The organism is Flammeovirga sp. SJP92, assembly GCF_001583495.1.
Lineage (GTDB): Bacteria > Bacteroidota > Bacteroidia > Cytophagales > Flammeovirgaceae > Flammeovirga.
This window is the reverse complement of the sequence record NZ_LQAQ01000019.1, coordinates 1-115,343: the sequence shown is the minus strand read 5'-3', so window position 1 is coordinate 115,343 and position 115,343 is coordinate 1. Positions and strand designations below refer to the sequence as shown.

Here is a 115,343-nt window from a genome sequence, read left to right as displayed (position 1 = left end):
CGATCAAGAACTTATCGGCTTGTGGTATCGATACGGTTTGCTACAACTTTATGCCGGTTTTAGACTGGACAAGAACAGATTTGTCTTATAAAGTAGAAGATGGTTCGGAAGCATTGCGTTTTGATGTGTATGAATTTGCCGCTTTTGAGTTATTCTTATTAAAAAGAGCAGGAGCAGAGGAAGTGTATTCAGCAGAAGATCAAGAGAAAGCAAAAGCTGTTTTTGATCAGATGTCAGAAGGTAAAAAAGCAGAGTTGGTGAAAAACATCATTGCAGGTCTTCCAGGTGCAGAAGAAGGATATACTTTAGAACAATTCCAATCTGTATTGGACAGTTATAACGGCATTGATGCTCAGAAATTAAGAGAGAATTTAAGGGATTTCTTGGCTGAAATTGTTCCAGTAGCCGAAGAGCAAGGCGTGTACTTAACCATTCACCCTGACGACCCTCCTTATCAAATTTTGGGATTGCCAAGAGTGGTCAGTATAGCGGAGGATGTGGCTTGGTTGTTTGAGCAAGTGCCATCATTACATAATGGCTTGACTTTCTGTACAGGTTCTTTTGGTGTGAGATCAGATAATGATTTGGTGGAAATGGTGAAACAATTTGCTGATAGAATCAATTTTATCCATCTTAGAAGCACAAAAAGAGATGATATCGGTAACTTCTACGAAGCCAATCACTTAGAAGGAGATGTGGATATGTTTGGTGTGATGAAAGCACTTTTAGAAGAACAATCCAGAAGAATAAACGAAGGGAAAGGAGAAGTGAGAATGCCAATGCGCCCTGATCATGGACATAAAATGTTGGATGATTTGGTGAAAAAGACAAATCCAGGTTATTCTGGTATTGGTAGACTGAGAGGATTGGCGGAGTTGAGAGGACTGATGCATGGAATAATTTTATCTGAACAAAAAGAAGTATTGTGCATAGAAGAAAGTCTATAAGAATTCAAGAGATCGCAGAAAAGGCAGGTGTTTCAGTAGGTACCGTGGACCGTGCGCTTCATGACAGAGGAAGAGTGGCACAGAAAACAAAGGACGTTATTATGAAAATCGCCGCCGAGTTAGGCTACGCCGTTCCTAAAACCCTTGATAGGAAAATGGCCATTGGTGTTTTACTCCCTGATCCGAAAACCAATTCGTACTGGGAAAAACCATTGGAAGGTATAGTACAAGCTGCTGATCTTTTGAACGATACAGGCTTATCCATCCACCTTCAACTTTTTGATTACAACAGTGAAACAGACTATTTAGAAAAGGGTCATCTGCTATTGAATGAGAAGCTGGAGGGGATGATTGTCCACCCCAAATATAAAGAGGCCACTTTTGAGTTGATTCGAAAAGCGGAGCAGGAAGAAATGAAACTGGCTTTTATCAATTCAAATATTACGGAGATTGCGCCTGATTATTTTATTGGTCAGAACATCGAAGCATGTGGTGCATTGGTAGGAAGATTAATTGAGATTTCTACCAGAGAAAAAGAGGATATTTGGGTGGTGAACCCTTACCATGATGAACGTTTGCCGATCTCTTTCCAAAGAGAAAGAGCAGTGGTGAACTTCCTTACAAAAAGAGGACAGGATAGATCCAATATTGTGATTATTGACCTTCCACTAAAAGACGAAAAGGCATCTTCTATTTTTGAAGGTAAGGCAAAACCAAAGGCAATCTATGTTACAAATTCCAGAGTAGCGGAATCCTATGCTCTGATCAAAGAAGTACAGCATTTTGATGATCAAGACACTGTTTTTATAGGTCATGATTTATTGGAAGAAAATAAAGCACTTTTGAAATCAGAGAAAATCGATTTTCTAATCACTCAAGACTCTGTAAGGCAGGGAAGAGAAGTACTGGAAAATCTCTACAAAATATTAAAAAGTAAACAACATAAGAAAATAGAAACACTATTGCCTCCATCATTAGTGACAAAGGAGAATAGCTAAATCTTCATCATCAGCCCACGACTTAAGTCGTGGGCTGGTGATGAAGCAAAGAGCGTACTTACACAATGGTGTTGTGCGGTGTATTCTATTTTCAGATACTGATCTTTTTTTGAGTTAAGAGTTAAGGTGGTTCGTACAGACTTGGCAATACAACTTCCGAACCACAACACGATCCACTTTCTTCATTCTTAATTCTTCACTCAAAAAAATGTTCGTGTCGTATTATAAAATACTAACATGAAACCATTTATACACGAGGATTTTATTCTCGATAATCAATACGCTAAACAACTTTTCCACGATTATGCGAAGGATATGCCTATCATAGACTACCATAATCATCTCTCTACAAAAGATATTGCGGATGATAGACAATATCAGAATATCACGCAAGCATGGCTGGAAGGAGATCACTACAAGTGGAGAGCGATGAGGGCGAATGGTGTCAGCGAAGATTACATTACAGGAAATAAGTCAGAAAAAGAAAAGTTTTTGAAATGGGCGGCGACGGTCCCTCATACTTTAAGAAATCCATTATTTCACTGGACACATTTAGAGTTATCGACTTATTTCAATATCAATACTTTATTATCTCCTTCTTCAGCAGAAGAGATTTATGAGCAAACATCACAACTATTACAGCTTGAAGAAAACAGTTGTAGAAATTTGTTAGCTCAAAAAAATGTAAAGCTAGTAGGGACTACAGATGATCCAACAGACACATTAGAAGATCATCAAAAAAATAATAGAGAGAATAAGGCAACGATGGTTTGCCCGACTTGGAGACCTGATAATATATTGGGGATCGACAAAGGACAAGATTTTTTAAACTATGTAAGTCTCCTGGCAGAAGTGGCCAATAAAGAAATTACTTCCTATGAGATTTTATTGGAAGTGCTGAAAGAAAGAATGGCTTATTTCGATACTGTGGGATGTAAAATGTCAGATCATAGTCTATCAGAAGTACCTGTAGGAGATGCTGAAATTGAAGAAGTAGAAGGTATTTTTAAAAGAGCGTTAAAAGGTGAAATATTGACTAAAGCAGAACAAAATGCTTATAAGAAGCACCTTTTGATTGAGATGGGGAAAGAGTACCACCATTTAGGTTGGGCGATGCAGTTACACGTTGGTGCTTTAAGAAATAATTCTGAAAGACAGTTTAAAAACTTAGGTCCAGACACCGGTTTTGATTCTATTTCAGATGTCAACCATGTTATTCCACTTTCAAAGATTTTAAGTGATATGGACTTGAAAGGTCAATTGCCTAAAACTATCATTTACAATCTCAATCCCGCGGATAATTATCCCATGGGTACGTTGGTTGGAAACTTCCAGGACGGCATCACTCCAGGTAAAATTCAATTGGGTTCAGGTTGGTGGTTCTTAGATCAAAAAGAAGCCATGGAATGGCAAATCAACACCCTGTCCAATATTGGTCTATTAAGCCGATTTGTGGGGATGCTCACCGATTCCAGAAGCTTTTTATCTTTTCCAAGACACGAATATTTCAGAAGAACACTGTGTAACTTATTAGGAAATGATATTGAAAAAGGACTGATTCCAAATGATATGAAATGGGTAGGTGGATTAGTACAAGATATTTGCTATAACAATATCAAAGAATATGCATTCTCTGATTTAGAGCTTAGTACTAGTACATGAGGAGCTAATAAAGATTTGTAATGGAAGAAAAGTAGCTGTAAGTCTGGGGTGTGATCCAGTCTCAGAAATAGGACAAGCTGAAGAGTTGAAAGTGGAATTAGTCAAAGTATTTCCTGTAGCACAAGTTAGAGAATCAGGTTTGGTAAACCATGTCTGTGATCGAGTATTATGTCACCAGGAAGGGAAGAGATAGAGAAGGGAAATCTTGCTTCATGATTCAATGCAGGAGTATATTTCGTAGGAATTAGTTCCAATTTGATGGTAAAAGATGATAGAAACAATATCGATTATAATGAAATAAAAACTTAGACAGCACAAGCCATTAATGACTTTAGAGATATCCAACAATAAATAATGGTAGGAGGTAAGAAATTTAGTTTTGATAGGGGATAATCTACAATTCTGAATAGAAAGTCATGTAATGTTGAAATTAATTGAAGAAAAAATGTAATCTTTCATGGGTTATTTTTAATTTCAAGTTGTTTTAAAAATGAGAGTATTTTAAAACCACTCAATAATTATCTAACCGCGTTAATTGATTAGACTTAAATAAGTTTTCAATACCATCGACTAGCATGAAATAGGATGAATTACAAAACACTACTACTATTTTACTTTTTTCTGACTTTTTTGAATTTTTCAGGATACTCCAATTCGGAAAATGGAGAAATGGTTTTTAAAGTCATTTACCTTCCTGAGTTCACACCTGACTCCTCTGAAATTTATTTAGCATCATCATTGAATGAATGGTCACCCAATGACGAGCGGTTTCGGTTAAAAAGAAGTCATGACGGGTATTATTACCTCAAAATTCCAAAAATTAAGGAGCCTTTTCAGTATAAATTTACAAGAGGGTCTTGGGCCACTGTGGAAGCCAACGAAAATGGTAACCTCAAAGGAAATCGTTATTATGATCCCGAAAGTCCTTCATTGATAGAAGTTCAAATCTACTCTTGGCAAGATTTAGCAGATGAAATGGATCAGAGAATTCAGTTGATCGTCACAGAGTTGCCAAAAGAAACACCTTATGATGCGAGTCTCTTTGTGGTGGGCGATTTTAATAATTGGAAACCGTTGGATTTGGAAAGTAAAATGGTCAAACATGCGGATGGATTTTATTATTTGACTTTGCCGAAAGACTTGAAAAAGTTTGAATATAAAATAACCAGAGGTTCATGGGGATCAGTAGAGGGAAGAGATAACGGTAGAGCAATTCCTAACCGTGTATATGATGTAGAAAAAGACGGTTGGAAGAAAACAATAAAAATAAGTTCTTGGGAAGATTTGTCTGGGAGCACCACTACTCCGTATATGTTTTTATTACTGTTAGGAGCCTTTCAGGGGTTACTTCTGATTTTCTCTATTTTTGGTATTCAAGAAAATAATAGAAGAGCCAATGTGGTTTTAGCGGTATTGATTTTATTTACATCCATTGCTCTAATGTCAAGAGTGGCAATGTACTACAGAGATATTTTTCAGCTCTTTCCAAAGATCTATCTCATTCCAGAGATGATATTATTGATTTATGGACCTTTGTTTTTTATTTACATTAAGCAACTCACAGAGTCTGAATCAAAATCAAAAGAAATATTTTTTCGATTGATTCCATTTGGCATTCAAGTGTTGTGTTACTTGCCAATGTTTGCCCTGTCTAATGATGAGTTTGAACATGGGGTTTTAAACCTGCATTACAGCTTATTTTTCAACATAGTTGGTGGAGTAGGATTGGCTTTCAGTGCCTATTATTGGTGGAAATGTAAGTTGTTCTTAAATTATCAACATCAGCATAGCATGAATATCCTTTCAGAGGAACGTAATATTAATTACCTCAATGGTGTAATGTTGGTCTATGCCACGTGCCTGATCATTTGGTTTTTGATGTATATAGTGGGAGCCGGCGCTATGATTTTCAACTATGATCCTCAAGATATCATTAACATGCTGACGGATACGTTATGGTTAATTATTGCATGTATTTCATTCATTATGGGTTACTATGCAATGAATCAGCCAGAGATATTAAGAGTGGCAGAGGAAGAGGAATTGAAAAAAATAGTGGAAGCAACTGTAGAGGTAGAGGTGGAAGAAAAAGCACAGCAAGGCCTTACAGATGAGCAACTTCAATTGAAAGAAAAACTAGCTCAGGAAATGAATGAGCATAAATTATATACCAATTCAAGACTGACTTTACCGGAACTTGCTCATCATCTCAAAACCAGTACGCATGACATCTCGAAGGTGATAAATGATGGCTATCAAAAGAATTTTTATGATTTTATCAATGGGTATAGAATTAACGCATTTATAGAAGAAGTTAATAATGATAAGCAACAAGAGTTAACTTACTTAGGACATGCCTATAATGTTGGATTTAACTCAAAAACAGCCTTTAACAGGGCATTTAAGAAAGAAAAACTAAAAACTCCAACACAATATTTTTCAGCTTCAAAGAGTTTAGTATAGCCTTGAAATAAGTTAATTTTTTATAATTAAATGATTTATTGAGGAATATTAATCTTGAAAAATTTAGTTCCCAATGTTTATTCTATTATATTTATAATTAATCTAAATAAGAATAAGGTTTACAACATCTTTTGTATTATTTTTGTGCCAACAAATATCCAAATCGAGGAAAAGACAAGTATGGCATATACGCAAGATGATATTATAAAGGCTTTATCAACTGTAGAAGAGCCAGATTTAAAGAAGGATTTAGTTTCTTTAAATATGATTAAGGATGTGGAAGTAGAAGGTAATAAAGTATCTTTTACGGTAGTATTGACTACTCCAGCATGTCCATTGAAAGAGTTAATAAGACAGCGTTGTGAAGACGCTATACATAGAGATGTTGCTGAAGATTTGGAAATTACGGTTAATATGACGGCCGAAGTGACTTCTCTTCAACAACGTGGACCGGTATTGCCGGGCGTAAAAAACGTGATTGCAGTTTCATCTGGTAAGGGTGGTGTAGGTAAATCTACAGTGACTGCAAACCTTGCTTTAGCACTTGCTGAGTCTGGTGCAAAAGTAGGTGTGATGGATGCTGATGTTTATGGACCTTCAATCCCAACAATGTTCAACTGTGAAAATGCACAGCCGGGGGTTGTACAGAGAGGAGAGAAAAACGTCATTATTCCTATCGAAAAATACGGAGTAAAGTTATTATCGATCGGGTTCTTAACTCCTTCAGATAACGCTGTAGTTTGGAGAGGACCAATGGCAAGTTCTGCTATTCGTCAGTTCTTTATGGATACAGATTGGGGCGAATTGGACTACTTATTGATAGACTTACCTCCAGGTACAGGTGATATTCATTTATCATTAGTACAAACTGCAAAAGTAACGGGTGCGGTGATTGTATCAACACCACAAAAAGTAGCTTTAGCAGATGCTGTGAGAGGATATAAAATGTTTGCTTCTAAAGATGTGAATGTTCCAATCCTTGGAGTAGTTGAGAATATGGCTTACTTTACTCCTGCAGAATTGCCTGAGAATAAGTATTATCTGTTTGGGCAAGATGGAGCTAAAACATTTGCTAGAAGATATGAGTTACCATTCTTAGGTGAGGTGCCATTGGTACAGAGCGTAAGAGAAGGTGGTGATGACGGAGTGCCAGTAGTGATGGAAGAAGGAAATCCTGCCGGTGATGCTTTTGTAAGTATCGCAGAGTCATTGGCAAGGAGTGTAGCCATCAGAAATGCAGATTTACCTGAAACAGACCGAGTTGAAATCAAGACTTGGGAATAATTTGATATAAACGCCTTAATTGGATTACATATATGAGTGAAACATTAATTAATGAAGTAGAAAAAGCCTTAGAAACAATCCGTCCTTATTTGGAAGCGGATGGTGGAAATGCCAAAGTAGTGGAAGTTACTGAGGATGGTATAGCTAAAGTGGAGTTGTTGGGTGCTTGTGGTGATTGCCCTATGTCTGCAATGACATTGAAGGCAGGGATTGAACAAGCTATAATTAATGCAGTGCCTGAAGTTACAAAGGTTGAGGCTATCAATATGACAGTAGAGTCTTAGGACTTTTTGACTGTTCTTTTCATGAATAAGCCACTTCGCTTACTACAAGTGAAGTGGCTTATTGTGTTTAAAACATTCTCTTTACCTGCCCATAATCCAAGAAATAACTTAATCGGATGGAAACAGTATTCATTTGAGGTTCTTCCCACAGTTCCTTCATATTATTAGAAAAATTGATGTCTGAATTATGATTAGATGACGCTAATTCATTTCTCCACATTGCTGTTAAGAAGCTTCCTGGGAGAAATTCCCAACTGTAAGAAAGCTCCATATCAAAAGTATTGTAATTGGTATTTTGAGTATGTTCACCTTTTTCATTCAGGTCAGTGTAATCTGTTGTGAGCAAGTCACCCGTAGAAGATAAATCGAAAAACTCATCATAATCTACTCTTCTCCAATAATGTCTTAAACGAAGTTTCATTGACATTTTAGGATTGAAATAATACTTGGAAGTGAAGTTGTTTTCTAGCGTTTTCACATCTCTATTGCCATAAATAACACTTTCGACCTCTCCGTCTTCATCATGAAGTGTGGTTACATATCCTTTTTCATCTCTTTGATTATTCCAAGAAATGGAATGTGTCAAGTCAAAGCGGTCTGTAGCACGATAGGTTTGATTATAAGAAATAAAATTATCCAGCTGAGAGAATTCAGGTCTTGCCCAATAAGAGACTCTTAAGCTACCAGTGTAAAGACTTCTACTATCAGAATTCAAAGTAAAGCCACCTCCATGCGACATATATTCTTTAAAATAATAACCTTGTTCCCTTGGCCCAAAGTAATCATAGGAAATACCTGGATGGATATAACTATCTAAATTCATACTCCAGAAGTTATTGAATTGAAAATAACTGTCTGCCCATACCTTTCTACTCGTAAAAGTTCGAGGGTTATACAACCAATTTTCATCATAACCTGCTCTCAGCCAATAACGCTGAAATAACGGGCCTGCTTCAAATTGATTGTAAGAGGCATTAGTATAAAACCCAATCTTATTGACCGCACTATTATAGCCCATATCATTCGGGTTATACGTATCTGATTCAATGTTGGAAGAAGCCCAATAACGCCATTTACCACTCACTTTACCACCACCTATATCAATCCTATGGCCAAGTTGTGTATAGCCGGCTTTTTGTGCAGATTCAGTTTCTTCGGAAGGAAAAAACTCCTGACTCAATGCTCCAAAACCTCTCACTTGATAAGTATTGGAGCGGTCAAAGAAATTGAAATCGGTTGAAGTGACATTGGAAGATTTGAATCCTTCGCCTCGATAGACATTCGAATTCATAAACCCAATTTTAGAGTTGTTGGGTAGAGCCTGCTCAAGGGCGATAATATTAAAATTGGTCACAGGATCTGCTAATTCTTCTCTTCTTTCACCCGTAGTGCTATCTTCTATAATAGCATACGTTTCATTAGTGATGGAATTCAGAATACCCACACCAAGACCTTTTTCAGTAATACCGGTAAGTTTTGTGTTATTTAGAATAGGAGCATCAGTAGGTTTATAAATAAAAGCTTCGTGCTCTCTCAATATATTATCACTTGGGTTGTTATGGTTCTGCCCGATCCTTCTCGAATAAAACTGATCCCATCGGTTGAAGATTGTCGTGCCTTGGGTGAAGAAATCTCTGAATTCTCCAAATTGCACTTCATAAGCAGAAAGGTTGAGTACCTGATTATCGGCCTGTACTTGTGAAAAGTCAGGAATTAAACTCACATCCAAAGTAAAACTCTGTCCCAAACCGACCTTAATATCAGCTCCACCTGAAAAAGTATGAGCATAAGGACCGCCTTGTTGACCAGCGGAGACATTACTAATATAAGGTGTCAACGAAAGTCGAAGTGGAGGGTTTACATCATAAATACCTCTCAAGGTACCAAATTGATTCACATATCCTTGTTTATTCGCATCAATCGCATTCCAGTAAGAAGTCTCACCCGAACGGGCAATCACACGACCAAAGTTCAAACCCCAGATCTGCTCCTTTCCATTCGGCATTCTCAAAGCCCTGTAAGGAATTTCCATTTCCACAGCCCAACCTTCTTCATTGACCTTCACAGCACTGTTCCATATCTCATTCCAGTTGCCATCCCATCCAGAAGTACCTTGTATACGATCACTCTGCACACCTGATGCACTGACCACAAATTCATACGTATCTTGTTGTGTGTTGTAGGTATCAAAAGAAACGATAAAGAAGTCGCCACCATTACCGCCAGAATCTCTTTCTCCCATATTGGTTCGGATAGAATCGGGGGCAGTATCATACAGTTGAGCACTGATATAAATGGCATAATTATCATAAGCCACCTGCACTTTGGTTTTTTGAGATGACTTTTGAAGGTTATTCGGTGAATTTTGGATAAAGTAACCTTCTGAAACGTATTTACTTGGTGTGTCCTCAAAGTAAATGACATTTCTGGTACTGGCCGTCAGCTTATTGATTTGTAAAGGATCTTTCCATAGTTGATCATCCAGCACTCCATCGATTTTTGGTGGTGAACTGGCGGGCCAAGCATGTAAATTTTTTCTACTAATGTGCTGTGCGTTTAATTGCTGAATTGGTAGAGTTATTACAAATAATAAGGATAAAATCAGGTTTCTGAATTTAGTTGTCATGCTAGTTAATAAGTTGCGAGTTTGATCGTTGAATAGCTAATTTCAGCAATTATTTCCTAGTATTCAATAGTGATTAATATTAGTTAAGGAAAAGAATTGTGTACATCGTTCTTTTATGATTTTTTGCATTTTTTGAGCAAAAAAACACCTTGACTTAATGTTGATAGCATAAGTCAAGGTGTCTTTCGATTATTTATTCAAGTATTTTATGTATTGGAAACTTCAACAAATTCATCTACTGTATTTTTATAAATATTGATATTTTCAAGTAAACTTTCATATCTAGGACCAAGTCTTTCAATAGGGAAGGCTCTTTTTGTTACTTTTTCTCTTTCTTTTATTCTGTCAATCAACTCTTCAGGTTTACCATTGAGGTAAAACATTTTAGTTGTATAGCCACTTTCTTTGAAAGCATTGATGATCTCAACATGTTTTGGATTAGCACCACCATTATCAAGAATAACGGATAAACCTTTTTCATAAGCTTCTGCTAAAATTTCATATCCTAAGATTCTGGCAGGAATTTCCCAATTTGAAAAAGCTATTGTAGTATTTATTTCTTTATCAATTTGATAGTAAGATATTTTCTCCATTACATCATCAAATCCTAAGTAGACAATTTCTTCAGTGTCATATTCTTTTAAGATATTTTCTTTACAATAGGTTGTTTTACCACTTCCAGGTAACCCCGCCATATGTATGAAGATTTTTTTATCACGTATAGCAATATTATCAAGAAAAGATTTTTTGATCTCTTCAAGTTCAACCAAAACATTGTCAATTTCATTGAAATCTTTAGGAAGTGATTTTTGGATTTCTTGATAACTAATATCAGAAAACTTTGATACTATGCTATTAATTTGATTCATCATTGTTTTTATATATTATACCATCTCTATGTTTATAGCCGTATTTTGACTTGATAAAACTTAAGGATTTCTCATAACGGGCATTGACTTTCGTGTCAAAATTAACTTTTTCATTGGTGGTTATCCACCTTCTTTCTGGATCAATTTTAATTATTTCTCTACCATTATAAAAATAGTCCTTGATTACATCTTCATCTTTAAGTTTTATTATTCTAATTCCGTCTTGTAAATATTCATCATCACCTTCTTTAGATTCTATTTCGTTATAAAATCCACCTTCTTTATAATAAGGTTTATTATCTTCTTGTAGAAGAGTCTTTATTTTTTCTGATAACTCTAAGAGTTGATAATATAATGGGTGTTCTTTATCATAGTTTGTGTCAGAAAAATGAATGAAACAATCATCGTTTTTAGGTGGTTCTTTTTCAAAAACTGTTTTGTTATTTAGTATAACTTCTTTTATCTCAATTAAATCAATTAAATTATATAGATCCTTTTCCTTTTCCTTTTCTTTTTCCTTTTCTTTTTCTTTTTCCTTTTCTTTTTCCTTTTCTTTTTCTTTTTCCTTTTCTTTTTCCTTTTCTTTTTCCTTTTCTTTTTCCTTTTCTTTTTCTTTTTCCTTTTCTTTTTCCTTTTCTTTTTCCTTTTCCTTGTACTTGTATTCTATATATTTACATACTTTATCTTTATACAAATCATTTATTGTTGATAATGATATTTCTATTGAATTATTTAGTTCAATTAAATCAGTCATATTATTCTTTTTTGATTTAATTTTTTTGATTAAATCATTAAATACATTATCCTTTTCAAATTTAATTTCTATTTTAATCTTTTTGATTAAATCATTAAATATATTGTACTCTTCTAAAGAGTTTGGTTTTTTCTCAAAATTTTCGAGATATTTATTTTTTTCATCTTTTATTTCATTGATACCTTTTGATTTTAAATTATCAATTTTTTTTACGCATTTATACTTTATATTCTTATAAGGATATTTAATTAAAAAAAAATATGAATATTTTAAATTAGAACATTTTATTTTTATTAATACTGTCTTTAATTTAATTATATAAATTAAATAATCCATTACCTGATGAAGTGTTTTTTTCTTTTTAAAATCCTCTAAAGATTCTGTTAATATTTTTATGTTATTGTTGTATATTTCTTGATTGTTGTTGATTACTTGATCATTGTTGTTGATTACTTGATCATTGTTGTTGATTACTTGATTGTTGTTGATTACTTGATCATTGTTGATTACTTGATCATTGTTGTTGATTACTTGATCATTGTTGTCTTCTTGATCGTTTAATTCTTTTAAATGAATTAAAAATTGATATAATTTTGTATATAGTTCTATTACAATATCCTGTACATTAACCTTAGGATTAATTTTTTTTTCACTTTTATAGTCATTTATAATTAATAACAATATATTAATACTTTTATCAGATTTATTAATAATTTTATTCTTGCAATTATCTGTTTTTATCTTTATTAGTATTTCTTTAAGTTCTTTTGTGTCTTTTACTACTTTTAATTTTTTAAATAGTTTATAGCTATGTGTGAGTTTTTCTTTTTGCTCTAGTAAGTAAAAATAATTTATATGTAATATTAATTTTTTTAGTATTTCTTCTAAATTTTTTGACGAAACAATAAATTTATTAAGATCTTCATATTTATAAGAAGTGAGAGGTTTCTTTGTTATTGAAGCCTTTAATTTTCCTAGACTATATAATTTATTTAGCGGTGAATTTTTTGTGTTTAATTTGTAATCTATTATAAACTCTTCCTTTTTATCACTCAATTTCTCGATAACATCATTAAAAACATTTCCAGCATATACAGTTTTCCTGATAAGATTTTCAATATTACGTTTTATTGAGTAATCATCTAATTGATTTGTATCATAAAGTTTGACAAAGTCCTCGAATTCTAAGTTTGCATTCCTAATTTTAGCTCTCATATCATGCAATAACTTTAAATAATCTGAGTTGATTGATTTGTAATTATCCTCATTGAAAAAGAAGGAATCTTTAGGTATTTCTAGTTTTTGGAAATATATACTTTGTGGAAGTTTTTTCCTTATCAAAAAATCATCATAAATAGTAAATAACGTTTCAATACCTACTATCGAATGCCTTCTTCCATCCTTTAAACTTTCAATTATTCTTTTTTTTGTTTCTCCTTCATTTTTCTCTTTTTCTTTTTTTTCCCTTTGTTCTTTTAACTTAGGCTCTGCAATAAATTTGTAAAAGACTAAAGAGAAAGTGAATATTCCTAAAATAACTTTATAGTCTACCTTTGTAACATCATAATCTATTATCCATATAAAATGAATAGATAATGCAATAATTGATGTGAAAATTGTAGTCAAGAAATATAATAAGTTAAAGTAGAGGTAATTTTGATCATTAAATTTCCATATTCTTTTGGCTAGAATTAGTAGGGTGACAAACAGAATTAGTAGGATGACAAAAGAACAAACTGATAAATTATTAATTGTATCTTTCGTTGAATTATCGATTGTTGATGTTTCTTTCGATGTGTCTTTTGTTGAATTGTTGAAGATTAATGTGTAATTCAATGTACTATTCATTGAATCGTTTCTCATTAAGGGGTGACTCGTTGTATTCTCATTTTGTAGTGTATCTTTATTATTAGCAAAGTTGAGATTACAGATTAGCATCATTATTAGTAATGATATAGTAAAAGGAAACTGTTGATTTTTAGTTTGCATAATTAGTTTAGTAAAAAGTTAAGTCAGAAAAAGTTGTCAATTAGCTGATTGACAACTCTAAGTTAGTTTATTTTTTTATTTCACCATAATGCTTTTGATCTCCTTCATCTTGATTGGACTATTTTTTATCGATTCAAATGGATTGTCTAATACATTAGATCTAATCTTAACAATAGCATTTCCTATGAATATTTGTGTTAATAAAAAAAACACCCTAGCTCAATGTCTCACATCAAACTAGGGTGCAATAATATATTAAAGCTCTAAAGTGAATTACTTCGCCATAATGCTTTCAATCTCCTCAATCTCGATTGGAATATTTTTCATCAAGTCAAATGGCTCACCTGATTCTTGGATAACGAAGTCGTTTTCAATTCTGATACCCATGTTTTCCTCTCTGATATAAATACCTGGCTCCACTGTAAATACCATTCCAGCTTCAAAAGTTTTATATCTGTTGCCATAGTCATGAACGTCTACGCCAATGTGGTGAGAAGTACCGTGCATAAAGTATTTCTTGTAAGCAGGCCATTTTGGATCTTCGTTCGCAATATCTTCACGAGTGATCAAACCTAAATCGACTAATTCTTCTGTCATCAATTTACCAACTTCCACATGGTAGTCCATCAAGTTGTTGCCCGGAACAAGCATTTTAGCTGCTGCTTTGTGTACTCTCAATACAGCGCTGTAAACTGCCGCTTGACGTTCTGTAAACTTACCATTTACTGGGATGGTACGTGTTAAGTCAGAAGCGTAGTTACCGTACTCACAACCGAAGTCCATTAATAACAAGTCACCATCTTGACAAACTTGATCGTTGTCGATGTAGTGCAATACACAAGCATTGAAACCTGAAGCGATGATTGGCGTGTAAGCATGTCTTCTTGAGCCATTGCGAACAAACTCGTGAGTGATTTCTGCTTCGATTTCATACTCCTTCACACCTGGCTTAGTAAATTCTAATACTCTTCTGAAACCTTTCTCAGTGATGTTACAAGCTTTTTGCATTACATCAATCTCAATTTGTGACTTTACAGTACGTAAGTCGTGCATGATTGGTGAAATACGCTCGTATTTATGAAGAGGGAAGTTTTTCATGCATTCCACTCTAAATCTATCATCCGGCGTTTCAACAGTAGTGTCAGCACGAAGGTGCTCGTTTGTATTCAAGTAGATGTGTTCTGAATCGAAAACAACCGTTTTGAATACCGTATCGAAATCAGATAACCAGTAAACCGACTCGATTCCAGAAACTTCAGTAGCCTGTTCTTTTGTCAATTTTGCTCCTTCCCAGATTGCAATTTCCTCATTCGTTTCAATCAAGAAAAGCATTTCTCTGTGAGCAGGATCTTTGGCGTCAGGATTGATCACAAGAATACTCTTTTCTTGATCAATACCACTTAAATAAAAGATGTCAGTTTGCTGAATAAATGGCATTGTACCGTCAGCACTAGTAGGCATGATGTCGCTTGAATTGAATACAGCAACTGAATTTGGTTTTAATCTCTCTACTAGACGCTTACGGTTCTCAATGAACAATGTCGAGTCGATTTTTTCGTATCTCATGATTGATCTATGTGTATATATTAATATTTATGATTAACTTTTCGTCAAGTTAAGCGGCAGGACGCTTGTACTGCTAAGTACTAGGACAGAAGTAAAGGGGCACTTTTAAGTTTATATTTTTTATTCTAATCAAGGCAGATTTACAGAGCATAGCCTTAGTTACGCGATAAAAATCTAACGAAGAGTAGGATAAAAAAGATAAGATAAAATGTCCGTTTATTTTTGTACTAGTACTTACTTAATTCGAATTTACTTCTTCCATTGAATTTTCAAAACTAGATGACAATAAGACTGGATAATTATTCTGTTTTTTTTTCAGGAGAAAGACGGCTTAGAAAGGTATTCCTAGGCTATTTTTTCATCCTTTTTACTGTTTTTCCAGTTTTCGCAACCGAAAATCAACGCTTTTGGGTAGTTTTTGTAGATAAGTGTAATAATGAAGATTTAGATATTTTTAACCAATCTATCTGCCGGGAATATACTGAAGCGTTACATCAGCAAGGTTTTTCTGCTCAAACAAAATCCAATTGGCTCAATGCTGTAACAGTAGATGTTGCTTCAAAACAAGAATTGGAACAACTCTCCAACCTTCCGTTTATTAAAGAAATCAAACCCGTTAATCGTAATTGGAAACTAGCGGGAATTCGTCAAGATAAAGATTTTAAACAGTCCTCTTACTCCGTGAAACAATTACAGCCAGAAAGTATTTATGATTTAAACCTAGATGGCAGTGGTGTGACGGTTGGTGTAATTGATGCAGGATATTTCAATGCACCCAAAAATGATTATTTAAAACACCTTTTTGATGAAGATCGCATTTTAGGTTTTAAAGATTATTTATCAGGACCAGAAACTTCCAGTCAAACTTTTTTCGGACAGAAAAGAACAGGTTCAGATAGTCATGGTACAACAGTGCTGAGAATGATTGCTGGGCATGAAGGCAATATGCGTTATGGTTTAGCGGATAAAAGTGAGTTTTATTTGGCTAGAACTGATCATGGTGACAAAGAGACAAGGAGTGAAGAAGAAAACTGGGTGATGGCATTGGAATGGATGGTAGATTCATTAGGTATTAAATTAATCAATAGTTCTTTGGGGTATTCCAGTGGCTTTGATTTGAAAGAAGAGGATTACCTTCCGTCACAGATGGATGGGAAAACTTCTATGGTGACAAAAGCGGCAGAAATTGCAACGCAGGAAAAAGATGTATTACTGATTGTCTCCGCAGGAAATGAAGGAGATTCAAAATGGGAAATCATAAGTGCGCCAGCAGATGCAAAAGGAGTATTGAGTGTCGGTGCTACAACAAAATCAGGTGTGAAGGCGAGTTACAGTAGTTTAGGTCCTGATTTTCTGGATTATGTAAAACCTGAAGTATCTTGTTATTCACTATTTGGAACATCTTTTTCAGCTCCAGTAATTACAGGTCTAGCGGCGTGTTTGTGGCAGTTGAAACCTGAAGCTTCCGCAAAAGAAATAAGAGGTGCAATTATTCAATCTTCATGGTTTTATCCTTACGGCAACAACTATGTAGGTTATGGAGTTCCTAATGCTGGCAAAGCAGTGGCTATTTTAAAAGGACAGCCTCACGAAAACGATGCAGAGATTATACATGTGAAGAAAGCCAAGAACATCGAAATCAAACCTCAAGCTGGAGAAGGCACTTTGTTAATTGCTTATCATAAAATGTCAGAAACTGTTGTTATTAAGCAAGAATTCATATATTTGAATAACGATGCATGGAAAGTTAAAAAAATAAAAAAATCCATCAGCACTACTTTATGGACGGGAGACCGTCATATAGAAATTTTTTGGAAATAACTTTGAGTACTTATGTACTTCTCTACTATCATATTTAACTAAATAGCATGAAATTGTTCGTTCAGATTACCATTATTTACTTTACACTTAATTCTTTATTTAGCTGTGCCCAATTAGACAAAATTCAAGACACTGAAGAAGTTTATAATTTTGATTTAACAAGTGTCGTAGACTCAGCCGTCAAAGATTTAAGTAAAAGAGCACCCTCCGTTGAAAAAAAAGTTTTTTATGATGGAGTGGAAAATACTGTAGCTTCTTCTGAAATAAATTGGGAAGAAGAGTTGGAAGTTTTTGAAGATGCTGACATCAACAAACCTATCTTAAAAAACAGTTATGAAAAATCTACACTCAACAAATCCGATGGAAGCACGCTTACACGCTTTGAAGCAAGTGGTCCTAGAGAATTAGTACGTTGGGTAGAAGTGGAGAAGAATTCAGATGGAGAGCTTTTGAAAATAGCTTTTAAAATGCTGACAGATAATTCTTTATATGCAACAGAAAAAGAAGGGCAATTGGTCTTTTCAGAAGGTCAAAAGTTAAAAAGTTATGCAATTCAGGGCATTCAAACCATCGTCTTTTTAGGTGATAAGCATTACACTGTAGAAGGTAACTTGGTGTATTAGAGACACTTATAAGGAGGTGTTTTTTGAAAAGAGATATTTACGAAAAGAGCTTGAAATAAGCTCTTTTTTTGTTAATGATGGAAAAAATGTGAAAATAATTGCCCTCATTTATAAACGTTTATCGCGTTGACTAGCAAAACCAAAAATAAATAGACTACCTTTGCGGTTCAATTAGGAAACTGTAGCGCTTTTGTCCGCATCATCATAACTGTTGGTTGTCCGCCGACAATAAAATAAGAACTTAGGGAGAAGTAATATTCAATCTAGTACTTAAAGTAGTATGGAAGGAAGCGTCTTAAAAAACAAAAAATGACAAAATTTAGTGAATTAGGGCTTAAAGAAGAATTGCAAGAAGCAGTAGCAGAGCTCGGTTTTGAACAACCTACACCAATACAAGAAGAAGTAATCCCAACTTTATTAACAGAAGAACTTGATTTAGTAGGTTTAGCACAAACAGGAACGGGTAAAACTGCAGCATTCGGCCTTCCACTCCTACACCGTGTTGATGTCTCAAACAAAAAGGTACAAGGGTTAATTCTATGTCCAGTTCGTGAACTTGGACTTCAGATTGCAAAAGATCTTGAAAACTTCTCTACAAAACTTAAAGGTTTAAAAATCGTTGCCGTTTATGGAGGTGCTCCAATTGACCAACAAATCCGTCAGTTGAACAAAGGTGCTCACGTGATCGTGGCTACTCCAGGACGTATGCATGATTTAATTCGTAGAAATAAAGTAAACATCTCTGAAGTAGAGACTGTGGTACTTGACGAAGCGGATGAAATGTTGAAAATGGGTTTCAAAGACGAGCTTGATGCAATTCTTGAAGAAACTCCAGAAGACAAAAATGTATGGTTGTTCTCAGCAACTATGCCAAGAGAAGTAGCTCGTATTGCTTCGAACTACATGACTGAACCAAAAGAGGTAACAGTTGGTACGAAGAATACAGGTAACAAAAACGTAAAACACTACTGCTACACTGTAAGAGCTCAAGATAGATATGAGGCCTTAAAACGTGTAGTGGATTACAATCCAAATATATATGGTATTGTTTTCTGCCGTACAAGACAGGAAACAAAAGACGTTGCGGAACGCTTGATGCAAGACGGTTACAATGCTGATGCTTTGCATGGTGATTTATCACAAGCGCAACGTGATTATGTGATGGGTAAATTCCGTCAGCGTACTTTACAATTACTTGTAGCTACTGACGTTGCTGCACGTGGTTTGGACGTTAACGATTTATCTCACGTAATCAACTACAATTTGCCGGATGATATTGAAACGTACAATCACCGTTCTGGCCGTACGGGTAGAGCAGGTAGAGATGGTACTTCAATTGCGATCATTCACATGCGCGAAAAGCACCGTTTGAGAGCTATCGAGCGTGTATTGAAGCAATCATTCATCATGGATCCAATTCCTTCAGGTCCTCAAATCTGTGAGCGTCAGCTATTCCATTTAGTAGACCGTATGCACAGTGTGGAAATGGTGGAAGAGGAAATTGAAGAGTACTTGCCAAAAGTATATGAGAAATTAGAGGATCTAAGCCGTGAGGAAATCATCAACCGTTTCGTTGCTTTAGAATTCAACCGTTTCTTAGAATACTATAGAGGTGCAAGAGATCTTAATGTTCACGACCGCAGAGATAATTCTAACTCTCGTGAAAGAGGTGAAAACTTCAGACGTAACGCAGAGTCAGGTTTCACTCGTTTCTTTATCAACTTAGGTAAGCGTGATGAAGTATCTCCAAGAGACCTTATTGATTTGATTAACAAAGGTGTTCGTGGTGACCGTATCGATATCGGAAGAATTGACTTGAAACAAAACTTCTCGTTCTTTGAGGTAGCTCAAGGTAGAGAGGATGATGTGATCAAAGGAATGGGTACTTTGGAATTCAATGGTAGAAAAATTGATGTAGAAGTATCGAACGCTACCGGCGGAGGCGGAGACCGTCGTCGTGGTGGTGGACGCCGTGGTGGCGGAGGCGGAGATCGTCGTCGCTACAATGGTGGCGGAGGAGATCGCCGAAGAAATGGATACGGAGGTGGAGATCGTCGTAACAGTGGCGGTGGAAACAGACGTAGAAACAGCAACAGAGAAAGTCACAAGGATTAATCATCTTTGTCATTAATATTAAAAGAAGGTCATTATTTTTCGAAATAGGGCCTTCTTTTTACTTTCAACTCAATACTAGAATATAACAAGCAAAATGAATTGGGAAGTCTTATTCTATAAGTTTCTAAAGTTTGGTGTGGTTGGTTTTTCGGGTCTGTTTGTCGATTTTGGAACGACATACTTAGTCAAGGAAAAACTGAAAGGGCATAAATATTTAGCCAATAGTCTTGGTTTTATTTTTGCAGCAACAAGCAACTACATTCTCAACAGAAATTGGACATTTGAAAGTCAAGATGCTAATATTGGCCTTCAATACATCAAATTTTTTGGTGTCTCAATTATTGGACTATTCTTCAGTAATGCGATCATATGGTTACTACATGAACGCTTTAAAATGAACTTCTACATAGCCAAAATTATAGCGGTTGGTGTAGTAATGATCTGGAATTTCTTTGCTAACTTAATGTTCACATTCGTTGAATAGCAAGTTATTATGATACAAGATAAAAGAGATTTTCTACAAAGAATGATCCGTAACCTTGAAAAGGTAATGCTCAAGTTTACAGGTTTGGACCTCGAACTTCATTTTGAGGAAATGGCATTGACCATTGATAAATACCTAGTGGAGGTACTAAAAGTAAATGAGTCTGATTCAGAAGAAGAAATAACATTAAAAATGATGGACCTCTCTTCCAAAACAGACTTCAAAGAATTAGAACTCCTGACCGATGTTTTGATTTATAAAGGAAAATTCACCCAAGACAAAAAATACCTTAGTGCCGCTTACAAAATTTTATCTGAAATAGAACAAAAAGACCTGATGACTTTTTCATTTGTAAGACAACAGAAGCTAACCGAATTACAATCGCTTATTCAGAAGCAGTAGTTAGTAATCAATACCGAACTGTTTTACATATACTTCCATAGGTTCTAATCCGACTCTAGCCCTTCTTTTATTGACATTTTTGGGATCTTGGAGCGTATAAACTTCCATTTGACCAGTGTTTTCATTGTAGATAATCTGAGATCCATATTCTTGGGGTTCTCCACTGTCTTGATGCATTCTATCTTCCATTACAGCAATTTTCCCAGGTTGTAAATCACCTCTTTCTACTGCCTTCACAAAAAGAGGGTAATATTTAGAACGGTATAAAGGATCTGCATGCTGAATGATCAGCCACAACGTATTGACGCCATTTTTGCCGACCTCTTCTACAGTAGGCATTCCACATTTTTCAAGAATACTGACTACCTTTGTGAGGTTTTCAAAATCAATTTCCTCATCAATTCTATCACTTGCTTTATTTTCTTGATTCATAAAAAGAATTCTAGCCAGCATTTTATCAATAGCATGACAATCAATGTCCACAAGTTCAATCTTGGGACGTTTTTTCTGCTCAATTGCAAACGCTAATTTTCTTTGGAAAAGAGTATCTTCCTTGGTTGGCTTTCTGAGTATAACTACCTGAATTTCATTATTCATATTGGCATAATAGTCATATCCCCACTTCAAAGGGCTGTACTGACGAATCGTATCCAAAGGAGCTACTTTGCCATTATGGTACCTGTAAATGATCCTTTTATGCTCTTTACCAGCATTTTTGACTGTAATTTCAAAGGCTTCTTGAAGAGATAATTTTTGGAGCCCTTGAATTCCATAGGGGTCTTGATTGATACATGAATAAAAGGCTATACTTAGAAATAGCGTAGTTAATAAGTTTTTGAACATGATAGTAGGTTTTGGTTTGAACTTAATTTACGTAATTATTCCTTTTATGAGTAGTTATTCGGTGGAAAATTTTTGATGAAGTTGGAGTGTTAAGTGTATGATTTTTTGAGATGTCTATTGCTATTACTTTATCAATTCGCTTATTTTACCATAACTATAGTGTCAAATATTAATTAAAGAAAACTTACAAAAACTATGAATTCAAAATTACTCCTTAGTATACTTCTGTTGTTAAGTATAACAGGAACTGTATACGCACAATCTTCTAAAGAAATCAAAGGCATAGTAATGGATAATGATGGTAATTCTATTCCATATGCTCATATTTTGATTTCCAATTCATCAAAAGGAACATTCTCTAATCTAGAAGGTGCTTTTTCTATTACTATTTCAGAAAAATATGCAGAGCAGCAATTACAGATTTCTGCTACAGGTTTTGAAATGGTCAGAGTCAATATTTCAGCTCTTTCTTCCAAAAAGAAAAACAAAATCACTTTGAAATCTTTTGTGACGGAACTGGATGAAGTGGTGATCACACCAAAGGATATGAGAGAAATTCTTCGTGAAGCCCTTCGTAAAATACCTGAAAACTATGCCTTGGAACCTGCTAAAGTACATGGCTTTTATAGAAATAGAACACTGTTGAATGAACAGACATCAAGTTATATAGAAGCGGCAATGGATATTTACCTTCAGGGAATTCGAGAGGATAAAAAGAAAAATCAATTGGAGTTGGTGAAAGCAAGAAGTGTCACCGACTCTACAGCTTGGGAGAGTTTTTCGTTTGATGATGATTCTGCAGATATGGACATGGATATGACCGGAATGGCCCATGAAATGCTGGAGTCTGACCTTGTGAAAGACAATGGTAATTTATTTGGTGATGATGAAGAAATGACATCAAGATTTGTGATGTTTTTGAATGATAAAACGATGGACTATTACTCATTTGAGTTTGTCAAAATGACCACTTACCAAGGCCGTTCTGCAATGGTGATTGATTATAAACCAAGGTGGAAAATGGACCTGGGAATGTTTGAAGGAAGAATTATTCTGGATGAGGATACTAAGGCTTTTTGTCATGTAGATTACAATGTTCCAAAATCATTTCTGAAATACATAGTTCCTATAAGAGGAATTGGAAAAGGTCTTATGATTGGAGCTTTAAAGTTTTTTGGCGGATTGACCTTTAATTTTCATATCAATCATATCAGAGGGAGCGAGTCGTACCAATTTGTGGATAATAAATGGTACCCCAAATACAAAAATGGCGACTTCTCCTTTTTCCTGAAGGTGAAATACCCCAGAGAGAAGATCAATATTGTAGCAGATATTGGTATCAAAGCAGACTTCTTTATTACAGATGTCAACACAGAAGAAATTGATGAAATAGCCGAGGAAAACAGATTGAAAAAAGAAGATTCGCTTGTTGAATTAAGTGATGCTTTTGATGATCCGTTTTGGAGTAGTTATCCATTAATTCCTGCTTCTGAGGACGTTCTGAAAGATGTAGAGCAATTGAATTAACTTTTCTTCAGATTTACTGTTCTTAATTTTTATCGAGAAACGCTATTTTCAACCTAATTCTTTTGTAATTTGCGTGATCATAGTAAGATCATGTTTGTATTCTAATTTTTAGAAAAGGACTTCTCTTCGCTTTATATCTTGAAGAAATTTCCTTTTTAAAGAGATGCAAACATGCTCATAAGACAGTATAGAACAAACAGAGAGGATCTTTTAATGAAAACGTATTTTCTAATGTTGTTAATGTGCCTTTTTGCTTTGGGTACATTTGCACAATCTGATAGGTGGCAACAAAAAGCAGATTACGAAATGGAGATTGAACTTGATGTGAAAACACACAAGTTTGGAGGGACACAAAGATTGGAGTATTATAATAACTCCCCTGATACACTTCATAAAGTATACTATCACTTGTATTTGAATGCTTTCCAGCCCGGAAGTATGATGGATGTACGTTCAAGAACAATTGAAGATCCTGACGGTAGAGTAAAAGACAGAATTTCAAAATTGAAGCCAAATGAAATTGGTTATCAAAAAATAACGTCTTTAAAGCAAAACGGCAAACCACTAAAGTATAAAACGGTTGGGACAATTTTGGAAGTAGAATTGAGTAAACCAATTCTTCCAGAAACCAAAACCGTCTTTGCAATGGAGTTTGATGCTCAAGTGCCTATTCAGATTAGAAGAACAGGTAGAGATAACAAAGAAGGCGTTGCTTACTCTATGGCACAATGGTTCCCTAAGTTGGCTGAATATGATTATGAAGGCTGGCATCCAGACCCTTATGTTGGTAGAGAGTTTTATGGTATTTGGGGTGACTTTGATGTAAAACTTACTTTGGATGAAAAGTATATGGTTGCAGCCACGGGTTATCTTCAAAATGCAAAAGAAGTAGGTCACGGTTATGAAGGCATCAAAAAAGGACAGCCCAAAAATGGAAAATTGACTTGGCATTTTGTAGCACCAAACGTACATGATTTTACATTTGCAGCAGATCCTGATTTTCAGCATAAAATTGTTCCTATGGAAAATGGTCCAGAGTTGCATTTTTTCTGGAAAAAAGATCAAGGTATTGATGAGGTATGGAACAAGCTTCCAGCTTATTTAGAGCAGGCCATTTATTATACTAACAAACGAGTTGGGAAATATCCATATAAGGTGTACAGTGTGGTACAAGGTGGTGACGGTGGTATGGAATACGGCATGTTGACTTTGATTACCGGTAAAAGAAGTTTGAACAGCTTGGTAGGAGTAACAATCCATGAAATGTTGCATAGCTGGTTCCAATTTGTATTGGCAACGAATGAAAGCCTTTACGCTTGGATGGATGAAGGGTTTAACTCTTATATTGGCAACGAGATTGAAGCACATGTAAATGGCAAGCAAGATGCTCATGGCGGGTCATATAACTCTTATTTCTATGTGATAAAAAGAGGAATTGAAGAGCCATTAAGCACACATGCAGATCACTTTGAGAAAAATGCGGCGTATTCTATTGCCTCTTATTCAAAAGGAGCTGTATTCTTGCACCAGTTGAGCTACATTATGGGGCAGGAGACATTTGACAGAGCCTTTAAAAGATATTATGAAGAGTGGAAGTTCAAGCATCCAAATGTCAACGATTTCATGCGTATCATGGAAAAAGAATCAGGCCTTCAATTACAATGGTATAAGCAGTATTTTGTCAACTCAATCAAGACAATTGATTATGGAGTGAAAAATACTTTTACCGAAGGAGATACAACTTATATCACTGTGGAAAGAATTGGTAAAATGCCAATGCCAATGGAAGTGAAAGTAACATTGGATAATGATGATGAAACCACTTATTATATGCCATTACGTTTGATGCGTGGTGCGAAAAAATCTGAAATTGCAGGAAAATGGGTGCAATTAGAGGATTGGCCGTGGACACATCCAACATATACTATTGCTATTCCAACAAAAGGTGCTAAATTGAAGAGAGTAGAAATAGATCCTTCGGGCAAAGTGGCGGATATTGATAGAGGAAACAACATCTTAGAGGTATCTTATCTTGTAGAAGAAGGTGCAGGTCTATAGAATTTTAAGTGATGAGAGAAAATAAGCAACTTAATTCAACAAATTATCCGGATTGGCTTAATTATTTTAAAAATTTTTATGTACTTGTAGGTACATTGTTCTTAGTGTGGATGTTATTCTTTGATAGTGACAACTTCATACGAAGAAGAAACCAAAAGGAGAAGGAATTTGAATTGAAAAGTCAGGAGGCTTTTTATGAGAAGGAGATTGTTGACCTTCAGGAAAAAATGAGGGAGTTGCATACCAACAATCAAGAGTTGGAAAAATTTTCACGAGAAAAATATATCTTCCATAAAAAAGGAGAAGATGTCTATGTGATAAAAGACCTTTCTAAAGAAGATTAAATATTAGCTATATACACTGACCTTTATTTGCATTGCGGATAGAGGTCTTTTTTTTGCCTAAAAATTGATTGTTAACAGTGGATTGGGTGAACGTTGTAATACAATGAAATTTCATATTCTCATTTTACTACCTTATTCATTACCACCCTTTCAAAATATCAAACCCAACTCTAACTCCCGCCATAATAGTCATCTTGTTGAAGTATCGCTCATCTCCATGTGAGGGGTTGCTATTATGGAAATTTCCATCTGAAGAATAACTGCCGACTAAGTGAAATCTTAAGTTTTTATCAGCAATAGGATAATATTGCAAGGCAAATTGTACTGTATGTGCTTTTGTTGTTTCAGGAGCAATAACCTCATCTCCTATAGTACTGCCAATTAAATCAATCTGATCATAGATATATTTGATATAAGGTTTAAATTTCTGACCATTATACATCACTTTTATTGGTATTGATCTATAGAAAGCGTTGTCTTGAAAATTAGGCATGTTTAAAGCATACGCATAATCAGTATCTATGATCCATTGTCCATACTTCCATTGAATACCAATGTTGATTGCATAAGGAGTGTTGGTAGATAACCCCGATCTGTCATTAATATAAGTATAACTGACATAGGTTTTGATCTTATCTTTTTTGATAAAGCCATACCAATAAAAGTTGTATTGCAAGTTGAGTTGATTGCCTAATGAATCTTCATTGGCATTGACAACTTGTAGACCAAATTGCTGTCCGCTTGAAGTGCTGTATTGTGCGGTGACACCTGTCTTGAAAATATCTAAATTATTACCAATAATTGAGTAAGTATATACATCATTCGGATTGTAGCTTTGTTCAATAGTACCTACTTTCATAAAGTTTCGACCAGCCTGAAAAAACCAATGGTTATTCTGAGTACGGTATGTCACATTAGCTTTTAGAATATTGCCTGAAATCTTATTGATAGCCACTCTAGAATCATTAGGTGAGTAGAGAAATTCAAAACCAATATTTTTATTGAATTTTCCTTCTAGACCAATTCTAAAATCTGAAAATAGAAAGCGCTGATCATTTGTGAAATCATCCAACTGATTTTTATAACCAATATGTCTGAAATCTAATCGGCTGTCTAAAGTAAAACTTAAATTTTTTTGAACTCCTTGCCATGCATGTTTTAAACTATCCTGTTTTGGATCATTATCTGCCCCGAAAGCACTCGTCAAAAACAGTAGGAAAGTAAAGTGAAATAGAATAATTTTTCTCATGATGATAAACATTTAGTAGGAGATGAATAGAGGTGCCTTTTGAGTGTAGAACTATAGGAGAGAAAGGAAGAGTAGAAACATTATCTACTCTTCCTCTTACTTTCAAATTCTTAATTTTTTATTTCCACAATTCATTTAAGTTGATCTCAGTCCAGTCTGCGAAGTACTTTGCAACTGGTATTTTCAAATACACTTTTTGATTATGAATATCAAATACTGTTTGGTAAACTGTGATGTCAGCATCTTGCAATTCAGGCTTAGTACAGCCACCATTTTCTTTGAATGAATCATCTTCGTTGAATAAACGGATATCCATTAAATCCTTTGTCATTTGAGCATCTACCTGACCTTTAGTTTCCGCTAAACGATCCTCCATATTTGAATATCTTCTTAAAGAGTTACTAACTGTCTCTCTAGTACCTAATCCCCAGTCATCCGCTAAGAAAGTATTTACTACAGTAAGTGCATCACCTTTTGGCAAACGAACTCTGTTGCCCGCTAAAGAAGAAGCTTCAACTGATGCTGCACTTTTACTGTCAGCTACTGTGAAAATGATAGAAACACTATTGTTGATTCCGTTGAATCTAGCTTTTACAGCCTCAATAGATGGAGATTCACTAACAATATCGACTAAAGTATTTAGGATAGAAGGTCTTTCTTTGTAAACTAATGAACCACCCATACTTGTACCATCATGAACATCTACATACACACCTTTTTCGTTCATGGCAGTAAAAGCAGCATACATACCAGCCCATCCAGTAGTAGCCATTTTGTACGAACCGTCATTTGGTTTTCTTACCGTCATGATAGTAGGGAAGTTTAAGAAAGCTTCTGACCAGTCCATGTTACGACCGATGTACATTTCCCCATCTTTAGATTGCTCACCCCAAGAAGCGATTGAAGTACAACCTGCGAATGAGTGAAGTTTACCATAGTAGATACCAAATTCCATTACTTGATCAAGGAAAATAACATCATTCAATGACCACTCAGCACCTTTTGCAACACCTTCATAGAATTGTTTCGTTCTTACAGAACCAGATCCGTAAGCTCTGTCAGCCCAGAATTGAATCGTTTCTTGATCAATTTTTCCTTCTTCAATTTCTTTCTTTACTAGAGCGTCATATATTTTTTGCATTTCATCTTTCATCAATGCTCCATATTGTTCGCCCATTTCTTCATTAGAGCCTTCAAGAACAGGAATTAAGAAACCGTTAGCTTCATATAATTTACCTCCTTTGTATTCTTTTTGAAGGTGTAAATTGGTAAGGGTATTTTCAATATTTTTTTGTGCAAAAGCATTAACTGATAAAATAAAACCTAGAATAACTGACAAGTAATTTTTAAAATTTTTCATTTGTTTTTTGAATTATATTATGATGAAATAAATTTTTATAATCTTCACTTAAAGAGTGTTTTAATGCCTCTTTCCGATTGATTACATTACAAATATCAGTGTTTTGTTAGGCAATGATTTGTATGAATTCTTCAAGCGGTTGTCAATAATCGTCAGATTGAAATGAAGGCTAATTTTTTTGTTGTATAACAAAAAAAACGGACTCCAATCTGGAATCCGTTTTATCTATTAAATCAAAAACTATTATTTCTAAAATTATAGTGGAGTGAAACCAATCTGGGATTGAAAGAAAGTGATTGAATTTCAACTCTGTTTTGTAACCATTGAGATATTTCCCTTTTGATTACATTACAAATATCTTGATTTTAGATAGCAATGAGTTGTAAGATCTGATCATCTAGTTATGTAAAATCGTTAAACTACAATGTGTTATTGGTGGGGTGTGGACAAACACAAAAAACGGATTTCAAACTGAAATCCGCTTTCTATAATAAATCAAAAAACTAAATTCTTTTATTTCCAAAGTGTTTTAAGATCAATCTCAGTCCAGTCTGCGAAATATTCTGGCACTGGGATTTTGATCCATACTTTTTGATCATTGATATCAAATACTGTTTGGTAATTTGTAAGGTCAGCGTCTTGTTTTGTAGGTTTAAGACATCCACCATTTTCTTTGAAAGTACCATCTTCGTTGAATAAACGAATATCCATCAATTCACGAGTCATTTTAGCATCAACTTCACCACGTTTTTCAGCTAATCTGTCAGTCATGTTAGAAAAACGTCTTAAAGAGTTACTTACAGTTTCTCTTTTCCCTAATCCCCAGTCTTTATTTAAGAATGAATTTACCACTACAAAAGCATCATCTTCTGCAATACGGATTCTATTACCATTCAGCGAAGAACACTCTGCAGATGCAGCATTCTTTTTATCTGCTATAGTGAAAATGATTGAAACACTGTTTAATGTACCATTGAATCTATTTTTTAAAGATTGTAGGTCAGCTGATTCACTCATAAAATCAGTAAGGGTATTTAATAATGAAGGTCTCTCTAAGAACACCAAAGAACCACCCATACTAGTACCATCATGAATATCAAGGTAAACACCATGTTCGTTTACAGCTGTAAAAGCAGCATACATACCAGGCCAGCCAGCAGTAGCCATTTTATAAGAACCATCATTCGGTTTTCTCACTGTAAATACTGTAGGGAATTTATTGAAAGCTGGGCTCCAGTCTAAAGTGCGTCCAATGTACATGCCTCCATCTTTTGATTGCTCACCATATGAAACAATAGAGGTACAACCCGCAAACGAATGAATCTTTTCTTTATAGATACCATATTCCATGATTTGATCTAAAAGAACTACATGTTCTAATGGCCAACCAGTACCTAACGCCACACCATCATAAAATTCTTTCGTTCTGATCGAACCTGAACCATATGCTCTATTGACCCAAAGGCTGATTGCTTCTTTGTCTAAATCTCCGTTATCAATTTCTGGTTTAACTAATAGATCAAAAGTAGGTTGCATTGTATCTAACATTAACGCACCATATTGTTCTCCCATTTCAAGGTTTGAACCTTCTAATACTGGCACTAAAAAGTTATTTTCTGTATAAAGTTTACCCGCTTTGAATTCTTTTACTAATTTCATTTTCTTTTCTTTTTAACAATGATAAATAATTAATGTAACGTTCTCAGGTGAAGAGATTTAATTGTTATTCCCGATTGATTACATTACAAATGTCGGGGTATTCTGAAGGAAATATTTGTACGTTTTCTTTAAGCGGTTGTCCAAAATCGTTAAGTATATTTTGAATGAAGAATGAGGTTGTTTAGTTATTCTATCATAGTATCATGGGACACAAAAAAAACGGATCCCAAAATGGAACCCGTTTTAACAATATCAATCTAAATTACTGTTTATCATTATCTATTACTCTTGATTACCTTACAAAGATCAGCCTTTTGAAAAGGAATGATTTGCAGAAAATCTTCAAGTAGTTATCTAAAATGATCAGATCTAAGCAGTTGCACATTTGAAATTGGTAGAAGTTGGATTATTATTTTTTTAGTCTAATCAAGGCGGAATAGAAGAGCATAGCCGAAGCTACGTGATGATATTCTAACGCAGAGTAGGCTAAAAAAGAAAATTCAGAACTTCCGATTTTAATTGTACAACTGCTTAATAAGAAAGTAGAGAGCACAAAAAACGGGTCCTAACTGAATAGAACCCGTACATCATTACTATATCTGAAACTAGATTATTTCCATAACTCATTCAAGTCAATCTCAGTCCAGTCAGCGAAGTATTCAGCAACTGGAATTTTTAAATATGCTTTTTGATTATGAATATCAAAAACTGTTTGGTAAACTGTGATGTCAGCATCTTGTTTTAGGGGTTTAGTAGAACCACCATTTTCTTTGAATGAACCATCTTCATTGAATAATTTCATGTCCATTAAATCTATAGTAAGCTGAGCATCCACTTGTCCTTTAGTTTCTGCTAAACGGTCTTCCATATTAGCAAATCTTCTCATAGAGTTACTTACAGTTTCTCTTGTACCTAATCCCCAATCTTCTACTAAGAATGTATTCACTACAGTAAACGAATCACCTTTTGGTAAACGAATTCTGTTACCCGCTAAAGAAGAAGACTCTACAGAAGCAGCGCTTTTGCTATCAGCGATTGTGAAAATTACAGACACACTGTTGTTGATACCATTAAATCTTGCTTTTACAGCATCTAGTGAAGCTGACTCACTTACGATATCAATGATTGAGTTAAGGATAGAAGGTCTTTCTTTGTAAACAACAGAACCACCCATACTAGTACCGTCATGCACATCCATATAAACACCTTTTTCGTTCATGGCAGTGAAAGTTGCATACATTCCAGGCCATCCAGTAGTTGCCAATTTGTAAGAACCGTCATTAGGTTTTCTTACTGTCATGATAGTAGGGAACTTCAAGAAAGTTTCACTCCAGTCCATATTACGACCGATGTACATTTCACCATCTTTAGTATTTTCACCCCATGCAGCGATTGAAGTACAACCTGCAAAAGAATGAAGTTTACCATAATAGATACCATATTCCATTATTTGGTCTAAGAAAACTACATCGCTAAGTGGCCATCCCGTTCCTTTTGCAACACCTTCATAAAATTGTTTCGTTCTTAGTGAGCCAGATCCATAAGCTCTATCTGCCCAGAATTGAATTGTTTCTTGATCTAATTTTCCTTCTTTAATTTCTGGTTTTACTAAGATGTCATATGTTTTTTGCATTTCATCTTTCAGTAAAGCACCATATTGCTCACCCATTTCTTCGTTTGATCCTTCAATCACAGGAACTAAGAATCCGTTGGCTTCATATAATTTACCGCCTTTGTATTCTTTCTTTAAGTTTAAATTACTAAGGTTGTTTTCAACATCAATATTATTTTGTGCCACTGCACTAAATGAGAAAATAAAACCTAGAATAATGGAGAAGTAATTTTTAAAGTTTTTCATTTTTAATTTTTTTAAACAATGATAAAATAATTATTGTAATGTCTTCGGGAGAAGAGATTTAAGTATTATTCCCGATTGATTACATTACAAATGTCTAGGTTTTATAGGGCAATGATTTGTACGAATTCTTTAAGCAGTTGTCAAAAATCGTCAACTTCAAAAAAGTGCTATTTCATCATATTTGATATGATTTAGAAAGTGAGAATGTTATATTAGATAAAGGATTTCAATTAAGAGATATGGAAGATAAATATACTATTACTGCTAGTGATACAGCACATCATAAAGGATACGAGAAAATAGCCAAAGATTTGGGTGGTACTTGGGATGGTGAAGAATTATTGATCAATAATAGTTGGTGTGATATTCGAACTAATTCAATCTGCTTCTTAGAAGATATGTATGTGGATATTTTTAGTATGTATGCCAAAAAGCCTATTGTGGTGAAATACGTACCTGATGAAGAAAAACATTATATTATTGTAAGAATTGGTTTTACAGGTTCATTCTACAGTAAAGAGGAAACGAAAAGCTTTGATAGCTTTGGCATCTTTATCTATAATTCGAGCCAGCCTTTTGAAATAGAATTTCCAGTGAATGCTCAGTGTCAATGGATCACTTTACGTTTTTCAATCGACTTATTCAATAGCTTCAATACCCCCAACCCGAATTATAAACTCAAAACACTTTTTGATGATAGATCACCTTGGTTCCAATATTTTTCACTTGATGTAGAAATTGAAAGCTATGTCAAAACCCTTATAGCCAATCTTGATAAAGTAAAGCGTAGACATATTACATTCTTTAGTAAGTCTGCGGATATAATGGGGGCGATCATAGAAAAAATGGAACAGCAATCTTCTAAGGCCAAAACGAACATTCACCCGGATGACCTCAAAGCTATGGTGCAATTAAAAGATACTTATCTCTCTGATTTTTCTGAACAACCCAACCTTACTGAATTAAGTGAAGAATACGGAATGAGTGTCTCTAAACTCAACCGAATTTTTAAATCTATTTTCGATCAACCCGTTCTTCAATTTTATAATCAACAGAAAGTAGAAGAGGCACACAGACAAATTACCTACAGTGATAAAAGCCTTACAGAAATCGCCTTTGATCTTAATTTTAGTCACATCGCTCATATGAGTAAAGTATTTAAAAAACACTATGGACATGCTCCATCAGAATTGAGAGATAAAAACAAGCAAATATATGCTTAATTTAGTTTTTAACTGTCTGTTTATAAGTGTTTTGTGTTTTAAGTATACCGGATAACCGCAATTTGTATTTTCAGTTTTTTTGGTATGTTTTCTAACTTATTAAAGTTTATAATCTAAGGTTTCATATCCGTTTGTTGGGGTATCATTGAACAACATTTGTAGCGGTACCCTCTACAAATAGAAAATATCTCCTACTTGAAAATCAATATTTTACCTCTTTTTATTAATAAATCTATCTAACAGCCTTATTTTTTAACAGCATTAGGTAAAAGAGTGAATGATAATCAGTAAATTTGCAGGCTCATTTTTGTGAGGAAATGAGGTTCAATTTTGTGGGAAACAAATAGTCAATGGATAAAAATTATCAGATTCACCGTTTAGCGAACGGAATTCGACTAATACACAGACAAGTAAAAACAACTAAACTAGCACACTGCGGTGTTGTTTTGAATGTAGGGAGTAGGGACGAAACTTTAGAACAGCAAGGCATTGCTCACTTTTGGGAACATATGGCTTTTAAGGGTACGAACAAGAGAAAAACGTATCATATCCTTAATAGTATTGATTCTGTGGGAGGAGAGTTAAATGCTTATACCTCTAAAGAAAAAATCACTTTTTATACCTCCACTTTAGTAGAACATTTTGAAAAGTCCGTTGATATCCTTTCCGATTTAACGTTCAATTCTAACTTCCCTGAAAAGGAAATAGAGAAAGAGCGTTCGGTTATCTTGGAAGAAATGTCTATGTACAAAGATGATCCTACTGATGCCATTGGCGATGAGTTTGATGAAATTATCTTCCCCAATCACCCTCTTGGAAGAAACATCTTGGGTACAGTAGACAGTGTGAATAGTTTTCAGCAAAAAGACTTCTTTAATTTCTTAGAGCAGAATGTGGATACGCATCAAGTGGTGATTTCTTCTATTTCCAACTTGCCTTTTGAAAAAGTGGTGAAATTGGTGGAGAAGTATTTTGGAGGAATAAAGGAAGCCAAGAAGGACCGCAAAAGAGAAATATTCACGGGATATAAACCACAGTTTGTCGAAAGATATAAACCAATCAATTCTGCACATGTTATGATAGGGTCGGATGCTTTTGAAATGCATCACCCTAAACGTTTAACTTTTTTCTTGCTGACCAATCTCTTGGGCGGACCAGCCATGAACTCAAGATTGAATTTGGGAATAAGAGAGAAGTACGGTTATGTTTATGATATTTCGGCAGGGTCAACGTCGTATCTTGATTCAGGACAATTCAGTATTTACTTCGCTACAGAAGATAAAAGTTTGAGTAAATGCTTGAAGTTGGTACATAATGAATTATCGAAGTTGAGAGATAAGAAATTAGGCGTACAGCAACTGAGAAGTGTAAAGCAACAAATCATGGGACAAATTGCCATGTCGGGTGAAAGTAACTTGTCTATTATGTTAGGAATGGGTAAGGCACTGTTAGACAAGGAGAAATTTGAAACAATTGAGGAAGTCTTCCAGCAGATCAAAGCTATCAGTGCTGAAGATTTACTTGAAGTTGCCAATGAAATGTTTGCAGAAGAAAGGATGAGTACTTTAATTTACCATCCAGAATTAAAAAGTCACTCTTAGAACACCTAAATCTTTGAAGTGCGAAAATTAAACAACAATGGTAAAAAGTAATTTACGTATTTTTTTATTTGTAGGGTTTTCAGTCTTTACAATTTCGATATTAGTCTATATCTATCAAGTTTTTTACACGGCTAACATACAAGTTGACAAAGAACCTGCAGTCATCAGAATTCCACACGGAGCAACCATCGAAAATGTATCGGATACATTACAGAAGTATGACATTCTTTCAGAATTAGTGCCGTTTCGTTTTGTAAGTAAAGCATTAAAATATAATGAGAATGTAAAGCCTGGTTTGTATGTACTACAACCCGATATGACCAATTTGGAGGCAGTACGTTATCTGAGATCAGGAGCACAAACTCCTATTAAAATCACTTTCAATAATGCTAGAACGATTGAAGATGTAGCAGAAAGAATTACACCTCGTCTGGAAATGACAGCAGACCAATTTTATGATGCTGCTACTGATCCAGCATTATTGAAAGAGTTAGGACTAGATTCATTAACTGTAAAAGCATTATTCTTACCAAACACTTATGAAGTGTATTGGACAATCTCTCCAAAACAATTGATGAGAAGATTGAAAAAAGAATATGATCGTTTTTGGAACAAAGACCGCAAAGTGAAAGCAGAAGCAATTGGATTGACACCTTTTCAAGTGTCAACATTAGCTTCAATTGTGGAATCAGAGACCATAAAGCCAGATGAAATGCCGAAAGTAGCAGGCTTGTATGTCAATCGTTTAAATAGAAATTGGGCATTGCAATCTGATCCCACTGTAGTTTATGCGGCAGTTCAAGTAGGTATGGTAAAAGAATTTACAGATGTAAAAAGAGTATTGAATAAGCACTTGGAGGTGGATTCTCCTTACAATACTTATAAGTATTCTGGTTTGCCTCCGGGACCGATCAGAATACCATCTACAACTGCAATTAATGCAGTATTGAATGCAGAGAAGCACAAATACATGTATATGGTGGCGGACGCTGATTTTTCAGGTTACCATCACTTCTCAAAGACATTGACAGAGCATAACAGATACGCAAGAATCTATCAGAATGCTTTAAATAAAAAACGAGTATATAAATAACAAATGAGACGTTACAATGGTATTGTAACGTCTTTTTTATTTCCATTTATGGATAAAATTAAAGATAAAGAACAAGAGGAGTTAGCAAAGAAAGTGATTATTCACCCTGACGATACTCCTAGACTGGAATTGGGACTGGAAGATGCAGTATGTACAATGGATGTGGCTTATACAGAAGATTGTGCATTTGTATCTTGTGATATCATGAGAGGAAAAACAGGAGAGTGGGTCAATACCTTTGTGACCATTCATCCCTTACCTACTACTCCATATACCTCAGGGTATTTTGCCTATTATGAAGGTCCTTTATTAGTAGAATGCCTAGAACAATTAGCATCTGAATTAAAATTAAAACCTGCATTGATCATTGTTGATGGTCATGGAATTGCTCACCCAAGAAGATTTGGAATAGCAAGCTGGCTTGGTTTAAAGTTGAACATTCCTACAATTGGCTGTGCCAAGAAACCGCTGATTAAATATGAAAGAGAGTTAGGGACACAAAAAGGAAGTATATCACCAATGCTTTTAGATGATGAAGTGGTAGGAGTGGCTTTGAGAAGTAATACAGGTGTGAAGCCCATTTTTATCAGTCCAGGTCACTTAATTAGTATCGAAAACACTATTCATATCATTAAAAAGTACCATGGAGAGTACAGAATCTTTGAGCCAGTACGAAGAGCCGATCAAGCTGTGAGAAGAGCTTCTAAAGGAGAAACTGGTGATTTTGAATTGATTTCCTGAGTAAGGTCATTAAATACAATTAACGATAATTCATAATCCTTTGGGATGTCTATACGTATATTTGTTTGATATTAAATTAGATAAACCCGAAAGAAAGATTGAATTATGTTTAAAGTGACGACTAACTCTAAATATGACAGTGAAGAGAGAGGTAAATCAAATAGAGTCCATAAAACTGTTTCCAATATTCCCTTTAAGTATCGTCCATACCTATTGTCAGTAGTTTATACGCTTTTGATTGTTGGATTTGCATTATTATTAAATGGAACATTAGAGGTTACCTTTAATCAGACTGTAGGTTTTAAGGAGCCATTTTACTTTACTGTTCTATTTATGATTGTGCTTTCTCTTCTGTTACCTTACTCAATACCCGATAAAACATTGGCGGTGCATAAAGTCAATATGGATGGTTTTCAGGTGGAGCAAGTAGTATTAGAAAGCAAACATAAAAATAGTAGACTATTGATCATCGGTGCCAAAATATTGACGTTGGTTTTTAGTATTTCTTTGTTTTTATCTTCCTATACTTCCAATAAAGGAGTAGAGAAATACGAGCGTATCACTATTCATAATGTACCCATCAAAGGAGTAGATAGTGTACAGATTGCTATCAGAATGTCGAGAAATACAAGAGATTCAGCCACTCCAGGTCGTTTCAAACAAGCTTCTGAGGCTTCTATTTCAGAAAAACAAACCTATGTTTATGAGGAATATACTTACGGTTTTCCTTATCAATTATTGAAACCCATCAAACGCAGGGATATGGAAGAAGGTAAAAAATATTTAGATGGAAAAAGAGCTAAAATACAAGTGAAATGGTATGGAGATGCAATTCACCCAAGGGATGTAAAAGGTAAAATCAATACTATTTTTAATAGCGAAGCCATGAATGATTTATTATTAGAATCTTTTGGGGTAGAAGCGGAAAGTAATAATGCCCGTTAAGATATAATCCTTTCGTAGAAGCGTAGTCCTGCTACACAACTCACCCAATAAGAGAAGATTATAGTCAATAACAATTCACTAGTTGGTATCCACCTGTAGCCACGTAGCTTTGCTGCGTGTTTGTTCAAAAAGTAGTAATCAAAGGTATCTTCCTTAAAAAATCAAAGATTGCGTTTTTCGTTATAATTAAATTTCATTAAGTACTAAATCAAAAATAAATCATAGTTAATTCTAATTTATTTTTTGTGAGTACAACGCTAAAAAACGTAATATTGGTGGTTCAATTAAAAGTTTTTTGAAGGAAGTAATCGCAAAACAACAAATAGAATTATATAATTTTGAATTTGTACTTATTTGAAATACCTTCATCGTTTTTGCGTAGCAGGCTACGCTTCTACAGGTGGTACCAATAAAAAACGAGCATCAAGAAAAATCAATCTTGATGCTCGTTGTATATTTTTGGGAAAAGGTCAATGCCAAAATGAACTGGAGACATTTCCATCTTCATTCTTCCCTCACTATATTCCTTTAAAAGTTCTTACTAATTTGTTTGAGAATAAGAAATCCTGAAGTTCTTTTGGTTCAGCATCCAAGATTTCATCCTTAGTACCTTCCCATATTTTCAGTCCTCTATACATAAACATGATGTATTCTCCAATCTCCATTACAGAGTTCATATCATGTGATACAATGACAGTTGTAAGGTTATACTCTTGTGTAATTTCATGAATCAATTGGTCAATCATCCATGCTGTTTGCGGATCTAGACCAGAGTTGGGTTCATCACAGAATAAGTACTGAGAGTTCATAACAATTGCTCTGGCAATACCGACCCTTTTTTGCATACCACCACTAATTTCTGAAGGCATTTTATGAGCAGCATTTTCCAAGCCCACTCTTTTTAAGTAAAAATTCACTTTGTCATCTTTTTCACTTTCTGACAGGTCAGAGTGGATGTTCAATGGGAAGCGTACGTTTTCAGCTACTGTCAATGAGTCAAATAAAGCACTGCCTTGGAAAAGCATACCAATTTCACCACGGATAATTTTCTGCTCTTTGATGCTGGAACGGTGGAAATCTCTACCGTCATATAACACAGACCCTTTGTCTGGAGAGAAAAGCCCTACAATGGTTTTCAACAATACACTTTTACCAGTACCAGATGCACCGATGATCATATTCGTTTTTCCTTTCTCAAAAGTGGCACTAATATCCATCAGTACTTCCTTTCCTTGGAAAGATTTTCCTACGTTTTTAATCTCAATCATTGTCTACGAAAGTAAAGTGTCTGCTAGAATAAAGTCTGCTGCAAGAATAGCAATACAAGAAGCGGTAACGGCGTCAGTACTTGCTTTACCTACTTCTAAAGCACCACCTTTGACATTATAGCCTTTAAAAGCAGAAATCGAAGTTACGATAAAACCGAAAACAAATGCTTTGATAATGGCAAAAGGTACTTCAAAAGGTACAAAAGTATTTTGAATACCATATATATAATCCTCAGTAGGAGATAAATTACCGAAAATTGTAGCCAAGTAACCACCCCAGATTCCTAAAGCGGCAGATAGTATAGCTAACAGCGGCAACATGGTCATTCCTGCCAAAATTTTAGGTAGTACCAAATAAGAAGCTGAATTTATACCCATGACTTCCAAAGCATCAATTTGCTCAGTGATACGCATTGTACCAATTCCACCTGCAATCTGTGAACCTACTTTGCCTGCAAATACAATGGCCGATAAAGTAGGTGCCATTTCTAGAATCATCATTTCTCTTGTAGCCAAACCAATAATATACTTTGGTAATAATGGACTAACAATATTGTAAGCCATTTGCAACGCAATTACAGCTCCTACAAAAAGAGATACGAATCCTACTAAAAAGAGGGAATTGATACCTATATTGATACACTCCTGAAAAAATAAACGAACGTAAGTGGTAAGAGGCTCCCTGTTGGAGAACATCTTTTTTAAAAAGAGAATATATTCGCCTAAGCGTCTCATGTGATTAGTCTTATTTCTAAAAAAATTAGAAATCTTTAATTAGGATGATCAAAACATCCTGTCAGATTTCCACCCTACAAAGATAAAGATCTTCTTGTCATAACATATTTTTTTAGCATTAACTAAAGTGCAATTTCGGTTTATTTGTTCATTTTCATAAAAATTAATTAATTAGAATATAAATCCTTTATTTTTTGAGGGTATATTCACCCTCTTTTTTAATAAACCATCAATCCACCATTTAGGGTAAACACCTCGTTTTATGGCTTCATTTGACCTTACACACTTCGAACTATTAGACAAACCTATTTTTGGAAAAGCAGTTTTTGAGCCCCCTTTCAAAGCCAATTCGTCTTTTGTAGATGAAGCCCGTTTCGTTTTTATCATCAAAGGAAAATCAAACCTTTATGTTCCAAACGATACACTTTCGTTAGAAACTTCAGATTCTTTTTTAATGAAATGTGACAACTTTGTGAATATTTGGGAAAAGAATGAAGATGATGAAAAAAGTCAGGTGATGGTGATGCATTTTTATCCTGATGTTTTAAAACATATTTATGATAATAATATTCCAGATGTGTTTAAATCTTCTGAGGTAAAACCACATGGGCCAGTGGCGAAGATAAAGACCAATGAGATGCTGATAAATTATATCAAAAGCTTAGAATTTTATTTCCAGAATCCTTCTTTGATGAATGATGAATTAATCAAGCTAAAGGTAAGAGAATTGATTCAAGTGATGTTGAATTCTGATCAGTCAGGTGTTATTAAAAATATGTTCAGTGACTTATTCAAAGCCAACGCTTATGACTTTAAGGAAATTATTCATGCTCACCTATATGAAGATTTAAGTTTGCAGGATTTGGCTTTTTTTACAGGACTCAGTCTATCCACTTTTAAAAGAAAATTCAAAACCGTCTTCAATACCAGCCCCACACAGTACATCAAATCAAAAAGACTGGAAAAGGCCGTCAGTTTACTTCAAACCACAGATCAGCGCATCTCTGAAATAGCATATGATTGTGGATTTAATGACATTGGCTATTTCTCTAAACTCTTTAAATCGGCCTATCAAGTATCGCCTTCCGACTATAAAAAGTCATTGGTCTAATTTTCCAAATCATTGAACTTTTTGTCACTATAAACCACTCGTAGACCCGCCATATTTGTAATGTCAACAAAAACAATTATAGCTTTTAAATACATTACACTATGAAAAATGCGGTCTATTTTACATTCTACTTTTTACTTTTTTCTGTAAGTCTTTTTGCTCAAAAGAAAACCCAATTTATTACGGTAGAAAGAACAATGAAAGCTCCAGCTTCAGCAGTTTGGAAAGTAGTAGGTGAGGAGTTTGGTGATATTCATAAATCACATCCCCTTGTCGTTAGTTCTAGTTATACAAATAATCAGCATCAAGGCTGTGAAGGAGCAGAGAGAGTTTGTAATTTGAATACAGACGGTTCTAAATATGTGAAAGAAACACAGGTGAATTATGATCCTGAAAATTATTCTTTTAAGGTGCAGATTACGACTACACAAGGTATTCCATTAGTTCCAGAATATTCATATGCTACTTACAAAGTAGTGCCTCTTGATGAAAATACAAGTAAACTGGTATTTGAATTCAATTACAGAACAAAACCTGCATTTATGGGAGGTCTTGCTAAAGGGAAATTTAAAAAACAATTGAGTAATTATATGCTAGCCGTGGAGCATTATGTGACTACAGGTGAGGAAGTGAATGCTGATAATTTTGATGCTATCAAGAAACAATACGAAACTAGATAAGGCCTTTTTATGAGTTTGTTAAGTTATGATCATTTTATGCTCAATGGAAAACCTGTTTTTGAAAAAGCAAGTTTCAACCCTCCACTAAAGAAAGATGCAACCATGAATAATGAGGCGTGTTTTATTCATGTTCTTCAAGGAAAAACAATGCTTTATGCCACCAATGAGCAATATACTTTTACTTCTTCGGATAGTTTTTTGATGAAATGCGGCAATTATATCAATCATTGGGTTGGGGAGCAGGCAGAGCAACCCTATGAAGCAATTTTAATTCATTTTTATCCAGATACATTAAAGTATGTCTATGATGAAGGGTTGCCGGAAGTATTGAAATACCCTCGGAAAGTCACTCACAATGTAGAGAAAATTCCATTGGATGAAATGATCACAACTTATATTGACAGTTTACTTTTTTACTTCAATAATCCCGCAATGGTCAATGAGGAATTGATAAAACTGAAGGTGAAAGAACTCATTTTATTACTCTCTAATGCTAAGGAAGGCAATAACGTCAAGGCATTGTTAAGTTCATTATTTCAACCTGAAGAAACACAGTTCAAGAAGATCATACATAGTCATTTATATGAAGATTTATCCATTGAAGATATTGCTATTTTAACGGGACATAGTTTGTCGACATTCAAAAGAAAATTCCGATTGACTTTTAATGAAAGCCCCAAGCAGTACATCAATAAAAAAAGGATTCAAAAAGCATCAGAATTATTGATCCAAACCACAGACAGAATTTCCGAAATTTGTTACGATTGCGGGTTTAATGATGTGGGATACTTCTCCAAAGTATTCCATCAGCATTATGGTTTTTCCCCTTCAAGTTTCAGAAAAAAAGAAATGATATAATAAGATAACACAGTTTGTAATTAGTTAAAAGGGAGAAAACCAACACTGTATTTTAGAGAATACAAAATATTTATTAGTGAGAGTAAAACTTCTACTTTTTTGAGTAGGAGTTTTTTACCGTTTATGAGGACATATACTATGTATTTTATTCAAAAATTAAAATATGGTATAAATATAAATGCAATATGCACTTAGCATGACTAATCCTTCCCAACGATTTAAATCGCGTCCTAATATCATTAAAGGAATAGTCAGTAATGTGATGACGAGCATCCAAACCATATCATAATTATGCATGATTTCGCTTACATTAATAGGAATGACCATACTTGTGATACCTAATATAGAAAGTACATTGAATATATTAGAACCCATTAAGTTGCCTAAAGCTAAATCGGTTTCTTTCTTAAAAGCGGCCACTGCAGAAGTGACCAGTTCAGGTAAACTTGTGCCAATGGCTAATACCAAAATGCCAACAATTCTTTCTTCTAAACCAAGCTGTTCCAAACAGATGGATTTTGCACCTTCTATAAACCATTCCGCGCCAAACTTCAACGCCACAATCCCTGTCACTAGAAATGCAATATCTTTAACCCAAAGCGTTACAGGACTTTTGAATTTTTCACTTTCATCCAATTGAAACTCTTCATTAGTAGTTTTTTGAAGTTCAATATCCGATTTTGTTCTTCTGAAAAGAATAAAAAGGTAAAGAATAAGTAATGTAAAGAAAATGGCCCCTTCTGTGGGAGAAATAACATTGTCAAAAGTGAGGAGAAACAGTAGAAGAGAAGAGCCCATTGCTACAGGCCAATCAAATTTTAGAGTGGTATCACTTACTTTAATGGGATAAATGATAGCAGTAATGCCCAATACCATTCCTAGATTACAGATATTCGACCCCACCACATTACCAATAGCCAAGTCTGCATTTCCTGCTAAGGCAGAATGTAAACTAATAAAAAGCTCAGGAGCGGAAGTACCAAACGCAACAATAGTAAGGCCTACTATAATTGGTGGAATTTTTAGACGTAACGCAATGTTTGTTGCTCCATTTACTAAAAACTCACCCCCACCTATCAAGACAATTAGACCCCCTATTAATTCTAGAATATTAATAATTAGTTTATTCTCCATAGTACTTTATTCAATATGTAGCATTTTTGATGATTGGTAATTTTACCATTTGAAGAGCATAAAAAGTGGAGTTGTCAACTCAATCGACGCACATTTATCCTTACTTTAGACAACAAGTTTAAAGTAATATACAACAACATTTTCAATAATGTAGCGTGTAGAAATGTAATATTGGGAATGGTTCTATTCATTTTTATCATTTTTAAATTGATCCAATAAATTGAAAAAGAAGAAAGTGAGTAGAGCTCTGAGTTTTATAAATAATTGCAATTGTGTATTTTCGTGTTGCATTAATTATGAAAAAGTATGGCAAGTAAAAATAAAGGAAGTCTAAAGAATCAGTCTTCATCGATCAGAGTGAATAAAGAACTGCACGATGAATACAAAAAAACAATGAAAGGATATGAGCAATCAATTCCTGATAATTATGACTTGTTGATGATCAGTACCATTCTACAGGAAATTCCTGAGTTTGAAGGTGGTTTTGAAGAAACAAAACTGATGAAGTTTAGCCGGATTGTTTTGAATCTTGCACAGGAGAATGAAAATTATGATTACGTTTCTGCTTTGGAATTAATGAAAAGCCAACGAGGAAAGGATATCTTTGATATGTGTACTACAATGGCAAAACTGAGTGGAAAACCTTTCAATGAGGTTATTCCAGTAATTGTTTCTCAAATTGAAAATAAATCATAAAACAGTAGCTTCCTTTCTATTTTTTTAGATCGAATGTATTGCGTTATCACCTCGTAAAAAATACTCCGAAGTCAAAATTATGACATTAGATGAAAGCCTTTTTAAAGAAAGGCTTTTTTTATGCCTAAAAATCTAAAAGACGAAAATAAGTTAAAATCAGTATACATGTGTAACTTTTTAATTTTTAAAAGCGTTACAAAAATATCAAAAATGAAACACAAAAAGTTTTAATTTTAATGTACATAAAATTAAAATTTTTTTTTCATGAATACAATCTGATTTCAATCAGTTCAGGTCGCTAAACTTTCTAAATAATCATTTATTAATCACACAACAATTGATATGAAAAGTAAAATAACAACAAAAATCCTTTATCTCATTTTTACTGCTTCTATGACATTATTCTTCGGGTCGTTTTCTTCTTGTTCAAGAAATGAGGAATCAGCATCTCAAAAAGCAGAAGCAATTTCAATTACTGCTCTAATGAAGAAAAAAGTGAAAATGACCATTTCATCTCCTTCTCAAGAGCAAAATAGCAGAGTAGGTTTTCATTCTTAAAGGCCCTTTCAAAGGTCTTAAAGTGGAGGAATCAACAATATACAATAGCATTAAACTAAAGAAATCAAAAAAATAATATTACAGTTATGAGCGAAATCAATAAAGTAAGAATGAAAGTAATCGCTGTTTTGGCAGTGTGGTTCAGTATCGTGATGTTTACATTAAATGCGTCAGTGGCAGGTATACCTCCTGTTTACTATCAAATTGAACTCAATGAAAGTTCTAATTACTATGTAATTGAGGCTGAAGGTTCACATTATGCTGTGGGCTACGAACACGGTAAAAAGTTTAAAAAAGAAATTCGTTATATGCTAAACCGTTTCAAGTATGAATTAGTGGAACCTATGATGATGAGTGTGGAGTTAGCTCCTAATTATGAAAACTATAAAAGTTTTTGCCTTCATAAGACCGGTATGCTTGAAGCTATTCAAAAATACACACCTCAATTGCATGACGAATTAAAAGGTATAGCAGAAGGCAGTGATTTGTCTTTAGATGATCTACTTTGTTTTAATATTTCCTTTGATGAGCTGTTTGCTGTAATGGAAGAAATGAGTGGTAAAAATCCAGCTTTTGTAGAAGGTAACAATCTGAGTGGTCATTGTAGTGCAGGTGCAATATGGAATGAAAAAAGTGCTTCGGTTTGTTATTCATTAGATTGGGCAAAAATGTTTGAAGGAGCACAATGCTTGATGAAATACAATGTGGATGGTGACGTATTATTGCTGACCGGATATGTTGGAACAGTGGGGATACAAGGTGTGCATCTTGAAAACGGTTTTTCATTGAACGCTCATTCTAAGTTTGATTTGAAAGCGAATATTGATGGAGGATTGCCTTCAGTTTTTTTTGCAAGAGAAGTACTGGAAAGCAAAAGTAAGGCAGAGGCTTGTGCGAAATTAGAAAAGTTGCCTATTGCTGTGGGGATTGGTTATGTGATTACTGATAAAGAGGGAGTTACAGCTTATGAGCTGAGTGGAGAGAAGAAAGTAAAGATTCAAAATAAGGAGCACTATTTTGCGATAGCCAATGACATCAGAGCAAATGATGATTTAAAGGAATCTGTAAAAGCACATTACAATATCAAAAAAGTGGACGTAGAGCACTTGCCTAAAGAATACTGGAGGAATAATGAAGATTCAAATGCGCGTTACACTATGATTTCTAATTATTTAAAAGGAAAAACTGTAGATGGTATTGACTGGGGTGGTGTATTCAATAAATATCCAGTGTGCAAAGCAGTATCAAAAGAAGTTCCTGTTACGAATCTATGGATTATTGTAACGTTTGACAATGAGTTTATCAATATAAAAACAGCACCTTCACATCCAGGAGGATTGCCGTTGGAAGAATACAATGTAAAGTATAGTAGTATTAACTAAGTTTAGTTTTGTTAGAGTGATGAAAGGCTTATAATCATATTATTCGTTTTTCATAAAAAAGGCCGTTGAATGTAAGGTTTCAACGGCCTGATTTTTATCTAAATCTTTGAATAGACTTTATAGTTTCTCTCCGAAGCATAAATCACCAGCATCACCCAAACCAGGAATGATGTATGATTTTGAATTTAGCTCAGGATCCACAGCCGCCATCCATAACGAAGCAGGCACTTTAATATTTTCCTGAATGTATTTTACACCTTCTTCACTGGCAATTGCCGCCATAATATGCACGTGTTTCGGTGTTCCATTTTTCAGTAAACCTTCCAACGCCAATAATAATGATTTACCTGTAGCAAGCATAGGATCTGCTAAAATGACCACTTTTCCATCTAAATTGCCTGAAGCAACATACTCCATATTGATTTCAACATCATTTCCAGGAGCATTGGATCTATAAGAAGCCACAAAGCCACTGTCAGCGTGGTCGAAAACGTTCAGTACGCCTTGGTACATTGGCAATCCTGCTCTCAAAATAGTGGTAACAACAAGTTCATCAGTGATTGTTCTTGAAGGAGAAACACCAAGTGGTGTTTGTACATCTATGTCTTTATAATCTAATGTCTTACTGATTTCGTAGCTCAATAGCTCTCCAAGTCTTTCAAGATTTCTTCTGAATCGAGCTCTATCTGTCTGGATAGATGGATCTCTTAGTTCATTGATGTAATTTGAAGCAACATTGGCCTCTTTATTCAAAATAAATAAATTTGACATTGTATCTATTAAATATGGTAAGTATCAGATTTACGCCTCGTTGGGGTCTATCTCTCTAATATATCAGAAATCTAGGTATCTTTTAGTGGAAATGATAAAATTTTAGGTGAATACCTTTTAACAAAGGACAATACAGCTGATTTTGGAGGGTATTTAAAAAAATTAAGAGGGCTTATAATACAAAAAAGCAAACATCATCTGATATTTGCCTTTTCCAACCAATTCAATTATTTAAACTTTATCTTTACGCGAGACCTTCGTAAGGTTCTGCGGTATATATCTTTTTGTGTTTAGTTATGCCAAATTAAAGCCTAATGTTGTAACTTGCACATAATCATATACTTAAAAAGTAAATAAAAAGTTTCAATTTGTGCGAATTTGAACACTTTTAAGGCTAAGTGTACGATTTACGTTCTTTTTTAGTCCAAAAGTCGGTGTTTTGACTCATTTGGTGCCTTCAAAGTTTTATTGATATCATAATCCGGCTCCGTTACAATCGTTTCAATATTCTCTAAACGTTGTTTTAATTGTAAATTCTCTACTCTTAAAGCCTCTATTTCCTTATAAATTTTTTGAGTCTCTTTTTTACTTGTTCTCCCTTTGGTTAAAATGGCAATGATTGGGATTGATAATGCCATAATAGGAATGATTAGCACCTCCATATTGAATAATAATTAATTTAATACTAGTTTATTTCTAAAACGATTGCCCCGGCTAAGAGTTTCTCAATTCCGTTACTTTTTGCAGGACTTGGAAGATAACTGTCCAATAAACTGCCGTCTTTTGCTATAATATAGTAAGAAGTAATTGCTGTTTCATCAAAATGAGCTGATAAAAAGCAGTTATTACACCCCTTGCTCATAGAGGGAAGATAATAAAATTTTCCTTTAAGCCCTTTACTCTCTGCAAAAGATGTCCAACGTTCAGGAAGGTCTCCAACGATATACATAAATTCTACATTTTTTGAAGAGAATAAACGCTGCAGTTCTTTTACTTTATTGAGGTCGTTGTTGAATTCTAAATCCCATGAAGCTGTAATAATGATTAGCACCACTTTTCCATAGAAATCTTCTTTGGATACTCTACCGTATTCATATTTTTTCAAGGTGAAATCAACTGATTTTTTGTAGAGTTCTTGCCCAAAAGAAATACTTCCAAAAGCACAAATAAGGCATAAAACCAGAATACTATTTATTACTATCTTTCGCATTACATAAATCCGAATGGTTTATTGGAAGAACTCTTCTTAGAAGCGGGTTTAGTGGCCGTATTTTCCATCATATAATCCAACCCTGAAGGTGGAATTGCAAATTCAACATCCAAGTCATTCGCTATTTTTATGATGCTTCTGATGATTTCATGTCTAAAATGCAACTCATCACTCCATGTGGGTGCTTCAAAGAAAATATAGAACAAAATATCATAAGAATAAAGCCCTATGTTGTTGAGGTTGACCACAAAAAAGTCCTTACGAGTATGAGGGTGATTTCTGACGACTTCTTTTAATCTCTCCACAAATTCATCCAGCTGATCTGGTTTGGTTTCATAACTGACCCTCAAATACGTTTTATATCTTCTGAAAATTCTCATGCCCATGTTGTCAATTGTAAAGTCAGCCATACGACTGTTCGGAATTGAGACAACTGAGTTTTCGAAAGTCCTGATTCGAGTTGATCGAAGACCAATTTGCTCAACAGAACCACTGACGCCATCGGTTTTAACCCAATCACCAATTACAAAAGGTCGGTCCATAAAGATCATAATGGAACCGAACAGGTTTTTGATGGTATCTTGAGCGGCTAAGGCTACAGCAACACCACCAATTGAAAGCCCCGTCAATAGACCTGAAATATCATATCCTAAGGCGCTGACCGTGAAAATCAATCCAATTAAGATCACAAGAAGTTTGGCAGTCATACCAAAGAATGGGGCAAAACCTCTCTGAATTTGATCGTCCCTTTCATTAGCTTTTCTCAACCAAAGCTGTACCCAAAGGTCAATCATATTATAGAAGAAACGGATCACCTGATAGATGCTGTATACTTTCAGTGCTATAATGACATATTGCAATTCTTGGATAGTAAGCTCCAAACTTGGAGAAATAAGGCGATAATAATAAAGTATAATTATCATCATACCTGACTTGATCAAGTTTTGAATGTACCTGCTTTCGTCTTTTGATTTTGGAATCCAGGAGACCACCCACATGATGGCGGATGAAATAAGCATAACCGCAAGCCAAGCGGCAATAATCATGGCCACCATACTTGTAATTTGCCACAATTCTAGCCCTAAAATTTCTTCTCTAGCGTAGTTCCCTAATGGTTTTCGCAGTATGCTGCCCACTGTTTCAAGGCCTTCTTTGCCAATCGGAAATACTTGTCTATGCTTGTTTTCAATCAGTTCAATACTGGATTCAGAAAACATCCACTTTCCTTTGAAATTTTCAAGGTAAAAATCAGGAAGCTGCTTATCTAGCACATATATTTCTTTATTATGACGCGTAGAGTCTCTGTAATTGGCATCTTCAGGAATATCTTCAATTTCAATCCAAAGTCCTAAACCATCATAAATTTGCTTTAGTTTAATAGCCAAAGTGATGCGTTCTTCTAAAGAAAGCTCAATACTTTCAAAAACTTTGGCAGCAATTTCGGGGTGATAATTATTGTCTTGCTGAAAACCAAAGAAAGTAGTAACAGCGTCTTTAGGAGTGCTGATATTGAATTTGATATTCGGTTTTTGAACAATTGGAGTTTCTTTTTTGGGAGAAGGTTTTCTAATGGTAACTTCCTTTCCAGTGGAGTCTTTGGAGGTTACGTCAACACTATCTGGTTTGTCTCTTTGAGGTCTTTTTGGGGGAATAGCGGCAGGGTAATACCTTCTAAATACAGTATTGATTTCTCTAACAGATTTAGGAGAATAAAGCCAGCTGGATCCCTCTTTGATCAAATAGATTTCTGGTATATCCTCAAAGATAGTGTAGATCTGATCATCATCTTCGTTTTTATAATTTCTCCTATTCGATATATCACTCAGGTCCAAATCTCCATGTTTGTCGTAGATTTGTTTTAATTTTATGGCTAAACCTATTTTTTGTTCAATAGTATAGTCCTCACCACCTAGCGTTTTGGCCGCCACTTCCGGATTATAAGACCCTGAGGAAGGACTTAAGTAACCCAAGTGTGAAACGATGGTTCTGTAGGGTGTTTTAGTGCTGAATTTTAAATTATTAAATTGAGCATTCGAAACAGTAGAAAACATGAGAAGGAATACAATTCCTAAAACTATCGAACAACTATTAGACTTTTTGAATATCATATATATGCAGAATACCCCTTTAGTTACTATTATCTGTTTGAGTTATAATCACGCACCTTTTATTGAAGACGCAATAGCCTCTATTGCCCATCAATTTTATCAAAATATTGAAACGATTATTATTGATGACGGTAGTACGGATCAATCAGTAAATAAAATTACTACTTCATTACAAAAATACAATCTTCAAGCTCAATTTATTGCATTGCCTCACAATATAGGGAACTGTAAAGCCTTTAATATTGGTCTTAAAGAAGCAAAAGGGAAGTATGTAATTGACCTTGCTGCAGATGATATGTTGTTGAAAAACAGAGTGTCGGATGATGTGAACACTTTTGAAAGCAGGGGGGAGAACTATGGTGCTGTATTCTCCGATGTAATATTTATTAATGAACAGGGAAAGCAGACAGCAGATTCCTATTATCAGCGTGACAGTAATGGGAAACTATTGGAAAAAGTACAAGAAGGAGAGGTATACGAAAGGGTATTGAGAAATCCACCATTATTTAGTGCACCAAGTATTATCTACAGAACATCTTATCTCAAAGCTTTGGGAGGTTATGATGAAACTTTGGCCTATGAAGATTATGATATATGGATACGGCTTTCAAGAAAATATCAATTTGCTTTTTATGATAAAGCCAACACACAAAAAAGAAAAGTGAAAAGTTCATTGTCTCAACGTTTTTATAAAAGAAGAGGAAACGAACTCTTGAAATCAACCTTGAAAATTTGTTTGAAAGCCAAACGTTTAAATCAAAATAAGATGGAGGATTTGTCGCTGTCAAAATCAGTAGCGTATCACTTGAGGTTGGCGTATTACACAGAGAATTTTTATTTAGCGAAAGCTTATTTTTATCTACTGAAAAAAACAACAAAACCCTCTTTTATGGAATCTGTTTTTTATTATTTATCAAAGTTGAAAGTGAAGGTGTTTCCAATTTATTATCAATACTTGAAGCTTAGACAGTAATACTATTTTTACCTCAATTTTGAGTTGTGAGAAATAACCCCAAATAGTCATTCAGCATTGAAGAAAATTGAGTTGGCAATGCGTAAAACACCCAATTGCATTTTTACTAGTACTTAATTCAGGTAACTTCACTAAATAAATCATGTAATCTGAAGCTTATAAATATTTCTTTCTATTTTTGCGACATGAAAACCAAACAAATAAACCTACTTTTCGCCATCCTCACTTTTTTTATGATCGGATGTGGACCAAGTTCTTCAGAGCTTACTAATCAAGGGAAACAAAAACTTTCTGTCAATAAATTCAAGGAAGCCATTTCATTATTTGATGCCGCAATAAAAGAAGATGCCAATAATATGGATGCTTATAACGCAAGAGGTTATGCCCATATGGCTTTGGAAGAATACAGCAAGGCCAATGATGATTTTACTTTAGCTATTGAATTGTACAAACAAACAGAGGAAGATGTTCCTGATGCTTATAAGTATTTTTATAATAGAGGAAATGTAAGACGCTTCTTGAAAGATCAAGAAGGTGCTGTCAATGATTATACACAGGCCATTCAGTTAGACTCTACCATTTATGATATTTATTTGAATAGAGCATTGGTCAATGTAGAGGTTGTTGGGCTGTCTTCAGCATTAAAAGATTTCGAAAAAGCTGTGAATTTGTCGGAAGGTAAAGATAAAAGAGTATTTTTACATAAAGCTAGAGTGTTAATGCTTACTGAGAACTTTGATGATGCCATTCAAGACTTGGATAAAGCTATACAATTAGACGATAAATACGCGGAGGCTTTCTACTATAAGGCCTTAGCACTAAGTGGAACTAAAGGAAAAGCAGACGAACAGGTATGTAAAATGCTTTCAATGTCAGAAGCATTAGGATACGCACAAGCTACAGCTGCACTGCAGAAATACTGCGAATAAATGACTATATGAATTCATCTGAACTGAAAATATTTGCTTTAGAGGACAATGCCGTTTTCTCCAAAATGCTTCATTATATCCTATCTATGGATGATGAACATGAGGTGAAGATGTTTGTTAATGGTAGGGACCTTCTCTATGCCTTGGATGAAAATCCATCGGTGATCACTGTCGACTATTCCTTGCCAGACATGACAGGAGAGGAGGTGATTCATAAAATCAAAGCAAAATTACCTCAAGTTCCGATTATTGTAATTTCTGGTCAAAATGATATTCAAACTGCTGTCAGTCTCTTTAAACTGGGGGTGTATGATTACATCACAAAAGAAGAGGATATCAGAGAGCGGCTTCTGAATGCTTTGAATAAAATAAAAACAAAGCAGTCGTTAGAAGAAGAGGTGCAGACACTGCGTCAGGAACTTTCAAATAAATATGAATTTGATAATTCAATCATTGGTAATAGTACTCCAATGAAGAAAGTTTTTCAGATGCTTCATAAAACCACAAATAATAATATCACAGTTTCTATTACAGGAGAAACAGGTACAGGTAAAGAAGTCATTGCGAAAGCAATTCATTATAATTCCAACCGGAAAAATAAACCTTTTGTTGCTGTCAATATCGCCGCAATTCCAACATCTTTATTGGAAAGTGAATTATTTGGCCACGAAAAAGGTTCTTTTACTGGGGCGATTGCTAAAAGAGTCGGGAAATTTGAAGAAGCAAATGGCGGAACAATATTCCTGGATGAAATTGGTGAAATGGACATCAACCTTCAGGCAAAGCTGTTGAGGGTAATTCAAGAAAGGGAAGTAGTACGTATTGGAGGTAATAAGACACTCAAATTAGATGTGCGAATTATTACAGCCACGCACAGAGATCTTTCCCTTCGTATGAATGAAAAGTTGTTCAGAGAAGATCTTTATTACAGATTGTTAGGTTTGCCAATACATTTACCTCCGTTGAGAGAAAGAGAAAATGATGTGATTCTGATCGCAATGTTTCTGGCAGATCAATTTACTGCTTCAAATGGTATGAAGAAGCTCACTTTTACCAAGGAAGCGAAAGAGAAATTACTCAAATATCATTTCCCTGGAAACATCAGAGAATTGAAGGCAATTGTAGAGTTGTCAGCCGTAATGTGTGAGAATGATACAATCTCAGATACTGATATTCAGTTCACTTCATCCCAAGATGTAAACTCTTTATTGAACAAAGACCTTACATTAAAGGAGTATACTTTCGAAATTATTCGTAGTTTTATGGATCGATATCATGACAACGTTGCTACAGTGGCAAAAAAGTTAGATATTGGTAAGGTAACCATTTACCGTTATTTGAAGGAAATGGATACAAATAGCTAAATTCAATCTAAAAATCTACTGCATGACACCTATTCAACTTAATGTCATTTTTGCAGGTAGATAAAATGCTAATTAGTGTGTTTATTTAAAAATCATGGGAAATTCTAGGGTAGATTTGTCTTACCTCGAAACCTTTTCAGGAGGGGACAAAATACTGATAGCAGAGATGATGGAACGTTTTGTACTTGACGCCCCTGATCAACTCAAAAGTATTGATGAGAGTATCAATCTTGGGGATTGGAAATCTGCGTACAAAAATCTTCACAACTTTAAGTCTACTCTTAATTTTATTGCAATACAAGAGATCAAAGATCAGGTATTGGCAATGGAGAAGATTGCAAAAGAAGAAACATCTGTGAGTACATTAAAAGAGAAGTACAAATTACTTTTCGACGAGTGCAAGCTATTAGTGGAAGAAATTAAAAAAACTTTATCACAGTAAAACTAAACTTATCCCTTTTATTTTGTAGAAGATAAAAGGGGTTTTCTTTTAATAAAACTTATCATAAACTACTCTTTCGGATTGTTTGTTGTATTTTTGCATCCCGAAAAATAATAATAGATTTTCTGAACAACGACTTTGTTATCTCGTGGAATGCTAGTTAGTTTTTCACCTTAAAGCCCAGCTGTCCAGCTGCCAAAATAACTATGCAGGAGAGGTAATAAAGGGGAAGGTCTCGTCTGTTTCAATTCAATTTTTAAAACATTTAAGAAAATGCAATTGAAAAGACAGTGGAAGGAGTACAATCCTTTATTCTCTACAATTTTAAAACTCGGTTGGCCTGTAATTCTAGCTCAAGTAGGCCAAATTTCTGTTGGATTGGTGGATAATATGATTATCGGCCAGCTCGGAAGAACACCCTTAGCCGCCGCCTCATTCTCCAACACCATTTTTAACCTGGTGCTTCTTTTTGGAATGGGATTCACCTTTATTCTTACACCCAAAATTGGTGAAGCCATTGGTCTCAACAATAACAAAAAGGCCACAAGTGCATTAAAAAACAGTTTTATGGCCAATGGAATTTTGTCGTTGGTATTATTACTGCTCTTAGTTGTACTGTATTTTTACATGCCTTATATGGGGCAACCCGAAACAATTATAGCTTCTTCTCAAGCTTATTTAATCATTTTGATGGTTTCACTCATTCCTCAGATGATTTTCTTGACCTTTAAACAACTTTTTGAGGGAATTGGAGACACTAAAATGGGAATGAAAATTACTTTGGTAGGTAATATTGTGAATATCATTGGTGATTTTGTATTTGTATTTGGTTTAATAGGTGCTCCAAAAATGGGATTGATTGGAGCCGGAGTAGGTACACTTCTGGCCAGATTGGTGATGGCCGGTGGGGCCATTTATGTTTTCTACTCGTATAAAAAATATGCTGTATTTGCTTCACTTTTTAATAAAGTGACAGTTACTGCACATGAGGTAAAAGAATTTTTTACCAATGGTATTCCAATGGCTTTTCAGTTATTGATGGAAAGTGCCGCTTTCTCTATCTCTACAATAATGATGGGCTGGATTTCTGAAGTAGGATTGGCAGCACATCAGGTTGCAATCAGTTTGAGCACTTTAGGGTTTATGGTATATCAAGGAATAGGAGCCGCTACAGGTATTCTAGTCAGTCAAAGTTTTGGTAAAAGAGACTTCAGGGAGGTGAAAAAAGTAACCTATGCTTCTTTAATCATTGTAACTTTGATGTCTTTTGGAGCTGTTGTTTTCTTTTTGACTGGAAGATCATGGATGCCTTATCTTTTTACAGATGATCAGGAAGTGATTCAATTTGCACAGCTATTTATGGTATGGCTGGCATCTTATCAAACTTTTGATGCCATTGAGATCGCCTATTCAGGAGCTTGCCGTGGTTTGCATGATTTTAAAGTACCTATGTGGTTTATTTTCTCTTCCTATTTCATTATTGCCATTCCTTTTTCTTACATGTGTGCGTTTCATTGGGGACAGGGAGAGCAAGGTATTTGGATGGGATTCCCACTTGGTTTAGGAATTATTTGCCTGTTTTTTGTCAAAAGATTCAGTTATCGACTTCGAAAAGTGGAAGAACAACATATTCCTTTTGAAAGAAAAATAGCATAAAAATATTGAGGCCTGAAATGAAAATTTCAGGCCTTTTTTGTAAACTATTGTTTGTCTTTGTAAGTACTAGGACACAAGAAAAGGGATAATTTTAGTTTAATATTTTTTATTCTAATCGAGGCAGATTTGCAGAGCATAGCTATAGCTACGTGATAAAAATCTAACGAAGAGTAGGGTAAAAAAGATAAGATAACATGTCCGTTTATTTTTGTCCTAGTACTTAATATACCTATTCTTTTTTACCTTTGTATAAGTAAAATCAACGAACACAAGTAAACTATCGATTATGGACTTCTATTTTAAACTTAAGCATTGGCAAGTATTTTTCATTCAAATTATTGGATTAGTATTACTTTATGTTTCATTTTCAGATCCTTTTCTTACTAAAATTGTACACTCTGTTTCTTTTGTTTTGATCCACCTTTGGATAATTATTATAGGTTTAGAAACCAATAATTATGTATCAGAGGCAGAGGAAAAAAGTAATGCTTTTTTTCTTTTAAATATAGTGTTGGTGATTGGACTTTATATCTTTTTGATAATGTCAGGGATCAATAATATTACCGTGACAGGTTGGTATGCATTGATTGGTTTTTACTTCATTTTTGCATTCCTTCAAATTTATATTTTTGGTGCAAATTCTTTAAATAGACTCTATAGAACAGCAGGTAGAAAAGAAGAAGAATCATCTATATCATTATTTTTTATGTTGCTTTTTTGGCCTATAGGAATCTGGATAATTCAACCAAAAATTAATAAAGTTATTCAAAGAGTGGAATTGATAGAAAGAGAGGAGGATTAACAATTCTAATTAATAGATCAATCATTAACTAATTATGAAGGACATAACAAAAAAACTGGAACAACACGTTCATCAATGTGTTGAATTTTTATCAAAAGCCTCTGTACTGGATTTGGAAACAAAGGTAAACCCTGAAAAATGGTCAAAAAAAGAGATTTTAGGTCATCTTATCGATTCAGGAATTAATAACCTTCAGCGATTTACAGAAATTGAATTCAGTAGTAAACCCTATAAAGTGGTAAGTTATAGTCAAGATGATTTAGTAAGAGTGAATGATTATCAGAGTGCTGATATAATGGAATTGGTTGCTTTTTGGAAGGCAATAAATATCAGAATTAAAATAATAATGGAAAAGCAGACTTCTGATACCTTAGCATATCCTATTTTGCTTGGTAATGAAGAGGTGAAAGATTTAGAGTTTTTGATGAAAGATTATGTAGAACATTTAGAGCATCATTTACATCAAATCATAAAAGAATAAGGCAAAAAAATACCCTTGCAGTTTTGAAGAATTGCAAGGGTATTTTTTTAGCTTTTAAATTTTATAAGGAAGAATATCAGTAATTTCATTTTCATCTATTACTTTTCCTTGGTAAGCTTTTAATTTATTTCTTGAGGATTCTATTTTTAAAGTCAGTGTGCGGTCTTCATTGAAGAAATGCCATGTTTTAATTGACTCTCCAAGAGGTGCTGCCACTGTTTTAGAAATTCTAAACATCAGCCCTTTTTCTTTATCTTCTTTAAAGAAACGATGACCGTTCAGGTATAAAATGTTGGCAGGGCTTCCATGTACTTTAATTTTCTTTTCTAACTCAGGGTCGATCTGAAATACACTGACTGCTTTACTCCAAAGTACTTTCTTGAAATACCCTTCATTAGAATACCTTAAAAACTTCTCTTCTAAATCATGATGACAGATAAAAAGACGTTCTGAATTTTTATTTTCAAAATCCTGCTGATATTCTTCTACAATCTGCCAGGTTTTTCCATCCAAGTCAAACATAAAGCCTTCTTTTAGATGATCTAAAGTTGGAAGTGTTGGGTCAAACTCAGGAAGGTTTAATGCTTGAGGTTTTACAATTGCTTTAGTAGGCACATGCTTGTATTTTTTCTTGAACCCATATTTTAAAGCAATATCTTTAAAAATCTCCTGTGCTACTTTTCTATTGAATTGTTTGATTTCTGAAGGGATAGTGAAAAGTAGAACAAGCCACCAAACCCCGAATCCACCTGCTGTAATCCAGAATAAAAACTGTTCAATCCATTTTCCTACATAACCTAATGACACATGGAGCGGAAAGAAATGCAATAAATACATAATGACTTTTGAACGCTTGAATTTTTTCATTTCATGAAAGAACTCATATTGCGCTTCTTCAGGCATTTCTTTAAACTCTACTATCATGGAGTAGGGCAGGTATTTTAGGTCTTTTTGTGATAATATTAAATTTGACATCTAGTAAATTATTTTGATAGTGATTTTTCCATATGTGTTTATTTTAGATCAAGATATATTTAATGTAAATTATCTCTGATTGAGTATTAAGTAATTAAACAAAAAAATGACTTAATGTAAAATGTATAATATGGAAATGTAAGTTAATTGTATAAATAAACTAGACGTTAAATTGTTTCATTGAGTTTCATTATCTTAAGACAAATATTCAAACCAAAGACATACTCCCTGATACGCTGTCTAATACACTTCCTGAATACCTTTTTTATTTTATCTGAAAATGAAGCTTTTATGAAGGATAGTCTTCTCCAATTAATGCTTTTGCTTTGCCTTGAATCACTTCTTGAACAGATTTTTTCTCGATCTTTCCTTCCAGCCACGAAATAATATCAAAGTACATAAAAGGGTGCTTCTCAAATTGATCACTTTCCAATGGCTTTAATAAATCCTTCAGTTCAATAAAGGCATTTGTCAGTTCATAATCGTTCATATTTCTAGAAAGCTTTTTCAAGAATTTCATAATGTAAATCTGAAATTTGAAGAGATTGTCTTTGCGAAGCATGAAACGGTAAGTGGACTTTACATAATAATCCACCAAGTCAGTATTTCCCATTTCATAATGACAAATCAGATTGACAATTCTTGCATAAACGTGGACATCCTCACGCACGTCCATCTCTAGTGCATCGGAATTTATAATTCTGTTCAGCCATTTTGAAGAGAGTCTGAAGTCACTTGCCCCAAAATACAAACAGGCAATTTTGTAATATAAAATAAGTCTTGAGTGCTTATTCAATTTCTCAATAAAAAACTCAATATTATTTAATAACAGATTTACCCTTTGTACCCCCCCGGTGAAGTCGCCGAGCATAAACAGTCGGTTAAATTCATGTACATAAGAGTATTTCAGCAATTTCATCTTAATGTTTTCACTCAACTCAATTTTTTCATTAGAACGGATTTTTCTGAACAAAGACTTTGTATCGATAAACTCTTTGTATTTATAAAGCTTATATTGCCCTATCAGAAGATTGTTGATAGTTCTAATGTAAACGTCCAATCGGGAAGGAATCAGGTCAGGATCGTTATGGAAAATGTTGAGGCATTTCTGTGCATAAGCATGTCCTTTTTCCACATTGTGAGTGAAGTAATAAAACCCGATATACAACTCATACAATGATAGCTTCTCGTTGATTGAAAATTTATTTTCATCAATAGATAAGATATCATTATTGACAAGGTCGTTGACCTTCTTAAGGTCTTTTTCACTTTTAACATAGCCTACCTTTAGATAAAAGGCATTCAGCTTTGCGGAAATATTAGAAAATTTATTGATCTGATTGATTCGGTCATTGGTATCCTGTACCTCTTGAATCAATTTATTTACCCTTCTCTGATTATGTTTGTCGAGCGTATGTGTCAGCAAACTTTTCTCCCATCTCAAAATTTCCAAGAGCAATTCTAGATGATCACTCTTCTGTGCTTTTTTCTTACTCTTTCTTAAGATGTCCGCACATTGATCATAAAGCCCTCTGTTATATAATAATTCAGCATGATCAATCATTTCTCTGATTTCGGCGTCTTCCATTTTTGTCAAATGAAACTGCCTTAATGCCTGTAAAATTCGTTTGTAAAGATGAGCTTTAAGATTTGAAAATTGTATAGGTTTTAACTCGGGAGTGGAAGCTAATAATTGTTCTTCATCAAAAATATCTTGCTTGTCAATTAGTTCAAAAAGAAGCATGAATTTCTTCGAAGAATTACTCTTCGATTCGTTAGAAACAAGTTTAAAATACCGTTTCTCACTTCTCGACATTGATTTAATTAACTGATATAAGTGATTTGATCTTTCTTTAGGCATCGTATTTATTATGATCTTTAATAACCTTACACATTGCCAAATTTACATTCTATTCACATAAATATTAAATTAAACATCGTAAAATGTATAATTTTTTGTTTTTGATGCTTTTGATCACCCTTTACATTAGCAAAACAATACCAATAAAATTGTTTTAAAAATAGATTATAACAGACACCTTTCAAGAAGTGTTTAAGCCTATGAACGATAAAGTATTTATTTTCGACACAACGTTGCGAGACGGAGAACAGGTACCAGGGTGCCGTTTGAATACAGAGGAGAAGTTAGTTATTGCACGTGCTCTCGAAAATCTGGGCGTTGACATTATAGAGGCGGGTTTCCCGATTTCAAGTCCTGGTGACTTTGAAGCAGTAAATAGAATTGCGAGAGAAATTAGAAACTCGACGGTCTGTGGTCTAACAAGAGCGGTAAAAAAAGACATTGAGGTTGCGGCAGAGGCATTAAGACCTGCTGCAAAACCAAGAATTCATACAGGGATCGGAACATCCGATCAGCATATCTTCACTAAATTGAGATTAGACAGAGATCAAGTGATCGAAAGAGGAGTTGCAGCAGTGAAGTTAGCCAAAACTTTTGTAGAAGACGTGGAGTTTTATGCAGAAGATGCAGGAAGAACAGATAATGTCTATTTAGCTCGAGTCATAGAGGCTGTAATCGCAGCCGGGGCCACAGTGGTAAACATCCCAGATACTACAGGATATTGTATTCCAGAAGAATACGGAGCTAAAATCAAGTTCTTAAAAGAGAACGTTAAAAATATTGATAAAGCAATCATTTCTACACACTGTCACAATGACTTAGGTATGGCAACAGCCAACTCTTTAGCAGGTGTAAGCAATGGTGCTAGACAAATTGAGTGTACAGTAAATGGTATCGGTGAACGTGCCGGAAACACTTCAATGGAAGAGGTAGTGATGGCAATGCGCAAGCACAACATGTTGAACTTTGACACTGCTATTCACACTCAAAAGATCTATGAGATCAGTCGTTTGGTTTCAGGAACTATGAACATGCCTGTTCAGCCAAACAAAGCGATTGTTGGGGATAATGCATTCTCACACTCCTCTGGTATTCACCAAGACGGTGTAATTAAGAGTAGAGATAATTATGAAATTATCGATCCTGCAGAAGTTGGAGTTTCTGAATCATCGATTGTATTGACAGCAAGAAGTGGTAGAGCAGCATTATTCTATCGCATCCAAAAGTTAGGTCATACGTTAGATCACGACGCTTTAGAGGAGGCTTACCAAGCTTTCTTGAAAAAAGCAGATACAGTGCAAACTGTAGAAGATGAGCATCTTGAAGAATTACTTCAAGTGCTTAAGGTTGCCTAGTGCAGCCCTTAAAGAGAATTTATGTTTATATGTGTTTATATATGGTTAAAAACCATTTATGGTTAGTATGTGGTAAGTGCGGCTTCCGATTGGAGGCCGTTCTTTTTTTGTCCAAACTTTTGAAGGTGTAAAACAAGGAGTCTACAGCAGATGAAGCTTTCGTTCCTTGTTTTGAGTTCTTTTATGATTAATAAATAGTTTTGTATTGTGGTACACGAGGGCGTTGCAATACAGCACCTCTATAGAATGATAAGAACAATATTACTTTTAAAGCAATAGAAATAAGTTTATAGAATACTTGATGATTTCTCCTCATTTCATTCTAATTAATAGAAAACCTTTCCTAAAAACGTTAAAATAACACTTGTGTAATTGCTGTACTTTTTCTCTTCCAGCACAGCTAAAAAACTGTGTTCTCAAAAAAAATCTTTGATTAATTCTAACTTTTTATAAAATATTACTCTTTTTCCATGCAGATTGTGAAGAGTGTTGTTATGTTATTTGTAAATAAATAGTGCTTTTTGTAGTGATTTTTTAATAATAAGTATCATTGAATGGTGAATTATATAAAATATATAAAAACTGATTTTTAGCAGTTAGGTGTATGGTTAAAAAAAGCATTGAAAGGTGTTCATATCCCATAAATTGCTCTTAGGAAACTCTCTACATTTGTAATGTACAAAAACAAAAAATATGTATTTCATTTCATACTAGATAGATTTATTGATAATAATAACAACAACAATCGGAATTAATGTAACAGTAATGTTCTCATACTTTTTGCCATGTAAATAGTTTGAAGCGTTTATTAAAAACGTGTTTTTATTCCAATTCAATTATTTATTAACTTATCATCAAAATTGTTCCAACATAAGTATTACCAATAATGACACTCTTCAAAATTTGAAGGGTGTCATTTTTTATATCAAAATAAAAGGCCAGCGTAGTGTGTTACAACATTGACCTTTCTTTTGACAGTACTTGGGTATCATTTTATCCTTACATATTCAGCCAAGTCTTTGCTCGCTCTTTTTCGCTTTCTTCAAAGTGTTCCATATTAATACCCGGCGTGAAGATATCTCCAATTCTAACAAGGAAATCCATCCACTTACCACTGTTGACTATGGCCACCTTTTTAATGTCTGAATAATATTTAATTCCTGTTTTAAAATCATCCCACATGGCTAAGATATTGCTGTATCCTTCAAAACCAGCAAATTCCATATAAAGGTTCAGAGGTTTTCCAGAATTGATTTGAGCAGCAAACTCACTATCAAGGCCAATGTATTCTTGAGGATTGATTTTTCCAGTAAAACGGTAAGCAAGGAAGTTGTCATTTTGTTCCACTTCAATTTTATGAATACCAGGAACAAATGCCTCTTCTTTTTGTAATAGCCAAACTAAAGCATCATCACGTTCTTCTGTCTTAAACATTTTAATAGGGATATTGGGAATCATAAAATCCATCATGCCAGATACTTTTTGCATCCATTCTGTATTGCCCACAAAAGCATATTTCTCAAGGGCTTTGATGGCCATTCCTTTTGCTTTTAGAATATCAAAAAAAGCTTTAAAATCTTCGATGCCACCCATGGCTTCCACTTCACCAAGAAGCTTTATTTTTCCATTTTCATTCTTTTTTTCTTCTAATGCTTTGAAAAATTCTTGAAGTCCTTCATCATCAATTTTACCGTTAATAGTGAAGCCAATGACATTTGAGCCTAGTGTTGAATTAATTTTTATCATATTTTTTTCTTTTTTGGGATTTAAATACGCCTTCAAGTTCAATTTGTTACGTTTAAATTAGTAATAATCACTGAATATATTCTCCCCAAGGAATAAAAAGACAGAAATTGATATTTCGTGATTTCTTTTTGATAAAATAGAACGTACTACGATCAAAATCACTTTTTATATAGTAGTGATTTGAGTATTTTCGATGTAGAAGAAAACCAAATAAATCATATGAAAGTAGCAGTAATTGGAGCAGGAATATCAGGCTTGTATGCCGGTCATATTTTAACGGAGTTAGGTTATGATGTTTCACTTTTTGAAGCTTCGAATAGAATAGGTGGTAGAATTGCCACTCAAACAATACATGAACGTTTGTTTCTGGAAATGGGTGCTGCTGAAATACATGGCAACAGAAGTGTTATTTTTGAAATGTTGAAACACTTGGATCAAAAACTGGAGCCTATTGCAGGAAATGAGTATGTATGGTATGATCAAAAACTAACTGACATTGATGAGGCAGAACGACTTCCAGATACATTGCAGAAATTATTGGATTATTTTTATTCCATAGAAGAAGAGGAATATGATGGTTCTATTTTGGACTCTTTAAAAGAGAAAGGAATCTATCATCCTAATTTGAAATTTATTATAAGAGGAATGCTCAGTGAGTACAGTGCTCACGTAGAAAAAGTGCATGCTTCTACATTAGGTGAAGAGGAGTGGCGTTGGTCTTCTGGGGATAAGAATTATTTTAGCTGGGGAAAATACAGTGCTGCAGTCACTTATTTTGAGCAAAAATTAAAAGATAAAATACAGCTGAATACTCCTATTGTAGATGTGAATTATGAAGGAGATCAGGTGAGTATATTAACACAAAAAGGAGAAACACTTCCTTTTGATAAAGTGATTGTAAGTGTTTCTTTAGGCGTTTTGAAAGAGAAGAAAATCAATTTTACTCCCGCACTTCCAGCTGAAAAGCAAAAAGCTATAGAAGATATTGGTTTTGGAAAGGGACGTAAACTATTTATTGAATTTTCTGAGGCTTTCTGGGAAGGCGATTTAGTAGAAATTATTGGAGGAAAAAAATGCCCTAGCTATTTAGTCCGACCTTCTAACCCTAAACATATTGTAGCTTATTTGATGGGTGAAGCATCAAAGGAATTGGATCAGCTGGAAGATGATGAATTAGCTGAAGTTTTGTTAAATGATTTACAGGAAATTTTCCCACACGTTGAAGTGATGTCCATGTATGTCAGTCATCACGGAAAAGATTGGACCAAAGATCCATTTATTAAAGGGACCTATTCTTATTCCACGAAGGGAACACTGGAAGGAAGAGAAAATTTAAGACATCCAATTAGCAATAAAGTGTTCTTTATTGGAGAAGCTTGTAGAACCAACGGACATAGTGCAACGGTGCATGGTGCCATGGAAACGGCGGAAGAATTAGCGAATAATTATTTTCCCGATCTAAAGAGTGTATGATTTTTGCGTAATCACTCATACATATCTGAACTGACGTTTTAAGAGAAGAGGAAGGAGTGATAAAGAAAGTGATGTTTCGTAGTACAGTATGTAAAGCAGCCATCACTTTCTTTATTACTCTTTTTTTCATAGTGCTTAAAATACTTAGTTCAGAAAGTGTAAAACTTGATGTGAAAAGAAGTACAACCCTTTTTCATCAAATGTGCCATCTATGTTAAATACTAAATAATAGCTATGCGTAAAATTTTTGTTATTGTTTTAGGTGTTCTTTTAGGATTGGGGATTTTAGGATATTTCGGTCAGAAAATGATGATCTCAGAAACAAAGAAACACAGCCCGGAAATGGAGCAGAACTTTGTGGATGGAGACACTAAAATTGATATTCATTATTCATCTCCTTATAAAAAAGGAAGGGTAATTTTTGGAAACCTTGTGCCTTACGGTCAAGTATGGAGAACTGGAGCCAATGAGCCTACGACATTTAAGACAAATGTTCCTTTGAATATAAATGGTAAAAATTTACCAGCAGGAAAATATACTCTATGGACTATTCCAGAATCGAAAACATGGACAATTATCTTCAATGATAAACATTATAATTGGGGAGTTAGCTTTGGAGGGAAGGCAAGCAGAGATGAAAACTTTGATAAAGTGGTCATTGAAACGGATGTTATTTACAGTGATAAGACCATGGAAAGCTTGAGAATCTGGATCGAAAAAGGTGATAAATCAGATGAATATAACTTGAAATTAGGCTGGGATCAGACTTTAATTGAAGTTGATGTAGACAAAGCATAATAAAAATAATTAAAGGCGGTTTATGCTTTTAATTTGTATTACATAATCGTAAAAAATGAGGCAATCTTTGTATGGAATTGAATAATTCTGATGGGATTGCCTCTTCTTTTTATCATTTTACAAAAGTATTGTTTAACTTATAGTAAAGAAGTACCAAGACAAATTTAATTCAGACACTATTCTTGTTATTGTTTCACAGTTATTACTGTCAAAAAATTGAATCGACTAAACATTACAGTTGTGTGTTTTTAGTGTGACATTCATGAAAAATTAATGGAATAATTACTAATAAATTATTTTTGACTTATTACTTCAGTAATAGTTCATAACTTTGCTATTGGATTCTATAAACGAAAAAATTATTTCATCCATCTAATAGAAAAGTAATGACAGCAGCAAAGATCACTTTAGAAGAATATTTGAACGGAAAAGAGGTAACATTTAAAAGGTTGCCGAAGTTTTTTAAAGAAGGCTCTAGAGTGATGGGAGCAATGTGGGAAGCCATTGAAGGGATAGAGGAATTTCAAGAAAAGGGAGACCCCTCTCAAATTTTCATCACATTGTTTTTTGAAGAGGAGACTAATAGTATTTTAATACAGGAAACAAGATACGCCATGTCATCTCTTTTTGAAGTGAAAGTAAAAGGAAATCATGTAACAATAGATATATTGGATTTTGTTTCTGCGCTGAGAAAATTTGCTGGGAAATTACCTGTTGAAAAAGACCCAATTCCGGAGATATTGGAATTTATCCTTTACTCTTCTTATTACGGATACAATCAAAAAGAGGCTGATGATGTTGCAACTCGCATTGTCAATGCTGCTTACCTTAGCGGAAGAGGTGAAGTAGATGAAAATGACTTTTATGATATAGTAGACGCCTTGTATGAGCCGCCAAAAGAGTTCTTTGTTGATAAATATATGGATGAAGACGTATTGGAAATCATTGAGGTGCAAGATACAGTTTATGACAATTTACCGTCAGTGCTGTGGATTTTAAGAAAACATTTAGTCCAAGATAGACATTAACTCAAGACAGAAGACTATGGTTGAATTATCAAAGAAAGACAAGTATTTAAGCTTAACAATCGCTGACCTGCTTATTAATGATCAAGGAATTCAGTCCGAAGATGAGGTGGAACAGTTGCCCAAAGAACATATTGTTAGAATGTTGGATAAACTACAGGAAGGAAATGAGTCAAAAGTAGTCATTACAGATACTTATTTGCATACTTTTAAGGCCATCTTGAAGTTTGATGTAGCTTATTTATTACGTTCCAATCGCTGTTGTTCATAAACTGATTATGAAAAACAGCGATTTATTCACATTTCTTTTATTCAAAGTCTGATTCTACCATGGTTTTTAGGGGAGAAGCTTAAATAAGTGTGAATAACTATTGAACAAGTAGCTTCTTTGTGAATAACTTTCCATTTTGACTTTTCAACTGAACGATATAAACACCTTTCACCCAATTTTGTGTTGATAACTTAATTTTTGAGAGAGGTAAAAGTTTTCCCTGTGTAATTTGAGAAGACTGCATTGATAATACTGTATAATCCAATAGTTCATCACTCTTATTCTGTAAAGTGGCATCGGAGTGGGTCGGATTAGGATAAATCGTTACATTCAATTGAGCAGAAGGTAAAGGGAGAATACTTGTTGGAGATTCATGAATTCCAATATTCGATAACTGTAATCCGCCTCCTTCAGATCCTGATATAATATAATTTCCAATCTTAGTTCCTGACGTTTTCTTTCCTAAACTTATAGCTTGAAAAGCATTGGTTGAAGGATCAAAAAGTACTTCTTTCTGATAGTTATTTTCTGATACGTTATTGTATCCTCTCCAAATTCTAGGCAGGCCTCCTTCATCAAATACAAGTAAGTCTTCACTTCCATTATCATCAAGGTCTTCTATCAGTAAATTAGGGTATTTTCTTAATAAATCTGCTTCAATTTGCGGGAATAAATTATCACTACTTTCTTCAAAAGATTGACTGTCAGTTTGTAGAAATGTTTTTAATTCTCCATTAAATGAGCCAATAATAATATCAATAAGGTTATTTTTATTTATGTCATACATTGAAACGCTCTCTTCTGGTCGATGACTGACGAGTTTAGAGGCATTATCAAATAGTGCTTTATTATCATCAATCGGTATTAAATAAACAGCCGCTTCATTAGAATTTGGAGTTCTGGCACTGACCAGTAATTCCTTAGAACCATTGTTGTCATAATCCACTAAAAAAGGAATAATATCAATTTTACCCCAATCGGATAGCGACAGGTAATCTCTATTTACCACTTCAAAACTTGGGTTTTCATTTGAACCTGTATTGCGTAAATAGGCAATACTGCCGCCAAAGCTTTCAAGGTTTTCGCTAAAAGAGTTTCTATACCCGACCAAAAGGTCAAGGTTGCCGTCTTGGTCTACATCGACAGCAAAAGGTCTGCTTCTTTCTCCAAAATCCAAGGTTTGAAAGAGTTGAGATCTTTTGTATTCCCATTCTTTTGTACTGTTGTTGAAAGCATACATCCATGTACTGTTGCTGAAATCAGTTTGATCACCTTCATTGGATGTTAAATTTGGAGAAATCAACATTTCCTTCTCGTTGTCTTTTGTGAAATCAACAAAAAAGGCGGCTGGAAAAATAGGGATACTGACAGGATCTTGGCTTGGGAAATTGGTGATACTCTCATTGAAAAGCGGAGCGTCGTTGTTTCCTTTGTTCGGAATAGCAACTAGGTTGGAACAACTCATTTCGCCAATTAAAACATCACCCAGTCCATTTTTATTAATATCGTAAATAGTCACAGCAGAACCAAGGTGCATTATTCTGTCATTGGAAGAGCAGTTCTGATCATCAAAAATATAAGTGGCACAATCACCACATTCGTGAAAATCACCCCAATTGTTAGTGACTTTTTTATATGTCGGAGCACCTTGATCATTTAGCCCAACATGCTGATGATACTCAATAGATCCACCCACAGAAGGTACAAAAGTGAAGAAATCTAAAGCTCCATCATTATTAATATCATAAAAGGCGGGAGTGTCTAAAAGTGATGATAAAAGTGGAACTGCAGCACCTGAAAAAGAAGTAGTTTCTATTAATAACCCATTAGTAGAAAACGCAAATTGATTGGAACCTGAATTGTTTTTATAAAAATAAATGCCGTCTTCTTCTCCAATGATTAAGTCTTTTTTACCGTCACCATCTAAATCTTGTAAGTGTATCCAGAAACGGATAGATGAAGGGAAGAAAGATAAAAACTCGGGTGTATATACCCACTGTGCTTCTTGGTATTGATAAGGTAAAATTCGTCGGCTTGTTCGGTCAAAAAGAATCAGTTCATTTTTGCCGTCTAAGCTTAAATCTATTTCAAAAAATTGAACAGCATTGATACCGCCGTTCCAAGGATCTGCGATGCTGTTTCCATTTTCATTAATGGTGATGTTTTGTTGTAATGTTAGTCCAATATGCTGACTCCATGAAAAGTTTGTAAAGGAAAGGATTAGAAGTAATGGAATTAATTTTTTGATCATAAGGGTTGCTCATTAGATTTAATTAGTAAACAAGTAAGAGGTACACATGAAGAGGAGTATTATTTCTTCCCGCTTTCTTTATACCTCTTCCTTCATCTATAAATCTACTTGAAAATCTAGATAGAAACTAATTGCTTCGTGAATAATTTCCTCTTCTGTTCGTCCTTCTTTTTGAGCAAGTGCAGTAATCTTTTTTTGTTGTGCATCAGTTAGCCCTAGTGTTGGACTTTTCGGAGAAGGAGGAATAACTTTTTCTTCTTTTTTTACAGGTTCTTTCTGAGGAGTCTGGGGAGTGGTATTACTTTTTGAAATAGGAGATCCTCCTAAAAGAGAATCCAATCCACCAGAGAAATTTTTCTTTGCCATAATGAGTAAGTAGTAAAGGTTTATGCGTTGATGACTGTTCTTTCAAGTACTTCCTGAGCTAAATCCCAGTAATCTTTTGCCCCGTTGCTTTTAGGGTTGTACCTGAAAATATTGGTTTGTTTTGATGGAGCTTCCGCCAACGCAACATTTTCGCGAATAACTGTTTTGAAGAGCTTGTCTCCAAAGTGTTTTGTGATCGCTTCTCTGACGTTTCTATTCAATATTTTTCTCTGATCGTATTGTGTAATAAACACACCACCTATTTCTAAATCAGAGTTCAAACGCTGTTGTACTTTTTCAATCACTTCCAGAAGCTTTGTTAAGCCTTGAGTGGCTAAAAACTGTGCTTGAAGTGGAAAAAATACTTGATTTGATGTGGTAAATGCATTGATGGTTAAAAGCCCTAAACTTGGAGGACAGTCAATTAAAATATAATCGTAGTCTTCTTTTACTTTATTAATGTATCCTTTCAAAATAAACTCTCTTCCGGCTTCCATGCTTAGTTCTAATTCCGCACCAGAAAGGTCCAATTCAGAAGGAATCATATGAAGATCCAATTCCAATTCTTGAATAGCATCTTCAATAGTTGATGCTCCTCTAAGAAGTTTGTATACACTGTTTTCAGGTTCAAATACACCAAGAGATTGACTTAAATTGGCCTGAGGATCCATATCAATCATCAACACCTTCTTTCCAAGCTGATGAAGACCTGCGCCTAAATTGACGACCGAGGTGGTTTTTCCAACACCTCCTTTGTGGTTACTGATAGATATGACTTGTGCTGACATTGTTAGTGATTTTATTAAATTAAAAAATTGTTACTACTGAATTATATCTTATTAAAATTAAGTACTAAGCCAAAAATAGTTAATAATTAATTTTTAATTATTTTTTGTGAGAACAACGTGAAAAAACGTATGAATAGTGGTTCTATTAATCGTTTTTTTTTAGGCAGTAATCGCAAAACAATAATTAGTATTAAATAATTTTGTCTTGATACTTATTAAGCAATTAACGTGCTTTAGTGCTTCTGTATTCGATCCATTTTGTTCTTAAAGCATAAATTACAGGAACAAGAATATAGGGAACCTGAGCATAATCGATATAAAAATAGGCAACAATCATTGAAATAAGTGCCAATAAAGGTTCCATCCATTTATCTTGACTTATTTCGTCTGCAATTTCTTTTTCTAAAGGCTCTTTCAACAGTCGGTCATGATGTGTTGCATACCGCCATGACGAGTAGGAGAAAATGCCAATGACAATCACATTAACGCTGTACAGGAAAATTGCAGCGTAAAAATCTGGAAATGCTGTTGCTAAACTATTAGAAAATGGAAGTAAAGCCACAAATGCTAATGTGATAATGTCTAACCACATGTATATACTATCGGCACCTTTCATTAAGCGGGTGGTAGTGGTATGTTTCAGCCAATACACAGCCAAAAGTATAAATGTAGTAAGGTAAATACCCAATATAGGTAGTTGATTAGATAACGCATTAAGCAGCTGTTTATTACTCTCAATGCCATCGATTGCTGAAAAATCAAATGCTAGAAGCAACATCGTCATGGAAGTGGCAAAGATGATATCTGAAAGTCGATTGATTCTAAAGAGCCAGCTTTCAGAGACAATTGCAGGTTTTTTGTTTTTCAAAGACATAGCAGAGAATATAATGTTGTTGTCAGGTTAATGGATAGCGTAGGGTAAGGGAGAGTTGAGTTAAGAGTAACGAGGTGGTTTACACTCGGTACTCTTGCCTCATATGTTGAATTATGGGAGCAGCATCTTTTCAAGATACAGATAACTGAATTCAATTATTCTCTTTTGCTGATGATCATTGTAATTTGAAACTCCTTTAGTAGGTTCAGTAATGATTATCCTTTCTGATCTAATGATATAATCGTTTAATGCATTGACTAGAAAACCAACAATCAGCTCTGCATCTGCCTCTTGATTGTAAATTCCTTTGTCTTTTCCTTCTTCAATTTTTTCCATAAAAAGAAGGTTGATAATATTGGCCAATTCATCGTTTTTAGTGATCACATCTTCTCTGATTGCCATCATTTCCTCCACATTCATAATTCGTGCGAGGTCTCTGTTTTCAAACGCAATTTTAAAGAACTTCAATAAGGCTAACTTCAAAAATTCAATACCTTCTTTATCAGAGTTGTTTAATTCTGTGACAACAGCATTTATTTGCTTAGAATAATTAGTAATGATTTCTTTTAGTAAATTTTCTTTCGATCCAAAATAATAATTGATCATTCCTTGGCTTACTTCAGCTGTTTGTGCAATATCTCTAGTGCTTGCACCATCAAATCCTTTTTGGGAAATTAATCGGGTTGCTACCTTGAGAACGTGTTCTCTATTGTTCTTCATAATTATAATTTAATCGTATGAATAATTGCTATGTAAAGTTACATATCTTGCTCAAAAAATAAAGTGAAAAAACTATTTCGTTGTTGGAATAGTTTATATTTGTGAGAATTCATTTAACTATGTTATGAAAAACTATAACTATACAATTAATTGGTTATTTTTCGCAACAATAATGAATAAAATTAAACCTGATTTCCTTCAGTGGAGGTGTGTTTAATGGAATTCATACCTAATTAAATAACTCAATTCCTTTATTTAAATAGTTACTATGAAAAAGATCTTATTCAATGTTTTTGCATTACTCATAATAGTGATGTGCGTTTCAGTAACGAACTCTTACGCTCAAGAAACTGCTGAAAAACCTTTGACAGAGAAAGAACAGCGAAAGCTAGCCAAAAAGAAGGCAAAGGAAGAGCGGAAGAAAGCAAAGGAACTAGCAAAGAAACAAGCAAAAGCAGAAGAACAAGCACGGTATCAAATGGCATTTGAAGCGATGAAAGGACAAAATTTTGTGCTTCAAGCCAATCAGGTGTATGATCGATATGGTAATATTGCACAGGTGACTAACACCATCAACTTCATTAAAATGGAAGGTGAAACATGTGTGGTACAGTTGGGATTTGAGGGAATTATAGGGTTTAATGGTGTTGGTGGAATCACTTTAGATGGTAAAATATCAGAACTCAAAGTGACAGAAAATGAACATGGAGGTTTGCAGTTGTCTTTTAATGTGCAAGGTTCAATGATGCAGGCATCAATTCGAATCAATTTGAATGGTGCTGACAATTGGGCCGATGCAACAGTAAGGGCACAAACCACAAATACTGAAGTGAGGTTTAGAGGAAATGTTATTCCTTCTAATCTTTCAAATGTATACCAAGGTGCAACTCCATATTAGCATCAATATATAGGGATAGATCTAAATGTGTCTACCCAAATCAGGAACAGGTCATGTCGTCTATCCAAAACGGGAACGGACGTCATTTCCTATTCAAAATGGGAATGAACATAAGCGTCATCTCGCAAATTTTTTTATTTATGTGGCAAATTTTTCAAAGAGAATTAAGTAGTTTTTTCAGTGCGGTATTGGGGTATCTAGTAATGGCCGTATTTTTAGTAATGATGGGAATGTTTGTTTGGGTTTTCCCTCAAACAAGTATTTTGGAAGGACGTTTTTCCACATTAGACCCATTATTTAATGTAGCCCCTTATGTGTTCATGTTTTTGTTGCCGGCCATAACGATGAGAGGTTTGGCAGAAGAGAAGAAAACAGGAACATTAGAATTGCTTTTTACAAGGCCACTAACCGACTTTCAAATTATTGGAGGAAAGTTTTTTGCCGCTTGGATGACCGCTATTCTGGCACTAATTCCAACGGTGATTTATTATTATTCGGTGTATGAGTTGGGAGCACCAAAAGGAAATATTGATACAGCAGCCGTTTTAGGATCTTATATAGGTCTTGTATTTCTGGCAGGTGGGTTTGCATCCATTGGCGTGTTTGCTTCCTCTATCACTTCAAGCCAAATCGTTTCTTTTATAGTGGCGGTCGTTTTTTGTTTTATATGCTATGATGGTATTTCATCAGTGGCCTCAATTCCTGCTTTGGGTGATTATGCTTACAGTATTGGTTTATGGGGAATTGATTTCCATTATAGATCATTAAGTAGAGGATTAATTGATTCTCGTGATATTCTATATTTTTTTAGTTTAATTGGAATCGCCTTAAGTCTGGCAAAATTATCTATTGGCAGCAGACGCTGGGAATAATTATAAAAGATGACATCATTTGATATAAAAGAAGCAGGTATACTACTTGCCAAAGAATTAGAGAAGAAAAGGTTTGGAGAAACACCAGAGAACCTTTACGAACCTTTACGTTACATTTTATCTCTTGGAGGGAAGAGACTTCGCCCGGCATTAACCTTATTAGGTTGTTATGTTTTCGATGAGGATTTTGAAAAAGCTATGGAACCGGCACTTGGGGTAGAAGTATTTCACAACTTTACTTTGATGCATGATGATATTATGGATGAAGCTCCACTGAGAAGAGGGCATACTACTGTTCATAAAAAATGGAATCCGAATATTGGTATTCTATCCGGTGATGTCATGTTTGTGAAAGCATATGAACACATTATTAAAGTGGAGGATAGTATTTTAAGGTCTGCCATTGAGTTGTTCAACAAATGTGCAATTGAGGTCTGTGAAGGACAACAATTTGATATGGACTTTGAGGAAAGAGATGAAGTAGGTGAGGAAGAATATATCAATATGATCCGTCTGAAAACGGCTGTTTTGGTAGGTTTCGCATTACGATTAGGAGCATTGATCGGAGGAGCATCAGATGAACAATCAGCGGTGATCGAAGAATTTGGTGTTAACGTGGGGCTTGGTTTCCAATTGAATGATGATATTTTGGATGTGTATGCTGATCAAGATAAATTCGGTAAGCAAGTTGGAGGTGATATCATTTCTAATAAGAAAACATTAATGCTGATCAAGGCTTTAAAACAAGCAGAAGGGAAGGATGCAGAAGAGTTGAATTATTGGTTGCATGACAATAATACTGATAAGGCTGAGAAAGTAAAAGCCGTTACAGCAATTTATGACCGTTTGGGCATTAAACAAATGGCTACAGACAGAGCTAATGAGTATTTTAATAAAGGTTACAAAGCCTTAGAACGATTAGACGTTACTGAAGATAAAATCGAGTTATTAAAGAATTTTGGTATCTATTTACAGAATAGAGATCATTAATAGAACTAAAAATAATTCTTGACAATGTTTGTTTGTATCTTGTTAAGAGTATTGTGAATAATCCTGAATAGCTGTGGCTGTTTGGGATTTTTTTATTGTAATATCTTTTATATTTAAATCGACTGAGTTAGCTTTAGAAATAATTTTGTGATTCAATCTATACAAACTTTTACTTTAAAAACTTCAATCACAAACACAACAACTATTTTCAAATTAAATATTTATTATTATGCTAAAGCGATCACTTATCGTAGCCCTATTATTCAATTTATTCCTGTTCCAGTCATGTTCTGATTCTAAAGAAGAAGTATTTCCTGAAGAGTTGCAGAAAGTTGCAGATATCTTAATTGGTTCTAAATGGACTGTGGAAGAATCATACATGAAATGTGGAGACAAAGAGTATGAAGCAGAGGTGACTTTTAACGCAGATGGAACCATGTTTACCAAAAATGTTTATGGGGAGTATGTTACTATTGAGGATGGTGAAAGTTGCTCTGTTCAAGTAGTCGAAGAAACAGGAGCCTGGGAATGGGTCGAATTTGGAAAAGTATTAAAAGTGACAAATGATGGTTCTGAATTTATTTTAAAAATAACTTCAGTATCAGAAAATAAAATTACACTTTACTTTGAAGTAGAAGATGAAACGAGTACGCTTGTAAAGTAAATCTTTCTTAACCTAAAGAAGGCCATTTTATCAGGTGATAATTCTGATAAAATGGCCTTCTTTTGTGAGGTAGTTTCAAATTATTGTACTACTTTTCCACCACCTTTAATTTTCAATACCAATTCCTTCTTGGCATAACCTAATTCTTCACTTCTTGCTCCTGGAGAAGCATCAGCTGCAATTACTTTTACTGTGTTAGAAGATTGTATTAATTGACCTTCATTGTTAAATACAGAACGATCCTCAGGTGTAAGCGTAAACGTGAGTGTTTTTGTCTCACCGGCTTTCAATATCACTCTTTCAAATTTTTTCAATGATTGCACAGGAGTTTCAAAATCAGCATTGTAATCTGTCAAATAGATTTGAATTACATCTTCAGCATCAAAACTTCCTGTATTTTTTACTTTTACCTCCAATTCAACATTTTCATTCGCTTTTACCTTTTCAACAGAAGCTGTTAAACTTTCAATCTCAAAAGAGGTATAAGTCTGACCATACCCGAATGGGAAAAGAGGTTGTTCAGTCATGTATCTATACGTTCTTCCTTTCATTGTGTAATCTTCATAAGCAGGAAGTTGCTCCAAAGATTGAGGGAAAGTGATCGGCAGTTTTCCAGAAGGAGACACCTTTCCGAACAATACATCACCTACCGCTTGACCACCCATTTGACCAGGATACCAAGCAAATAATATAGCATCAGCAATTTCCTCTACTTCAGGCATCACAATTGGAGAACCTCCAGTAAGCACTAAGATCAGAGGTTTCTTACTGTCCTTCTTAATTTTCTTCAAGAAATCAATTTGGTTTTGAGGTAAACCTAACGCAATTCTATCTCCTTTTGTTGTTGAAGCAATAGCCTCACCTTCTTCACCTTCTAACAATGGAGAAATACCCATAACTGCAATACAAGCATCAGCACTTCTTGCAGCTCCAGTAGCCCAGTCAATAGGGTTCTTATTCGGTTCATCCAGCAAAATACCTTGTTTGTATTCAATCGTTGTTCCCTTGCTTACATTACCCACAATACCATCTAAAATCGATACAGTATTTGCCGCTAATCCGTAGTAATTTCCTAAAAGAACCTCAGTTGAAGCGGCATTAGGACCCAACACATATAAGTTTCTAATGTCCTTGTTAAGAGGCAAAACATTGTTTTTGTTTTTCAGTAAAACTAATGATTTTACTGCCGTGTTATAAGACAATTGTTGGTGTTCTTTACTTTCAATTACTGATTCATCTACATTATTGAAAGGGTTCATATTGGCAGGGTCAAAGAAACCTAATTTGAAACGAGTCATCATCAATTCCTTCAAACGCTGATCCACCATACTTTCGTCTACTAAACCATCTTCAATAGCACCTTTCAAATGAGCCTGATAAACCCATCCACAGTTCAAGTTTGTACCCATTTTCAACGCTAAAGCGGCTGCTTCTTTTGGTCCTTTGGACGTTTTATGATACTTAAAGAAATCTTCAATAGCACCACAGTCAGAAACAACGTGTCCATCAAATCCCCAGTCATTTCTTAAGATCTGATTCAATAACAAATCACTTCCACAGGCAGGATCTCCGTACACTCTGTTGTAAGCACCCATAACGGATTCTACATCTGCTTCAGTTACCAATGCTTTAAAAGCAGGAAGGTAGGTTTCATAAAGGTCTTGCTTAGAAACGGTAACATCAAATTCATGTCTTAAAGCTTCAGGTCCTGAGTGGACAGCATAGTGTTTGGCACATGCAGAAGCTTGAAGATACTTAGGGTCGTTACCTTGAAGACCTTTCACGAATTGAATACCAATTTGAGAGGTCAAATAAGGATCTTCACCATACGTTTCCTGCCCACGTCCCCATCTTGGATCTCTGAAAATATTGACATTCGGAGTCCAGAACGTAAGCCCTGAATACATGGTACGATTGCCGATAGATTGCGAGATCTGATATTTCGCTCTTGCTTCCTTGCCAATTGCTGAAGCAACATCATATATCAATTCCTTATCGAAAGTAGCGGCCATACCGATAGCCTGTGGGAAAATAGTAGCTCTACCGTTTCTTGCAACACCATGTAACGCTTCATTCCACCAGTTGTATTCTGGAAGGTCAAGTCTTTCAATGGCCGGAGCAGCATTTCCAAGCTGCCCAATTTTCTCCTCTAGTGTCATTTCTTTCACCAATAAATCCACTCTTTCCTCCATCGGGAGAGAAGTATCGGACCAAGGGTGTTGTGCAAATGTTAGTGAGGTTACAGTAAATACATTTAAAATTAAAATTAAGAAAGATCGTCTGTTCATAATTCATTCATTCAGGGTTGTAGTTAATTGTCTCTTTCAATTTCGTTTACTTGCCTCTATCTTTAAAATTTTGGGTAACTTTTCTATTTTTTATTAACATGAAACCGTTTGCAAAAAGAACTTTTAAATAAAAAAACATCTTAACCGGAATTAAGATGTTTTAAGGAAGTAATATTTTTTTATAATGATCAAGATTAATTGATTAGTGATTTAATAATTCTAGCACCCATTGTTCTGTAATATCACTTTTAGAGATCTTAGTCGTTCCATCACCTTTGTAATAAGTAAATTCTCCTTCTTCTGTATAAGTGATCACATATATTTTATCTCCCTTTGTATTATAAAATGATTCTTGCTTTTTATGTCCATATCCATCCCTGTATCTAGAGTCAACTTTACTATTACCAACAAGTTTCAAATCAAAATTGTTATTTGTAAAATATTGCCTTTCATCTATTTTGTTTTTAGTATTTAATAGACCTTTAATTGCAAATTCTTCATAATAGTAAACAAAGTATTTAAGATTAGTAATCTTATCCATATATACTTCGTCTTTTCTAATGTAAATGTTTGTGCTATTTTCTGGTGGGTATATTTTTAGTGTCAGTTGATTATCTGTGTATTCATATTTACTAAGATATTCAGCACTTGTTCCTCCTAAACTTTCAGAAATTCGTCCTTGATTATCGTATTTATAATCTCTTTTATAGTTCCAATTCGATTTTTCAGAAAGTAAATACCCTTGAGCATCGTAACTGTAATTATAAGTGGTGAAAATGGATTCAAACTCTTCAGTTAAACTAATAATTTTACCATCTGTATTATATACAAATGAGTAAGTAACGTTATTATTAATATTTTGCTTTTTCATCAACTGATTCTTCTCATTATATTCATAGTTGTAACGATTCACAAGAATACCAAATGCACTTTCATTCATTGAACTGATTAGTCCTTTTTCGTCATAGATATATTCATAGGTAATCTGAGTGTCATAAATTTCAATTGTAGAGCTGTTAATTACATCTTTAGAGTCTAAGGAATGTTGCATCGTAACAACTCTATTCCCGAAAGAACCAACATATGAAAAATTCCAAAATGATTGATTGATTATACCTTCTTTATCGATGTCATGTGTCATAAACATTCTTTTTCTTTCAGAAGGGTTAAATAAAATCTGATTAATAGAAATCATAAAGTATTTCATATTGAACACTTGTCCATTTCCCAGGCTGATTTCTTTATCAACAACTTCATTGGAAGGTTTTTCCGTTTCATCTGTTGAATCGTCAACTTCCTCCTGACTATCAGAAGGTGTTATTTCCTCTGTAGTACAGCTATATATAAAAAATGATAAAGAGATAACGATTAGATAACTCATCCACAGTTTGTTTTTCAGTAGCATAATAGTCGATTTTAAAGATTGAATAAATAAAGTGTGTTTCAAAGTAAATTGAATAGAATGCTTAGTGATACACACTTCTATCTGTATTAAAAATAAGTTTGCAAAAAAAGTTTAAATCAAAGATTTCTGTCAAAAAAGTATGTAATACTTAATTGGTATGAGTCTCAAAATTAGGATTTTTATTTACAAATAACAATTAAATGAATTTCATTCTAAAATGGATTGTGCACTAAAGTTTGAACTAAGGTGCACAATTTTATATTAACAATGTTGCTTAAACTCACTTGGACTTTCTCCAAACTGTTTCTTAAACACAGTAGAGAAATATTTTGGATCAGAATAACCGCTTTCATAGGCAATTGTACTGATACTCTCATCAGATTCCATCAACATCTTCTTGGCGTGATTGAGACGTTTGGTTTGGATGTATTCTTTAGGTGAAAGATCGGTGAGTGCCTTAATTTTTCGATATAAAACGGGCCTACTCATCCCAATGTCTTTACAGATTTCAGAGACATTGTAATTGGAGTCTGTTAAGTTGGTTTCAATTAACTGTTTGAATTCGGTGAGGAATTTACTGTCAATTGTTTCTTCTACTACAGGCTGTACTTTGACAGGTTCATCCTCATGAATTTGCTTTCTGTACAACTGACTTAGTGCCTTTCTATTTTCAATCAGACTGATGATTCTATATTTCAGCATTCTGATGTCAAAAGGTTTGATGACATAGTGGTCTGCACCGTGCATATAACCTTCCGCTTTGTACATAGAGGCGTTAAGTGCCGTCAACATAATGATCGGAAGGTGGGAGGTAGCTACATTGCTTTTGATTTGATTGCAAAGTTCATAACCGTTCATCACAGGCATCATCACATCTGATAGTACTAGATGGAAATCGTTTTCTAGTAGAGCGTCAAAACATTCCTTGCCATTTTCAAAGACCTCGACTTCAAAACTGTCAGAAAGTGAAGTTTTGATAAATGCTCTCAACTCTTCATTATCTTCCGCTACCGCAATTCTATAATCGTATTTCTCTTTGTCCTTCTCCACAAACTCATCACCATAATGTGATATTTCTTGAGGAACGGCATCATTTCGCATGCCTTTCACTTTCAGTGGAAGCTCTAAGAAGAAAGTGGTTTGTTTGTTCTCTTCACTTTCAAAGAAGAGTTTACCGTGCATCATGGAAGTGTACTTGTAAGAAAGTACCAAACCAATTCCACTTCCAATTTTCTTATTCTTAATTACATTTTCAGCTCTGTAGAAACGTTTGAAAATGTGTTTTTGATTGCCTTTCGGAATTCCTAAACCATGATCAGTGATAGAGAACTTGATTTGATCTTCTACTTTTTTGATGTCAATAAAGATCTTATCATTTTCCTTAGAATATTTGATAGCATTGGATACTAAATTATAGATGATTTTCTCCATTTTATCAAAATCTAATTCTACCATGATTTTCTCTTTGGAAGAATCAATTTGTACTTCAATGTTTTTCTTCTGTAATAATGGATCGAAGTCACGGATCAGCACTTTGATGAGGTGAACAATATCAAACTCTTTGACAACCAATTCTTCATTGACTTGATTGATGCGCTCGTAATCCAATAATTGTGTGATACGCTTATTCAGCCTTGTGAGATTGCTACGGATCATACCAATTAGTCGAGTGGCTGAAGCATCTAAATCTGTATCTTCTTCCAGCTTTTGAAGCGGACCTTGTATTAATGTCAGCGGTGTTCTCAGTTCATGGGCAATCTCAGCAAAAACCGTATTTCTAGCTTGTAAATGTTTTTGTTGGATATAATCAGCATACGATTTGTAAATCAACCAAAGTAAGATCAGCACACCAATTGTATATAAAACTTTGGCCCATGTAGTGGCCCAGATAGGAGGTGCTACCGAAATGATTAAACTTCGTGCTACTTCCTCTCTGGTGTTTCTACCAGAATACATTTTGATTTTTAGCTCATAACTTCCATAAGGGAGGTTTTGATAATTGATCTCTTGAAGCGTACTTTTTTTGCTATAATTGTCTTCATAACCTTCCAGTTTCCAGCTGAAAAAGTTAGGATCGTCTCTGTATTCTGGAGAAATGATATTGAGTGAAAAACCACGGTCGGGGTGATTGAGTACTACTTCTTCAACAAGGTTGATGTCCTTGTCCAGCATTTTGGAATTAAGTGCTGTGATATCTTTACCATCAACGGTAAGGTGATTGAACGTGATTTTTGGAGCAGTAGTAATGTTTTCTTCAAAGTGAAGTGGAAATTGGTAAAAACCATCATATGAACCCAGAATAATATTGTTGTTATTCAAAATGGATGCTCCTTGGTGAGATTCAAACTTCTGAAGCGGTTCGTGGATATCCGATATTTTTCCTTTGTTGTAATGGAAAGTGAATAGCCCGTTGTCACCAATGATCACATACTTATTCAAATCCGTTTTCAAGATCTGTTTGATTCGTCTTGGCAGTAGGTTTCTCTGATTATCTTGAATAGGAGAGATTTTCTTTTTCACCACATCAAAAATCAGCACACCTTTTGATTCCGTTCCCAACATAAAACTCTTATCATCGATCGGCATAATTGCACTGACAGAAAGGTTGGGTGATTTGATGATTTGTTTCGGCTTTTCTTGGTCTATTTCATAAATTCCTTCATGATTGGCCGCATACATTTTTCCTTGCTGTGGACTGTAATAAATATACGATGTACTGCTCAGTGGATGTTTGCTAAACTGCTGATCAATGATATTCATACCGAATACAGTTCCTTTCACCAGTCTAAACCACAATTTATCTCCGTATAACTCCAGCTGAAGGATAAATTTACAATTGTAGTGCTGTTCTCCCACTTGGAAATTCTTGATGGATTTCAGCACTTTGAAGTTTTTGCCATCCAAGTAAAACAGACCAAAACCATAACTCGACACCCAGAAGTTGTGATGTCTATCTTCTACAATATTATTGACGACAAAACTTTCATTACGGTCAAATGTCTTGATGAAATGATTGGGTCTAAGATACCTTTTCTTCCCGTTTTTATCTTTGATAACCATCCCTTTATTGGTGCCTAAAAGGATTCTTTTCTTAGAATCTTTAAAAGAACTGTAGCCATGATCCGCAATCATGTTGGGATCGGGATCGGTATTGATTTTTCTTAAATAAGGTTTGTGAGGGTTGTGGAGGAAAAGCCCTTTTCCATAAGTGGCAATCCATAATCTTTGATGCTGATCCACGGTCAGACTATTAATTGGCAGTCCATTAATGGCTTTTAGATTCGTACCGCTGACTTCATGTCCATCATGATCAAACACCATAATACCATGTCCGTCCGTACCTGCAATAATCTTATTTTTATAAGTACTAAACTTGCTGATTTTATAGTCTACATTTTTCTTGATATGCTGGATTTTATTGTCTTTAATCAAGTAAATACCTTTGTTGTAAGTACCTACCCAAACGGCATTGTCAGAGCTTTTGTAAAGACATGTAATACCTGCGCCTTTTAGATTGATACCATACAATTGAAATTCTTTTGCTTCCCCTCTTTTAATGATTTGAAGACCGTTAGGACTCGCAATCAAAAGCCCTTGTGTACCGTATGGAGTGGTGGCTGTAATTCTCTTTTTCAGGAATATTTTTTTGAAGGCATTTTTTTTAGGGTTCCATCTTACTAGCATTTGCCAAGAAAGAAAGTAGTAATAGCCATTATGTTCTATGATAGAAGTATAAGCTCTTTTGTTATTGATGTCTGTGATTTCAAAAGGCTCAAAAGAATCAATTTCAGGATTGTAAGTGTACAGCCCAAATTGACAAAAGACCCATAGTTTTTTGACTTGGTCAATGTACAGCCCTGAATTGTGTTTATAGAAAATAATGTCATCACCGGCAGGGTTTTTAATGGTATAGTTTTTAAAGTTTTTTCCATCGAAACGTTGAATTCCGTTAGGAGTAATAACCCATGTGAAATCATCTTGATCATTGGCAATATCATAGACAATATGACTACTTAGACCGTCTTGAACATTATAATTGTCAAAAAGCAAGTTCTCATCCCATTGTGCAAAAGCAATGAAAGTATTGATAAAAAGGATAAAAAATGTAAGTAATATTCTCTTCAAATTCATGGAGTAGGTAATTGATAGTCGTTAAAAAAATCAATAAGTATTCAATCTCTGTTAGTAAAGTTAGTATTTAAGTAAAAGGAATCAACGAATCGGTTGATTTAATTGCTACTAACACCATTTTCTATAGTGTTAAGCGAAAGAAGTATTAATGAAGAATTAAGAATGTAGAATGAAGAAAAAATGGTTCTTAATGTTAAAGTAGTTTGTGAGAGCATTGTAATCTATATTCACACGAACCACAACACGGACCATCTATTCTTCATTCTTCACTCTTAATTCTTAACTCATTACTCTACCACTGCATCATACTTTGTATATGCCGTAACAACAATGTTGTTGAAGCCGAATGTATGACCCGTTTTGAAACTTTCAGGAATTTCAGTCATATCCTTATGTGCCAACCAAGCAATATTCACTTTGTTGTTGACAAGGTATTTAGCATCAATTTCTAAAAGACCAGAGGCTTCATAAGGCCCGTTGTCAATATCAGTTCCTACTCTTGAAATATTGGCATTGCTATCTTTCTCCCAAGCGAAATCATGAATAGCTTCACTGCCATTATAATCTGCATTGTAGTTGACAGAGAAGTAATTTTCAGTGTATTCATCAGTATCTCTTAAGTCTTTGTTTACACCGTTGTCAAAAGAAACAGTGGCTCTACGGATATTATCTACCGTATAACTTACCGCGATATAAGACCATCTTGTATAGTCACCCGACCAGATATTGGCTTGTGCTCTACAATATTCTCTTGAAGCTGTAGTGTTCCAGCTTGCGCCACTTCTTTCATCATCATTGATCACTACTTGCTGACGGATATAATCCGTTTTCAATACATCACTTGTCATATCATCTTCCAAAAGAATTTGTGCTTTTGTTTCAATAACGATTTGCGTCAGTGCAGTCAATGGCGTATCACCGTGGCTTGGCGTGTTGACATTGATGTCAATAGTATAAGTGGCATCTGCAAAGTTTTGCTCTTCCGCAATTGTAATAGATCCCGTTTCAGGATCGAAAGTCATGCCTTCTGGCAATACTGTAGTCAGTGTCACTACTGCATTTCTAGGAAGAGAATACAACTCTGGAGTGAAAGTATAGCCCGTCCAAGGAGAAAGCGTTACTTTGTTTTCTGCATAGGAGATTTCAGGGTTGATTTGAGCTACAATTTCAATTGTAATTGCCTCTTCAAAAGTAAAAGCCTGACCGTCTACTGTTGCAATTATATCTACCTTATACTCACCCACAGCATTGTTGTGGTTTTCTGGTAAAGTAATAACTGCATTTTCATCAATTGCAAGACTGTTCAATGTCAGATCGCCTTGTACTTTCAGTTCATAAGTAGCACCGTCTAAGAATTCTTTCACGGTTGGCGTCGCTTGAATGCTGTAATCTCCTTGAATTTTAAAGAAATTAGGCTGATATACTAATTCAGGAGCACCGTAGATTTTTACTTTAGCCACTTCCGTTAATGTAGTTTCACCACCTTCTGTCAATACTTTTACAGCAACATCATATTCTCCAGCTTCCATAAAACTTACTTTAGAGATATGTCCATTTGAAGCATCAATAGAAAGTCCTTTGTCTGAATTGACTAATTCATAAGATACAACAGCATTCGCTTCTCCAAAGAAGGCACTGTCTAAATGAAGCACTTCACCTTCGAAATTTCTTTCATATGAAGGCTGAGGAGTAGAGTAAAACAGTTCGCCTGTCACTTGAGTAATACCCATTGACCAAGCTTTTTCATGTACCGTTTTTCCACTTACCGTAAAAGTGGCAATGTTGGCGTGATACGTTGCTTCTTGATCTAAAAGAGAAGCATCTCTTACGCTGATAATACCTGTTTTCTTATCAATAGCTACATTATTGATCTGCGAGCTGTCTCCTTTGTCATTATAAAACTCTTCGATGGCAAAAGAAACGCCGTATTTGTTTTCAAAAACAGGTTCGGGAGAAATCATATCTTCTAATGGATAGAAAACACTAGCATCATAGTGTACAGAATCTAAATACTCTGTTTCTATGGTTCTGAGAGGGTCTTGCTTTTCACAACCTATGATCATGAAAAACAGGCTTATGAATGCGAAATATATAAGTTGTTTCATTTCAGTACTTTTTAGTTTGTGAGATCCTTAAGTTTTACTTTGATGTCGTTCTGACTGTCCTCTGCTTCGAATAATTTAGAGAAGGTCTTTCCATTTTGAGTGATCGTCACTTTATAAGTTCCCTTAAAACCTCTGAAGGTTACTTTTCCTTTTTTGTCGGCATTTGCTTCTAAAGAAGTAGACCATTCATTTAGTTTCTTTGCCCACACCTTCGCTTCTGCTCTTGGGTTGGCATCAAGGTCAAAAAATGCTTTTCGGTCTTCACCAAAAGGTGTCCAAACATAAAAACCTTCCACTTGAGGGTGAGAGAAGTAAACTGTCATTGCTTCCTCAGTGATTTGAGCTCTATCTGCTTCTGTAAATTTCTGATAAGGAGAATCTACAATTTCAAACTCGGTGCCTAGCATAGGAAGTCCAAAAGAGGCGAACTTTTCTAGTCTAGCGTATAAGTCTTCAGGTTTGATGTGTTGTTTCATTCTTGATTGAAAACCCAAAGCTTCTAAAGGGGCGTTGACCGCTAAGATGTCTTCAATCACTTTATAATGGAACTGAATATTTTTATCCGCCACTTTATAAGGAGCAGAAATGACTTTATTTTCATTCAAGTAGAATTTCACTTGCTTGTTTTTTCTTACTTTGTCAGCATATTCAAACCAGTAAGCCCATGTGTTTTGTTTTGTCAAGTCTTGCACTACATGACATTCTCTTGGTTCATTCAAAACATCCCATTCCATTACATCATACTCCGTCAAACCATATTTTACATAGTTTTCCAATTGTTGAATTAACGTAGCTGTATCCGTTTCATTCACGTATTGTTGAATGTTTTTCGGCATATTCTTCGTCTTTTCCCAAACCAATGCATGACCTCTCAATGGAATATTATTTTCCTTTAAGAAAGGAGCGATTTCTTGATGACGTTTATCGTAAAGTCTTTTGTGTTTGATTTTGAAGGCATTTTCATAACCGGCGTTTTCAAACAATGAAAGGAAGGCTTCTTGGTATTTTTCCTTTTTTTCAGAAGTAAACAATTGCGTATTGATCACTCCTCCAAAACGGAATTGATGTCTCACTTGTTCAATTTTTACTTTACCATTAAAAGGCTTCCCTTTCTTATCCAAAACAGTCAGCTTCACATCCCCTTTTCTATGCTCTTCAATTCTTGCTTCAGCTTCAATTCTCCAATCCGCCTTTTTACCATTTACAGCACCAAAACTATGAGAATGATAAGCCCTGTCATTTTTGAAAAACTCCATAAACAGATCTCTCATCTCATCTAGTTTTTGCTTGTAAGCTTTGTCTTTCGCAAGGTTTCTAGTCTCTAAAGGATCCGCTTTGTAATCATACAATTCCTCCGCTTTCAGTGTACATCCCTCTAGCGTTTTCTTCAATCGAGGATTACCATCATACCAAGCAGTATATCTGATATTTCCAGACTTTAAAGAATATCCGTTGATTTTTCCTCTTGCAATTTGCGTCATTGCATATTTTTTGATCGTCTTCTTACTGCCATCCAATAGCGGTTTTAAACTTTTACCAGATAAACCTTCAGTAGGAACAGGAAGTCCAGCCATATCAGCCAAAGTAGGGTAGATGTCGACAAACTCAGTGACACTGCTTACTTGCTTCACCGTTTTTTGAGAAGGATCAACAATGATCATTGGCGAACGTGTAGCTTGCTCAAAGTTAGAGTGCTTGTTCCATAATAAGTGATCTCCCAAGTGCCATCCGTGATCACCCCAAAGGATGATGATCGTATTTTTGTCCAGTTTATTTTCTTCCAATTGAGTAATCAATCGGCCTACCAGAGCATCTACATAAGAAGTAGCCGCATAATAACCGTGAATTAACTGACGTTGTCCTTTTTCTGAAATTTTGACAACACCGTCTACCTCACTGATATCTAAACCTTCCGTTTTATATCCTTGAAGCTCACTTGAATTATGATATGCTTTCTCATAACCACCTTCCACTTTTTGTTGGAATTTGGCTAATGGAACTTCATTTTCATTATACAAATCCCAGTATTTTGTAGGCGCTGCAAAAGGTAAGTGAGGACGTTTGTAACCTACCGCTAAAAAGAAAGGTTGGTCTTGTTTTGCCAATGCTTTGATGTAAGCCTCACCTTGTTTTGTGATAGCACCATCGATATAAGCATCATCAGAAACATCTGCTTTTTCGAAAGCAGGTTTAAAACGCTCTTGTACCCACTTGTTGATTTTCTTTTTCTCAATGCCTTTTGCTTCTGCTTCTTTTCTCAATTCTCTGACCCTTTTTACATTTTCAGGGTTTTGATAATAAGAAAGGGCAGGGGCTTGCTTCCCTTCAGGGTATCTTAATTGATTTGGCAACGTGTACTCTGTCCAAGACTGTTGATCTTGTTGTTTATCAACGCTTCTAGGGTCATAAATTTTACCCACACCATACGTCAAATAACCATTGTTTTTGAAGTATTGAGGTAAAGTCACCACATTAGGGCGTTGCTTTCTGATTTTTGTTTTCAGATCCCAAACCTTTACAATATCCGGTCTTAAACCTGTCATCAAACTGGCTCTTGAAGGGCCACAAACTGCTTGCTGACAATGGTTGTTTAAGAATACAGTTCCTTTATCCGCCAATCGATCCATATTGGGTGTTTTAGCATAGTCATCACCAAAAGCACCAATAGTAGGTTTCAAATCATCGATAGCGATAAAAAGAACATTTTTTTTATCCTGACTGTACCCCGTAGAGAGTACAGTCAGAAGAAATAAGCTTAAAAAATACTTTTTCATGTTAATCATGGCTTAGTAGCCAGGGTTTTGATCGTCAGCATTAATTTCCAAGTTGGTGTTGATTTCCGCCATTGGAATTGGAAGCAACATTGCTTTTTCAGGGTTTTCATAAAGAAGATCAAAATCCTGAAAGCCGTCTTCTGCAATTCTGTTGTTGTGTACATCAATCACCTCCGTTTTGAAGTAGTCTAAACCTCTTCGTCTATTTCTATACCAAGCACCGCCTTCACCAAGCAATTCGTACTGGTATTCTCTCATAATTCTTTGTCTGAACTCATCCTGTGATAAACCTGCCCAGTTTTCTGGAGCAATACCATCACCACCTGCAGAGTTTCTAGCTCTAGAAATCACTTCATTGACATAGATTTCAGCCGCCGCAGGGCCATCTACTTCATTCGTGATTTCTGCCAGCATCAATAACAACTCACCATAACGCATCACTACAAAGTTGGCGTCAGAATAAGGTGTAGGTGTTTTAGGATCAGTAATCCAGTGTTTTGCCACAAATGGGAAAGCTCTAGCTTTTGAAGTTCTTGCTGCTAAAGGGTAAATTTTTTGCTCTCCAGCTTCTGAACCATCCGCATTGTACTTCATGTAATTGTACATAACAGTAGCCTCAAAACGAGGATCGTTAGGATATTGACTCTGATGAGCATCAATTACTTCAGGATTCAACATAATTCTACCCCAAGACTGACCGATAAATGCATTACTCGGCGTATGCAAACGGATCACATTTCCGCTATTGGCTTGGTTATATTGAATTTCAAAAATGGATTCTGTATTATTATTTCTACTGCCAGATTCCCATAAAGAATTAAAATCACTCACTAGCGTATATTTACCATATACTTTCAAAGCTTCTTCTTTGGCCATTTCCCAATACGGAGAACCGCTTCCTTCATTACCTGCCAATGTCATATAAACTTGAGCCAGAAGCATGTTTGCCGCTTCTTTTGCAGGTCTTCCAATAGTTTGAAGGCCATTTTCATACAGATTTGCTTCCGCAATTTTCAAGTCATCAATAATCACAGTATAGATGCTGTCAGTTGCCACTCTAGGAGCATGCAATGTTTCACTGTCTACACTTTCTAATCTCAATGGTATATCACCGTATAATCTTACCAAATTGAAATACACTAATGCTCTCAAGAAGTGTGTCTGTCCCAGTTCATTCAACACGGTTTCAGAAGGTTCTGCTTGAAACTCCTTGATACCTTGGATCGTTGAATTTGCTCTGTTGATAGAAGTGTATGAAGATTTCCAAACGTTTTCAACAAAAGTAAGGTTAGGCAAGGGGTTTAATGAAGCAATGCCATTCTGATCCTGATTTCTGCTGGACTGAAACATACCAGAGTGGAAGTTGGTCAGCTGAATTAAATCAGAACTGTAATACGTAAAACCTGCAACGGAAGAGTAAATACCATTCACTGCTGTTTTTACGCCTTCATCTGTGATAAAAAGATTTTCATCACTTAAAAACGGAGGGTCCTCTTTATAACAACTCGAAGTTGCAATAAGTAAGGAGGCTAAGAATAGGATTAATCTATTTTTCATAAGAATTGATTTAGAAAGTGACATTAAGACCTAATGAAAATGATCTCGCGTTAGGGAAAGAGTTCCAATCAACGCCCATGATGCTTCCATCGCCCATGAATGTTGTCAATTCAGGATCGTAACCAGAGTAATTTGTCAAAGTGAATAAGTTTCTTCCTGCAAAGAAAATATTCATACGCTCTATACTTCCTGATTTTAAAGGAACATCATAACCGATAGTCAGGTTGGATAACCTCACATAGCTTCCGTCTTCTACAATGCGGTCTGTGAATACCGTAGGATCGTTGTGTCCTAATCGTGGAGAAGTGGCATTAGTGTCACCCGGTCTCCATGCATTGTAATACGCTTCCGGTCTTACATTTTTGTTGGTTTGGTAAGCATCTGTTTCAATTAGAAGGTTACCATTAACAATATCGTTTCCATACGCTCCTGTAAACAATGCACTCACTGTAAGGTTTTTGTAAGTGATTTTTGTGTTGAAACCAAAAGTGAAGGTAGGGTTTGGATTACCAATGATGGTCATGTCGTTAGTATCGATATTTCCGTCTCCATTTTGATCAACAAAAGCGATATCTCCAGCTTGAGGAGTGTTGCCGTTTACAGTAGGACCATTTGCGGCCGCTTCATCTGATTGGTAAATACCATTGGTTTTATAACCCCAGAATGCACCTACAGCTTGTCCTTTCATAAAGATATTGGCAGGTTGCTTGAAATAAGTTCCTGAAGAAATATTGTTGCCTAAATAATATGAAGCCATTTGCTCTTGACCATTGATGTAAACAGGAGCTTCAGGGATACCTAAATCCAATACTTTTGTTCTTACGAATGAAATATTACCACCTACAGTGATCGTCCAGTCTTTCTTCGCATAAGCCACAGTTTCCAACATCAAGTCAATACCTTTGTTTTCAATAGAACCTCTGTTGGTTAGGTAAGCCGTAAATCCTGTTGATGGCGGAATTTGAATTTGCTGTAATAAATCATCCGTTGTTTTATAGTAAGCGTCAATCGATCCGTAGATCTTTCCGCCAAGGAAACCAAAGTCTAAACCAACATTAGTTTGTTGTGTTGTTTCCCATTTCAAATGAGGATTGGCAATGTTGTTTGGTCCTGCACCAATAAGGATATTGTTATTATAATCAGTGTAATAAACAATACCGTAGTTGTTGAAAGTCTGGTAAGGCGTAATACCTTGGTTACCCGTCAGACCCCAAGAACCTCTTAATTTTAGGTTAGAAACGATATCGCTTGCCTTCAAGAAAGTTTCTTCAGAAATGTGCCATGCAGCCGCTGCTGAAGGGAAGTAACCAAACTGATTTTTTTCCTTGAACTTTGATGAACCATCAGCCCTCATTGTTGCTGTTACTGTATATCTATTATCATATGTATAAGTAACTCTACCTAATCCAGAAAGCAACTGTTCTGTACTTGTCAACTCTGTATAAGGTCTTACGATTGTCTGTCCTAAATGCGGAGCTCTTGCTTTTAGTGAATGAACAGGGAAGTTTTCAGATTCTGAATTACTTTGTGTACTCGTAATTCCATCCACTACAAAACCTACAACAGCATCTACTCTGTGTTTTTTATTGAATTTTTTATTGAACATCAATAAGTTATCAATCGTGTAAGAGTAGCGGTTTAAACCAGAAATACCTAAAGCACCATTTGTCTGACTACCCTTCTGCGTATCTTTTCCGTACCAGATCGAACGGTCTTTGCTTCTATAGCTTGTACCTGCTCTTACTTGGTATTTGAAGTATTTATTGAAAGAATAAGTAGCATTTAATGAAGCTAGAATTTTTAACTCATTGGTGAGGTCCTCGTAATCTTGGATGAAAGAAAGCGGGCTTGATAAACCGATGTCTGAGATAGAAGCATCATTTTCATAAATCGGTTGAAAGTTCACTACTGATTTAGTAAATGAACGGCTACTGCCACCTTTAGAACCACTTTGAGCAAATTGACCTTGAGAATAGAATGCGGACATTCTTGCATCTACTTTTAATTTATCAGTCAGGTTGCTTTGGAGGTTCATTCTCAAATCACCACTTTTCATGTTGGAATTCTCTACAATACCATTCAAGTCATTAAAACCACCTGAAATGTAGTATTTCGTTTTGTCAGAACCACCAGAAGCAGACAGCTGTGCCATTGTGCTTACACCAGGCTGATAGATTTCGTCTTGCCAATTGACCTGTGTAAGAGGAGAAGGATTTATATTTCCGTTTTCAATAGGATAAATATTACCACCTTCCAAATGGAATTTTGGTTGTAAACCTTTCAAGATGGCTACTTCATTGGTCATTTGAGCATAAGCAGGGGCATCAAGTACGTCTATTTTTTTTGAAATAGTTGCTACTTCAGTACTCACAAAAGCATTGATTTTGGCCGCGCCTTTACTACCTTTTTTAGTAGTGATCAAAACGACACCATTGGCACCTCTTGAACCATAAATAGCCGTAGCAGAAGCATCTTTCAATACTTCAATGGATTCAATATCTCTTGGGTTGATCCCCGCTAGACCGTTATGTACGCCTTGGTCCTCGTTGCCATCCGAAAAAGCACTGTTCGTGTCTTCACCAGCAGAACTGATCACAATACCATCCACAATATAAAGAGGCTCGTTGTTGCCACGAAGTGAATTCACACCTCTAATTTTTACGCTGATACCACCGCCAGGTTGACCAATGTTGCTTGTTACCTGCACGCCTGCCATTCTACCTTGAAGTAAACCGTCTACGCTTTGATATTGTCTTACTACATCATCTGATTCCTTCAATTGGGAAACAGCACCTGTAAGGTCACTGGCATTTTGGCTGCCATAACCTACTACTACGATTTCATCGAGTAGTTCTAAATCTTCTTTAAGTGTCACCTCTAGATTGTGGAGAGAAGTATCGAAAGCATCTACTTCAATTCTTTGCGTTTTCATTCCAATAAAAGAAAAAACGAGTGTCGTTCCTCTTTCAAGCTGGATTTTGAACTTGCCATTAAAATCAGTTTTTACTCCTTTTCTAGTTTCTCTATCGTAAATATTAACTCCGGGTAAAGAAATACCGTTTTCATCTTTTACTATACCTTCTACTGTATAGTTTTCTTGATTTTGTGCAAAAGAGAAGTTAATAGTGTAGAGAAACAAAAAGAGAGTTGAGAGTATAAATTTATACTGCTTCATATTCGTATTTGTTTTACAGCAGGCCTATTATATAAGGGCTACTGAGAGTATCTTTAGTTATTAAAAAAATATATCAGATCGTGCTGATAACATGTAGTTAATAATGAGTTTAGCGTCTGAACTCATACATTAATAAGTGATCATTTCATTCCATTTCGTAGTATCTTTTCATTCCAAAATTACTGTTTTTTAATTAAACTTTATTAATCCATTATGTTAATGTTCTACTGCAATATTATAAAGTGTACTTCAAACGCTAGTATGAGGAATAGTTCCGGGAGGTTTGAAAATAGTTCAATGTTTAAAAATCGACTTAAAACACTATTTATCAGTGAATAATGATGAATGTGTGTGATTCTTCAACCCAAGGGGAAGAACTTTTTTCAAAGTATTAAGAATTATTTCTGAACCTACTTATAGGGAATAATCAAGAGCTTTGTGAACATGAATTATTATTTTTTTGGTGAGACTATGAAAAGATTAATGACAGGCATTGTCATTCTGGCAATGGCATATGGTATGGTATCATGCGAGACGAGAGCTAGTAATGATCAACCAATTTACAAGAGCAGCGAGGTAGCTGTAAAAGATAGAGTAGCAGACTTAATGTCTAGAATGACGCTAGAGGAAAAAGTAGCGCAGATGGCACAATATGTTGGTTTAGAACATATGAAAAAGGCAGAGGAAGATCTGTCACCGGAAGAGTTACATAATAATGATGCGTTAGGTTTTTATCCTGGTTTACATTCTTCGGATATTGCAAAAATGACTGAAGAAGGTAAAATAGGTTCTTTTTTACATGTTATCTCTGCGAAGGAGGCCAATCACCTTCAAGGTTTAGCAATGAAATCACGTTTACAGATTCCTCTATTAATAGGTATCGACGCGATTCATGGTAATGGCTTAAATTATGGGGCAACGATCTATCCTACACCAATTGGTTTGGCAAGTACTTTTGAAGAAGAATTGTCATACAGAGTAGGAAAAGAGACGGCAAAAGAAATGAGAGCAACGGGTTCTCACTGGGCATTTACTCCCAATATTGATATTGCAAGAGATGCTCGTTGGGGTCGTGTAGGTGAAACATTTGGTGAAGATCCTTACCTAGTAGGTAATATGGGTGTGGAAATGATCAAAGGTTTCCAGCAAGATGATTTTACGGGTTCTGAAAAAGTAATTGCTTGTGCGAAACACCTTATCGGTGGTGGTGAGCCATTAAACGGTACAAATGCTTCTCCATTAGACCTTTCTATGCGATCTATCCGTGAAGTGCATTTACCTCCTTATAGAAGAGCAGTACAAGAAGCAAATGTGTTCTCTATCATGACAGCACATAACGAAGTTAACGGTATTCCTTGTCACTCTAGCAAAGAGTTTATGACCGATATTGTGAGAAAGGAATATGGATTTGAAGGTTTCTATGTGTCTGATTGGATGGATATTGAGCGTATTCATACGTTACATGGTCAAGCAGAAAGTTTAGATGACGCTTTCCGTATGTCAGTGAATAATGGTATGGACATGCACATGCACGGTCCTAAGTTTACAGAATCAATTGTTGAAGCAGTAGAGAAAGGAATCGTTCCTGAAGAAAGAGTAGATGATGCTGTAGCGAAGATCTTGGAAGTGAAGTTCCGTTTAGGTCTTTTCGAGAACCCTTATGTATTAGAGGAAAAAGCAGAGGAAGTCGTTTTCAATCAAGAACACCAAGCAACAGCTTTAGAGATTGCAAGAAAGTCGATTGTGCTGTTAAAGAACGATGGTATTTTACCTTTACCAAAAAATAAATACAAAAAAGTATTTATCACTGGACCAAACGCTAACAACGAAACAATTTTGGGTGACTGGCACTGGTATCAGCCGGAAGATAGAATTATAACGGTAAAAGAAGGTTTAGAAGCAGTAGCAAAAGACAAAGGTTTTGAGTTGGATTATTATAACAGTGGTGAAATCATTGGTAAAACAACAGACAAAGCGATTTCTACAGCAGCATCAAAAGCTTCTAAAGCAGATATTGCCATTGTAGTAGTAGGTGAGAACTCGTTACGTTATGATTGGAAAAACAAGACTTGTGGAGAAAATACGGATAGAGCACATATCAATCTTCCTGGTCGTCAGTTAGAATTGATCAAAGCCATCAAAAAGACTGGAACGCCTGTAGTAGCAGTATTAGTAAACGGTAGACCAATCGGTGAAGAGTGGTTAGAAGATAACATGAGTGCAGTGTTAGAAGCATGGGAGCCAGGTAGTTTTGGAGGCCAGGCCATTACTGAAATCTTATTTGGTGATGTGAATCCAACGGCAAAATTACCAATCACGGTACCTCGTACAGTAGGTCAAGTTAAACTATATTATAATCACAAGCCTTCGCATTACTTCCATAAGTATAAGTTTACAAACAAAGATCCATTATATGCGTTCGGTTTTGGTTTGTCTTATACACAATATGAGATTGGAAATGTCGCTTTAGATAAATCAAAAATCAAAGGTGATGATACATTTACAGTGACTTGTGATGTGAAAAACGTAGGTAAAGAAGACGGTGAAGAAACGGTACAAGTCTATATCAGAGATGATTATTCATCAGTTACTCGTCCGGTGAAAGAATTAAAAGCGTATAAAAAAGTAGCTTTAAAGGCAGGGGAATCAAAATCGGTATCGTTTGAATTAACGACTCAAGATTTGGCTTTCTTTGATCAAAATATGGAATGGGGTGTAGAAAAAGGAGCGTTCACTATTATGGTAGGTAACTCTTCAAGAGATAAAGACCTGAAGAAAGTGAAGCTTGAAGTAAGTGAAACGAAGAAGTTGAACTTAAACGACTACAAACCTAATTATCCATCGATGTAACCGTAGGGGCAGACTTATGTGTCTGCCCACTGTTGGTTATTTGTTGATAATTTTATGGAGTAATTATGTATATTTAAACATGTATTTATTCCTGTAATTTGGAATGTACAAACGTAAACATGGGTAGACACATGGGGCTACCCCTACAAGATGTATGACAATGAAACGAATATTATTACTACTAATTAGCTTCTTTATTTCTTTTTCAATTCAAGCCCAAAATGTAAGTCCTGATGAAAAAGTGACTTATAGAGATTTGGATTCTTTGCAATTGAAACTTCATATTTTTAAACCTGAAAAAATGGCATCATCGAAAGGTGCAGTAGTTTTGATTCACGGTGGAGGTTGGAATAATGGTAGTCCTTCAGCCTTTTATTCGCAAGCAAGACATTTGGCGGATAGAGGGTTAGTTGTTTTTTGTCCAGAATACAGAGTAAGAAAAAGAAATAACACGACTATTTTTGAAGCCGTGGAAGACGTACAAATTGCAATGCGTTATGTGAGAAAACATGCTAAAAAATATGGAGCAAATCCGAACAAAATAGTAGTTGGAGGTGGTTCTGCAGGTGGGCAACTCGCTTTAAGTTTAGCTTTTATTGAGCCATTAACTGATGGAATCAAAGCAAAAGATTACAAGCCTAATTTGTTGATTTTATTTAATCCAGTGATGGGAATGAGTAAAGAAGGATATGCACATAGGTTAGTGGCAAAAGAATTAGAGGAGAAAGGAAGAACTTGGCAATCGTTTAGCCCTCGTCAGAATATTCATAAAAGTTTTCCAGATATGTTGGTGATGTTGGGAGATAGAGATAAAGTCATTCCATTGCCATTAGCCAAAGACGTGCAATCAAAATGCGAAGCACTCGGCGTAAAATGTGAGATGAAAGTCTATGAAGGTGCTGAACACTCGTTTTTTAATGAAGGCTATTGGAGAAAAAAAGGATATGAAAAAGGTACAATCAATAGATGGTACTATGAAACAATGCAGGAAATGGATGATTTCTTGGTGACTGAAGGTTATTTAGAAGGAAGCTTTGAATTCAGCATTCCAGAAAAAGCCATTTATCCGGTACGATTAAAATAGGTTTAGTACAAGTGTTTTGAGCACCATAGTTAAAACTATGAGCAAGTGATATTGTAACCTAATCAAGACTAAAGTCTTGAAGGTTCAAAGCGGAAACAACACTTTAGTATTGGCGGAGTTAGTATCACAAGCCCATAACTTCAGTCATGGTGCACGGTATTTTGGTTTTTACCAATGTTTCAAGTGATACCAGTCGGCGTAACACTTGCGACATATAATTTGAAACACGGGTAGACACATAGGTCTACCCCTACATAAAAACAAACGAAATGAAAAATATATACAACATCATTTTTCTTTTACTGTTCAGTAATGTGCTTTGGGCACAAGAGAAGAAAAATGTCTTGATTTTTTTAGTAGATGATCTGGGGTATTTCGATATTTCGCATCACGATGCAGATTTTTATGAAACACCTAACATTGATCAATTAGCTCAAGAAGGAGTTGATTTTACCAATGCATACGTGGCGCACCCAAGGTGTTTGCCTTCAAGATATGCTTTGCAAACAGGACGATATCCAGCAAGAGCGGGCATTCCTGCCAAAAATGAAAATACGATCAAGGGTAAGAAGTTTTATGACAATGAAAAAACAATCGGTCAGGCTTTTAAAGACCAAGGATATCATACGTATTTTGCTGGAAAATGGCATTTGGGTCATGAAGAAGATGAATGGCCTCACAATAAAGGATATGATATTAATGTAGCAGGATGTGCGGCGGGAGCACCCCAATCGTATTTTTATCCTTACAACGTTCCGAAAAATCCAAAGAAAATTGGTAAAGGGCATGGTAAAATCATTGGATTGGATGAAGGTGAAGAAGGTGAATATTTGACGGACCGTTTGACGGATGAGACGATCAAATTCTTAAATACAGATCATGATGGAAAACCTTTCTTTGCAGTATTGAGCCACTATGGGGTACACACTCCTTTTCAGGCAAAAAAGAAAGACATTAAAAAGTACAAAACGAAGTTAGAAGGAATGACCTTTGAAGGGCCTGAATATACCAAGCAAGACGGCACGATGAAAATGCATCAAAACAACCCTGTTTACGGTGCAATGGTAGCTTCAGTAGATGAAAGTTTGGGCAGAATTGTAAAGACTTTGAAAGCGAAAGGAATGTATGAGAATACAATTATTGTATTTACTTCTGATCACGGCGGATTATCTAACAGAGGTTTAAACAGTAATAGAGATTTGGCGACTTCAAACCTTCCATTAAGAGCTGGAAAAGGACACACTTATGAAGGCGGAACAAAAGTACCGTTGATTTTTGGTGGAGCGAAGATTTCTAAGCATGGTGTTGTCCATCAAGTGACAACGAACACGGATTTATACCCTACATTGCTGGACCTTTGTGGATTAAACCTTTATCCTACAGAGCATTTAGACGGTATTAGCATTAAAAATAATATCAAAAAAGGGAAGTCAGAAGATCGAACTATTTTCTGGCATTCGCCGAAGGCAAGACCCAATTCAACCGGAGATATACATGTGACGGTAGCAAGAGATGGCGACTTCAAAATGATGTACTTTTACAAAGAAGAACGCTATGAGTTGTATAACTTGAAGACGGACCCTTACGAAACCAAAAATATCTACAATGCCAACGATCCAAAGTCAAAACAAATGGCTCAAATGATCACTTCTTGGATTGCAGAAACAAAAGCTTCTATCTAAAATGAAACGAATACTCTTATATATTTTAGCGGGGATGCTTTGTGTCCCTGCTATGACACTCGCTCAAGATCAACCGAATATCTTATTGATTACAATTGATGATTTAAGACCCGAATTAGGTTGTTATGGAAATGAGGTAATCAAAACGCCCAATATTGATCAGCTCAGTCAGCATTCTACTACGTTTAACAATGCATTTTGTCAAGTTCCCGTTTGTGGAGCCTCAAGAGCTTCTATGCATACTGGCGTGCGTCCCACTTTGAAAAGGTTTGTAGATGCGGGAGCAAAAATCGATAAGGAAATGCCTGGAGCAGTGACAATTGGTCAGCATTTCAAAGAAAATGGCTATTATACATATTCGATTGGTAAAGTAATTCATGGTAAAAAAGACACCTCCGAAAGAACTTGGTCGGAGTTAGTGGTTGCAGAAGATATGTTTGAATACCACTCCGATGAGTTGGTAAAGGAAAGCGAAAACCCAATTCCTCCTTACAAACGTCCCCAACCTTATGAAAAAGTAAAAAACAGTAAGGATACAGACTTTTTAGATGGCAGAACGGTCGCAAAAGCGAAAAAGAAGATGAAAGAATTGAAGCAAAAAGATCAACCGTTCTTTATGGCGGTAGGTTTGGCAAGACCGCACCTTCCATTCGTAGCACCGGAGCGTTTTTGGGATTTATACAATGAAAATGACATTCCTGCACCCGATAATAACTTCCTTCCTGAAGGAATTCCTAACGTAGCAAAGACCTCTTGGGGAGAACTAAGAGCGTATAATGGCGTACCGAAGAAAGGTGATGTGGATGAGCAATTGGCCAAAACGTTGAAACACGGTTATTATGCTTCAGTAAGTTTTGCGGATTATTTGGTTGGTGATTTAATTGATGAATTAAAAGCTCAAAAGTTGTATGATAATACGATTATTGTCATTTGGGGCGATCACGGTTGGCAATTAGGAGAACACACTTTCTGGTGTAAGCATTCTAACTTTGATATTGCTTTGAGAGTTCCTTTGATGATCAAACCACCCAAAGGAAAGAAATTTAAGAAAGGATCTGCGGAAGGTTTTGCTGAAATTGTAGATATTTTCCCTACACTATGTGACCTTTCTGGTTTATCGCAACCTGCACAACTTCAAGGGAGTTCGTTGGTTCCAGTGCTTCAAGATCATCAAAAAGAGATCAAAGAATATGCATTAAGCCGTTGGAAATTGGGAGACACCATCCGTACCAAAGGTTTTAGGTATACATTATTCAAAAATAAAAAAGGTGTCGTCATTGCTGAAATGATGTATGACCTGACAAAAGATCCTGATGAAAATAAAAACATCGTCAAAGATCCGAATTACAAAGAGGAAGTAGAGAAGCATAGAGCATTGCTAGCGAACGCTCTAAAAAAGACGAATATCTAACCGCGTAGGGGTAGACCTATGTGTCTACCCTTCTTTACACGTGTCTAGCCTTCCTCTCAAATATCTACGCTCTCATTTATTTACACATAATTAATTTCACCTGCTACCTCAAAAGAGCCAGCCGATTTCAAGGTTTAAAAAATAAACAGTCTTATTTTCCATCGAAAAAAACGTGTCGTTACATAAAAATGACGTTTTGATCACTTAAATAACATATTGAGACAATGTTAGAAACATTTTTAGAGGTGCTAGAACGGAAAATACACCCTAAATAAACCTTAACAGACCTACTTTTGACTATGACTAAAGCACCAGATAATAAAGTACAATATCTGACTTGGTAGTGAACTACTCTGAAATGATAATCTGGTGATAAACACAGCACAACTTCCGATAAGGAAACTTGTCATTTACTTATAACAAAGTATGAATTATATGAAATTAACTTTTACAACCTTTGTCCTGTCATGGCTGATGTGTCTCTCTGCATTTGCAAATGACAATTTAATAACCAACCCAGGGTTTGAGGATGAAATTATCTCAAACGAATGGACCCTAACAATGAAAAATGGTTTGACGAACCCTCCCACTTTTGAGAGAGTACAAATAGAGGGAAACTATTTTATCAAAATTGCAATTCCTGACACACCTGAAAATGCAGGATTAAGCAGAAGTAATATTCAATTAAAATCAGGAAGTTATACCAACTTTGAATCTCCATTAGCAGAAGATACAGAGTTTGTATGTAAAGTAGATGCTTACGGTACAACAGGGCAGAATTTTCGTTTTGCGTTGAATTATAATGGACCATCTCAGATTACAACGGAGGTATTCAACAATACTGAATCAGTTCAGACTTTTGAAACAACCATTACAGTTCCTGCTGGGGCAGAGAAGTGGTATTTGTTGATTCAAGTAGGAAAAAACGTTGGTGACTTCTATTTTGATAATGTCTATTTTGCTCCCAAAAACACAAAAACGGATGCGGAATCAGTACAAGAAGCCAAAGATGTTTTGGAGTTGTCTTTCAATAGTTTAGATCCACAAGACGGAAATGGTATCTTATATGATGTGACTTTGCCAACAGAAGGAGTAAATGGAACTACAGTTGCTTGGACTTCATCTGATGAAAATGTGATCAGTACTACTGGAGAAGTCAAAAGAGCCAATTCTGCCACTCCTGTAACATTGCAAGCAACGATTTCTTTAAATGATGAAACGTTGACAAAAGACTTTACAGTAAATGTATTGCCAATGATGGATGCTCAAGGCAACTTAATTGTGATCAACGCTGATTTCGATTTAGGAGAGAATGCAGGTTGGGAAACTAACTTTAATGCATCTCAAGCCATTGACTTCACATATCAGTCTGTAACACATAAAGAAAATGGAACATCAGCTGTAGCTTTTGATATTGTTAGCGGTGGTGTATCTCTTCCCAACTTGGTGTTAAGAACATTCTTGTATCCTTTTAATGATTTTACAACGGAAGAAAAATATTATGAAGTGTCTTCCAATATCTATGGAGACGTAGAGAAAGTACGTTACCAGTTACAAGGTAAAAATGCCTCTAGCAGTTTTGTCAACAAGAACAGTACAGAATTTTATATCAATGATACACCCACAGACTATACCGCAATTTTAAAAATGGATGCAGGTATTGGCTCGTTCCGTTTCTTTGTTCAGGTAGGTAGAAACACTGGAAATGTTGTAGTGGATAACGCTATGGTCAAAGAAATCTCTAAGGATGAAGCGGAAGCGAAAATGGTAAAAGAAGACTTAGCACTTATTTTTGCTGAAGGAGATGATGCCAATAATGTGACATCGAATATAATATTACCGTTGACAGACGACACTTATGGAACAGTGATTTCTTGGGAATCTAACAATACAGATGCAATTGTCATCAATGGAGGAACTGCAGAAATTCAATCTGTAGCTGGAGAAGAAAATGTGACACTTACGGCTACTATTACAAATGGAGGTGCATCGGTGACAAAAACTTTTGATGTAAGGGTAATAAAACCGTTATCAGATTTAGAGAAATCAGTAAATGCACTTGAAATTACTTATACTGAAACAGAGACAGCTTCTACTGTAAAAAATAATATTACACTGCCTTCCACTTCCACTTTCGATGCCACAGTAACTTGGGCAAGTACAGATGAAACCGTGATTGATACTGAAGGAAATGTATATAGAAAAGATACAGACCAAAATATCACATTGACAGCTACAGTGACGATTGACGGTGAAGAGACATTGGATAAGACCTTTGAACTTACTGTGTTAGCAATCACAGCAGAAGAGAAAGTTCAGGAAGCGAAGTCGGCTTTATTTGTAAAATACTTCTATTTAGATCCTTCGGATGGAAATGGTATCATGTTCGATATTGTGGAATTGTCAACAGAAGGAAAGCATGGTACAACAATCTCATGGGCTTCATCTGATGAAGAAGCAATCAGCATTACAGGTGATGTAAATAGAGGTGCAACGGCTCAAAACGTAACATTAACCGCTACAATCACTTCAGGTGATGTGTCAGATATAAAAGAATTTAATGCTGTTGTTTTACCATTCGCAGACGAAAACGGTAATATTATTTTAGTCAATGCAGACTTTGAGCAAGATGAGTTAGACGGGTGGAATGTAGGAATTTTAGCATCATCAGATCCTCCAATCGATTATACATTAAGCAAAGTAACGCATAAGGATAACGGCACTGGCGCTGCACAAATGACAATCAATTACGGTGGTGTTTCTTTCTCAAACCTTGTATTTAGAAATTCATTCAATTATCCTTTCAATGGTTTATCAACAGCCAAAAGATATTTTGAAGTAAAAGTTGCTGCTTATGCAGATGCTGAAAATACAATTCGTTATCAATTGCAAGGCAAAGATGCAGAGAATAAAAACGTCAATGTGAATTCGGAAAGCTTTACAATCAACGAAACAACAGCAGATTATGTGCAGTTGATGGAAATGCCGGCAGGTATCTCTTCGCTTCGTTTGTTGATTCAAATTGGTGGAAACGCTGCAGGTAATATTGTTTTTGATGATGTGGTTGTGAAAGAAATCAATGCAGATGTAGCTCAAGTAAAATTCACAAAAGAAGCATTAGATCTTGTATTTGCAGAAGGTGATACGAAAGATAATGTGACGGCTAATTTTACATTGCCTCAATCCGATGAAATGGCTTATGGTACAACGATCACTTGGGAATCAAATAACCCTGCAATTGTAATCAATGAAACTACTGCTGAAGTGGTAGTTGCAGAAGGTTCACAAAATGTACAGTTAACAGCAACTATTACAAAAGGCGAATACCAAGAAGAAAAAGTATTTGAGGTAACGGTAGTAGAAGATACTTCTTTGAAAGATGCTGTAGAAGCATTAGAAGTGGCTTTCCATTATTTAGATCCTCAAGACGGAAACGGTATTTTACACCCATTGACTTTACCTGCTGAAGGAATCAATGGAACAACAGTGACATGGGTTTCATCTCACCCTGAGGTAATTTCAACAGAAGGAAAAGTAGTGAGAGGAGCACAACCTACAGATGTTGTATTGACGGCTACGGTAACATTGGGAGAAGAGTCGATGACGAAAGAATTCAATGTGAAAGTATTAGAATATACAGACGCTGAAGGTAATATGATCATTGTGAATGCTGGTTTTGAAGCAGAAGACTTAGTAGGATGGGAGTCGAACTTCAATGCAAGTCTTGATCCTCCAGTAGTATTTACTGTGGACCACATAACACATGGTTTTAATGGTACAAAAGCAGTGAAATTGAACATCGAAAATGGAGGTGTATCATTGCCAAACCTAGTGTACAGAACACAAACTTATCCATTCAATGAATTGACTTCGGAAGGAGGATACATTACAATCAGTGCTGAAGCGTATGGCTTTGAAGGAGCTAAAATCAGATACCAACTTCAAGGACATGATGAGGAAGGAAAAAATGTATCAACGAATGGTGAAACATTTACACTCGGAACAGAAAGCAAAGAATACACTTCATTAATTGCAGTACCGGCAGGGCTAAAATCGTATAGATTATTGCTTCAAGTAGGTGGCAATGTGGGAGAGATTGTATTCGATAATGTAAGTATAAAAGAGATGCCTGCGGACAAAGCACATGTGATGTTAGCATCAGTAGATTTAAGCCTAATGTTAGAAGGGGAGGATACAAAAGATAGTGTGACTACTACTTTTCCCCTTCCTTTAACCGACAACTTAGGACATGCTACTACCATCACTTGGGTTTCTGATCATGAAGCGATTACAGTAGAAAATGATCAGGCTGTAGTAACACAACAAATTGCGGATCAAGCAGTAAAATTGACAGCAACAATTGCTAAAGGTGAATACGCTGAGACAGTAGCATTCCCATTGACAGTGGCTTTAAGATCTTACTTAACAGACGCTTTAGCAACAGTGGAAGTAACGTATGCGGAAGGTGAAACAAGCAGTACTGTGACATCTGATGTAACTCTTCCAACTACAACAGAATTTGGAGGAACAATCACATGGACTTCTTCAAATGATGCAGTTGTATCATCAAACGGTGTTGTGGTAAGAGGTGCTGAAGATCAAAATATCACATTGACAGCAACGTTATCATTGCTTGGTGAAGAAGGTACAAAAACATTTGATTTAACAGTCATCAAAGAAGAAGATACTGGAAAGCCTGTGGAGGAATTATTACAGGAAGCTTCAGTAGCATTAAGTGTTGGTTATTCAGAAGGTGATCATGCAGAAAGCGTAACACAAAATATTTTATTACCAGCGTCTTCATTACATGAAACAACAGTGACATGGGTTTCTTCAAATGAGGCAGTAATTACATCAAATGGTACAGTGATCAGACCTTCTGAAAATACAACGGTAACGCTTACAGCGACATTAAGTTTAGAAGGAAAATCACAAACAAAAACATTCGACCTTACAGTCATCAAAACAGAAGATAATGGAGGTGATGAAACAGCACAACAGTTAAAAGAAGCAACTGAAGCATTGGAAATTACTTTCGCAGAGGGTGATGATGCAGAAAATGTAACTTCAGCAATGGTACTACCAACCACTTCGCTTCACCAAACTACAGTGACTTGGGCTTCATCAGATGAGGCGGTTGTTTCAACTTCTGGTGAGGTAGTAAGACCTTCGGAAAATACAAGCATTGCACTGACAGCAACAGTAACGTTGAACGGTCAGTCGGAAACAAAAGTATTCGATATTGTAGTGCTTAAAAAGGATATCCCTACTTCAGTAGAAGATGATCAATTGATCTTAAGCGTATATCCAAACCCAACAGTAGATCACTTGTTTGTTGCCACTCCTCAGAGAGATGCAGAAATAGCAGTGTATGACTTATTGGGCAGAGCGGTAAACAACTTTACAACTGAGAAAACAGCCAACGGTTACAAACTGAATGTGCAGTCATTGCCAAACGGTAAGTACATCGTGAAGGTGAACACTCAAAGTAAGCTGTTTATCAAAAAATAATCCATCAATTGGAATAAGTAGACGACATTTAATGAATGAAGAATTAAGAATGAAGAGTTAAAAATGGAAATGGTTCGTGCTATGGAACTCAGGTAATTGGTATCACTTCTCATTTATCACCTGAAAACTAATCTGGGTACCATAACACGATCCATCTTCATTCATCATTCTTAATTCTTCATTACTATACCCTTCTAGTACTTACAAGTATTTTTTAATATTCGACAGATGAAAAAAATTATACTACTTTATATTTTATTCTTTTCCTCTTTATTACTTCAAGCACAAACACCCGCTCATGACATGGCCAAAAAGCTAGGCAATGGCTATAACTTTGGAAATGTGATGAGCGCCAAAAATGAAGGAGACTGGGCTGATCCCATTACAGAATTTATGATGGATGATGTGGCCAATGCAGGTTTTGATCATATACGTCTACCCGTTCGATGGGGAAGTCATACGACTGAAACGGCACCTTATATCATTGATGAAGCATGGCTGACGAGGGTAGAAGAAGTGGTGGATTGGGCAACGGAGAGAGGATTGATCGTGGTGTTGAATGCACATGGTGAACACTGGTTTATTGAGGAAGTAACAAAGGAAGATGAAGTTTATACTGATCCTGCAAAATGGGAGAGGTTTCTAGCTATTTGGACACAGGTCAGTGCTCATTTTAAAGATAAAAGTAATGATGAATTAGTATTTGAGTTGATCAATGAGCCTTACTTTAATATGAATAAAGGATTGGTGGATCAGCTGAATGTTGAATTAGTAGAGACAGTAAGAAAGGATAACCCTGATCGTATTTTGATGGTTGTTGGAGGTGGTGATAATGCCATTTTTGCTCCTCAGCAAATGGATCCAGCCCTTTTTGAAAATGACGACAAACTCATTCCTTGGTTCCATTATTACTGGCCCAACACATTTACAAAATACCCTGAAACCAATAACAGTATTCCAGATTGGGGAACAGAACAAGAGTTTGCATCCCTTAGAGCTGATTTTAAAAACGTAAAACAATGGGCTGACAATTTAAACTTGCCATTGTACTTAGGTGAATTTGGCTCCAACAACTTATGTTCTCCATTGAGTAGAGCAAAATACCATCAAGCGGTAGTTTCTTTAGCGGAAGAATTAGAAATCCCTAGAGCCATTTGGTGTGCGGGTCCAAAAGCCAATAAAACCGTTTATAACCGTAAAGCAGGCGATTGGGTAGAAGGACAATTAGCACCTTTATTTCCAAAACCAAAAAGAAAAAATATCCTGTTTATCATGGTAGATGATTTGAACACCGACCTTACAGCCTTCGGGAATGAGGAAGTGATCACACCTACTTTTGATAAGCTATCACAACAAGGCATTCAGTATGCTAATGCTCAATGTTCTTATCCCGTTTGTGGTCCTTCAAGAGCAAGTTTCTTAACCGGAACTTACCCTGAAAGAAATGGCATTACCAACCTTACATTAAAACTAGAAGACACCGCTCCAAACCTGACGACATTACCTCAATTCTTAGCGTTGAATGGCTATAGAACAGGTGCTGTAGGAAAAGTTTTTGATCCTAGAAATGTGGATGATGGTCATAATGCGAACTCATGGACGGAAAATTATAAAGACCCAAGCCACTATGAATACCCTGAAGAATACGGTGATTTTGTATCGGGAAACAATTACAGAGTGGAAGAAGGAATGTCGTATGAAAAAGGACCTGAAGGCGTAGGGGATGATGGCTATCAAGATGGTCAGTTTACATTGGAGGCCATCAGAATGATGAACAAGTTTTCGGTCACTGAACAACCGTTTTTCTTGTCAGTAGGTTTTAAGAAACCACACTTGCCGTTTATCGCTCCACAAAAGTATTTTGATTTATACAAAGACAAAGAAATCACTTTAGCAGACTATCAAAAACTGCCAGAAGGAACGGATATTATTGCTTACAAAGAGCCTACAGAACTGTTGGGGTACAAAGATATTCCTCAGACTTGGGATGATATTTATAAGGATGCAGAGAAGGTATTGGACCTTGAAAAACAAAAGGAATTACTGACGGCTTATTATGCTTGTGCTTCTTATATCGATGCTCAAATTGGTATGTTGGTCGATCATTTAGAAGCAATTGGTGAGAAAGAGAATACCTTGATTGTCGTTTCTTCTGATCATGGTTTCAACTTGGGAGATCATAATATGTGGGGCAAACATAATCTTTTACAGAATTCAGCACAGGTGCCATTGATCATCATTGATCCTTCAAAACGATTAAAAGAAACGGAAAGAGCGGTGCAGTTGATAGACCTTTATCCTACCATTTGTGACTACGCTTACTTACCAAAACCAACGTTTTTACAAGGCAATTCGCTGTATCATAATGATGAGGAAGAAAGAGCTTATCCATTAGACTTGGCAGTGACTTACTATAAAAAGAACGGTAAAAACGGTTATTCATTTAAGAAAGGGAATGAGCGTTATACGCTTTGGACTAACGATAAAGACATGACGCCATTGAACGTTCCATTTTCAGAAGTGACTGCCTTTCATGAAGAGTTTTATGCTTACGCGAATAACCAGGCTCTTGAGACCAAAAATGAAATCAATAATGCAGGATATAGCATTAAGATAGCTCAAATCAAACAGGATGTAGAGCAGTGGTGGAATCAATATTATGCTACAAATGAAGAGAAAATCAGTGGTAATATCATCAAGACCAACCCTAGTTTTGAGAGCGGTGTGGAAGAAGGTTGGATTACGACTGTCAAAGATGGATTAGGGATTGAATACCAACTTCAAAATGACCTGCATCCTGTCACTTCATCAAAATCAGCGGGTTTCCATATCACTGCCAACGGCGGTAATTTCTCTAATTTGGGGTATAGGACTTTGGATCATGTCATTGGTTTTTCAATTCCAGAAGCACAGAAATTTATAGTTAGATTTTCCGTTTATTCCGATGTAGATACAGAGATTAGATTTCAGTTGCAGTTGGATAAAGGAGCAGATAAAATCAACAGTGATGCGATTGTGATTGAGAAAGACAGCCTCTACACTATTGAAAGAGAAATCACATCCAATTTAAAGGGAATGACAAATCTCCGCTTGTTATTTCAGTTAGGTAAAGTGGTGGGTACTATTCACATTGATGATGTTTTTGTTTCTGTAGATGGAGCGTTAGATGATAACCTTTTCTTGCAAGAAGCCATCAATGCCACGGTGATCGGGTATCAAAATGGAGATCATAAAAATAGCGTGACTCAAAATATCTATCTCCCTACACAATCAAGCTATGAGTCTACCGTAACATGGACCTCTTATGCGGAAGATTTTGTGAAAGTGGAAGGGGATTCAGGTTTTATCACTACACCAGAGATTGAACGTTCAGTAAGATTAGATGCGGAAATAAAATACAAGCATTTGGTAGGACACAAGACATTTGTTATTAAGCTGAAAGGGGATGTGTCTAGTGAATTAAAAGCATTGGAAAAGGACGTTTACATTACTTTCCAAGAGAGTGACAGTGCTCAGTCTGTCACTCAAAACATCAATTTTATGATACCAGAAAGTGACGGTTTAGAAGTGGAATGGATTTCGTCAGACAATACAATCATTACTGTAAATGGCACTGAAGGTGTTGTCCAACAATCAGAACAAAACGAAAATATTCTAGTCACAGCCATCTTGAAAATGGGTGATGATGAATTGATTAAAACTTTCGACTTAACGGTGATCAAAAAGGAGACAGAAGAGCCTCCAACATCCATTGCACCACAATTACATTTTAAATTATATCCTAACCCGGCCAGCGATTTATTGTATATCCAAGGTCTAAATCTAAATAAAAAATACGTCTCTATTTATAGTATTGACGGTAGAAAAGTAAAGGAATTTCAGGTCTCAAAATCATTAGAAACGTTGGATATTTCAACCTTCCAAAAAGGCATTTATATCCTTCAAATTGATAAGACCCGAAAGAAGTTTATTAAAAACTAAGTATTCGAATATTTATAACATTTAGAAATCAGGAGATTTCTAATGATCTGTAGGACACGAATGACGCTAACGCTTAACATTCGCACCAGTGGAATTTCTACCATTTTAGTTTGGTAGTGCTCCCTCGGCCTTGACTTCAAAGCCTTGAATTTTTTGCTTCAAGACAAAAACGAAGAAGAAAGAAGCTTGAAAATAGATTATCGACAATTTGTAAAAAAGTCGATTGAAAGTTGACGATAATTTACTAAGTACTAGGACAGAAGAAAAGGGATAATTTTAGCTTGTTATTTTTTATTCTAATCAAGGCAGATTTGCAGAGCATAGCCTTAGTTACGCGATAAAAATCTAAAAGGCAGATTTGCAGAGCATAGCCTTAGTTACGCGATAAAAATCTAACGAAGAGTAGGATAAAAAAGATAAAATAAAATGTCCGTTTACTTTTGTCCTAGTACTTAAGTGCTAGAGCAGAAGAAAACAGATGTTTCGTGCACACAATTTTGCATTAGTACTTGAAGATGATTTGTATACGATTTTCATCACAAAATTTCATTCATTTTAAATATTTATAATCATGAAAACAAAACTATTGCTAGGAACTCTTTTGATACTTTCCACCACCGTTTGTGGACAAACAGCAGAACAGGAATTATACGCCAGGAAATTTACAGACTGGGTCAACAAAGTAGTGCATCTTACGCCTGAACAGTATAAGGAAATGAAAGCATTACGACTACAGTACAATATAAAAAAAGACGCATTGGAAGCCAAGACTTACTATAGTCATGAGGAAAAAGTGAAAATGAACAAACAATTTTATAAAGACCGTGATAAGATATTGGATCTGAACCAACAATCTGAATTGCTTTCTTTTTTGGTCACCTCTAGAGAAATAAAAATCATTACCTCTGAAATTCCATTAGAAAAAGAAAAAGTAAAGGAACTCAGATCCAAAATGCAATTGGTCAACAAAAGAATGGTAATTCATATCATCAAGCTTGGGAAGTTCAATATCAAGTTTCTAGAAATGGAAAAATCATTCGACATTGAAAAAGACCTGATCCTAGGAAGTGTTCTTACGCCAGAACAATACAATTATTACACTTCTATCAGAGACAAAAAATTAAAAGAACATGCCACTTCCTCAGTAGACTACATGAATATGAAAGCAGATTCAGTCTTGGAAGGGTACAATGTTCTTTTGCCAGACGATATTTAGAATAAGTACTATTAGATGTAAACCTTCAAATTCGAAAAGTCAAACTATGATTAGTTTGGCTTTTTTTATTCAAGAATAACAATTTATACATTATTTTAGACCTTTAGGATTATAAAAGGTAGATGAAAATGATGTCTAGTGCTCGATTTTCTCAACCCGTCAATGCTTCAATTCTTATTTACAATGCAAAGAAAACTTCCATTTAAAGATCTATTTATTCTTTATGTCAATGGTAAATACGGTACAATACCCATTGCGACTTTACTATTAGGCCTCTTCTTGATTTCACAAACACTAAATGAAATTGATTTTGCAGAAATAAGTACTAAGCCAAAAATAGATGATAACTAATTCTGAATTATTTTTTGTGAGGACGACGCTGAAAAACGTATTAATAGTGGTTCTATTTAAAGTTTTTTGAAGGAAGTAATCGCAAAACAATAAACAGAATTAGTATTAAATATTTTTGTCTTAGTACTTAAGGTATTTATATGGTGAAAATCAGATAGGAAAAGGAGTCATTACAAACATTTTTGAGACCAATACCTTAATCAACGAGGAATATATTTATGGTTATGATTATATCTTTTTTTCAGAAATGGGTAATTTCAACTGGACTTCCTATTGCATTGGGCACATCTATGATGTCAATGATTCAGTGGTAATTGAATACAGTTCCATTAGACCAGATGTAAATCGTATTAAGGGCATGAGCAATACCCCCGGAGGTCGCTTATCTCTACTATTTACTATTCCTTTTTGGGTAGGATTGATCTGGATGATTTTTAATGCCGTCAATGGTCATAAAAGATATAGATTACTGAAAATGGGTAGGTTTACAAACGTCAAGCTAATTAAAAAAGAACCTACTGTTATCGAAATAGAAGGTAGTAAAGTATATAAATTTACGTTTTCATTCTTAGATCAAACAGGTCAGAAACATCAAGTTACAACAATGACAAGCAACCCAAGTAAATATATCTATCTTGAGAAAGTAACGGCGGTTTATGATCCCCACAATCCTAATAAGTCATTTTTGATTAATAGTTTACCCGAAAGTGTCGCGAGATATATAAATGAAAACTGGAGAAAACATTTTCAATTATCTTAGATAAAAAATTGAATGTAAACCATTGTAGAGTCACAATGCTTTGTGGCTGAAGAACCATATAGTTGCAACAGAATAATAACCAAATAAAAATATGCTAGACCTCATAGGAGACATCCACGGACACGCCGATAAACTCGAAAGCCTTTTACAAAAACTGGGTTACAAAAAAGTATCTGGAGTATATGGACATCCCGACCGAAAAGTACTTTTTGTAGGTGATTACATTGATAGAGGTCCTAAAATCAGGGAGACACTTCAGATTGTAAAAAGCATGACCGAAATGGGGCATGCTATTGCATTGATGGGAAATCACGAATACAATGCCATCTGTTTCCATATGCAAAACAAAGAAGGCGGGCATATCCGAAAACACTGGATCAAGAATATCATTCAACATTATGAGACTTTAAAGCAATTTCAAAACCGACAAAAAGAATACAATGAATATATCGAATGGTTTTTGACTTTGCCTTTATTTTATGAAGATAAAAATCTCAGAGCCGTTCATGCTTGTTGGGATGAAAAAAATATAACGTTGCTAAAAAGTAAACTGAAGCAAAACCGATTGACAAAATCTTTAATTGAGCAAGCCAATACTACAGACGAAACGTTGAACGATGCCATTGAGCAAACATTGAAAGGAAAAGAGTTGAGATTGCCTGATGGACTATCGTTTAGTGATAAAGACGGCAATATTCGTAAAGATATTCGATACAAATGGTGGGAAGACCCCTTGCAGATGACTTTCCAGTCGATCAGTGTTCTTGCATTGGACAACCTTCCGACGGTACAAATCAAAGCGTCAGATGTGAAAGACCTCAGCTACTACAGAGAAGTGGAACGCCCTGTGTTCTTCGGTCACTACTGGCTCAAAATTCAACCAATGTTTTACAAAACTAATGTTTGTTGCCTTGATTACAGCGTAGCGAAAGGTGGATTGTTGGTGGCGTACCGATTTGATGACGAAAGGGAGTTGGATGAAGAAAAATTTGTGACGGTTTAAAATCAAAAATGAAAAGAACTGATTGGTGTGATCAGAATTTTTTTTTCGTTTTAATTCGTGAGCAAATGCAATTTCCCTTATCAAGACAGAAAATTGTTGATGATCCGCCCATTATAGAAAAGTTTAGACATAAAAAAATCCCTAAGTCGGGAGTTTTGAAAGAAGAAGTAAGAGAAAAGAGGAGGGAAAAGGGAAGATGAAGGCAATTTTTGGAGTAAAACGAATGGATTAGACGCACTTCTTCTGTTTTAACACTACGGTTGGGTTCTTCCAGAGTGTAAAGTTGTCTTTTTCTTTGATCAACTCACGCATCCAATAATATTTTGGGCCGGATTGCGATTGCCGTGCTATGATAAATTGAAAATGTTCCATCCAAAGATCATAGTATTCCCAATTATCTTTATGATGATGATATTTTTTACCAATACGGTAAGCATAATGTTTGGGAACAAGGTTCTCCAATTTCCACCTATTAGGAACTTTCATGTCATAATACTGATCAGAATACCAATAGATATATTTTCTTTCAGCATAAAGTTGATAATCATTTTTTCTGAACGTATGATGTATAAACTGATTTTTCTTTTTAGAACCGGCTAGCTTTTTTCTAGCAAGGTATAGTTTATGTGCATACTCCGCATCATACTTTTGTGTAAAAGGATTTGTATTGCGTTGGAGTTCACGGTAAATGGTAGAGGGAGATACTTCCAAACCTTCTGCTATTTCAGCAACAGTAAAGCGCCTGTCTTCAATCAAGGCTTGTAATACTTTTCTATGGTAGAGTTGAAGGTTTTTCATGACCGTTAAGAATAGAATTGTTATGCAGTTTTTGTTGCTATAAATTTTGCGAAATAATAAGCAGAAAGCCACTATTTCAAGCTTTCAAAGTTCCATCTTCTTTGATGGTAAATAGTTTTTATTAGGAAAGTGATAGATAGAGGCGTGAAAATGTTTTAGTTGAACTACATTTTAAGAGCATGTTTCAAACATGCTCTTAGTAGTACTAACGCTTTATTTACTGTTGGATTAATCTACAATACGTTGTGATCCCCACCAATCTGAATTAGGCTGGAAGTCATCACCAAGCATTTCCATTCTCTTCTTTTCCAGGGCTGACATTCTCTTGGTTCTGACTTTATTAAGAAACTTCTCTTCCTTTTCTTTCGACCAAGTAGTATCTCTTTCAGGGTATTGGGCATCAAGACCATTTAAATATTCAAATAAATCGTTACTAAGTGTCTTAACCATTTCTGGATATCTATTGGATAGGTCATGTTGTTCTTGAGCATCTTCATTCAAATTGTAAAGTTCCTCGCGGTTGTCCTCATAATAATGAATCAACTTCCATTTTCCAGCACGTATAACAGAAGACGGTTCACCACCCTGATTGCCATAATGTGGGTAATGCCATACAATAGAACGTTCATCAATCGTTTCTCCACTGAAAATTGGAGCCAAGCTGACACCATCTTGATGTTGGTCGGGGTGCAATGGAAGTCCAGAGAGTTCCAATAAAGTAGGGTAGAAATCAGTATGAGTAACAGGAACATTAGAATGTAGGTTTGAATGCTTCAGCCAAGGCACTTTAATGATGTAAGGTGTTCTTAATCCACCTTCAAATTGATAACCCTTACCTCCTCTCAGCGGATAATTGGAAGTGGAGAAAGCATCGCCCGCAGCAACGCCACCGTTATCACCTGTAAAGACAACGATTGTATTTTCACTCAATCCCAATTCTTCTAAACCCGCCAACACTTCACCTACAGCATCGTCCATTGATTCAACAAGACCTGCATACACGGGGTTATCTTGATGCTGACGAATAGGAAGAAATTTACCCATTTTATAACCTACGCTGTCAACTCCTTGAGCGACTGCTTTATCCTTATATTTTTTCCATTTCTCCTCCGTAGTCTGAATAGGACCATGCACAGCATAAAAAGATAAACAAGCAAAAAATGGTTTCTCTTTATTTTCTTTCATAAAATTAACTGTCTCCTGTGCTAATCTGCTGCTTAAGTTTTCACCTTTCGGACCGTCTTCCAGTCTTGGGTTTTTATAAGGAGAAAAATAACCACCTTTAGGGCTCCCTGCATGGAAGCCACCTTTATTAATATCAAAACCATGATCTTCAGGCAGTGATCCTTCACCGCCCACATGCCATTTTCCTGCAAAGAAAGTAGTATAACCATGTGCTTTAAATGCTTCCGGCATGGTCATATAGTTGGTGTCTAATTGATGTTGATAATAGGCTGGAAGTAATTGATTAAATCTTTTCTGAGTTCTCCATTTTTCTCCTTCTTTCGCCCCAATCCAATCGGTGATGCCATGTCTTGCAGGAGATTTACCTGTCATAATACTTGCTCTTGAAGGACTGCAAACCTGACAAGAGGCATAGCCTTGATCAAACTGAATACCCTTCGCGGCGATTTGATCAATATTTGGCGTTTCGTAGTATTTTGAACTGGTAGTTGAGAGATCATGTGCTCCTAAATCATCTGCAATAATCAGAAGAACATTTGGAGTTTTTTCAGTGTTGTTAGACGGATATGGTTTATTCTGCTCGCTTTTACAAGCAATAAATGACGTCAAAAAAAATATCCCAATTAGAGATCTAGACAAATGTATCATTGATAGTGATGAATTAATGATTAGTAAAAATACCGTTGCAAGGACTATTACAAATATAAGCTGATAGCAGTTCTTAAAGGGTCAACAAATTCATCCTATTAGGTCAACAGATTCGTTATTTTTGGCTTAGTATTTATGATCAAAATTTAGCAGTTTTATATTAAAACTATTGAAAATTAGATTCTTGTATAGAATGATTGTGGATTGGTGCTGTATTCACATAGATGCAAGCTATGTTTTGTATTACGAGTGTTGTTGTGTTTGAATCTTTAAAACAGCATTTGAAATAAAATAAACGTAAGATAGATTTAAGAATCTATTTGGATGTAATTAAAAAATAAATTGGTCTCCATTTTGAATAGCAATCTTTAAAAGAATTAGATCAGAAGAAAAATATCATTATCACTAATAAATGAAATACGTTATCTCCCTCTTAATATTCTATGTTTTATCTACAAATATATATTCTCAAGGTTTAAAAACAGATTGTTATGAACACATGAGTTATGCTCAAAATGAGAGTTTTTCAGATACAATATTTCTTCAAAATGGATCTTTTCTATACTATCAATGGAACTGTGATTCAACTTGGCTAACTTTTGAAACAACATCAAAAAAGGTATTAAAATCATGTAGGGAATCAGAGCCTTATCTGTGTTCAAGGACAGGTTTGACTTTTGTAAAAGAATATCCTAATTACTTATGTTTTATCCATCAATGGAGTTCAGGCTGTTGCAGTTCCCCAGATTTGGTTCTTATTGATAAAGAAACTGGAAATGAATTAGAAAGAGTGGTAAGTGAATTATTTATTCGGGGGAGTACAGAGGAAGATTATGCATTTTATTTCTCTGATTCTAGTTATAATAAAGCCTACTTTTTAGATCATCAGACAGGAAAAAAGACAGGTTATATTTTTAATGATGGAGAGGTACTGCACTCAAATAAATAATCCTTT

86 protein-coding genes (1 of these 86 running past the window's edge) are annotated in these 115,343 nt (G+C 35.2%); 53 read left to right on the top strand and 33 right to left on the bottom strand.

Annotation, left to right across the window (positions count from 1 at the left end; translation table 11 throughout):
• The 6 genes from uxuA to AVL50_RS05660 form a co-directional block, all read left to right on the top strand.
• Window positions 1-947 carry the 3' portion of a mannonate dehydratase gene (gene uxuA, locus AVL50_RS05685; RefSeq protein ID WP_062615520.1) on the top strand. The gene continues 277 nt to the left of window position 1, outside the view, so the window shows 947 of its 1,224 coding nt (coding positions 278-1,224); the start codon falls outside the window, past its left edge; the stop codon is at window positions 945-947.
• The gene (locus tag AVL50_RS05680; RefSeq protein WP_062615519.1) at window positions 926-1,945 is read left to right on the top strand and encodes a LacI family DNA-binding transcriptional regulator; all 1,020 of its coding nucleotides are present in this window, start codon (window positions 926-928) and stop codon (window positions 1,943-1,945) included. Before uxuA ends, AVL50_RS05680 begins: the two co-directional genes overlap by 22 nt.
• A 237-nt stretch (window positions 1,946-2,182) precedes the next feature.
• The gene (gene uxaC, locus AVL50_RS05675; protein ID WP_062615518.1) at window positions 2,183-3,607 is read left to right on the top strand and encodes a glucuronate isomerase; all 1,425 of its coding nucleotides are present in this window, start codon (window positions 2,183-2,185) and stop codon (window positions 3,605-3,607) included.
• A gap of 585 nt (window positions 3,608-4,192) precedes the next feature.
• Window positions 4,193-6,070, top strand: a complete 1,878-nt coding sequence (locus AVL50_RS05670) for a helix-turn-helix domain-containing protein (protein ID WP_157491160.1) — start codon at window positions 4,193-4,195, stop codon at window positions 6,068-6,070.
• A 180-nt stretch (window positions 6,071-6,250) separates the two neighbouring features.
• Window positions 6,251-7,354, top strand: coding sequence for an Mrp/NBP35 family ATP-binding protein (locus tag AVL50_RS05665; RefSeq protein WP_062615664.1), 1,104 nt, complete (start codon window positions 6,251-6,253; stop codon window positions 7,352-7,354).
• Window positions 7,355-7,386: 32 nt separating this feature from the next.
• Window positions 7,387-7,638 carry a NifU family protein gene (locus tag AVL50_RS05660; protein ID WP_062615516.1) on the top strand — a complete coding sequence of 84 codons (252 nt, stop codon included), beginning with the start codon at window positions 7,387-7,389 and terminating at the stop codon, window positions 7,636-7,638.
• Between the two features lie 67 nt (window positions 7,639-7,705).
• Here AVL50_RS05660 and AVL50_RS05655 read toward each other — a convergent pair whose 3' ends face one another.
• The 4 genes from AVL50_RS05655 to AVL50_RS05640 all read right to left on the bottom strand — a co-directional run bounded on the left by AVL50_RS05655 (window position 7,706) and on the right by AVL50_RS05640 (window position 15,442).
• Complete coding sequence (locus AVL50_RS05655; protein WP_062615515.1) at window positions 7,706-10,264, bottom strand: DUF5916 domain-containing protein; 2,559 nt, start codon at window positions 10,262-10,264, stop codon at window positions 7,706-7,708.
• 206 nt (window positions 10,265-10,470) lie between these two features.
• Window positions 10,471-11,136 (bottom strand): zeta toxin family protein, encoded by a 666-nt coding sequence (locus tag AVL50_RS05650; protein ID WP_062615514.1) that lies wholly within the window; start codon window positions 11,134-11,136, stop codon window positions 10,471-10,473.
• A complete protein-coding gene (locus AVL50_RS05645; RefSeq protein WP_157491159.1) occupies window positions 11,120-13,750 on the bottom strand; it encodes a hypothetical protein in 2,631 nt (876 codons plus the stop codon). The genes AVL50_RS05650 and AVL50_RS05645 overlap by 17 nt, the downstream gene beginning before the upstream one ends.
• 399 nt (window positions 13,751-14,149) lie before the next feature.
• Window positions 14,150-15,442 carry an aminopeptidase P family protein gene (locus tag AVL50_RS05640; protein ID WP_062615512.1) on the bottom strand — a complete coding sequence of 431 codons (1,293 nt, stop codon included), beginning with the start codon at window positions 15,440-15,442 and terminating at the stop codon, window positions 14,150-14,152.
• Between the two features lie 279 nt (window positions 15,443-15,721).
• Here AVL50_RS05640 and AVL50_RS05635 point away from each other — a divergent pair, with 279 nt between their 5' ends.
• From AVL50_RS05635 to AVL50_RS05615, 5 genes are all read left to right on the top strand, one after another.
• The gene (locus AVL50_RS05635; protein WP_062615511.1) at window positions 15,722-17,263 is read left to right on the top strand and encodes a S8 family serine peptidase; all 1,542 of its coding nucleotides are present in this window, start codon (window positions 15,722-15,724) and stop codon (window positions 17,261-17,263) included.
• A gap of 47 nt (window positions 17,264-17,310) precedes the next feature.
• Window positions 17,311-17,886: a hypothetical protein gene (locus AVL50_RS05630; protein ID WP_062615510.1), complete on the top strand. Its 576-nt coding sequence runs from the start codon at window positions 17,311-17,313 to the stop codon at window positions 17,884-17,886.
• A gap of 309 nt (window positions 17,887-18,195) precedes the next feature.
• Window positions 18,196-20,001 (top strand): DEAD/DEAH box helicase, encoded by a 1,806-nt coding sequence (locus tag AVL50_RS05625; protein WP_062615509.1) that lies wholly within the window; start codon window positions 18,196-18,198, stop codon window positions 19,999-20,001.
• Window positions 20,002-20,095: 94 nt separating this feature from the next.
• Complete coding sequence (locus AVL50_RS05620) at window positions 20,096-20,485, top strand: GtrA family protein (RefSeq protein ID WP_062615508.1); 390 nt, start codon at window positions 20,096-20,098, stop codon at window positions 20,483-20,485.
• Window positions 20,486-20,494: 9 nt separating this feature from the next.
• On the top strand, window positions 20,495-20,887 hold the full coding sequence (locus tag AVL50_RS05615) for a hypothetical protein (protein ID WP_062615507.1): 393 nt from the start codon (window positions 20,495-20,497) through the stop codon (window positions 20,885-20,887).
• Here the strand turns inward: AVL50_RS05615 and AVL50_RS05610 are convergent, their stop codons facing one another.
• Entirely contained in the window at window positions 20,888-21,730 is an 843-nt protein-coding gene (locus tag AVL50_RS05610) for a DUF6624 domain-containing protein (protein ID WP_062615506.1), read from the bottom strand.
• A 195-nt stretch (window positions 21,731-21,925) separates the two neighbouring features.
• On the opposite strand from AVL50_RS05610, the gene AVL50_RS05605 reads away from it, so the two are divergent.
• The 3 genes from AVL50_RS05605 to AVL50_RS05595 all read left to right on the top strand — a co-directional run bounded on the left by AVL50_RS05605 (window position 21,926) and on the right by AVL50_RS05595 (window position 25,659).
• Window positions 21,926-23,257, top strand: coding sequence for a carboxypeptidase-like regulatory domain-containing protein (locus AVL50_RS05605; RefSeq protein ID WP_082795682.1), 1,332 nt, complete (start codon window positions 21,926-21,928; stop codon window positions 23,255-23,257).
• 171 nt (window positions 23,258-23,428) lie between these two features.
• Entirely contained in the window at window positions 23,429-25,315 is a 1,887-nt protein-coding gene (locus AVL50_RS05600) for a M1 family metallopeptidase (RefSeq protein WP_253764255.1), read from the top strand.
• Between the two features lie 11 nt (window positions 25,316-25,326).
• On the top strand, window positions 25,327-25,659 hold the full coding sequence (locus AVL50_RS05595; protein ID WP_062615504.1) for a septum formation initiator family protein: 333 nt from the start codon (window positions 25,327-25,329) through the stop codon (window positions 25,657-25,659).
• 139 nt (window positions 25,660-25,798) lie between these two features.
• Here the strand turns inward: AVL50_RS05595 and AVL50_RS05590 are convergent, their stop codons facing one another.
• The 4 genes from AVL50_RS05590 to AVL50_RS05575 form a co-directional block, all read right to left on the bottom strand.
• On the bottom strand, window positions 25,799-26,908 hold the full coding sequence (locus AVL50_RS05590) for a hypothetical protein (protein WP_157491158.1): 1,110 nt from the start codon (window positions 26,906-26,908) through the stop codon (window positions 25,799-25,801).
• 118 nt (window positions 26,909-27,026) lie between these two features.
• The gene (locus tag AVL50_RS05585; RefSeq protein ID WP_062615502.1) at window positions 27,027-28,268 is read right to left on the bottom strand and encodes a C45 family peptidase; all 1,242 of its coding nucleotides are present in this window, start codon (window positions 28,266-28,268) and stop codon (window positions 27,027-27,029) included.
• A gap of 513 nt (window positions 28,269-28,781) precedes the next feature.
• Window positions 28,782-29,927 carry a C45 family peptidase gene (locus AVL50_RS05580; RefSeq protein ID WP_062615501.1) on the bottom strand — a complete coding sequence of 382 codons (1,146 nt, stop codon included), beginning with the start codon at window positions 29,925-29,927 and terminating at the stop codon, window positions 28,782-28,784.
• A 610-nt stretch (window positions 29,928-30,537) separates the two neighbouring features.
• Window positions 30,538-31,785, bottom strand: coding sequence for a C45 family peptidase (locus AVL50_RS05575; RefSeq protein WP_062615500.1), 1,248 nt, complete (start codon window positions 31,783-31,785; stop codon window positions 30,538-30,540).
• Between the two features lie 239 nt (window positions 31,786-32,024).
• Here AVL50_RS05575 and AVL50_RS05570 point away from each other — a divergent pair, with 239 nt between their 5' ends.
• The 5 genes from AVL50_RS05570 to AVL50_RS05550 all read left to right on the top strand — a co-directional run bounded on the left by AVL50_RS05570 (window position 32,025) and on the right by AVL50_RS05550 (window position 37,388).
• The gene (locus tag AVL50_RS05570) at window positions 32,025-33,008 is read left to right on the top strand and encodes an AraC family transcriptional regulator (protein WP_062615499.1); all 984 of its coding nucleotides are present in this window, start codon (window positions 32,025-32,027) and stop codon (window positions 33,006-33,008) included.
• Between the two features lie 350 nt (window positions 33,009-33,358).
• The gene (locus tag AVL50_RS05565; RefSeq protein ID WP_062615498.1) at window positions 33,359-34,609 is read left to right on the top strand and encodes a pitrilysin family protein; all 1,251 of its coding nucleotides are present in this window, start codon (window positions 33,359-33,361) and stop codon (window positions 34,607-34,609) included.
• A 37-nt stretch (window positions 34,610-34,646) separates the two neighbouring features.
• Window positions 34,647-35,702 carry an endolytic transglycosylase MltG gene (gene mltG / locus AVL50_RS05560; RefSeq protein WP_062615497.1) on the top strand — a complete coding sequence of 352 codons (1,056 nt, stop codon included), beginning with the start codon at window positions 34,647-34,649 and terminating at the stop codon, window positions 35,700-35,702.
• A 3-nt stretch (window positions 35,703-35,705) separates the two neighbouring features.
• A complete protein-coding gene (locus AVL50_RS05555) occupies window positions 35,706-36,443 on the top strand; it encodes an endonuclease V (RefSeq protein WP_082795681.1) in 738 nt (245 codons plus the stop codon).
• A gap of 105 nt (window positions 36,444-36,548) precedes the next feature.
• Complete coding sequence (locus AVL50_RS05550) at window positions 36,549-37,388, top strand: hypothetical protein (RefSeq protein ID WP_062615495.1); 840 nt, start codon at window positions 36,549-36,551, stop codon at window positions 37,386-37,388.
• A 518-nt stretch (window positions 37,389-37,906) separates the two neighbouring features.
• Here AVL50_RS05550 and AVL50_RS05545 read toward each other — a convergent pair.
• Entirely contained in the window at window positions 37,907-38,656 is a 750-nt protein-coding gene (locus AVL50_RS05545; protein ID WP_062615494.1) for an ABC transporter ATP-binding protein, read from the bottom strand.
• Window positions 38,657-38,659: 3 nt separating this feature from the next.
• The gene (locus AVL50_RS05540) at window positions 38,660-39,391 is read right to left on the bottom strand and encodes an ABC transporter permease (protein ID WP_062615493.1); all 732 of its coding nucleotides are present in this window, start codon (window positions 39,389-39,391) and stop codon (window positions 38,660-38,662) included.
• 262 nt (window positions 39,392-39,653) lie between these two features.
• Between AVL50_RS05540 and AVL50_RS05535 the strand changes: the two genes are divergently transcribed.
• From AVL50_RS05535 to AVL50_RS05525, 3 genes are all read left to right on the top strand, one after another.
• Window positions 39,654-40,502, top strand: coding sequence for an AraC family transcriptional regulator (locus tag AVL50_RS05535; protein ID WP_062615492.1), 849 nt, complete (start codon window positions 39,654-39,656; stop codon window positions 40,500-40,502).
• 101 nt (window positions 40,503-40,603) lie between these two features.
• On the top strand, window positions 40,604-41,182 hold the full coding sequence (locus AVL50_RS05530; RefSeq protein ID WP_062615491.1) for an SRPBCC family protein: 579 nt from the start codon (window positions 40,604-40,606) through the stop codon (window positions 41,180-41,182).
• Window positions 41,183-41,191: 9 nt separating this feature from the next.
• Complete coding sequence (locus tag AVL50_RS05525) at window positions 41,192-42,040, top strand: AraC family transcriptional regulator (protein ID WP_063850559.1); 849 nt, start codon at window positions 41,192-41,194, stop codon at window positions 42,038-42,040.
• 156 nt (window positions 42,041-42,196) lie between these two features.
• Here AVL50_RS05525 and AVL50_RS05520 read toward each other — a convergent pair whose 3' ends face one another.
• The gene (locus AVL50_RS05520; RefSeq protein ID WP_062615489.1) at window positions 42,197-43,174 is read right to left on the bottom strand and encodes a calcium/sodium antiporter; all 978 of its coding nucleotides are present in this window, start codon (window positions 43,172-43,174) and stop codon (window positions 42,197-42,199) included.
• A gap of 306 nt (window positions 43,175-43,480) precedes the next feature.
• Here AVL50_RS05520 and AVL50_RS05515 point away from each other — a divergent pair, with 306 nt between their 5' ends.
• From AVL50_RS05515 to AVL50_RS05505, 3 genes are all read left to right on the top strand, one after another.
• Window positions 43,481-43,870, top strand: a complete 390-nt coding sequence (locus AVL50_RS05515) for a hypothetical protein (protein WP_062615488.1) — start codon at window positions 43,481-43,483, stop codon at window positions 43,868-43,870.
• A 342-nt stretch (window positions 43,871-44,212) separates the two neighbouring features.
• Window positions 44,213-44,428 (top strand): hypothetical protein, encoded by a 216-nt coding sequence (locus tag AVL50_RS05510; protein ID WP_062615487.1) that lies wholly within the window; start codon window positions 44,213-44,215, stop codon window positions 44,426-44,428.
• 86 nt (window positions 44,429-44,514) lie between these two features.
• A complete protein-coding gene (locus tag AVL50_RS05505) occupies window positions 44,515-45,810 on the top strand; it encodes a C45 family peptidase (protein ID WP_082795680.1) in 1,296 nt (431 codons plus the stop codon).
• 117 nt (window positions 45,811-45,927) lie between these two features.
• Here AVL50_RS05505 and upp read toward each other — a convergent pair whose 3' ends face one another.
• From upp to AVL50_RS05485, 4 genes are all read right to left on the bottom strand, one after another.
• A complete protein-coding gene (upp, locus tag AVL50_RS05500) occupies window positions 45,928-46,581 on the bottom strand; it encodes a uracil phosphoribosyltransferase (protein WP_062615485.1) in 654 nt (217 codons plus the stop codon).
• A 419-nt stretch (window positions 46,582-47,000) separates the two neighbouring features.
• Window positions 47,001-47,219: a hypothetical protein gene (locus AVL50_RS05495; RefSeq protein ID WP_157491157.1), complete on the bottom strand. Its 219-nt coding sequence runs from the start codon at window positions 47,217-47,219 to the stop codon at window positions 47,001-47,003.
• A gap of 47 nt (window positions 47,220-47,266) precedes the next feature.
• Complete coding sequence (locus AVL50_RS05490; protein ID WP_062615483.1) at window positions 47,267-47,791, bottom strand: peroxiredoxin; 525 nt, start codon at window positions 47,789-47,791, stop codon at window positions 47,267-47,269.
• The gene (locus tag AVL50_RS05485; protein ID WP_062615482.1) at window positions 47,791-49,842 is read right to left on the bottom strand and encodes a mechanosensitive ion channel family protein; all 2,052 of its coding nucleotides are present in this window, start codon (window positions 49,840-49,842) and stop codon (window positions 47,791-47,793) included. The genes AVL50_RS05490 and AVL50_RS05485 overlap by 1 nt, the downstream gene beginning before the upstream one ends.
• Between AVL50_RS05485 and AVL50_RS05480 the strand changes: the two genes are divergently transcribed.
• From AVL50_RS05480 to AVL50_RS05450, 7 genes are all read left to right on the top strand, one after another.
• Window positions 49,841-50,872: a glycosyltransferase gene (locus tag AVL50_RS05480; RefSeq protein ID WP_062615481.1), complete on the top strand. Its 1,032-nt coding sequence runs from the start codon at window positions 49,841-49,843 to the stop codon at window positions 50,870-50,872. The genes AVL50_RS05485 and AVL50_RS05480 overlap by 2 nt on opposite strands.
• A gap of 185 nt (window positions 50,873-51,057) precedes the next feature.
• Complete coding sequence (locus tag AVL50_RS05475; protein ID WP_062615480.1) at window positions 51,058-51,801, top strand: tetratricopeptide repeat protein; 744 nt, start codon at window positions 51,058-51,060, stop codon at window positions 51,799-51,801.
• Between the two features lie 8 nt (window positions 51,802-51,809).
• Window positions 51,810-53,165, top strand: a complete 1,356-nt coding sequence (locus tag AVL50_RS05470; RefSeq protein ID WP_062615479.1) for a sigma-54 dependent transcriptional regulator — start codon at window positions 51,810-51,812, stop codon at window positions 53,163-53,165.
• A gap of 94 nt (window positions 53,166-53,259) precedes the next feature.
• Window positions 53,260-53,607 carry an Hpt domain-containing protein gene (locus AVL50_RS05465; protein WP_062615478.1) on the top strand — a complete coding sequence of 116 codons (348 nt, stop codon included), beginning with the start codon at window positions 53,260-53,262 and terminating at the stop codon, window positions 53,605-53,607.
• Between the two features lie 273 nt (window positions 53,608-53,880).
• Window positions 53,881-55,263 carry an MATE family efflux transporter gene (locus AVL50_RS05460; RefSeq protein ID WP_062615477.1) on the top strand — a complete coding sequence of 461 codons (1,383 nt, stop codon included), beginning with the start codon at window positions 53,881-53,883 and terminating at the stop codon, window positions 55,261-55,263.
• A gap of 286 nt (window positions 55,264-55,549) precedes the next feature.
• The gene (locus AVL50_RS05455; RefSeq protein WP_062615476.1) at window positions 55,550-56,065 is read left to right on the top strand and encodes a hypothetical protein; all 516 of its coding nucleotides are present in this window, start codon (window positions 55,550-55,552) and stop codon (window positions 56,063-56,065) included.
• 34 nt (window positions 56,066-56,099) lie between these two features.
• Window positions 56,100-56,546 carry a DinB family protein gene (locus AVL50_RS05450; protein ID WP_062615475.1) on the top strand — a complete coding sequence of 149 codons (447 nt, stop codon included), beginning with the start codon at window positions 56,100-56,102 and terminating at the stop codon, window positions 56,544-56,546.
• A gap of 54 nt (window positions 56,547-56,600) precedes the next feature.
• On the opposite strand, the gene AVL50_RS05445 is transcribed toward AVL50_RS05450, so the two are convergent.
• Together AVL50_RS05445 and AVL50_RS05440 are read right to left on the bottom strand one after the other, a co-directional pair.
• Entirely contained in the window at window positions 56,601-57,521 is a 921-nt protein-coding gene (locus AVL50_RS05445; protein WP_157491156.1) for a TM2 domain-containing protein, read from the bottom strand.
• Between the two features lie 289 nt (window positions 57,522-57,810).
• Window positions 57,811-59,382, bottom strand: a complete 1,572-nt coding sequence (locus tag AVL50_RS05440; protein ID WP_062615473.1) for a hypothetical protein — start codon at window positions 59,380-59,382, stop codon at window positions 57,811-57,813.
• A gap of 200 nt (window positions 59,383-59,582) precedes the next feature.
• Here AVL50_RS05440 and AVL50_RS05435 point away from each other — a divergent pair, with 200 nt between their 5' ends.
• Window positions 59,583-60,737 (top strand): 2-isopropylmalate synthase, encoded by a 1,155-nt coding sequence (locus AVL50_RS05435; protein WP_062615472.1) that lies wholly within the window; start codon window positions 59,583-59,585, stop codon window positions 60,735-60,737.
• A 999-nt stretch (window positions 60,738-61,736) separates the two neighbouring features.
• On the opposite strand, the gene AVL50_RS05430 is transcribed toward AVL50_RS05435, so the two are convergent.
• Complete coding sequence (locus tag AVL50_RS05430) at window positions 61,737-62,483, bottom strand: STAS/SEC14 domain-containing protein (protein ID WP_157491155.1); 747 nt, start codon at window positions 62,481-62,483, stop codon at window positions 61,737-61,739.
• A gap of 219 nt (window positions 62,484-62,702) precedes the next feature.
• Between AVL50_RS05430 and AVL50_RS05425 the strand changes: the two genes are divergently transcribed.
• From AVL50_RS05425 to AVL50_RS05410, 4 genes are all read left to right on the top strand, one after another.
• Window positions 62,703-63,956 carry an NAD(P)/FAD-dependent oxidoreductase gene (locus AVL50_RS05425; protein WP_157491154.1) on the top strand — a complete coding sequence of 418 codons (1,254 nt, stop codon included), beginning with the start codon at window positions 62,703-62,705 and terminating at the stop codon, window positions 63,954-63,956.
• 234 nt (window positions 63,957-64,190) lie between these two features.
• Window positions 64,191-64,754 (top strand): DUF2911 domain-containing protein, encoded by a 564-nt coding sequence (locus tag AVL50_RS05420; protein WP_062615469.1) that lies wholly within the window; start codon window positions 64,191-64,193, stop codon window positions 64,752-64,754.
• A gap of 386 nt (window positions 64,755-65,140) precedes the next feature.
• Entirely contained in the window at window positions 65,141-65,782 is a 642-nt protein-coding gene (locus tag AVL50_RS05415; protein ID WP_062615468.1) for a hypothetical protein, read from the top strand.
• A gap of 16 nt (window positions 65,783-65,798) precedes the next feature.
• Window positions 65,799-66,050, top strand: a complete 252-nt coding sequence (locus tag AVL50_RS05410) for a hypothetical protein (RefSeq protein ID WP_062615467.1) — start codon at window positions 65,799-65,801, stop codon at window positions 66,048-66,050.
• A 97-nt stretch (window positions 66,051-66,147) separates the two neighbouring features.
• On the opposite strand, the gene AVL50_RS05405 is transcribed toward AVL50_RS05410, so the two are convergent.
• The 5 genes from AVL50_RS05405 to AVL50_RS05385 all read right to left on the bottom strand — a co-directional run bounded on the left by AVL50_RS05405 (window position 66,148) and on the right by AVL50_RS05385 (window position 71,049).
• Window positions 66,148-68,301: a T9SS type A sorting domain-containing protein gene (locus AVL50_RS05405; RefSeq protein ID WP_062615466.1), complete on the bottom strand. Its 2,154-nt coding sequence runs from the start codon at window positions 68,299-68,301 to the stop codon at window positions 66,148-66,150.
• Window positions 68,302-68,397: 96 nt separating this feature from the next.
• Window positions 68,398-68,667, bottom strand: coding sequence for a ribbon-helix-helix domain-containing protein (locus AVL50_RS05400; protein WP_062615465.1), 270 nt, complete (start codon window positions 68,665-68,667; stop codon window positions 68,398-68,400).
• A 20-nt stretch (window positions 68,668-68,687) separates the two neighbouring features.
• A complete protein-coding gene (locus tag AVL50_RS05395) occupies window positions 68,688-69,455 on the bottom strand; it encodes a ParA family protein (protein ID WP_062615464.1) in 768 nt (255 codons plus the stop codon).
• 223 nt (window positions 69,456-69,678) lie between these two features.
• Entirely contained in the window at window positions 69,679-70,323 is a 645-nt protein-coding gene (locus tag AVL50_RS05390) for a TMEM175 family protein (RefSeq protein ID WP_172826770.1), read from the bottom strand.
• Window positions 70,324-70,440: 117 nt separating this feature from the next.
• Window positions 70,441-71,049 (bottom strand): TetR/AcrR family transcriptional regulator, encoded by a 609-nt coding sequence (locus AVL50_RS05385; RefSeq protein ID WP_062615462.1) that lies wholly within the window; start codon window positions 71,047-71,049, stop codon window positions 70,441-70,443.
• A gap of 268 nt (window positions 71,050-71,317) precedes the next feature.
• On the opposite strand from AVL50_RS05385, the gene AVL50_RS05380 reads away from it, so the two are divergent.
• The 4 genes from AVL50_RS05380 (at window position 71,318) to AVL50_RS05365 (ending at window position 74,473) form a co-directional block, all read left to right on the top strand.
• Window positions 71,318-71,947 (top strand): DUF4251 domain-containing protein, encoded by a 630-nt coding sequence (locus AVL50_RS05380; RefSeq protein ID WP_082795678.1) that lies wholly within the window; start codon window positions 71,318-71,320, stop codon window positions 71,945-71,947.
• 140 nt (window positions 71,948-72,087) lie between these two features.
• The gene (gldF, locus tag AVL50_RS05375) at window positions 72,088-72,819 is read left to right on the top strand and encodes a gliding motility-associated ABC transporter permease subunit GldF (RefSeq protein ID WP_062615460.1); all 732 of its coding nucleotides are present in this window, start codon (window positions 72,088-72,090) and stop codon (window positions 72,817-72,819) included.
• Window positions 72,820-72,828: 9 nt separating this feature from the next.
• The gene (locus AVL50_RS05370) at window positions 72,829-73,809 is read left to right on the top strand and encodes a polyprenyl synthetase family protein (protein WP_062615459.1); all 981 of its coding nucleotides are present in this window, start codon (window positions 72,829-72,831) and stop codon (window positions 73,807-73,809) included.
• Between the two features lie 229 nt (window positions 73,810-74,038).
• Entirely contained in the window at window positions 74,039-74,473 is a 435-nt protein-coding gene (locus tag AVL50_RS05365; RefSeq protein WP_062615458.1) for a hypothetical protein, read from the top strand.
• Between the two features lie 80 nt (window positions 74,474-74,553).
• Here the strand turns inward: AVL50_RS05365 and AVL50_RS05360 are convergent, their stop codons facing one another.
• The 7 genes from AVL50_RS05360 to AVL50_RS05330 form a co-directional block, all read right to left on the bottom strand.
• Window positions 74,554-76,761 carry a glycoside hydrolase family 3 C-terminal domain-containing protein gene (locus tag AVL50_RS05360; RefSeq protein ID WP_062615457.1) on the bottom strand — a complete coding sequence of 736 codons (2,208 nt, stop codon included), beginning with the start codon at window positions 76,759-76,761 and terminating at the stop codon, window positions 74,554-74,556.
• A gap of 202 nt (window positions 76,762-76,963) precedes the next feature.
• Complete coding sequence (locus AVL50_RS05355; RefSeq protein ID WP_062615456.1) at window positions 76,964-78,142, bottom strand: hypothetical protein; 1,179 nt, start codon at window positions 78,140-78,142, stop codon at window positions 76,964-76,966.
• Between the two features lie 285 nt (window positions 78,143-78,427).
• Complete coding sequence (locus tag AVL50_RS05350) at window positions 78,428-82,291, bottom strand: helix-turn-helix domain-containing protein (protein ID WP_172826769.1); 3,864 nt, start codon at window positions 82,289-82,291, stop codon at window positions 78,428-78,430.
• Between the two features lie 293 nt (window positions 82,292-82,584).
• Window positions 82,585-84,402: a hypothetical protein gene (locus AVL50_RS05345; protein WP_157491153.1), complete on the bottom strand. Its 1,818-nt coding sequence runs from the start codon at window positions 84,400-84,402 to the stop codon at window positions 82,585-82,587.
• Between the two features lie 11 nt (window positions 84,403-84,413).
• Entirely contained in the window at window positions 84,414-87,176 is a 2,763-nt protein-coding gene (locus AVL50_RS05340) for a sulfatase-like hydrolase/transferase (RefSeq protein WP_062615453.1), read from the bottom strand.
• 12 nt (window positions 87,177-87,188) lie between these two features.
• Entirely contained in the window at window positions 87,189-88,733 is a 1,545-nt protein-coding gene (locus tag AVL50_RS05335; protein ID WP_172826768.1) for a RagB/SusD family nutrient uptake outer membrane protein, read from the bottom strand.
• Window positions 88,734-88,743: 10 nt separating this feature from the next.
• Window positions 88,744-91,908 carry a TonB-dependent receptor gene (locus AVL50_RS05330; RefSeq protein WP_063850557.1) on the bottom strand — a complete coding sequence of 1,055 codons (3,165 nt, stop codon included), beginning with the start codon at window positions 91,906-91,908 and terminating at the stop codon, window positions 88,744-88,746.
• Between the two features lie 471 nt (window positions 91,909-92,379).
• Here AVL50_RS05330 and AVL50_RS05325 point away from each other — a divergent pair, with 471 nt between their 5' ends.
• The 11 genes from AVL50_RS05325 to AVL50_RS05275 all read left to right on the top strand — a co-directional run bounded on the left by AVL50_RS05325 (window position 92,380) and on the right by AVL50_RS05275 (window position 111,957).
• Window positions 92,380-94,758 (top strand): glycoside hydrolase family 3 N-terminal domain-containing protein, encoded by a 2,379-nt coding sequence (locus AVL50_RS05325; RefSeq protein ID WP_172826767.1) that lies wholly within the window; start codon window positions 92,380-92,382, stop codon window positions 94,756-94,758.
• A gap of 160 nt (window positions 94,759-94,918) precedes the next feature.
• Window positions 94,919-95,842, top strand: a complete 924-nt coding sequence (locus AVL50_RS05320; protein ID WP_172826766.1) for an alpha/beta hydrolase — start codon at window positions 94,919-94,921, stop codon at window positions 95,840-95,842.
• Window positions 95,843-96,111: 269 nt separating this feature from the next.
• The gene (locus AVL50_RS05315) at window positions 96,112-97,524 is read left to right on the top strand and encodes a sulfatase (protein WP_082795676.1); all 1,413 of its coding nucleotides are present in this window, start codon (window positions 96,112-96,114) and stop codon (window positions 97,522-97,524) included.
• A 1-nt stretch (window position 97,525) separates the two neighbouring features.
• The gene (locus tag AVL50_RS05310; RefSeq protein WP_082795675.1) at window positions 97,526-98,935 is read left to right on the top strand and encodes a sulfatase; all 1,410 of its coding nucleotides are present in this window, start codon (window positions 97,526-97,528) and stop codon (window positions 98,933-98,935) included.
• 435 nt (window positions 98,936-99,370) lie between these two features.
• Window positions 99,371-104,446, top strand: coding sequence for a T9SS type A sorting domain-containing protein (locus AVL50_RS05305; protein WP_172826765.1), 5,076 nt, complete (start codon window positions 99,371-99,373; stop codon window positions 104,444-104,446).
• A gap of 228 nt (window positions 104,447-104,674) precedes the next feature.
• The gene (locus AVL50_RS05300; RefSeq protein WP_062615446.1) at window positions 104,675-108,427 is read left to right on the top strand and encodes a sulfatase-like hydrolase/transferase; all 3,753 of its coding nucleotides are present in this window, start codon (window positions 104,675-104,677) and stop codon (window positions 108,425-108,427) included.
• Window positions 108,428-108,998: 571 nt separating this feature from the next.
• A complete protein-coding gene (locus AVL50_RS05295; RefSeq protein WP_062615445.1) occupies window positions 108,999-109,643 on the top strand; it encodes a hypothetical protein in 645 nt (214 codons plus the stop codon).
• Window positions 109,644-109,826: 183 nt separating this feature from the next.
• Entirely contained in the window at window positions 109,827-109,994 is a 168-nt protein-coding gene (locus AVL50_RS05290; RefSeq protein WP_172826764.1) for a hypothetical protein, read from the top strand.
• A 247-nt stretch (window positions 109,995-110,241) separates the two neighbouring features.
• On the top strand, window positions 110,242-110,754 hold the full coding sequence (locus AVL50_RS05285; protein ID WP_062615443.1) for a hypothetical protein: 513 nt from the start codon (window positions 110,242-110,244) through the stop codon (window positions 110,752-110,754).
• Between the two features lie 91 nt (window positions 110,755-110,845).
• Window positions 110,846-111,757 (top strand): metallophosphoesterase, encoded by a 912-nt coding sequence (locus AVL50_RS05280; RefSeq protein WP_062615442.1) that lies wholly within the window; start codon window positions 110,846-110,848, stop codon window positions 111,755-111,757.
• A gap of 8 nt (window positions 111,758-111,765) precedes the next feature.
• Window positions 111,766-111,957: a hypothetical protein gene (locus AVL50_RS05275; protein ID WP_062615441.1), complete on the top strand. Its 192-nt coding sequence runs from the start codon at window positions 111,766-111,768 to the stop codon at window positions 111,955-111,957.
• A 28-nt stretch (window positions 111,958-111,985) separates the two neighbouring features.
• Here AVL50_RS05275 and AVL50_RS05270 read toward each other — a convergent pair whose 3' ends face one another.
• Both AVL50_RS05270 and AVL50_RS05265 read right to left on the bottom strand, forming a co-directional pair.
• Window positions 111,986-112,555, bottom strand: a complete 570-nt coding sequence (locus AVL50_RS05270) for a helix-turn-helix domain-containing protein (protein WP_062615440.1) — start codon at window positions 112,553-112,555, stop codon at window positions 111,986-111,988.
• A gap of 228 nt (window positions 112,556-112,783) precedes the next feature.
• A complete protein-coding gene (locus AVL50_RS05265; protein WP_253764254.1) occupies window positions 112,784-114,349 on the bottom strand; it encodes a sulfatase in 1,566 nt (521 codons plus the stop codon).
• 451 nt (window positions 114,350-114,800) lie between these two features.
• On the opposite strand from AVL50_RS05265, the gene AVL50_RS05260 reads away from it, so the two are divergent.
• Complete coding sequence (locus AVL50_RS05260) at window positions 114,801-115,337, top strand: hypothetical protein (protein WP_062615438.1); 537 nt, start codon at window positions 114,801-114,803, stop codon at window positions 115,335-115,337.
• The last annotated feature ends 6 nt before the right edge of the window (window positions 115,338-115,343 follow it).

Coding starts and splice junctions, on each gene's coding strand:
- AVL50_RS05380 (WP_082795678.1), top strand. CDS start 71,318: ATGAAAAAGATCTTATTCAATGTTTTTGCATTACTCATAATAGTGATG.
- AVL50_RS05460 (WP_062615477.1), top strand. CDS start 53,881: ATGCAATTGAAAAGACAGTGGAAGGAGTACAATCCTTTATTCTCTACA.
- AVL50_RS05445 (WP_157491156.1), bottom strand. CDS start 57,521: ATGTCAAATTTAATATTATCACAAAAAGACCTAAAATACCTGCCCTAC.
- AVL50_RS05300 (WP_062615446.1), top strand. CDS start 104,675: ATGAAAAAAATTATACTACTTTATATTTTATTCTTTTCCTCTTTATTA.
- AVL50_RS05345 (WP_157491153.1), bottom strand. CDS start 84,402: ATGAAACAACTTATATATTTCGCATTCATAAGCCTGTTTTTCATGATC.
- AVL50_RS05490 (WP_062615483.1), bottom strand. CDS start 47,791: ATGCGAAAGATAGTAATAAATAGTATTCTGGTTTTATGCCTTATTTGT.
- AVL50_RS05540 (WP_062615493.1), bottom strand. CDS start 39,391: ATGAGACGCTTAGGCGAATATATTCTCTTTTTAAAAAAGATGTTCTCC.
- AVL50_RS05415 (WP_062615468.1), top strand. CDS start 65,141: ATGACAGCAGCAAAGATCACTTTAGAAGAATATTTGAACGGAAAAGAG.
- AVL50_RS05480 (WP_062615481.1), top strand. CDS start 49,841: ATGAGAAGGAATACAATTCCTAAAACTATCGAACAACTATTAGACTTT.
- AVL50_RS05530 (WP_062615491.1), top strand. CDS start 40,604: ATGAAAAATGCGGTCTATTTTACATTCTACTTTTTACTTTTTTCTGTA.
- AVL50_RS05550 (WP_062615495.1), top strand. CDS start 36,549: ATGTTTAAAGTGACGACTAACTCTAAATATGACAGTGAAGAGAGAGGT.
- AVL50_RS05330 (WP_063850557.1), bottom strand. CDS start 91,908: ATGAAGCAGTATAAATTTATACTCTCAACTCTCTTTTTGTTTCTCTAC.
- AVL50_RS05645 (WP_157491159.1), bottom strand. CDS start 13,750: ATGAGAAACGATTCAATGAATAGTACATTGAATTACACATTAATCTTC.
- mltG (WP_062615497.1), top strand. CDS start 34,647: ATGGTAAAAAGTAATTTACGTATTTTTTTATTTGTAGGGTTTTCAGTC.
- upp (WP_062615485.1), bottom strand. CDS start 46,581: ATGTCAAATTTATTTATTTTGAATAAAGAGGCCAATGTTGCTTCAAAT.
- AVL50_RS05615 (WP_062615507.1), top strand. CDS start 20,495: ATGATACAAGATAAAAGAGATTTTCTACAAAGAATGATCCGTAACCTT.
- AVL50_RS05485 (WP_062615482.1), bottom strand. CDS start 49,842: ATGTTTTCTACTGTTTCGAATGCTCAATTTAATAATTTAAAATTCAGC.
- AVL50_RS05400 (WP_062615465.1), bottom strand. CDS start 68,667: ATGGCAAAGAAAAATTTCTCTGGTGGATTGGATTCTCTTTTAGGAGGA.
- AVL50_RS05535 (WP_062615492.1), top strand. CDS start 39,654: ATGGCTTCATTTGACCTTACACACTTCGAACTATTAGACAAACCTATT.
- AVL50_RS05655 (WP_062615515.1), bottom strand. CDS start 10,264: ATGACAACTAAATTCAGAAACCTGATTTTATCCTTATTATTTGTAATA.
- AVL50_RS05660 (WP_062615516.1), top strand. CDS start 7,387: ATGAGTGAAACATTAATTAATGAAGTAGAAAAAGCCTTAGAAACAATC.
- AVL50_RS05405 (WP_062615466.1), bottom strand. CDS start 68,301: ATGATCAAAAAATTAATTCCATTACTTCTAATCCTTTCCTTTACAAAC.
- AVL50_RS05285 (WP_062615443.1), top strand. CDS start 110,242: ATGGGTAATTTCAACTGGACTTCCTATTGCATTGGGCACATCTATGAT.
- AVL50_RS05510 (WP_062615487.1), top strand. CDS start 44,213: ATGAAAAGTAAAATAACAACAAAAATCCTTTATCTCATTTTTACTGCT.
- AVL50_RS05275 (WP_062615441.1), top strand. CDS start 111,766: ATGAAAAGAACTGATTGGTGTGATCAGAATTTTTTTTTCGTTTTAATT.
- AVL50_RS05650 (WP_062615514.1), bottom strand. CDS start 11,136: ATGATGAATCAAATTAATAGCATAGTATCAAAGTTTTCTGATATTAGT.
- AVL50_RS05270 (WP_062615440.1), bottom strand. CDS start 112,555: ATGAAAAACCTTCAACTCTACCATAGAAAAGTATTACAAGCCTTGATT.
- AVL50_RS05305 (WP_172826765.1), top strand. CDS start 99,371: ATGAAATTAACTTTTACAACCTTTGTCCTGTCATGGCTGATGTGTCTC.
- AVL50_RS05435 (WP_062615472.1), top strand. CDS start 59,583: ATGAACGATAAAGTATTTATTTTCGACACAACGTTGCGAGACGGAGAA.
- AVL50_RS05625 (WP_062615509.1), top strand. CDS start 18,196: ATGACAAAATTTAGTGAATTAGGGCTTAAAGAAGAATTGCAAGAAGCA.
- AVL50_RS05565 (WP_062615498.1), top strand. CDS start 33,359: ATGGATAAAAATTATCAGATTCACCGTTTAGCGAACGGAATTCGACTA.
- AVL50_RS05630 (WP_062615510.1), top strand. CDS start 17,311: ATGAAATTGTTCGTTCAGATTACCATTATTTACTTTACACTTAATTCT.
- AVL50_RS05465 (WP_062615478.1), top strand. CDS start 53,260: ATGGGAAATTCTAGGGTAGATTTGTCTTACCTCGAAACCTTTTCAGGA.
- AVL50_RS05580 (WP_062615501.1), bottom strand. CDS start 29,927: ATGAAATTAGTAAAAGAATTCAAAGCGGGTAAACTTTATACAGAAAAT.
- uxaC (WP_062615518.1), top strand. CDS start 2,183: ATGAAACCATTTATACACGAGGATTTTATTCTCGATAATCAATACGCT.
- AVL50_RS05665 (WP_062615664.1), top strand. CDS start 6,251: ATGGCATATACGCAAGATGATATTATAAAGGCTTTATCAACTGTAGAA.
- AVL50_RS05315 (WP_082795676.1), top strand. CDS start 96,112: ATGAAAAATATATACAACATCATTTTTCTTTTACTGTTCAGTAATGTG.
- AVL50_RS05515 (WP_062615488.1), top strand. CDS start 43,481: ATGGCAAGTAAAAATAAAGGAAGTCTAAAGAATCAGTCTTCATCGATC.
- AVL50_RS05410 (WP_062615467.1), top strand. CDS start 65,799: ATGGTTGAATTATCAAAGAAAGACAAGTATTTAAGCTTAACAATCGCT.
- AVL50_RS05320 (WP_172826766.1), top strand. CDS start 94,919: ATGAAACGAATATTATTACTACTAATTAGCTTCTTTATTTCTTTTTCA.
- AVL50_RS05555 (WP_082795681.1), top strand. CDS start 35,706: ATGAGACGTTACAATGGTATTGTAACGTCTTTTTTATTTCCATTTATG.
- AVL50_RS05570 (WP_062615499.1), top strand. CDS start 32,025: ATGGAAGATAAATATACTATTACTGCTAGTGATACAGCACATCATAAA.
- AVL50_RS05610 (WP_062615506.1), bottom strand. CDS start 21,730: ATGTTCAAAAACTTATTAACTACGCTATTTCTAAGTATAGCCTTTTAT.
- AVL50_RS05295 (WP_062615445.1), top strand. CDS start 108,999: ATGAAAACAAAACTATTGCTAGGAACTCTTTTGATACTTTCCACCACC.
- AVL50_RS05635 (WP_062615511.1), top strand. CDS start 15,722: ATGACAATAAGACTGGATAATTATTCTGTTTTTTTTTCAGGAGAAAGA.
- AVL50_RS05395 (WP_062615464.1), bottom strand. CDS start 69,455: ATGTCAGCACAAGTCATATCTATCAGTAACCACAAAGGAGGTGTTGGA.
- AVL50_RS05585 (WP_062615502.1), bottom strand. CDS start 28,268: ATGAAAAATTTTAAAAATTACTTGTCAGTTATTCTAGGTTTTATTTTA.
- AVL50_RS05520 (WP_062615489.1), bottom strand. CDS start 43,174: ATGGAGAATAAACTAATTATTAATATTCTAGAATTAATAGGGGGTCTA.
- AVL50_RS05370 (WP_062615459.1), top strand. CDS start 72,829: ATGACATCATTTGATATAAAAGAAGCAGGTATACTACTTGCCAAAGAA.
- AVL50_RS05280 (WP_062615442.1), top strand. CDS start 110,846: ATGCTAGACCTCATAGGAGACATCCACGGACACGCCGATAAACTCGAA.
- AVL50_RS05335 (WP_172826768.1), bottom strand. CDS start 88,733: ATGAAAAATAGATTAATCCTATTCTTAGCCTCCTTACTTATTGCAACT.
- AVL50_RS05525 (WP_063850559.1), top strand. CDS start 41,192: ATGAGTTTGTTAAGTTATGATCATTTTATGCTCAATGGAAAACCTGTT.
- AVL50_RS05620 (WP_062615508.1), top strand. CDS start 20,096: ATGAATTGGGAAGTCTTATTCTATAAGTTTCTAAAGTTTGGTGTGGTT.
- AVL50_RS05260 (WP_062615438.1), top strand. CDS start 114,801: ATGAAATACGTTATCTCCCTCTTAATATTCTATGTTTTATCTACAAAT.
- AVL50_RS05640 (WP_062615512.1), bottom strand. CDS start 15,442: ATGAGATACGAAAAAATCGACTCGACATTGTTCATTGAGAACCGTAAG.
- AVL50_RS05590 (WP_157491158.1), bottom strand. CDS start 26,908: ATGAGAAAAATTATTCTATTTCACTTTACTTTCCTACTGTTTTTGACG.
- AVL50_RS05575 (WP_062615500.1), bottom strand. CDS start 31,785: ATGAAAAACTTTAAAAATTACTTCTCCATTATTCTAGGTTTTATTTTC.
- AVL50_RS05505 (WP_082795680.1), top strand. CDS start 44,515: ATGAGCGAAATCAATAAAGTAAGAATGAAAGTAATCGCTGTTTTGGCA.
- AVL50_RS05365 (WP_062615458.1), top strand. CDS start 74,039: ATGCTAAAGCGATCACTTATCGTAGCCCTATTATTCAATTTATTCCTG.
- AVL50_RS05420 (WP_062615469.1), top strand. CDS start 64,191: ATGCGTAAAATTTTTGTTATTGTTTTAGGTGTTCTTTTAGGATTGGGG.
- AVL50_RS05290 (WP_172826764.1), top strand. CDS start 109,827: ATGCAAAGAAAACTTCCATTTAAAGATCTATTTATTCTTTATGTCAAT.
- AVL50_RS05545 (WP_062615494.1), bottom strand. CDS start 38,656: ATGATTGAGATTAAAAACGTAGGAAAATCTTTCCAAGGAAAGGAAGTA.
- AVL50_RS05360 (WP_062615457.1), bottom strand. CDS start 76,761: ATGAACAGACGATCTTTCTTAATTTTAATTTTAAATGTATTTACTGTA.
- AVL50_RS05600 (WP_253764255.1), top strand. CDS start 23,429: ATGCTCATAAGACAGTATAGAACAAACAGAGAGGATCTTTTAATGAAA.
- AVL50_RS05425 (WP_157491154.1), top strand. CDS start 62,703: ATGAAAGTAGCAGTAATTGGAGCAGGAATATCAGGCTTGTATGCCGGT.
- AVL50_RS05430 (WP_157491155.1), bottom strand. CDS start 62,483: ATGATAAAAATTAATTCAACACTAGGCTCAAATGTCATTGGCTTCACT.
- AVL50_RS05310 (WP_082795675.1), top strand. CDS start 97,526: ATGAAACGAATACTCTTATATATTTTAGCGGGGATGCTTTGTGTCCCT.
- AVL50_RS05340 (WP_062615453.1), bottom strand. CDS start 87,176: ATGAAAAAGTATTTTTTAAGCTTATTTCTTCTGACTGTACTCTCTACG.
- AVL50_RS05475 (WP_062615480.1), top strand. CDS start 51,058: ATGAAAACCAAACAAATAAACCTACTTTTCGCCATCCTCACTTTTTTT.
- AVL50_RS05450 (WP_062615475.1), top strand. CDS start 56,100: ATGAAGGACATAACAAAAAAACTGGAACAACACGTTCATCAATGTGTT.
- AVL50_RS05440 (WP_062615473.1), bottom strand. CDS start 59,382: ATGCCTAAAGAAAGATCAAATCACTTATATCAGTTAATTAAATCAATG.
- AVL50_RS05385 (WP_062615462.1), bottom strand. CDS start 71,049: ATGAAGAACAATAGAGAACACGTTCTCAAGGTAGCAACCCGATTAATT.
- AVL50_RS05495 (WP_157491157.1), bottom strand. CDS start 47,219: ATGGCATTATCAATCCCAATCATTGCCATTTTAACCAAAGGGAGAACA.
- AVL50_RS05325 (WP_172826767.1), top strand. CDS start 92,380: ATGAAAAGATTAATGACAGGCATTGTCATTCTGGCAATGGCATATGGT.
- AVL50_RS05355 (WP_062615456.1), bottom strand. CDS start 78,142: ATGAGTTATCTAATCGTTATCTCTTTATCATTTTTTATATATAGCTGT.
- AVL50_RS05455 (WP_062615476.1), top strand. CDS start 55,550: ATGGACTTCTATTTTAAACTTAAGCATTGGCAAGTATTTTTCATTCAA.
- AVL50_RS05605 (WP_082795682.1), top strand. CDS start 21,926: ATGAATTCAAAATTACTCCTTAGTATACTTCTGTTGTTAAGTATAACA.
- AVL50_RS05670 (WP_157491160.1), top strand. CDS start 4,193: ATGAATTACAAAACACTACTACTATTTTACTTTTTTCTGACTTTTTTG.
- AVL50_RS05470 (WP_062615479.1), top strand. CDS start 51,810: ATGAATTCATCTGAACTGAAAATATTTGCTTTAGAGGACAATGCCGTT.
- gldF (WP_062615460.1), top strand. CDS start 72,088: ATGTGGCAAATTTTTCAAAGAGAATTAAGTAGTTTTTTCAGTGCGGTA.
- AVL50_RS05595 (WP_062615504.1), top strand. CDS start 25,327: ATGAGAGAAAATAAGCAACTTAATTCAACAAATTATCCGGATTGGCTT.